This is a genomic window from Klebsiella sp. HMSC25G12 (assembly GCF_001807705.1).
Classification (GTDB): Bacteria; Pseudomonadota; Gammaproteobacteria; order Enterobacterales; family Enterobacteriaceae; genus Klebsiella; species Klebsiella variicola.
In genome coordinates, this window is the sequence record NZ_KV789927.1 from 23688 (window position 1) to 133700 (window position 110013).

Annotated in this window: 89 protein-coding genes, 1 tRNA gene and 2 pseudogenes; 39 read left to right on the top strand and 53 right to left on the bottom strand. The window is 57.0% G+C overall.

Going from position 1 to position 110013, the window contains the following annotated elements; all coding sequences use genetic code 11:
- Positions 1-479: 479 nt before the first annotated feature.
- From HMPREF3096_RS26850 to HMPREF3096_RS26865, 4 genes are read left to right on the top strand one after another with little or no spacing between them, the layout of a single operon-like run.
- Complete coding sequence (locus tag HMPREF3096_RS26850) at positions 480-2087, top strand: BCCT family transporter (RefSeq protein WP_004201469.1); 1608 nt, start codon at positions 480-482, stop codon at positions 2085-2087.
- A gap of 36 nt (positions 2088-2123) precedes the next feature.
- Positions 2124-3248, top strand: coding sequence for a carnitine monooxygenase, oxygenase subunit YeaW (gene yeaW, locus HMPREF3096_RS26855; protein ID WP_008805921.1), 1125 nt, complete (start codon positions 2124-2126; stop codon positions 3246-3248).
- Between the two features lie 18 nt (positions 3249-3266).
- Positions 3267-4715 (top strand): NAD-dependent succinate-semialdehyde dehydrogenase, encoded by a 1449-nt coding sequence (locus HMPREF3096_RS26860; RefSeq protein WP_032729907.1) that lies wholly within the window; start codon positions 3267-3269, stop codon positions 4713-4715.
- Between the two features lie 56 nt (positions 4716-4771).
- Complete coding sequence (locus HMPREF3096_RS26865) at positions 4772-5737, top strand: PDR/VanB family oxidoreductase (RefSeq protein ID WP_032729906.1); 966 nt, start codon at positions 4772-4774, stop codon at positions 5735-5737.
- A gap of 37 nt (positions 5738-5774) precedes the next feature.
- Here HMPREF3096_RS26865 and ptsP read toward each other — a convergent pair whose 3' ends face one another.
- Positions 5775-8276 (bottom strand): phosphoenolpyruvate--protein phosphotransferase, encoded by a 2502-nt coding sequence (ptsP, locus tag HMPREF3096_RS26870; protein ID WP_032729904.1) that lies wholly within the window; start codon positions 8274-8276, stop codon positions 5775-5777.
- A 309-nt stretch (positions 8277-8585) separates the two neighbouring features.
- Between ptsP and HMPREF3096_RS26875 the strand changes: the two genes are divergently transcribed.
- Genes HMPREF3096_RS26875 through HMPREF3096_RS26895 form a run of 5 tightly spaced genes read left to right on the top strand, consistent with a single transcriptional unit; the run spans position 8586 to position 13548 of the window.
- Entirely contained in the window at positions 8586-9662 is a 1077-nt protein-coding gene (locus HMPREF3096_RS26875; protein WP_008805917.1) for a PTS fructose transporter subunit EIIC, read from the top strand.
- Positions 9663-9682: 20 nt separating this feature from the next.
- Positions 9683-10003, top strand: a complete 321-nt coding sequence (locus tag HMPREF3096_RS26880; RefSeq protein ID WP_004179264.1) for a PTS fructose-like transporter subunit IIB — start codon at positions 9683-9685, stop codon at positions 10001-10003.
- Positions 10004-10052: 49 nt separating this feature from the next.
- Positions 10053-12350 (top strand): formate C-acetyltransferase, encoded by a 2298-nt coding sequence (locus HMPREF3096_RS26885; RefSeq protein WP_012968600.1) that lies wholly within the window; start codon positions 10053-10055, stop codon positions 12348-12350.
- Positions 12316-13191, top strand: coding sequence for a [formate-C-acetyltransferase]-activating enzyme (locus HMPREF3096_RS26890; protein ID WP_008805914.1), 876 nt, complete (start codon positions 12316-12318; stop codon positions 13189-13191). The genes HMPREF3096_RS26885 and HMPREF3096_RS26890 overlap by 35 nt, the downstream gene beginning before the upstream one ends.
- 15 nt (positions 13192-13206) lie before the next feature.
- On the top strand, positions 13207-13548 hold the full coding sequence (locus tag HMPREF3096_RS26895; protein ID WP_008805913.1) for a PTS fructose-like transporter subunit IIB: 342 nt from the start codon (positions 13207-13209) through the stop codon (positions 13546-13548).
- 13 nt (positions 13549-13561) lie between these two features.
- On the opposite strand, the gene HMPREF3096_RS26900 is transcribed toward HMPREF3096_RS26895, so the two are convergent.
- Entirely contained in the window at positions 13562-14329 is a 768-nt protein-coding gene (locus tag HMPREF3096_RS26900) for a phytanoyl-CoA dioxygenase family protein (RefSeq protein WP_004183607.1), read from the bottom strand.
- 261 nt (positions 14330-14590) lie between these two features.
- Between HMPREF3096_RS26900 and HMPREF3096_RS26905 the strand changes: the two genes are divergently transcribed.
- The gene (locus HMPREF3096_RS26905; protein ID WP_008805911.1) at positions 14591-15424 is read left to right on the top strand and encodes a helix-turn-helix transcriptional regulator; all 834 of its coding nucleotides are present in this window, start codon (positions 14591-14593) and stop codon (positions 15422-15424) included.
- Here HMPREF3096_RS26905 and HMPREF3096_RS26910 read toward each other — a convergent pair.
- The 4 genes from HMPREF3096_RS26910 to HMPREF3096_RS26925 all read right to left on the bottom strand — a co-directional run bounded on the left by HMPREF3096_RS26910 (position 15421) and on the right by HMPREF3096_RS26925 (position 20227).
- Positions 15421-16341: a GGDEF domain-containing protein gene (locus tag HMPREF3096_RS26910; protein WP_008805910.1), complete on the bottom strand. Its 921-nt coding sequence runs from the start codon at positions 16339-16341 to the stop codon at positions 15421-15423. The genes HMPREF3096_RS26905 and HMPREF3096_RS26910 overlap by 4 nt on opposite strands.
- 243 nt (positions 16342-16584) lie before the next feature.
- The gene (locus HMPREF3096_RS26915; protein ID WP_023297343.1) at positions 16585-17613 is read right to left on the bottom strand and encodes an ABC transporter ATP-binding protein; all 1029 of its coding nucleotides are present in this window, start codon (positions 17611-17613) and stop codon (positions 16585-16587) included.
- Position 17614: 1 nt separating this feature from the next.
- Positions 17615-19189, bottom strand: coding sequence for an ABC transporter permease (locus tag HMPREF3096_RS26920; protein ID WP_008805909.1), 1575 nt, complete (start codon positions 19187-19189; stop codon positions 17615-17617).
- 21 nt (positions 19190-19210) lie between these two features.
- On the bottom strand, positions 19211-20227 hold the full coding sequence (locus HMPREF3096_RS26925) for an iron ABC transporter substrate-binding protein (protein ID WP_070544668.1): 1017 nt from the start codon (positions 20225-20227) through the stop codon (positions 19211-19213).
- Positions 20228-20629: 402 nt separating this feature from the next.
- On the opposite strand from HMPREF3096_RS26925, the pseudogene HMPREF3096_RS31670 reads away from it, so the two are divergent.
- Positions 20630-21235: pseudogene (locus tag HMPREF3096_RS31670) on the top strand (CSS-motif domain-containing protein); the annotation flags it as partial.
- A gap of 217 nt (positions 21236-21452) precedes the next feature.
- On the top strand, positions 21453-22163 hold the full coding sequence (locus tag HMPREF3096_RS31675; protein WP_228704812.1) for an EAL domain-containing protein: 711 nt from the start codon (positions 21453-21455) through the stop codon (positions 22161-22163).
- A 38-nt stretch (positions 22164-22201) separates the two neighbouring features.
- Here the strand turns inward: HMPREF3096_RS31675 and HMPREF3096_RS26935 are convergent, their stop codons facing one another.
- The 4 genes from HMPREF3096_RS26935 to HMPREF3096_RS26950 form a co-directional block, all read right to left on the bottom strand.
- The gene (locus HMPREF3096_RS26935) at positions 22202-22540 is read right to left on the bottom strand and encodes an STAS domain-containing protein (protein WP_023297340.1); all 339 of its coding nucleotides are present in this window, start codon (positions 22538-22540) and stop codon (positions 22202-22204) included.
- 64 nt (positions 22541-22604) lie between these two features.
- On the bottom strand, positions 22605-25031 hold the full coding sequence (locus HMPREF3096_RS26940; protein WP_032729896.1) for a glycogen/starch/alpha-glucan phosphorylase: 2427 nt from the start codon (positions 25029-25031) through the stop codon (positions 22605-22607).
- A 303-nt stretch (positions 25032-25334) separates the two neighbouring features.
- Positions 25335-25422 (bottom strand) — tRNA-Ser (locus HMPREF3096_RS26945).
- 147 nt (positions 25423-25569) lie between these two features.
- Positions 25570-27195 (bottom strand): ABC transporter substrate-binding protein, encoded by a 1626-nt coding sequence (locus tag HMPREF3096_RS26950; protein ID WP_032729894.1) that lies wholly within the window; start codon positions 27193-27195, stop codon positions 25570-25572.
- A 268-nt stretch (positions 27196-27463) separates the two neighbouring features.
- Between HMPREF3096_RS26950 and yccA the strand changes: the two genes are divergently transcribed.
- Entirely contained in the window at positions 27464-28123 is a 660-nt protein-coding gene (gene yccA / locus HMPREF3096_RS26955; protein WP_002898458.1) for an FtsH protease modulator YccA, read from the top strand.
- A gap of 88 nt (positions 28124-28211) precedes the next feature.
- Positions 28212-28541 carry a sulfurtransferase TusE gene (tusE, locus tag HMPREF3096_RS26960; RefSeq protein ID WP_008805904.1) on the top strand — a complete coding sequence of 110 codons (330 nt, stop codon included), beginning with the start codon at positions 28212-28214 and terminating at the stop codon, positions 28539-28541.
- On the opposite strand, the gene yccX is transcribed toward tusE, so the two are convergent.
- The 3 genes from yccX to HMPREF3096_RS26975 are packed head-to-tail and all read right to left on the bottom strand — an operon-like array spanning position 28538 to position 30228.
- Positions 28538-28819, bottom strand: a complete 282-nt coding sequence (yccX, locus tag HMPREF3096_RS26965; RefSeq protein ID WP_012542291.1) for an acylphosphatase — start codon at positions 28817-28819, stop codon at positions 28538-28540. The two genes, tusE and yccX, sit on opposite strands and share 4 nt — an antisense overlap.
- A gap of 48 nt (positions 28820-28867) precedes the next feature.
- The gene (locus HMPREF3096_RS26970; RefSeq protein WP_008805902.1) at positions 28868-29656 is read right to left on the bottom strand and encodes an AraC family transcriptional regulator; all 789 of its coding nucleotides are present in this window, start codon (positions 29654-29656) and stop codon (positions 28868-28870) included.
- A 17-nt stretch (positions 29657-29673) separates the two neighbouring features.
- Complete coding sequence (locus HMPREF3096_RS26975) at positions 29674-30228, bottom strand: YbhB/YbcL family Raf kinase inhibitor-like protein (RefSeq protein ID WP_023339857.1); 555 nt, start codon at positions 30226-30228, stop codon at positions 29674-29676.
- A 190-nt stretch (positions 30229-30418) separates the two neighbouring features.
- On the opposite strand from HMPREF3096_RS26975, the gene rlmI reads away from it, so the two are divergent.
- Together rlmI and hspQ are read left to right on the top strand one after the other, a co-directional pair.
- Positions 30419-31621, top strand: coding sequence for a 23S rRNA (cytosine(1962)-C(5))-methyltransferase RlmI (gene rlmI / locus HMPREF3096_RS26980; RefSeq protein WP_022066076.1), 1203 nt, complete (start codon positions 30419-30421; stop codon positions 31619-31621).
- Between the two features lie 59 nt (positions 31622-31680).
- Positions 31681-31998, top strand: coding sequence for a heat shock protein HspQ (gene hspQ / locus HMPREF3096_RS26985; protein WP_002898441.1), 318 nt, complete (start codon positions 31681-31683; stop codon positions 31996-31998).
- A gap of 29 nt (positions 31999-32027) precedes the next feature.
- Here hspQ and HMPREF3096_RS26990 read toward each other — a convergent pair whose 3' ends face one another.
- Entirely contained in the window at positions 32028-32441 is a 414-nt protein-coding gene (locus HMPREF3096_RS26990) for a CoA-binding protein (protein ID WP_002898434.1), read from the bottom strand.
- A 153-nt stretch (positions 32442-32594) separates the two neighbouring features.
- Between HMPREF3096_RS26990 and mgsA the strand changes: the two genes are divergently transcribed.
- Positions 32595-33053, top strand: coding sequence for a methylglyoxal synthase (mgsA, locus tag HMPREF3096_RS26995; protein ID WP_008805898.1), 459 nt, complete (start codon positions 32595-32597; stop codon positions 33051-33053).
- Between the two features lie 11 nt (positions 33054-33064).
- Here mgsA and helD read toward each other — a convergent pair whose 3' ends face one another.
- Complete coding sequence (gene helD / locus HMPREF3096_RS27000) at positions 33065-35119, bottom strand: DNA helicase IV (protein ID WP_016160584.1); 2055 nt, start codon at positions 35117-35119, stop codon at positions 33065-33067.
- A gap of 124 nt (positions 35120-35243) precedes the next feature.
- Between helD and HMPREF3096_RS27005 the strand changes: the two genes are divergently transcribed.
- Complete coding sequence (locus HMPREF3096_RS27005) at positions 35244-35690, top strand: YccF domain-containing protein (RefSeq protein WP_012542294.1); 447 nt, start codon at positions 35244-35246, stop codon at positions 35688-35690.
- Positions 35691-35707: 17 nt separating this feature from the next.
- Positions 35708-37843, top strand: a complete 2136-nt coding sequence (gene yccS, locus HMPREF3096_RS27010) for a YccS family putative transporter (RefSeq protein WP_008805895.1) — start codon at positions 35708-35710, stop codon at positions 37841-37843.
- A gap of 13 nt (positions 37844-37856) precedes the next feature.
- Here the strand turns inward: yccS and HMPREF3096_RS27015 are convergent, their stop codons facing one another.
- A complete protein-coding gene (locus tag HMPREF3096_RS27015) occupies positions 37857-38453 on the bottom strand; it encodes a TfoX/Sxy family DNA transformation protein (protein ID WP_012542296.1) in 597 nt (198 codons plus the stop codon).
- Between the two features lie 350 nt (positions 38454-38803).
- On the opposite strand from HMPREF3096_RS27015, the gene sulA reads away from it, so the two are divergent.
- Together sulA and ompA are read left to right on the top strand one after the other, a co-directional pair.
- Complete coding sequence (sulA, locus tag HMPREF3096_RS27020) at positions 38804-39313, top strand: SOS-induced cell division inhibitor SulA (RefSeq protein WP_008805893.1); 510 nt, start codon at positions 38804-38806, stop codon at positions 39311-39313.
- 352 nt (positions 39314-39665) lie between these two features.
- Positions 39666-40718: a porin OmpA gene (gene ompA, locus HMPREF3096_RS27025; protein WP_008805892.1), complete on the top strand. Its 1053-nt coding sequence runs from the start codon at positions 39666-39668 to the stop codon at positions 40716-40718.
- Between the two features lie 110 nt (positions 40719-40828).
- On the opposite strand, the gene matP is transcribed toward ompA, so the two are convergent.
- Entirely contained in the window at positions 40829-41281 is a 453-nt protein-coding gene (gene matP, locus HMPREF3096_RS27030) for a macrodomain Ter protein MatP (RefSeq protein ID WP_012542298.1), read from the bottom strand.
- A 185-nt stretch (positions 41282-41466) separates the two neighbouring features.
- Here matP and HMPREF3096_RS27035 point away from each other — a divergent pair, with 185 nt between their 5' ends.
- Together HMPREF3096_RS27035 and fabA are read left to right on the top strand one after the other, a co-directional pair.
- Positions 41467-43224: an AAA family ATPase gene (locus HMPREF3096_RS27035; RefSeq protein ID WP_032729888.1), complete on the top strand. Its 1758-nt coding sequence runs from the start codon at positions 41467-41469 to the stop codon at positions 43222-43224.
- A 69-nt stretch (positions 43225-43293) separates the two neighbouring features.
- Positions 43294-43812 carry a bifunctional 3-hydroxydecanoyl-ACP dehydratase/trans-2-decenoyl-ACP isomerase gene (fabA, locus tag HMPREF3096_RS27040; RefSeq protein WP_012542300.1) on the top strand — a complete coding sequence of 173 codons (519 nt, stop codon included), beginning with the start codon at positions 43294-43296 and terminating at the stop codon, positions 43810-43812.
- A 68-nt stretch (positions 43813-43880) separates the two neighbouring features.
- Here fabA and rmf read toward each other — a convergent pair whose 3' ends face one another.
- From rmf to rlmKL, 6 genes are all read right to left on the bottom strand, one after another.
- Positions 43881-44048, bottom strand: a complete 168-nt coding sequence (gene rmf / locus HMPREF3096_RS30115) for a ribosome modulation factor (protein ID WP_002898396.1) — start codon at positions 44046-44048, stop codon at positions 43881-43883.
- A 253-nt stretch (positions 44049-44301) separates the two neighbouring features.
- Entirely contained in the window at positions 44302-44865 is a 564-nt protein-coding gene (gene pqiC, locus HMPREF3096_RS27045) for a membrane integrity-associated transporter subunit PqiC (RefSeq protein ID WP_008805888.1), read from the bottom strand.
- On the bottom strand, positions 44865-46502 hold the full coding sequence (gene pqiB / locus HMPREF3096_RS27050) for an intermembrane transport protein PqiB (protein ID WP_008805887.1): 1638 nt from the start codon (positions 46500-46502) through the stop codon (positions 44865-44867). The genes pqiC and pqiB overlap by 1 nt, the downstream gene beginning before the upstream one ends.
- On the bottom strand, positions 46492-47760 hold the full coding sequence (gene pqiA / locus HMPREF3096_RS27055; RefSeq protein WP_070544669.1) for a membrane integrity-associated transporter subunit PqiA: 1269 nt from the start codon (positions 47758-47760) through the stop codon (positions 46492-46494). The genes pqiB and pqiA overlap by 11 nt, the downstream gene beginning before the upstream one ends.
- A gap of 14 nt (positions 47761-47774) precedes the next feature.
- Positions 47775-49682, bottom strand: a complete 1908-nt coding sequence (locus HMPREF3096_RS27060; RefSeq protein WP_012542303.1) for an ABC transporter ATP-binding protein — start codon at positions 49680-49682, stop codon at positions 47775-47777.
- Positions 49683-49694: 12 nt separating this feature from the next.
- A complete protein-coding gene (rlmKL, locus tag HMPREF3096_RS27065) occupies positions 49695-51800 on the bottom strand; it encodes a bifunctional 23S rRNA (guanine(2069)-N(7))-methyltransferase RlmK/23S rRNA (guanine(2445)-N(2))-methyltransferase RlmL (RefSeq protein ID WP_032729884.1) in 2106 nt (701 codons plus the stop codon).
- Positions 51801-51899: 99 nt separating this feature from the next.
- Between rlmKL and HMPREF3096_RS27070 the strand changes: the two genes are divergently transcribed.
- Positions 51900-53009 (top strand): YcbX family protein, encoded by a 1110-nt coding sequence (locus HMPREF3096_RS27070; protein ID WP_048964873.1) that lies wholly within the window; start codon positions 51900-51902, stop codon positions 53007-53009.
- On the opposite strand, the gene zapC is transcribed toward HMPREF3096_RS27070, so the two are convergent.
- Both zapC and pyrD read right to left on the bottom strand, forming a co-directional pair.
- Positions 53006-53548, bottom strand: coding sequence for a cell division protein ZapC (gene zapC, locus HMPREF3096_RS27075; RefSeq protein WP_012542305.1), 543 nt, complete (start codon positions 53546-53548; stop codon positions 53006-53008). The two genes, HMPREF3096_RS27070 and zapC, sit on opposite strands and share 4 nt — an antisense overlap.
- Before the next feature lie 169 nt (positions 53549-53717).
- A complete protein-coding gene (gene pyrD / locus HMPREF3096_RS27080) occupies positions 53718-54728 on the bottom strand; it encodes a quinone-dependent dihydroorotate dehydrogenase (protein WP_002898303.1) in 1011 nt (336 codons plus the stop codon).
- A gap of 248 nt (positions 54729-54976) precedes the next feature.
- Here pyrD and ssuE point away from each other — a divergent pair, with 248 nt between their 5' ends.
- The 5 genes from ssuE to ssuB are packed head-to-tail and all read left to right on the top strand — an operon-like array spanning position 54977 to position 59221.
- Positions 54977-55552, top strand: a complete 576-nt coding sequence (gene ssuE, locus HMPREF3096_RS27085) for an NADPH-dependent FMN reductase (protein WP_008805880.1) — start codon at positions 54977-54979, stop codon at positions 55550-55552.
- Positions 55545-56507, top strand: coding sequence for a sulfonate ABC transporter substrate-binding protein (locus HMPREF3096_RS27090; protein WP_070544670.1), 963 nt, complete (start codon positions 55545-55547; stop codon positions 56505-56507). The genes ssuE and HMPREF3096_RS27090 overlap by 8 nt, the downstream gene beginning before the upstream one ends.
- The gene (gene ssuD, locus HMPREF3096_RS27095; RefSeq protein WP_012968613.1) at positions 56504-57649 is read left to right on the top strand and encodes an FMNH2-dependent alkanesulfonate monooxygenase; all 1146 of its coding nucleotides are present in this window, start codon (positions 56504-56506) and stop codon (positions 57647-57649) included. Before HMPREF3096_RS27090 ends, ssuD begins: the two co-directional genes overlap by 4 nt.
- Positions 57650-57659: 10 nt before the next feature.
- On the top strand, positions 57660-58451 hold the full coding sequence (gene ssuC / locus HMPREF3096_RS27100) for an aliphatic sulfonate ABC transporter permease SsuC (RefSeq protein WP_008805877.1): 792 nt from the start codon (positions 57660-57662) through the stop codon (positions 58449-58451).
- Complete coding sequence (gene ssuB, locus HMPREF3096_RS27105) at positions 58448-59221, top strand: aliphatic sulfonates ABC transporter ATP-binding protein (protein WP_008805876.1); 774 nt, start codon at positions 58448-58450, stop codon at positions 59219-59221. Before ssuC ends, ssuB begins: the two co-directional genes overlap by 4 nt.
- Positions 59222-59318: 97 nt before the next feature.
- Here the strand turns inward: ssuB and pepN are convergent.
- Positions 59319-61934 (bottom strand): annotated as a pseudogene (pepN, locus tag HMPREF3096_RS27110) (aminopeptidase N).
- Positions 61935-62260: 326 nt separating this feature from the next.
- On the opposite strand from pepN, the gene pncB reads away from it, so the two are divergent.
- Positions 62261-63463, top strand: coding sequence for a nicotinate phosphoribosyltransferase (pncB, locus tag HMPREF3096_RS27115; RefSeq protein WP_012968615.1), 1203 nt, complete (start codon positions 62261-62263; stop codon positions 63461-63463).
- A gap of 42 nt (positions 63464-63505) precedes the next feature.
- Here pncB and HMPREF3096_RS27120 read toward each other — a convergent pair whose 3' ends face one another.
- The 4 genes from HMPREF3096_RS27120 to dpaL form a co-directional block, all read right to left on the bottom strand.
- The gene (locus HMPREF3096_RS27120; RefSeq protein ID WP_032729881.1) at positions 63506-64672 is read right to left on the bottom strand and encodes a M20 aminoacylase family protein; all 1167 of its coding nucleotides are present in this window, start codon (positions 64670-64672) and stop codon (positions 63506-63508) included.
- Positions 64673-64690: 18 nt separating this feature from the next.
- A complete protein-coding gene (locus HMPREF3096_RS27125; protein WP_004191117.1) occupies positions 64691-65929 on the bottom strand; it encodes a Zn-dependent hydrolase in 1239 nt (412 codons plus the stop codon).
- A gap of 24 nt (positions 65930-65953) precedes the next feature.
- The gene (locus HMPREF3096_RS27130; RefSeq protein WP_004176676.1) at positions 65954-67243 is read right to left on the bottom strand and encodes an aromatic amino acid transport family protein; all 1290 of its coding nucleotides are present in this window, start codon (positions 67241-67243) and stop codon (positions 65954-65956) included.
- 122 nt (positions 67244-67365) lie between these two features.
- On the bottom strand, positions 67366-68577 hold the full coding sequence (gene dpaL / locus HMPREF3096_RS27135; RefSeq protein WP_004199498.1) for a diaminopropionate ammonia-lyase: 1212 nt from the start codon (positions 68575-68577) through the stop codon (positions 67366-67368).
- Between the two features lie 311 nt (positions 68578-68888).
- On the opposite strand from dpaL, the gene HMPREF3096_RS27140 reads away from it, so the two are divergent.
- The 4 genes from HMPREF3096_RS27140 to HMPREF3096_RS27155 all read left to right on the top strand — a co-directional run bounded on the left by HMPREF3096_RS27140 (position 68889) and on the right by HMPREF3096_RS27155 (position 73975).
- Positions 68889-69350: an Lrp/AsnC family transcriptional regulator gene (locus tag HMPREF3096_RS27140; protein ID WP_002898209.1), complete on the top strand. Its 462-nt coding sequence runs from the start codon at positions 68889-68891 to the stop codon at positions 69348-69350.
- A 175-nt stretch (positions 69351-69525) separates the two neighbouring features.
- On the top strand, positions 69526-70926 hold the full coding sequence (asnS, locus tag HMPREF3096_RS27145) for an asparagine--tRNA ligase (RefSeq protein WP_012542310.1): 1401 nt from the start codon (positions 69526-69528) through the stop codon (positions 70924-70926).
- A gap of 591 nt (positions 70927-71517) precedes the next feature.
- The gene (gene ompK35 / locus HMPREF3096_RS27150; RefSeq protein ID WP_008805872.1) at positions 71518-72597 is read left to right on the top strand and encodes a porin OmpK35; all 1080 of its coding nucleotides are present in this window, start codon (positions 71518-71520) and stop codon (positions 72595-72597) included.
- Between the two features lie 187 nt (positions 72598-72784).
- Positions 72785-73975: an amino acid aminotransferase gene (locus HMPREF3096_RS27155; protein WP_023339853.1), complete on the top strand. Its 1191-nt coding sequence runs from the start codon at positions 72785-72787 to the stop codon at positions 73973-73975.
- A 76-nt stretch (positions 73976-74051) separates the two neighbouring features.
- On the opposite strand, the gene HMPREF3096_RS27160 is transcribed toward HMPREF3096_RS27155, so the two are convergent.
- The 7 genes from HMPREF3096_RS27160 to cmoM all read right to left on the bottom strand — a co-directional run bounded on the left by HMPREF3096_RS27160 (position 74052) and on the right by cmoM (position 84811).
- Positions 74052-74699, bottom strand: a complete 648-nt coding sequence (locus HMPREF3096_RS27160; RefSeq protein ID WP_008805870.1) for an MBL fold metallo-hydrolase — start codon at positions 74697-74699, stop codon at positions 74052-74054.
- 13 nt (positions 74700-74712) lie between these two features.
- Complete coding sequence (locus HMPREF3096_RS27165; RefSeq protein ID WP_004201403.1) at positions 74713-75264, bottom strand: YcbK family protein; 552 nt, start codon at positions 75262-75264, stop codon at positions 74713-74715.
- Between the two features lie 303 nt (positions 75265-75567).
- On the bottom strand, positions 75568-77358 hold the full coding sequence (gene ldtD, locus HMPREF3096_RS27170) for a L,D-transpeptidase (protein ID WP_012542312.1): 1791 nt from the start codon (positions 77356-77358) through the stop codon (positions 75568-75570).
- 200 nt (positions 77359-77558) lie between these two features.
- Entirely contained in the window at positions 77559-82007 is a 4449-nt protein-coding gene (mukB, locus tag HMPREF3096_RS27175; protein WP_012968616.1) for a chromosome partition protein MukB, read from the bottom strand.
- A complete protein-coding gene (gene mukE, locus HMPREF3096_RS27180; protein WP_004150840.1) occupies positions 82007-82711 on the bottom strand; it encodes a chromosome partition protein MukE in 705 nt (234 codons plus the stop codon). Before mukE ends, mukB begins: the two co-directional genes overlap by 1 nt.
- Positions 82692-84014 carry a chromosome partition protein MukF gene (gene mukF, locus HMPREF3096_RS27185; protein WP_008805866.1) on the bottom strand — a complete coding sequence of 441 codons (1323 nt, stop codon included), beginning with the start codon at positions 84012-84014 and terminating at the stop codon, positions 82692-82694. Before mukF ends, mukE begins: the two co-directional genes overlap by 20 nt.
- Entirely contained in the window at positions 84011-84811 is an 801-nt protein-coding gene (gene cmoM / locus HMPREF3096_RS27190; RefSeq protein WP_008805865.1) for a tRNA uridine 5-oxyacetic acid(34) methyltransferase CmoM, read from the bottom strand. The genes mukF and cmoM overlap by 4 nt, the downstream gene beginning before the upstream one ends.
- Before the next feature lie 121 nt (positions 84812-84932).
- On the opposite strand from cmoM, the gene elyC reads away from it, so the two are divergent.
- Positions 84933-85712 (top strand): envelope biogenesis factor ElyC, encoded by a 780-nt coding sequence (gene elyC, locus HMPREF3096_RS27195; RefSeq protein WP_008805864.1) that lies wholly within the window; start codon positions 84933-84935, stop codon positions 85710-85712.
- Here elyC and HMPREF3096_RS27200 read toward each other — a convergent pair.
- The 13 genes from HMPREF3096_RS27200 to HMPREF3096_RS27260 form a co-directional block, all read right to left on the bottom strand.
- Positions 85689-86582 carry a YcbJ family phosphotransferase gene (locus HMPREF3096_RS27200; RefSeq protein ID WP_008805863.1) on the bottom strand — a complete coding sequence of 298 codons (894 nt, stop codon included), beginning with the start codon at positions 86580-86582 and terminating at the stop codon, positions 85689-85691. The genes elyC and HMPREF3096_RS27200 overlap by 24 nt on opposite strands.
- 137 nt (positions 86583-86719) lie before the next feature.
- Positions 86720-87466 carry a 3-deoxy-manno-octulosonate cytidylyltransferase gene (kdsB, locus tag HMPREF3096_RS27205; RefSeq protein ID WP_012542315.1) on the bottom strand — a complete coding sequence of 249 codons (747 nt, stop codon included), beginning with the start codon at positions 87464-87466 and terminating at the stop codon, positions 86720-86722.
- Entirely contained in the window at positions 87463-87645 is a 183-nt protein-coding gene (gene ycaR, locus HMPREF3096_RS27210) for a protein YcaR (RefSeq protein WP_012542316.1), read from the bottom strand. Before ycaR ends, kdsB begins: the two co-directional genes overlap by 4 nt.
- A 63-nt stretch (positions 87646-87708) precedes the next feature.
- Positions 87709-88938 carry a winged helix-turn-helix domain-containing protein gene (locus HMPREF3096_RS27215; RefSeq protein ID WP_032729876.1) on the bottom strand — a complete coding sequence of 410 codons (1230 nt, stop codon included), beginning with the start codon at positions 88936-88938 and terminating at the stop codon, positions 87709-87711.
- Between the two features lie 54 nt (positions 88939-88992).
- Positions 88993-89973, bottom strand: coding sequence for a tetraacyldisaccharide 4'-kinase (gene lpxK, locus HMPREF3096_RS27220; RefSeq protein ID WP_016160566.1), 981 nt, complete (start codon positions 89971-89973; stop codon positions 88993-88995).
- Complete coding sequence (gene msbA, locus HMPREF3096_RS27225) at positions 89970-91718, bottom strand: lipid A ABC transporter ATP-binding protein/permease MsbA (protein ID WP_004201387.1); 1749 nt, start codon at positions 91716-91718, stop codon at positions 89970-89972. Before msbA ends, lpxK begins: the two co-directional genes overlap by 4 nt.
- 36 nt (positions 91719-91754) lie before the next feature.
- Positions 91755-94019 carry a ComEC family protein gene (locus tag HMPREF3096_RS27230; protein ID WP_048293415.1) on the bottom strand — a complete coding sequence of 755 codons (2265 nt, stop codon included), beginning with the start codon at positions 94017-94019 and terminating at the stop codon, positions 91755-91757.
- A 205-nt stretch (positions 94020-94224) separates the two neighbouring features.
- Entirely contained in the window at positions 94225-94512 is a 288-nt protein-coding gene (gene ihfB / locus HMPREF3096_RS27235) for an integration host factor subunit beta (protein WP_004100704.1), read from the bottom strand.
- Between the two features lie 151 nt (positions 94513-94663).
- Positions 94664-96337 carry a 30S ribosomal protein S1 gene (gene rpsA, locus HMPREF3096_RS27240; RefSeq protein ID WP_002898162.1) on the bottom strand — a complete coding sequence of 558 codons (1674 nt, stop codon included), beginning with the start codon at positions 96335-96337 and terminating at the stop codon, positions 94664-94666.
- 133 nt (positions 96338-96470) lie between these two features.
- Positions 96471-97154, bottom strand: a complete 684-nt coding sequence (gene cmk / locus HMPREF3096_RS27245) for a (d)CMP kinase (protein WP_012542319.1) — start codon at positions 97152-97154, stop codon at positions 96471-96473.
- A gap of 174 nt (positions 97155-97328) precedes the next feature.
- Positions 97329-98612 (bottom strand): 3-phosphoshikimate 1-carboxyvinyltransferase, encoded by a 1284-nt coding sequence (gene aroA, locus HMPREF3096_RS27250; RefSeq protein ID WP_032729872.1) that lies wholly within the window; start codon positions 98610-98612, stop codon positions 97329-97331.
- 73 nt (positions 98613-98685) lie between these two features.
- On the bottom strand, positions 98686-99774 hold the full coding sequence (gene serC / locus HMPREF3096_RS27255) for a 3-phosphoserine/phosphohydroxythreonine transaminase (protein WP_032729870.1): 1089 nt from the start codon (positions 99772-99774) through the stop codon (positions 98686-98688).
- 188 nt (positions 99775-99962) lie between these two features.
- Positions 99963-100655, bottom strand: coding sequence for a DUF421 domain-containing protein (locus tag HMPREF3096_RS27260; RefSeq protein WP_012542321.1), 693 nt, complete (start codon positions 100653-100655; stop codon positions 99963-99965).
- A gap of 116 nt (positions 100656-100771) precedes the next feature.
- Here HMPREF3096_RS27260 and ycaO point away from each other — a divergent pair, with 116 nt between their 5' ends.
- The 4 genes from ycaO to pflA all read left to right on the top strand — a co-directional run bounded on the left by ycaO (position 100772) and on the right by pflA (position 107040).
- On the top strand, positions 100772-102532 hold the full coding sequence (ycaO, locus tag HMPREF3096_RS27265) for a 30S ribosomal protein S12 methylthiotransferase accessory factor YcaO (protein WP_012968619.1): 1761 nt from the start codon (positions 100772-100774) through the stop codon (positions 102530-102532).
- A gap of 384 nt (positions 102533-102916) precedes the next feature.
- Complete coding sequence (gene focA / locus HMPREF3096_RS27270; protein ID WP_008805853.1) at positions 102917-103774, top strand: formate transporter FocA; 858 nt, start codon at positions 102917-102919, stop codon at positions 103772-103774.
- Positions 103775-103825: 51 nt separating this feature from the next.
- Positions 103826-106108, top strand: a complete 2283-nt coding sequence (gene pflB / locus HMPREF3096_RS27275) for a formate C-acetyltransferase (protein WP_008805852.1) — start codon at positions 103826-103828, stop codon at positions 106106-106108.
- Between the two features lie 191 nt (positions 106109-106299).
- Positions 106300-107040, top strand: coding sequence for a pyruvate formate lyase 1-activating protein (gene pflA / locus HMPREF3096_RS27280; RefSeq protein ID WP_002898145.1), 741 nt, complete (start codon positions 106300-106302; stop codon positions 107038-107040).
- Between the two features lie 165 nt (positions 107041-107205).
- Here pflA and HMPREF3096_RS27285 read toward each other — a convergent pair whose 3' ends face one another.
- The 3 genes from HMPREF3096_RS27285 to HMPREF3096_RS27295 all read right to left on the bottom strand — a co-directional run.
- Positions 107206-108354, bottom strand: coding sequence for an MFS transporter (locus HMPREF3096_RS27285; protein WP_008805851.1), 1149 nt, complete (start codon positions 108352-108354; stop codon positions 107206-107208).
- Between the two features lie 275 nt (positions 108355-108629).
- The gene (locus HMPREF3096_RS27290) at positions 108630-109493 is read right to left on the bottom strand and encodes a dimethyl sulfoxide reductase anchor subunit family protein (protein ID WP_022066091.1); all 864 of its coding nucleotides are present in this window, start codon (positions 109491-109493) and stop codon (positions 108630-108632) included.
- Between the two features lies 1 nt (position 109494).
- Positions 109495-110013: 4Fe-4S dicluster domain-containing protein (locus HMPREF3096_RS27295; RefSeq protein WP_228704813.1), on the bottom strand; the 519-nt coding region annotated here is incomplete at its 5' end.

Sequence of the window (110013 nt, forward strand, 5' to 3'; positions counted from 1 at the left end):
CCGCCGCCCCCTGTACCCCCGGGCTCCGGCCAACACCGGCAGTTGCAGTAGCCATGGGGACAAGGTAGAGATCTTAAGCTCGCAATGGCACGGACCGTAGGTCGGGTAAGGCGTTAGCCGCCACCCGACAAAAAAACGACACCGCGAGTAGCAAGCACGGGTAAGGCGCAGCCGCTACCCGGGGAGACCTGCGCCAACTTCCCTCTCTTTTCGCTATGCAGAATCCCCCACGATTGACAAGTGGACCGCATCACAGCGGTGAACTTTATTAATTCCTGAAAGGACAGAACCTGCGCCAATTCACCTTTTATTATTTCCGTTCCGTGTTTTATTGCTTCACGAAACGGCCAATTGTTTAATTCATGTAACGAAGAAATAATCCGATTGTTAATAGCTTTTGCTACGAACCTTGACCCTACAGCGTGATAACAACGACAGGCTAAAGCCACCGACGGGCAATCATGCCCAGGAGATCACCCATGTTGAGCAACGTAAAGAAAAAAGATGTGCCGCTGATTGCCATCAGCCTGGCGGCCATTGTTTTCATCGCCGCTACATTAAGTCTCTTCCCGCAGCAAACCGCGCAGGCGGCTGATTCGATTTTTAACGGCGTGACCCGCCTGCTGGGTTCCACGGTACAGGTACTGGTGCTGCTGGCGCTGGGACTGGTGCTCTATCTGGCGACCAGCAAATACGGCAATATCCGTCTCGGCGAAGGCAAAGTCGAATACAGTACCCTCTCATGGCTGTTTATGTTTATCTGCGCCGGGCTCGGCTCCTCCACGCTGTACTGGGGCGTTGCCGAATGGGCTTATTACTACCAGACCCCGGGCCTGAACATTGCTCCGCAATCGCCGAAAGCGCTGGAATACAGCATCCCTTATTCTTTCTTCCACTGGGGGGTTAGCGCCTGGGCGACCTACACTCTCGCTTCGCTGATCATGGCCTATCACTTCCACGTGCGGAAAAATAAAGGCCTCAGCCTCTCCGGGATCATTTCAGCGATCACCGGAGTGAGTCCGCAGGGCTTCTGGGGCCGTCTGGTCGATCTGATGTTCCTGATCGCTACCGTCGGCGCGTTAACCATTTCGCTGGTGGTCACTGCCGCCACCTTCACCCGCGGCCTGTCAGCGCTGACCGGACTGCCGGATAACTTCACCGTGCAGGCGTTTGTGATCCTGCTCTCCGGCGGTATTTTCTGCATGAGTTCGTGGATTGGCATCAACAACGGCCTGCAGCGCCTGAGCAAAATGGTCGGCTGGGGGGCGTTTCTGCTGCCGTTGGTGGTATTACTGGTTGGTCCGACCGAATTCATCACCAATAACATCATTAACGCCGTCGGCCTGACGACTCAGAACTTCCTGCAGATGAGCCTGTTTACCGATCCCCTCGGCGACGGCGCCTTTACCCGCAACTGGACCGTCTTCTACTGGCTGTGGTGGATCTCCTATACCCCGGGCGTGGCGATGTTCGTCACCCGCGTCTCCCGCGGGCGCAAAATCAAAGAGGTGATATGGGGACTGCTCCTTGGTAGCACCGCCGGCTGCTGGTTCTTCTTTGGGGTGATGGAAAGCTACGCCATGCACCAGTTCGTTAACGGCGTGATTAACGTACCGCAGGTGATGCAGACTCTTGGCGGCGAAACCGCCGTCCAGCAGGTCCTGATGTCGCTGCCGGCAGGTAAGCTGTTCCTCGCCGCCTATCTGTTCGTGATGATTGTTTTCCTCGCCTCGCACATGGATGCGGTGGCCTACACCATGGCGGCGACCAGCACCCGCAACCTGCGCGAAGGCGACGATCCGGATCGCGGCATGCGCCTGTTCTGGTGCGTGGTGATCACCCTCATCCCGCTATCGATTCTGTTTACCGGCGCTTCGCTTGAGACCATGAAAACCACCGTGGTGCTGACCGCCCTACCGTTCCTGGCCATTTTACTGATTAAAACCGGCGGCTTCGTGCGCTGGCTAAAACAGGACTACGCCCACGTGCCGGTCAATCAGATAGAAACCCATACGCCCGAGCCAATGATTAAAGCCGAGACGCTACCGGTTGGCACGGTACTCAAAGGCGACGGCCAGTCGCTGTAAAACCTCTTACTGACAATAATCACAAGGTGACCTTACATGAGCAATTTGAGCCCTGACTTTACTCTGCCGATTAACTTTTGCGCCAATCCGCAGGATGCCTGGACCATTCCGGCCCGTTTTTATACCGACAGCCAGGCGTTTGAGCACGAGAAAGAGCGCATCTTCGCCAATAGCTGGATTTGCGTCGCCCACGGCAGCGAGGTCGCCCGGCCGAACGACTACATCACCCGGGAGATCATTGGCGAAAATATCGTTATCGTCCGCGGCCGCGACAACATTCTGCGCGCTTTCTATAACGTCTGCCCGCACCGCGGCCACCAGCTGCTGAGCGGTGAAGGTAAAGCCAAAAACGTGATTACCTGCCCCTATCACGCCTGGGCCTTCAAGCTTGACGGCAATCTCGCCCACGCCCGCAACTGCGAAAACGTGGCGAATTTCGATAGCGAAAAGGCAACGCTGGTGCCGGTTCGCCTGGAAGAGTATGCCGGCTTTGTGTTTATCAATATGAACCCGCAAGCGGAGAGCGTGGAAACGCAGCTGCCGGGCCTGCAGGACAAAGTGCTGGAAGCCTGCCCGGACGTACATGATCTGAAACTGGCGGCGCGCTTTACCACTCTCACCCCGGCGAACTGGAAAAATATCGTCGATAACTATCTGGAATGTTACCACTGCGGCCCGGCGCACCCGGGCTTCTCGGATTCCGTACAGGTTGACCGTTACTGGCACACCATGCACGGCAAATGGACGCTGCAGTATGGCTTCGCCAAGCCGTCCGAGCAGTCGTTTAAATTCGAAGAAGGTACCGACGCCGCGTTCCACGGTTTCTGGCTGTGGCCGTGCACCATGTTCAACGTGACGCCGATCAAGGGCATGATGACCGTGATCTATGAATTCCCGGTGGATGAAGAGACCACTCTGCAGAATTACGACATCTATTTCACCAACGAAGAGCTGACTGACGATCAGAAAGCGCTGATTGAGTGGTATCGCGACGTGTTCCGCCCGGAAGATTTACGCCTGGTGGAAAGCGTGCAGAAGGGGCTGAAGTCCCGCGGCTATCGCGGCCAGGGGCGCATTATGGCGGATAACAGCGGCAGCGGGATCTCCGAGCACGGGATCGCCCATTTCCACAATCTGGTGGCCCAGGTGTTCCAGCCGTAATCATTGAAGGAGTTAGCCATGTCCGTGTTTCACTCAGATCTGTTTCGCCAGCAGGCGCTGATTGCCGGAAGCTGGCGCGACGCCGCCGACGGCACGACGCTTGCCGTCAGCAACCCTTCCACCGGCGCGACGCTCGGCCAGATCCCTAATATGGGTCGGTCGGAAGCGCAGCAGGCCGTGGATGCCGCAGCGGCCGCGCTGCCGGCCTGGCGCGCATTAACCGCCGCTCAGCGCGCCACGCAATTGAAAAACTGGCACCGCCTGATCCTCGAAAACAAAACCGCGCTGGCGCAGATCATGACCGCCGAGCAGGGCAAGCCGCTGGCGGAAGCGGAAGGCGAAATCGCCTATGCCGCCTCGTTTATCGAGTGGTTTGCCGAACAAGGGAAACGCGCCAACGGCGAGATAATCCCCTCCCCCGGCGCCGATAAACGCCTGATGGTGATCCGCCAGGGAGTGGGGGTCTGCGCGGCGATCACCCCGTGGAACTTCCCGGCGGCGATGATCACCCGTAAGGCCGGCCCGGCGCTGGCCGCGGGTTGTACGATGGTGATAAAGCCCGCCAACGAAACGCCGTTTACCGCGCTGGCGATGGCGGAACTGGCGAATCAGGCCGGGATCCCGCAGGGCGTGATTAACGTTGTCACCGGCCAGTCGCGTGAGATTGGCGCGGTGTTCACCGGCGATGAACGGGTGCGTAAGCTCTCCTTTACCGGCTCGACCGAAGTTGGCCGCGTGCTGATGCGCCAGTGCGCGGAATCCATCAAAAAGCTCTCTTTAGAGCTCGGCGGTAACGCGCCGTTTATCGTCTTTCACGATGCCGATATCGATAAAGCGGTCGAGGGAGCGCTGATCGCCAAGTTCCGCAACGCCGGGCAAACCTGCGTCTGCGTCAATCGCTTCTATATTCATCGCGCCGTCTACGACCAATTCTGCGATAAATTCGTCGCCCGCGTCGCCGCCCTGAAAGTTGGCGATGGCAGCGAGTCCGATGTACAGATTGGCCCGCTGATCAACGCCGACGCCGGGCGCAAAGTCCAGTCCCTGCTCGACGACGCCCTGACCCGCGGCGCAACGCTGTTAACCGGCGGTAAAGCGCACCCACTGGGCGGTAATTTCTTCACCCCTACGGTTATCGGCGACGTACAGCCGGGGTCACTGCTGCTGCAGGAAGAGATTTTCGGCCCGGTGGCCGCACTGGTGAAATTTGACGATGAGCAGCAGGTCATCGAGCAGGCGAATAACACCATCTACGGTCTCGCCTCCTATTTTTACAGCAACGATGCCGCCCGTATCTGGCGCGTCTCCGAGCAGCTGGAATACGGGATGGTCGGCATCAATACCGGGCTGATTTCCAACGAAGTCGCGCCATTTGGCGGAGTGAAGCAGTCCGGCCTTGGCCGCGAAGGGTCGGAACACGGAATCGAAGATTACCTGGAGATGAAGTATCTCTGCCAGGGGTTGTAAATGTCCTCTCCCGGCGGCGGCGCTGGCCACGCCGGGATTTTTGATGGAGTTCAGCGATGTCTGATTATCAAATGTTTGAGGCGATCGTTCGCGATGTTGAACAGATCACCGCCCAGGTGAAGCGTTTTACGCTAGTGTCGCCGACCGGCGCCCCGCTGCCGGGATTCAGCGGCGGCAGCCATATTATCGTCCAGATGCAGGATGGCGAGCAGCGCTACAGTAACGCCTATTCGCTGATGAGCTCGCCGCTGGATACCACCAGCTGGCAGATTGCGGTGCGTCTTGAGTCGCCTTCCAAAGGCGGCTCGCGCTTTATGCACCAGCAGGTGCGCCCGGGCGATACCCTGACGGTGTCCACGCCCAACAACCTGTTCGCCATCGAACCACAGGCGCGAAAACATCTGCTGATCGCCGGCGGTATCGGCATTACGCCATTCTTGTCGCATATTCCGGAACTGGAACAACAGCAGGCCGACTGGCAGCTGCACTACTGTTTCCACGACGCCGACAATAATGCTTTCGTCGATGCGCTCAGCGCCGCGCCGTGGCGAGATCGGGTCAATGTTCATGTATCAGCGCTCGGCAGCCGTCTCGACCTGCCGCGCCTGTTCGCCGACCTCGAGCCCGGAACCCACGTGTATACCTGCGGCCCGGCGGCGCTTAACGAGGCGGTGAAAGCCGCCGCCGAACGCCATCAGGTGCCCGCCAGTCAGCTGCACTTTGAGCAGTTTATCGTTGAGGATAAAGGCGGAGAGGCGTTTACCCTGGTGCTGGCGCGTTCCGGACGCGAATTTACCGTACCGCAGGACATGACCATTTTGCAGGTTATTGAGAATAACAAAGCGGCGAAGGTGGAATGCCTGTGCCGCGAAGGGGTGTGCGGCACCTGCGAAACGATGATTCTGGAAGGGGAAGCGGACCACCGCGATCAGTATTACAGCGAGGAAGAGAAAGCCAGCCAGCAGAGTATGCTGATCTGCTGCTCGCGCGCCAAAGGCGGCCGGTTAGTGCTGGATTTATAGCTCGCTCTCCGGCCAGCGCCGCTGGCCGGTGTGCAGATCACAGTTCCAGCTCGCGGCGCAGCAGGTCGGCAATATCCTCGCTGCTCTCCGCGGATACCAGAGATTGACGGAACTCCGCGTGCATAATGCGCCGCGCCAGCCGCGAGAAGATTCGCATATGCTGATCGCCCGCCGAGTGCTTGTTCAGCGTCAGCATAATCACAAACTGCGCCTCTTCATCGCCCCATATCACCGGCTGCGCCAGCCGCGCGACGCTGATGGTCGACTGCTCGATATGCTCGGATTTACTGTGCGGAATGGCGAAGCTAAAGCCCAGACCGGTGGAGAACACCGCCTCGCGGGCCCACAGGTCAGCCTCCAGCTTTCGCGGATAGCGGCAGCGTCCGGCCAGCAGCAGGTTATCCGTCATCCCTTTCAGCACCTCCTCCTTGCTGCGCCAGTCGCTATTGAGCGTAATGCACTCGGCGCTCACCAGCGGCACATCCTGCTGACGCATGCGGAACTGGGCCAGCAGATGCTCCACTTCCAGTGAGGTACGGCACTGCATGGCCTGATTCAGCAGCTGGCGGCAGGCGCGGCTGTCCAGCTGGGCCAGGCGCGATTTGGTCGCCGGGATCGCCGGCGCGCTCATGCTCAATTCATCTAAACCGAGGCCTACCAGCAGCGGAAGCACCGATCCTTTGGCCCCCAGTTCGCCGCACAGACCAATCCATTTCCCCTGCCGATGCACCGCCTGTACCGCATAGTCCAGCGCGCGCAGGAAGGCGGGATTCAGGCTGTTATAATGGCGCGTCACTTTCGCATTATCACGATCGACCGCCAGCAGATACTGCGTTAAGTCGTTGCTGCCGATGCTAAAGAAATCCACCTCTTCACAACACTGATCGATGATAAACATCACCGACGGCACTTCCAGCATGATGCCGAGCGGGATCTTTTCATCAAACGGGATCTGCTCGGCGCGCAGCGACTGTTTGGCCTCCGCCAGTCGCTCTTTCACCCACAGGATCTCTTCCATTGATGAAATCATGGGGATCATAATCTTCAGCGAGCCGTGCGCCGAGGCGCGTAAAATCGCCCGTAGCTGAGTGTGAAACAGCGCCTGATACTCTTCATAGATGCGCACCGCGCGGTAGCCGAGGAACGGATTGTTTTCCGCAGGGATGTTGAGATAGGCCACCGGCTTATCACCGCCGATATCCATAGTCCGCACGATAATGCTGCGCCCGGCAGCGGGTTCCAGCGCCTGGCAGAAGATGTTGTAGAGCTCATCTTCCGACGGCGCGCTCGGGCGATCCATATACAGCATTTCAGTGCGGAACAACCCTACCGACTGCGCGCCCTGGTTGAATGCCGCCACCGCTTCCACCGAATGGGCGATATTGGCGGCGATCTCCACGCGGATACCGTCTTGCGTCTGCCCGGCTTTATCCAGCCATACCTGCTGCTGTTGCCGGATTTGCGCCTGTAGCCAGGCCTCCTGCTGATAGTAGCGCGCTACCGCCGGACTCGGATCCACCACCAGCAGCCCGGCGTTGCCGTCAATCTGCACCTGCGTATCCACCCACGGCAGCAGCGCGGCTAAATCCACGCCTACCAGAGTAGGGATATTGAATGAGCGTGCCAGAATCACGGTATGCGAGGTGGTGCCGCCGCTGCGCAGCAGCAGCCCTTTGAGATGCGTTTTATCCAGTTCCAGAAACTGGCTGGGGGTCAGCTCGTCGGCAAGACAAATGGCCGCTTCCCGCAACTGGCCCGGCGCCGGGAAACGGGCTTCGCCGTAGATATGCTGTAACAGCTGGAAGCAAACGTCGCGTACATCCAGTACCCGCTCCTGCAGATAGCTGTTGCCGGAGTCGCGGAACTGGGCGCAGAAGTGGTCGCCGGTGGCGACAATCGCCTGGGCGCAGCTCAACCCGGTGAGAATACCGCCAAGCAGGTGCTGGCGCAGCGAGGCATCCGTCGCCAGCGAACGGTGAGCTTCCAGGATCGCGCTGGCGGTGCCGTCATTGTCCAGCAGCCGCAGCTCGATATCTTTCACCAGCAGGCGCAGGCCATTATCCAGCGCCGCCTGCTCCTGTTCGGGACTGGCGGCGACGGGCAGTTCGCCCAGCTCGTGCAGATCGCGTGATTTGAGATGAACCAGCGTCCCTCCCGCGCTGCCGGCGCACACCGGGTGGGCATGAAACAGCGTCGGGTTCAGCCGCGAAAGCGACTCTGGCACCGGCTGGACATCCAGCGTTGGCGCAGCGGGCAGCGGCGCGTCACAGTGGGGAAATTCATCGCGCATAAAAGCCGTTAACGCGGCGAATGCCTCAGTTTCATCTTCGCCGCTGATAAGCAGCTGGCAGGCGTCGCCCTTCAGGGTATTGCTGCCGATAATCGCCAGCGCGCTCTTGGCATTTCCGCCGGTCTCGCGGCGCAAGTTCCGCCACTCAATCGCCGATGAAAAACGGTTACACAGCGTTTCGACCAGACTGGCCGGACGCGCATGCACGCCGTTGGGCAAATCACATGTAAATTCAATGACCAGAGCCATCGCCTTCCTCCAGAGCAATCCATTATTTCCTCAAAAAGTAATAAAAGACGGCCCCAGGGACTAGGTGATAAAACTGGCAATTACTGGACTATTGTACACACAATATTTTTTTATGCCCGCCATCACAATTCCACCCTGTTAGCGCTCATCTCTCCTGTCATCACTAAGATTTGAGGTGGATCGCAATTCTTTTCTCACCTTACAAATATCCAGTAAATGCACTTTTTCTCTACTGTTTAATACCCCGCCCTTTTTCTAATGTTGAGGCATCAATACTGTCACGGGCCCTACAGCGCTCAGGAGCAAGCAATGAACGAACTGGTGCAAATACTAAAAAATACCCGCCAGCATCTGATGACCGGCGTGTCACATATGATCCCCTTCGTGGTCTCCGGCGGGATCCTGCTGGCGGTCTCCGTCATGTTGTATGGCAAAGGCGCGGTACCCGATGCCGCCACCGACCCTAATCTTAAGAAACTTTTTGATATCGGCGTCGCCGGGCTGACGCTGATGGTGCCCTTTCTCGCCGCCTACATCGGCTACTCCATTTCTGACCGCGCCGCGCTGGCCCCCTGCGCCATCGGCGCCTGGGTGGGCAACAGCTTTGGCGCCGGTTTCTTCGGCGCGCTGATCGCCGGCATGATTGGCGGCCTGGTGGTCTATTACCTGAAAAAAATCCCCGTACATAAAGTTCTGCGCTCGGTGATGCCGATTTTCATCATTCCCATCGTCGGCACCTTCATCACCGCCGGGATCATGATGTGGGGGCTTGGCGAGCCGGTTGGCGCGCTGACCGCTAACCTGACCGGCTGGCTGCAGGGGATGCGCGAGGGCAGCATCGTGGTGCTGGCCATCATTATGGGTCTGATGCTGGCCTTTGATATGGGCGGCCCGGTGAACAAAGTAGCCTACGCCTTCATGCTGATTTGCGTTTCGCAGGGCGTCTACAGCGTGGTGGCTATCGCTGCCGTCGGTATCGCCGTACCGCCGCTGGGCATGGGGCTGGCGACGCTGATTGGCCGCAAATATTTCACCGCCGAAGAGCGGGAAACCGGCAAAGCCGCGCTGGTGATGGGCTGTGTCGGCGTGACCGAAGGGGCGATTCCCTTTGCCGCCGCGGATCCGCTGCGCGTCATTCCGGCCAATATGATTGGCGCCGCCAGCGGCTGCGTCACCGCCGCGCTGATGGGCGCCCAGTGTTACGCCGGCTGGGGCGGGCTCATCGTGCTGCCGGTGGTCCAGGGCAAGCTCGGGTTTGTTGCCGCGCTGCTGGTCGGCGCCTGCGTCAGCGCTGCCTGCGTCATCCTGCTGAAAGCCTTCGCCAAAAAGAAACCCACTGACGTCGCCGCTGACGATGAACTAGACCTTGATTTCGAAATTAACTAACAGACTGGAAGGAACAGATTATGACCCACATTATCGCTGTCACCGCCTGCCCGTCGGGCGTGGCTCACACCTACATGGCCGCTGAATCGCTGGAAAGCGCCGCCAAAGCCAAAGGCTGGCAGGTCAAGGTTGAAACGCAGGGTTCCATTGGCATTGAAAACGAACTGACGGCGGAGGAGATTGCCGCCGCCGATATGGTCATTCTAACCAAAGATATCGGCATCAAATTCGAAGAGCGTTTTGCCGGGAAAACTATCGTGCGCGTCAATATCAGCGATGCGGTCAAGCGCGCCGACGCCATCATGAACAAGATAGACAGCCACCTTTCCCAGAGCGCCTGAAGCCTTAAAAGGGCGCCTTCGCGCCCTTCGCCACAACATGGAGTTTATCATGACGAATCGTACCCAACGCCTGAAAGCCAGCCTGTTCGCCCAGCCGCGCGAAATCTCCCTTGAGCGCGCATTACTCTACACTGCCAGCCATCGGCAGACGGAGGGCGAGCCGGTGATTATCCGCCGGGCGAAAGCCACCGCGTGGATCCTCGATAAGGTGATGATTTCGATTCGTGAGGATGAACTGATCGCCGGCAACCGCACCGTCAAACCGCGGGCAGGGATTATGTCGCCCGAGATGGACCCCTACTGGCTGCTCAACGAGCTCGACGCCTTTCCGACCCGACCACAGGACCGCTTCGCGATAAGCGAAGAAGATAAGCAAATCTACCGCGAAGCGCTGTACCCCTACTGGGAAAAGCGTTCAATGAAAGATTTCATCAACGGCCAGATGACTGAAGAGGTCAAGGCCGCCGTCAACACCCAGATATTCAGCGTGAACCAGACCGATAAAGGCCAGGGCCATATCATCATCGACTATCCACGGCTGCTGAATCATGGCCTTGGCGCCCTGGTCGCCGAACTCAAAACGCACTGCGCCCGGCAACCGGAGAACCCCTTTTATCAGGCGGTACTGATCCTGCTGGAAGCTTCCCAGCGCCATATTCTGCGCTACGCCGCGCTGGCAGAGGAGATGGCTGGGCACTGTCAGGACCCGCAGCGTCAGCAGGAGCTGTTAACCATCGCCGCTATTTCGCGCCACAACGCGCAGCACCGGCCAACGGATTTCCCCCAGGCCTGCCAGCTGTTCTGGTATATGAATATCATTCTGCAGTACGAATCCAATGCCAGCTCGATTTCGCTGGGGCGTTTTGACCAGTATATGCTGCCGTTTTATCAGGCATCGCTGAATCAGGGTCAGGATCCCGCGTATCTCAAGGAGTTGCTGGAGTCGCTGTGGGTGAAATGCAACGATATCGTCCTGCTACGCTCCTCCAGCAGCGCGCGCTATTTCGCGGGTTTTCCCACCGGCTATACCGCCCTGCTCGGCGGGCTGACGGACACCGGGCGCAGCGCGGTCAACGTGCTGTCATTTTTATGCCTCGACGCCTATCAAAACGTTCAGCTGCCGCAGCCGAATCTGGGCGTGCGGGTCAACGAGCTGATTGATCGCCCGTTCCTGCGTAAAACCGCTGAGACCATTCGCCTGGGTACCGGGATCCCGCAGATTTTCAACGATGAGGTGGTCGTGCCGGCCTTCCTTAACCGCGGCGTGTCGCTGGAAGATGCCCGCGATTACGCGGTGGTCGGCTGCGTGGAGCTCTCTATTCCAGGGCGCACCTACGGCCTGCATGATATCGCCATGTTTAATCTGCTGAAGGTGATGGAAATTGTGCTGCAGGAAAATGAACATCAGCCTGACGTCAGCTGGGACGGCCTTATCTGCCAGATCCGCGACAAAATTCGCCATTACATCAAGCTGATGGTCGAGGGCAGCAACATTTGCGATATCGGCCACCGCGACTGGGCGCCGGTCCCGCTGCTCTCCTCGTTCATTGAAGATTGCGTGCAGCACGGCAAAGATATCACCGCCGGCGGCGCGCGCTATAACTTCTCCGGCGTCCAGGGTATCGGGATCGCTAACCTGAGCGATTCGCTGTACGCCCTGAAGGGTATGGTCTTCGACCAGCAGCGTCTCAGCTTTGACCAACTGATGGCCGTGCTGAAAGCCAATTTCCAGACGCCGGAAGGGGAAAAAATCCGCGCCCGGCTGATTAACCGTTTTGACAAATACGGCAACGATATCGACGATGTCGACAATATTAGCGCCGATCTGCTGCGTTTTTACTGCAAAGAAGTCGAGCAGTATCTGAACCCGCGCGGCGGCCATTTTACCCCCGGCTCCTACACCGTCTCCGCGCACGTGCCGCTGGGTTCGGTGGTGGGCGCCACCCCGGACGGGCGACTGGCCGGCGAACAGCTGGCGGACGGCGGCCTGTCGCCGATGGTCGGTCAGGATTCCCAGGGGCCGACGGCAGTGCTGAAATCGGTCAGCAAGCTGGATAACTATCTGCTGTCGAACGGTACGCTGCTGAACGTCAAATTCACTCCGGCAACGCTGGCCGGCGACGGCGGCCTGAACAAACTGGCCGATTTTTTACAGGCCTTCTGCAAGCTCAAGCTGCAGCATATTCAGTTCAACGTGGTCAATGCCGACACCCTGCGTGAAGCGCAGCAGCGGCCGCAGGACTTTGCCGGTCTGGTGGTACGGGTCGCGGGCTACAGCGCCTTCTTTGTTGAGCTGTCGAAGGAGATTCAGGATGACATTATCCGCCGCACCGCGCATCAGCTGTGAGGTCATCGACACGCGCGCCGATCGGGCGCGTATTTTTAACCTCCAGCGCTACTCGCTCAACGATGGCCAGGGGATCCGCACGGTGGTCTTTTTTAAAGGCTGCCCTCATACCTGCCCGTGGTGCGCCAATCCCGAATCAATTTCACCCAGGATTCAGACCCTGCGCCGGGAGAGTAAATGCCTGCGCTGCACCCGCTGCCAGCAGGACGTCGCCGAATGTCCGTCCGGAGCGTGGGAACAGATTGGCCGCGATGTGACGCTGGATAACCTGTTGCAGGAGGTGCTAAAGGATGAGGTCTTCTTTCGCGCCTCCGGCGGCGGCGTCACCCTCTCCGGGGGCGAAGTGCTCATGCAGGCCGGGTTTGCCGCCCGCTTTCTCCAGCGCCTGCGCCAGTGGGGGATCCGCACCGCCATCGAAACCGCGGGCGACGGCGCTTTTGACCGCTTCCTGCCGGTGGCCGAAGCCTGCAATGAAGTGCTGTTTGATTTTAAAATCATGGAACCTGAGCGGGCGCGGTCGCTGCTGCGAATGAATCAGCCACGGGTGCTGGACAATTTTCGCCAGCTGGCGGCGAGAAAAATCAACCTGATCCCGCGGGTGCCGCTGATCCCGGGCTACACACTGAATACCGATAATTTTCGCCAAATTCTGGCGTTCCTCGCCCCTTTCGCGCTAAAAGAAATGCACCTGTTGCCGTTTCATCAATATGGCGAGCCCAAATACCGTCTGCTGGGCAAACCCTGGACGCTGGCCAGCGTGAAAGCGCCTGACGAAGCGGAAATTCAACCATATCGGGTGATGGCCGAAGCGGCCGGTTTCCACGTCACTATCGGCGGTTAACGCCAGGAGGATGTTATGGACTTCAATATTGTCGCCGTCACCGCCTGCGTCAGCGGGGTGGCGCATACCTACATGGCCGCCGAACGACTGGAAAAGGTCGGTCATCATGAAAAATGGCACCTGAAGGTGGAAACCCAGGGGGCGCTCGGCGTAGAAAATCGGATCACCGCGGAAGATATCGCCCGCGCCGAAGTGGTGCTGCTGGTGACGGATATCGAAATCGACGACCCCCAGCGCTTTCGCGGCCTGCGGACGATTAAAACCAGCATCAAGAGCTTCCTGCTGCAGCCGCAGCAGATCGTCGAGGCCGTGAAAAGCATCATGAAAAAGCCGGTCGTCTATGTAGAACTTCCCTGACCGGCGACAGGCCTTATTCTACATCCAGCAGCCATTTTTGCGCCGGCGTCAGGCGGCTTGCCGTCTCCGGCGTGAGCCAGCGCCGCTGGTCCTGCTGCGGCGTATCCGCACGATCGATATATAACCCATGCAGTACGCGTCGTCTGCTGCCTTCACGATTACGGGTGCCGCCGTGCCAGGCGTGGGCGTTGTAGATCATCACGCTGCCAGCCGGCGCGGCAAACACAATCTCATCGGGATGGGCCTGTTCCGGGTCGGCCAGCACCTCCTCTGGTAACTCGGGGCGGAGGTGGGTACCAGGAATGATCCGCGGCGCGCCGTTGGCGGCGCTCAAATCGTCTATCGCCCAGATGGTATTCACCAGGTGGACTTTGGGAAAATCCGGGCGCGGCTTTTTCCAGTCGGCGTGCAGCGGCTGGTGGCCGCCGTTATACAGCGCCTCGCGGGCGTTCAGGCTGGAGACTTTAAAATCCCCGTTGAAGATATAGCGACAAGCGGAGAGGATCAGCGGGTGTGACCAGACTTTCTCCCAGATAACCCCCTTATTAATCAGGTTAGCGATCCGCGTCGCCGTCGCCTCCTGATGGTGCTCCATCGCCAGATTATCGCCTTCGCGTTCAACCAGGGTGTCAATGAGCAGGCGCATTTCGCTCAGCCACTGGGCGTCAACGACGTTATGCACGACGGTGTAGCCGAGGGTGTCGAGCTCGTGTTTCATTTGCGCGCTGAGCGTCTGGCTGGCGCCTAACGCATCGAGAAAGTTAGCCGATGATGAGTTCATTTTACGTTCCTTTTTAACGTTCCGATAACACAAACAAACTCTACTGGTCCCTCCGCGGCATGACACGAGGCGAGCGCTACAAAAAACTGGACATACGTACGCGAGCCCACAAAGTGTGATGGACATCAATAATCTCTTTTCCGGCGATGCATGCGCTACAGCTGGCCGGCAATCCGCTGCGCAAAATGGCTAAACTAACGCTGCCGGGAAGGAAAAAATAGATTACCATCAACAGGATAATGCGCATACTGAGGGCAAAGAATGATTGAAGATCTGCCGGATATACTGCATCGGTTAATCGGTCAAAAAGATCACCTACAGGTGAGATTTCCTGAGCCGGATATCTCCGTGCCTGCCCTCGCCTTCAACGTGCCGTTTCCGCGTCTGGAAATTGTGCTGGAGGGCCAACTGAATGAACAGGGACTGCCGCTGGCCGCCTCGACGTTAACCACGCTGCAGGTACTGTACGTGCAGGCGGGGAAGTGGACGCTGCCGCAGTGGACCGGTCCGGCCACTACCCTGAGCATTCTGTTTGGTCGGCAGAAACTGGGATTCAGTATTCAGCGCTGGGACGGAAAAAGCCTGCACACGGAAAAACAGAGCGTTTCCCGGCTTGGGCCGCGCGTGGGTTCCTACCTGTTGCTGAGCCTGAATGAAGTCAGCCTGCAGCCCGATCCGCTGACCGCGCGACTGGTGATCGCCGCGCTGCTGAGTCATTGTCGTGAACAGCTGGTCGGGCTGGAGATGCGCGTCAGCCGCAGCCGGGATCTGTTTCTCGCCGTCCAGGACTACCTCGAGGAAAATCTCAGTCTACCGCTGACGCGGGAATCGGTAGCCAAACGTTTTCACATCACGCCCAACTATCTATCGCATATTTTTCAGAAATCAGGCTCGGTGGGATTTAATGAATATCTGACCCGTGTCCGTCTGGAAAAGGCGAAGCAGCTATTGCGCGGCTATGACCTGAAGGTGAAAGAGATTGCGCACAATTGCGGCTTTGTCGACAGCAACTATTTTTGCCGGGTTTTTAAACGCTACACAGAACGCTCGCCATCGGAGTATCGGCGACACTGCCGTAGCGCGCAGCAGGCCTAACCTGCCGCACCGGCAGATGGCGCCCACTCCACGCGGCCGCGGCCGTTATGCTTGGCCTTGTACAGCGCCTCGTCGACTTTACGGATAAACGTCTCCTGCGCTTCGCCTGGCCGCCAGGTTCCGACGCCAATGCTGATCGACAGCGGCGTCTGATGATTGATCAGGATGGTGCGAGCGTTAGCAAGGATCGACTGCGCCAGAGCGTGCAGCTCGGGCTCCGACAGGCCATCGACGATAATGGCGAACTCTTCCCCACCGATCCGCGCCGGCTGGACCTGCTCGCTGGTTAGTTTCGCCAGCTGTTTCCCCAGCGAAAATAACACTTCATCCCCCACCAGGTGGCCCCAGCTATCGTTGATTTTCTTAAAAAAATCGATATCCAGAATCATGAGTCCCAGCGCATGCCCGGACTTCTCGCGAATGGTATCAATGAAAAAACGCCGGTTGGGTAACTGGGTCAGTTCATCCTTCAGGGATTGCGAGCGCGCATCGACGTACAGCAAATTGATTCGCTCAATAATTTTGTAGACCCCCACCACGGTCAGCAGCATCCCGGAGAGGCGCAGCAGATCTTCGCAGTAGTAGCCCATCCAGCGCGGCTGAACCACGATCTCATCCATCACGTCAAAGGTGCCGCCGGCAATCCACAACAGCAGCCCATAGCGTACCCAGTTGACGGCAATGTGGCTCATCCGCACCTTCGCCGAGCTCCACAGCATAAACACCAGAAACAACAACGCCAGCAGATCGATATAGAGGCCGGGGTTAGTCAGGATCTCGTGTCGTGTACCGACCGGAGGCGACACCAGGGCGCAGCCGACAGCAACAGCGACGATAACCAGCAGCGCAGGCAGGAGCGTCACCCGGGCCACAGCGGCCGGGCCGGGGCGATTCGCAGGAGTATGGAGTTCAGGCATAGCGGTGTCTCATGGTAACAACAGGGCCGATCGCGAGACAGGATAACAGTTAAGCGTAGCGGGACGAATGAAAAAGCGACGGTTCGGTAAAATGGCGGGAACTGGACTGACCCCGCGGAATTGTTCCAACGTACTACCACTCCATGGCGACGAGGTCAGTGGCGCGGATACTAGCGGCTTCATCCGCCATCTAATTAGCTTTCCGTGCGGCGCCGTCGATAGCCGGCGCCGCCTGCTCAGGGATTAGCCGCTAAACACTCGCGCCTTGCCGCTGACCGTCAGTCTCACCATCGCGCCGGGCTGCCACGCCGGCTGGCTCACGGTTCGCAGGACAATCGGCCGCTCGTGCCCAGCCATCGACAGCGTCAACGTGGAAAGCTGGCCTGAGAAATCGACATCGCGGATAATGGCGGTACTTTCCTGCGGCCCGCTCACACTGACGCTCAGCTGTTCCGGACGCAGCATCACCCTACCTTCGCCAGCAGGATGCAGTGCGTCCGTCGCCAGGTCCCCCAGCGCGCAGCTTGCCCGGCCGGGGCTAAGGCGTGCGGGGAGGATCAGGGCATCGCCAAGAAATAACGCCGTCTCTTCATCCACCGGCTGCGAGTAAACCGTCAGCGGGGTTCCAACCTGGGCGAAGCGCCCCTGACGCATTACCGCCACCTGCGTAGCGAACGACAGCGCCTCGTTCTGGTCATGAGTCACCAGAATCGAGGCGATCCCCGTCTCGGCCAGCAGGTCCGCCGTCGCTTTGCGTGTGCTGGCGCGCAGCCCGGTATCCAGTGCAGAAAACGGCTCATCCAGCAGCATCAGCGCCGGCTGCTGAGCCAGCGCGCGGGCCAGGGCAACACGCTGCTGCTGGCCACCGGAAATTTCGTGTGGCCAGTGACTCGCCAGACCAGGGTCGAGGGCGACCATCTCCATTAGCGCCCCCACGCGGCGACGCTTCTCCTCACGGCTGGCGTCGAGCCCCCAGGCGATATTGTCCGCAACATTAAGATGAGGAAACAGCGCCCCTTCCTGCGGAACATAGCCGATCCGTCGCTGGTGGGCGGGGACAAACACACCGTCGGCAAACAGAGACTTACCGTGCATGACGATCCGCCCGCGATCGGGCGTTTCAAAACCGGCGAGAATGCGCAGCAACGTGGTCTTCCCCGAGCCGGACGGACCAACAATGGCCGTCCGGCTCCCCGGCGCTACGGTCAGATTGAGATTATCGAGGACCAGCGCATCAGCGAAGGATTTCGAAATAGAAGACAATTCCAGCATGTTACAACCCTGCCATTTTTTTCGACTGCATATAAAGAACCGCGGTCAGCGGCAGCGAAATGACGATCATCAACAGCGCGTACGGTGCCGCCGCTACGTAGTCGATCTCACTGGTTAACGCCCAGAAACCGGTCGACAAGGTGCGGGTGCCTAACGGCGAAAGCAGTAGCGTGGCGGTGAGCTCATTGCTGACGCCAAGGAACACCAGCGCGGCACCTGCGGCCGCGCCCGGCGCGGCAAGCCGCATAGTGATACTCCACAGGGCGCGGGCCGGACTGCGTCCGAGACTACGGGCAACGTTTTCCAGCTCCACCGGCGCCTGCGCGATACCGGCGCGCAGGTTAATCAGCGCACGCGGCATAAACATCAACAGATAGGCCAGAAACAGCGTCACTTCGGTCTGGTACACCGGACGGGCGTAGTGGATGGTGACCGTCACCAGCGCCAGCGCGGTGACGATGCCGGGCAGCGAGCTGGTGATGTAATTACACCCCTCCAGCAGGCGGAACAGCGGGCGCGGATAGCGCACGCCGAGCCACGCAATGGGGATCGCGCAAACCGTTGTCAGCAGCGCCCCGCCCGCCCCCAGGAGCAGGGTCTGGCGCAGAGAATGCCAGAGATCGGCATGCAGCCAGTTGTCGATGCCGCCCAGCCATAGCCAGCGGCACAGGACCAGTAAGGGAACCCCCATCGCCAGCATCACCAGCAGCAGAAGCAGTAGCTGCGCGCCAAAAGCGGCCCCTTTACCCAGCACAAGCCGCTTCTGCTCGCGGGCCGCCCCGGCGCCGATACGCGCGTAACGCGCTTTACCGCGTGAGGCGCTCTCAAGCAGCAGGATCGCCAGGCAGCACAAGGCCAGCACGCCTGCCAGCATATTGGCGGCCGGACCGCTGAAGGTCGACTGGAACTGATCGTAAATAGCGGTCGTGAAGGTATCGAAGCGGATCATCACATACAGGCCATATTCCGCCAGCAGATGCAGGGCCACCAGCAGCGCACCGCCGCAGATTGCCAGACGCAGCTGCGGGAGCACCACCCGGAAGAACACTTTCCACGGCGGCGTGCCCAGCGACGCGGCGACATCTTCAAGGGTGGGATCGAGGCGGCGCAGCACGGCCGCCACCGGCATATAAATAAACGGATAGTAGGCGAGCACCGAGAGAAACACCCCGGCGGAGAGGCCATGCAGCGAAGGCACGGCACTGACCCAGGCGTAGCTCTGGACAAAGGCCGGGATCGCCAGCGGGGCTACCGCCAGCGCCGACCACAGCTGCCGACCGGCAAGGGCAGTACGTTCCGTCAGCCAGGCCAGCGTCACGCCGAGCACAATGCTGATGGGGACCGCCAGCACCGTCAGCCACAGGGTATTGCTGAGCAGCTCCCCTACCCGCGGACGAAAGACCAGCGCTTTAATGGTCGGCCAGCCGGTGTCGAACCCAACCGCCACCACAAACCCTAACGGCAACAGCGCCAGCAATGAAAACAGCAGCGCTAACGCCACCATCGGAAATGCAGGACGCCTGCGCTCGGGCAGGCGTCCTGTTTTCTTTCCGAGCGACAAACTCAGAACAGACATAGCAACATCACTTCCTCAGGATCAGAGCAGGCCAGCCTGCGTCATCAGCTCAATGACCTTTTTACTGTTCAGCGAGGAAAGATCTACCTTCGGTGCATCCAGATCTTTCAGCGGGGTCAGTTTCGGGTTAGAGGCCGCATCTCCCCCCACGGCATACTCGAAGGCGTTATTGGTGCGCAGTGCATCCTGCCCCTGCTTGCCGGTGATCCATTTAATAAAGGCCTGCGCCTGCGCCTTATGTTTGCTGGAAGCCAGCACACCGCCTCCGGAAATGCTGACGAAGGCGCCCGGATCCTGGTGTTTGAAGTAATACAGTTGGGTGTTTTTGCTGTTCTCGCCGGTTTTGGACTGATCGACGAAGCGATAGTAGTGGTAGATCACCCCGCCGTCGATCTGTCCGGCGTTGACCGCTTTCATCACCGTGCTGTTGCCTTTATAGGCGACAAAGTTGGTTTTCATCGCCTTCAGCCAGTCGAGAGTCGCCTGCTCACCCTTCAGCGCCAGCATCGCGCTGACGATAGCCTGGAAATCAGCCCCCGATGGCGAAGCCGCCCAGCGCCCTTTCCACTCCGGTTTTGCCAGATCCATCAGGGAATGCGGCAGCTGCGCCTCGCTGATTTTCGCCGGGTTGTAGACAAAAACGGTGCTGCGCGCGGCAATGCCGATCCAGCGCCCATGCTGCGGACGGTACTGCGCCGGAACCTGCTGCAGGGTGGCGGCATCCAGCGGGGCGAAAAGTTTGGCATTATCGACCAGCACCATCGACGGCGAGTTCTCGGTCAGAAACACATCGGCCGGCGACGCGGAGCCTTCCTGAACCAGCTGATTACCCAGTTCACTGTCATCGCCATTGCGCAGCGTGACCTTAATACCGGTCTCTTTGGTGAATCCATCCACCCACGACTTCACCAGATTTTCGTGCTGGGCGTTGTAAACCACAATCCCGTTCTGAGCGTCAGCCGCCATCCCCTGCGGCGCCAGAAACAGAGAAGCGGCAACCAGCGCTGCCGTACGGAGGGGCGATAAGCGAAATTTCATGAACGCATCCTTAATGAAATAGGGCAATAAACGGTAAATAGCCTGAGCGGAGAGGATTAAATCACAGCAAAAAAAGAATGATAATGAAAACAATTATCATAAACTTAAAAAAGCAAAAAATAGCGCCGGTCGGTTATTAGGGATTAGAAAATGCTTAAAACCATCCACTCCCGAAATTTAGATTAAGAAAACATTAAGCTGCGATTTTTTTATTACCTTCGTGACAGAACAGCCGCCTCTGCACGTTATCTGAGGTCTTTGCTGGCGGGTATTGTGATACTGATCATGTTTTTAATATGCGCCGTCATCACGAAAGATATCCCCCTTCTACGATCATTAAAAAGCCTTTACCGTCAGAGGGATGATTAACTTTATGCACACTCACCCTGGCACGCACGATAAATGAAAGAGATAAAGCGGCGAAACGCATGGATTGCCTTTTCCCTGGCGCTGGTGGTGTTTCTTGCTGGCGTGTTCGTCATTAACTGGCAACTGTGGCATTCGGACCAGGCGACTCATGTCGCGGCCGCCCGTCAGGCGGCGAAAAAGATCGCAGCCATTCTGGATGAGGCCCATGCGGCGACGGCCACGGCGCTGAACGTTAGCCGCAGCGGTTGCTCTGGTCAGGGTCAATTTCAGCTCGGAACGGAGGCCGCCCTGCAGCCTCATCTGCGCACTATTCTGCTGATAAAAGATGGCCAGGTGTGGTGCTCATCACTCCCCGGCAACCGAGTCCTGACGCTCCATCCGGAATCCTTGCCTGATGAGAAGCTGCAGCTGCTGCCCGCCAGGATGATGGTTAACAAGCGGCCGGTGCTGATCTATCATACGCGTTCAGCGCAGGTGAGAGTCATTGTCAGTATCAGCGACATCCATTTGCGCGATGCCTTGTATAGCGATGAGGATAACGCCGGACTGGCGCTCTCGGTCAACCATCAGATGATCGCCAGATATGGCGATGTGGGGCCGCTGAAAGCCAGCCCGCATCAGGATATATTTAGCTCACCGGACTACCCGTTTCGCATTATCTATCCCGAGTCGCCTTTTTTTAGCCCCAGTCGCTTATTTCAAAATGGCTTCGGTCTGCTGATTTTCATTTTCTCTGTCTCGCTATTATTTTATTTCCTGCTGCGCAAATACCTGAATGTCTATACCTCTGAAGAAGAAAACCTGCGCTACGCCATCGCCCAGGGGTATATCGTTCCCTTCTACCAGCCCGTCGTGAATGGGAAAACGGGAGATATACGGTGTGGAAATTCTCGCCCGCTGGAAAAATGCTACCACGCAGCGGCGTTCGCCCGCGGAATTTATTCCACTGGCCGAACGTACCGGCTTAATTATCCCGCTGACCCGCAGCCTGATGGCGCAGGTCGCCGCCCAGATGAATCCCATCTTCAGTAAGCTGCCGGATGGGTTTCATATTGGCCTGAATATCAGCGTGTCACACATTAACGCCCCGTCGTTTATCGATGACTGCCTGCACTATCAGCGCGGCTTTGAGGGGAAAGCGGTGAAGCTGATGCTGGAGATCACGGAGCAGGAGCCGCTGTTGCTCAACGACGCGGTCGTGGACAAGCTCAATACGTTACACTCCCGCGGGTTTTCCATCGCGCTGGACGACTTTGGCACCGGCTATTCCGGGCTTTCCTGTCTCCACGAGCTGATTTTCGACTATATCAAAATCGATCAGAGTTTTGTCGGCCGGGTAACCGGGGAGGCGCCGTCAAGCAAGCTGCTGGACTGCGTGATAGAGATGGCCCGGACGCTGTCACTGCGCATCATTGCCGAGGGTGTCGAAACCCAGGTCCAGCTGGAGTATCTCAATCGCCAGAATATTCATCTGCTGCAGGGCTACTATTTCTGGAAGCCGATGCCCTACGTCGCGCTGGTGATGCTCCTGCTGAGCAAACCGAAGGCGCGGATTGTCGAAGAATGAGCGGGCGCTCCATAACCCGCGGGCCTGCACCAACGTCATCACTGAGTGAACGTGTTCAGCGCATCCTGTCGAGTCTCCTTAATGGAAAAGATGCGATCCATGCGGGTGAGCTTAAACAGGTTTTTAATCGTGTCATTGAGTGAACACAGCGCCAACTCGCCCTGACCGTTGACGCTTTTCAGAATGGATACCAGCGCGCCAAGACAACTACTGTCGATGAAATCGACGTGGCTCAGATCCAGCAGCACGTTTTTGGTATCCGGGTCGATAGCCTCCAGAACCTGCTGCTTAAACGCCTGCACGACGGAAGCATCCAGTCGGCGCACAAGAGGTACAATAATTTTTACGCCCTGCTCGGTATGTAATTCAACGTTCATGCTCATCCTCAATAGTGACTGATATCCGTCGACGAGTCCCTTTTTCGGCCGGCGTGTTCTCTCTTTAGCAGGTGATACCCCAAATATCCCGGGCGTAGCCACGTATGGTTCTGTCGCTGGAAAATTCTCCCATCCGACAAATATTGAGTAAGGCCCGACGGTGCCATTGTTCCGGCAGTTCAAAATCGGCCATCGCCTGCCGCTGGGCCTGACAATAACTGTCGAAATCCAGTAAATGACAGTAATGATCGCCCTCAGTCAACATGTGGTGAAGTGGTGCAAACAGCTCACGATCGCTGGTGAACAACCCAGACACGAGGGTATCGACAACACGCGCCATAGCCGGGTTCTGATGATAGAAATTATGGTGATGCCCAAGGCGCCGGCTCTCTTCAATCTCTTCCGCCACGGCGCCAAACAGATAAAAATTATCGATCCCCACGGCCTCGCGGATTTCGATATTCGCCCCATCATAGGTGCCGATGGTTAACGCGCCGTTCATGGCAAACTTCATATTGCTGGTGCCGGACGCCTCGGTCCCGGCGGTGGAAATTTGCTCGGAGAGATCTGTGGCCGGAATGATTTTTTCCGCCAGCGAAACTTTATAATCTTCGAGGAAAACCACTTTAAGCTGCCCGGCAACCTGCGGGTCGCGGTTAATTTTCCGGGCGACGGTATTAATCAACTGAATAATCAGCTTCGCCATCCGATAGCCCGGCGCCGCTTTACCCGCAAACAAATGCACCTTAGGCGCGATAGTTTTCCCTGTCTCTTTGATATCCAGATAAAGCGCGATCACGTGAAGAATATTGAGCAACTGACGCTTATATTCATGAATACGTTTGACCTGACAATCAAACATCGCCAGCGGATCGAGGGCGATGCCATAGCGTTGAGCGACCAGCTGGCTGAGCGCGGTTTTGTTGGCAAATTTAATGGCCCGGATATTATCAATAACAGCAGTATCATCGTCCAGGCTTTCCAGACTGGACAGCAAGGGTAAATCGGTTGGCCACCCTTCCCCCAGCTGTTGGTGCAAAAATGCTGCCAGGCCGGGGTTAGCCTGCTGCACCCAGCGTCGCGGCGTGACGCCATTGGTCTGATTAATGAATTTCTCCGGGGTCATAAAATAGAAGTCGGGCACCAGTTGTTTCTTGACCAGTTCCGAATGCAGCCATGCTACCCCGTTCACGCGATGGCTACCGACAATCGCCAGATTGGCCATACGGATTTGCTTATCGTGATGTTCGTCGATTAAAGACAGCGAGGATAACAGATGATTTTTATCCGGCCAGCGCCGGGCTACCTCTTCAAGGAAGCGATGGTTGATCTCAAATATAATTTGCAAATGACGCGGCAGCAGTTTTTCAAACAGCGTCACCGGCCAGGTCTCCAGCGCTTCCGGCATCAACGTATGATTCGTGTAGGCACAGGTGTTTTGCGTTATCTCCCACGCCTGCTCCCAGGGCAGCCGGTGTTCATCGACGAGGATACGCATCAGCTCCACCACCGCTAATGCCGGATGGGTGTCATTCAGCTGAATCGCCACATGCTGCGGCAGGAAAGTAATATCGTCATTAACCTCGGCATAGTCGCGAAATATATCCCGCAGCGTACAGGCCACCAGAAAATACTCTTGCGTCAGCCGCAGCTCTTTTCCGGTCAGCACCTCATCGGATGGATAGAGTATTTTTGAAATATTCTCCGACGCGATTTTATCACTCACCGCCTTGATATAATCACCGCGATTGAAAATATGGATATTAAAGGAGTCAGAGGCCACCGCGCTATAAAGCCGCAGCTTGTTGGTCGTCGTATCCCGGTAACCGGAAACGAAATAGTCATGGGGTATACCGATAATCGTTTTCCAGCCCAGCCACATTGGATTGTAATTGCCATCAACATCTTCGCTGTGTTCAATATAACCTCCCAGCGGGATCAGGATTTGCTGAGCATGATGTTCGACCAACCACGGGGAGTGCATGGAATGCCAGTCATCCGGATGCTCGATCTGCTGGTCATTTTGAAAGGATTGGCGAAAAAGACCATATTCGTATTTGATGCCATGCCCGGATGCGGCAATATCAAGGGTGGCCATCGAATCGATAAAACAGGCGGCTAAGCGCCCTAACCCTCCGTTACCCAGCGCGGCGTCGGGCTCTTCGTCAAGAAGGTGGTCAAGATCAAACCCCAGGTCATTCACCACCTGGTGCATCTCCGCCAGTAAATTCATATTCAAAAGGTTATTACGCAGCGACTGTCCCAGTAAAAACTCCATCGACAGATAGTAAACGCGCTTTTTACGTTCTTCACGTTGCCGCGTCTGGCTCAACAAAAAATGGTCCTGTTGAAAATGACGAATGGCCAGCGCCACCGCGTTAAAAATATCGCCATGCGTAGCTTTATTTAAGCTAACACACAATGTGTACTGTAATTGCTGTTCAACCAACGCCCGTAATTCTTTGATATTTTGCGGGTTAATGTCAGGCATGCTGACCTCTCTGGTCTCTGTATCTGCGTAAAAACCATGGCAGGTAAATCATCATTTTTCCAAGTATAGACGAAGATATTTTGCCGAATGGTTTTTATTCCTCAGCACCATTGCCGTTTATAACAAGAGGCTGAATAATTAAAATAACAACCATTTGCAATGGATTGATCGTCACCTTTTCGCCAGCGATAACGCTACAGACATGGCGGGTTTGCGGAGTCGGGAGGTGAAGGTGAAGTGCAGTCAGGACGGCTACAGGTAAAAGCAAAAAGGGGTTACCTTTCGGTAACCCCTTCTTTTATATGGCGGAAGCGCAGAGATTCGAACTCTGGAACCCTTTCGGGTCGCCGGTTTTCAAGACCGGTGCCTTCAACCGCTCGGCCACACTTCCGGTGTGAGGCGCACTATAAACACCTCGGCGGATGCTGTAAAGCACCATTTTGTTCAACTGCCTTAAAAACAAACAATTTTGTGTTATTCGTCTGAATTTCAGGCAGTTCGCACAGAAAATCAGCGCCCATGACCGCTATCCAGAGGACTATTTTTTAATGTACATGTCTTTGGTGTAGTAATACCCCAGCTTATCCGGCGTGAAACCGCCCACCCTGGGTTTCACTAAATGGGTACGCACATAGTGATAGACCGGAATGGCGGGAACATCCTGCGCCAGCAGATCTTCCGCCTGCTGATAGTATTTGCCCCGGGTCGCTACGTCGGAGGCTTTCGCCGCATTGCGCAGGGCCTCATCGTAAGCCGGGTTGCTGTACTGACTGGTGTTCTCGCTATCACCGGTACGGAACGTATTGAGGAAAGTGGCGGCATCGTCGTAATCGGCGATCCAGGCATAGCGGACGGCGTCAAAGTTATGCGTATGCATGGTATCCAGCATCGTCTTCCACTCCTGGTTCTGCAGCTTCACCTCGACGCCGAGGTTTTTCTTCCACATAGAGCTGGCGGCGATGGCGATACGCTGGTGCGACTCATAGGTGTTATACAGCAGGGTAAAGACCAATGGGTGACTGTCATCATACCCCGCCTGCGCCAGCAGTTTTTTCGCCTCAGCAATCCGCTTCTCGCGCGGCCAGCTGGCGTAGTCCGGGTTGCGCAGCGTCACGCCGCCGATATCCGGCTGGCTGATCACCCAGGCCGGTCGCTGCCCCTGGCCAAGCACTTTTCCGGCAATGATATCTTTATCAAGCGCCATATTCAGCGCGCGCCGCACGCGGGCGTCGTTAAACGGCGGCCGGGTAGTATTGAATTCGTAGTAATAGGTCGCCAGCTGCGGCGAAACGTCCAGCTGATCGCCCATGGTTTTCTGCAACTGCGCAAACTGATTGATCGGCACCGTATAAACAATATCGATCTCCCCCGCTTTGTAGCGGTTGACATCGGCAGCCTCCGAAGAGATGGGCAGGTAAGTCACTTTATTAATAACGGTGTGCGCATTATCCCAGTACTTCGCATTACGTTCAGCCACCAACCGCTCATTCACCACCCATTGGGTCAGCTTATAGGGCCCGCTGGTGACGATATGCTCTGGTCGGGTCCATTTATCGGCAAAACGCTCCACCAGCACTTTGTCGATCGGTACCAGCGAAGGGTGCGCCAGCATCGCCAGGAAAGCGGCATTCGGCTGGCTCAGGGTGACCTGCAGCGTGGTGTCGTTCAGCGCCTTCACCCCCAGCGTCTCGGGGCCCTTTTGCCCCAGGGCAATTTCGCGGGCGTTGGCGATATGCATATTGCCGGGATAGCTCGCATAGGGGGAGGCGGTGGCCGGCGAGACCAGCCGTTGCCAGCTCCAGACGATATCCTGCGCCGTGATGGCCGTGCCGTCGGACCAGGTCAGACCGGGGCGTAAATGGAAGGTCCATAACAGGTTGTCCTTGTTTTCCCAGCGCTCCGCCAGTCGGGGCTGGATCGCCCCCGCAGGCGTCACGCTGACCAGTCCTTCAAAGAGATCGCTAATGATGTTGAATTCAATGTCGCTCTCGACTTTATGCGGATCGAGTGAGGCAGGTTCACTGCCGTTATTTCTGACCAGCTCCTGCTTTTCCGCCAGCTGGGTGCCCGGCGGCACCTGCGCCGCCAGCACCCCGCCGGTTATGACCATCAGACTCATTGCCAGGAGCGTTCGCGTGATGTGGTTGTTTTTGTGTAATGTCATTTCCCTTTGCCTTTAACGTACGGAGTTATTCCCCCTTCCACACTTAGTCGCAGAATTTCAATAAAGCAATATATTTCAGCAACCTATAAGATTTCGATCGGCTCACCGAAGCGAAACGCGAAAACATATCGCTTTTCCCAATCCATGTAGAATTTTATGCTGGACAAAAGCGGCAAAAGCTAAGTAAAGATGGGTAAAAGCATTAGGGCTTCACGCTTGTTTTTCTTATTCTTTATCCCTAATTACATCTGTCATAAGAGAGTGACTCATGGATCGCATAATTACATCATCGCGTGACCGTTCCTCGCTGCTCAGCACGCACAAGGTTCTGCGTAACACCTACTTCCTGCTCAGCCTGACGCTGGCGTTTTCCGCTATCACCGCCACCGCCAGCACGGTGCTGATGCTCCCTTCCCCGGGGCTGATTTTAACCCTCGTGGGGATGTACGGTCTGATGTTCCTGACCTACAAAACGGCGAATAAACCCACCGGGATTATTTCCGCCTTCGCTTTCACCGGGTTCCTCGGCTATATCCTTGGGCCGATGCTGAACGCGTACCTTTCTGCCGGCATGGGCGATTTGATCGGCCTGGCGCTGGGCGGCACCGCACTGGTCTTCTTCTGCTGCTCGGCCTACGTGCTGACGACGCGCAAAGATATGTCATTCCTCGGCGGAATGCTGATGGCGGGCGTGGTGGTCGTCCTGATTGGTATGGTCGCTAACCTGTTCCTGCAGCTGCCGGCGCTTCATCTGGCGATTAGCGCGGTGTTCATCCTGATCTCTTCGGGTGCCATCCTGTTCGAGACCAGCAACATCATCCGCGGCGGTGAAACCAACTACATCCGCGCCACGGTCAGCCTGTATGTCTCGCTGTACAACATCTTTGTCAGCCTGCTGAGCATCCTGGGCTTCGCCAGCCGGGACTAACCGCTCCCCTGCTTCACCGAGGCCTCGCTTATGCGGGGCCTTTTTTTTTGCTACACTGCGGCCAGTTTCAGGCGGTATGTGAAAAATCATGTTTATTTTTGAAGGCAACGAAATTGAAACGGATAGCGAAGGCTATCTGAAAGATACCACCCAGTGGAGCGAGGCGATGGCGGAAGTCATTGCCGCGCAGGAAGGGATAACGCTCGCCGTTGAACACTGGGAAGTGGTGCGCTTTGTGCGCGAGTTTTACCTTGAGTTCAACACCTCTCCGGCGATCCGCATGCTGGTGAAGGCGATGTCCAACAAGTTTGGCGAAGAGAAAGGCAACAGCCGCTATCTCTATCGCCTGTTCCCGAAAGGCCCCGCCAAACAGGCGACCAAAATCGCCGGGCTGCCGAAGCCGGTGAAGTGCATCTAATAGAGAATCGCGAATTTTTCCCAGCTGCGGGTGGGTTGATGGGGTTCGGTTAACACCCGGTCAACCCGCGCGCTGCGCGGCCCCCCGGCTTTCAGCCAGGCGATGAGTTTCTCCACCTGCTCTGCCTCGCCGCAGGCAAGCACTTCCACCCCGCCGTCGTCCAGATTACGGGCATAGCCGGTCAACCCCAGTTGCAGCGCTTCCCGCTGTGTTGAATAGCGAAATCCCACGCCCTGAACCGAACCGTAAACCCATGCCATCGTGCAGATACTGGCCATTATCATCTCCTTTTCGCTCACACTTTACGCTGAGAATAGCAAATTCGCTCAGCGTACGTGCTTCGGCAGTAAACCATAATGCTGACGGAAGCGCGCGGTAAAGCGTGATCCCGACTGATATCCGCTGTTCTGCGCGATTTCGCCTATTGGCCGCGAGGTGGTCTGCAGCTGCCCCAGGGCGTGAGCCATCCGCACCTCCTCGACGATCTGGCGAAAACTCTGCGATTCCTGCTGCAGCCGACGGCGCAGCGTGGACTCGCCGAGAAAGAGCATTTTCGCCACCCGCGACACGCTCCATGCCTGCGCCGGCGACAGCATGACCAGTTGTCGAACCTGCGCCGACAGATCCTGCTGCCGCTCGACGAGCAGCGGGCCCGCATAGCCCGCCTCGTGCAGGGCCAGCAGCAGGCCCATAGTCTGGTGGAGCTGTAGAGAGGTGGATAATCCCTCCCGCACCGCCTGCAGAACGCTTTGCCACATAAACGCCAGCTCTGTCGTCACCGGGGCGCAGAGCGAGGTCAGACGCCCTGGGGGGGGTTCGCTGAGATAACGGGTCTTAAACGTCGTCAGCAGCTCGGGGGTCAGCGACAGCAGATCGGAGCAAAAGAGGCCGTTCTCCGGCTGGTTAATCACCTCCAGCTCAACGTCAGCCGGCAACACAATCAGCTGTTGCGGCGTCGCCAGCACCCGGCTCTCCCCTTGCACAATCACTTTGCTGCCGCGTTTCACCCGACAGAGCGCCGGGGAGAACAGCCGCACCCGATGCAGTCTGCACAGCCGTCGGGTGGTGACCTCTGCCGCGGTTAAGGCGTTATGCTGAAAGTGGATACTCTCCATCGGATCGACCCTTTATTTTAGCGCCCGGCCATCGCCGTCAACTGTACGCTGGCGAGAGCATGGCTGTGTAACAGATAGCCGACCAGCGCCCCGCTGGCCCCGGCATCCACCGGCAGCGTAGGGACATCCAGCGCCCATACCGTAAAGCGGTAGCGATGCGGTTTATCTCCCGCCGGCGGACAGGCGCCGCCGAAACCGGCATAGCCAAAATCGTTGCGGCCCTGTACCGCTCCGCCCGGCAGTGTAGCGCTGTTTTTATCTCCCGCGCCAGCGGGCAGCGAAAAGACGCTGCTGGCGATATTGACCACCGTCCAGTGCCACCAGCCGCTGCCGGTAGGCGCATCGGGATCTCTGACAGTGACCGCGAAGCTTCGCGTCCCCGCCGGGGCATTTTTCCATGCCAGCTGCGGAGAGACATTGCCTCCGGTACAGCCGAAACCGGCAAACCAGTGCTTCCGGGCCAGCGCCTGCCCGTCATGCATATCCTCGCTGCTCACGCTAAACGGCGCAGCCATCGCGCCACTGCTCACAATCGCGACCATCGCCACGGCCATGCGGATACCTGTTTTCATCGTCTGCTCCTCGTTGGGGTGAGAAAACAGGGTATGAGAGTCCGCACAAGCTGAATGTGCCGAAGCGCCTGCATTTTGTGCCGAAACGCTCACCTGTGCCTGCCGGGCGAAAGATGCTTGCGTGCGCCAGGTGTGCTACTCTACGCGCCATTTTTCGGTGCCGACATTCCCGTTGCTTAAAGGTAGCTCCATGACAGATTCCCTATTCCCCCGCTTAGTGTTAGCCAAAGGACGCGAGAAATCCCTGCTGCGTCGCCATCCGTGGATTTTCTCAGGCGGCGTCGCCCGCATGGAGGGTAAAGCCCGCAGCGGTGAAACCATCGATATTGTTGACCATCAGGGAAAATGGCTGGCCCGCGGCGCTTACTCGCCGTCGTCGCAGATCCGCGCCCGCGTGTGGACCTTCGACCGCAATGAAGCCATCGATAGCGCCTTCTTTGAACGCCGCCTGCAGCAAGCGCAAACCTGGCGGGCATGGCTGGCCGAGCGCGATGGTCTCGACAGCTACCGTCTGATCGCCGGCGAGTCCGATGGGCTGCCGGGCGTCACTATCGACCGCTTTGGCAACTTTTTCGTGCTGCAGTTGCTCAGCGCAGGCGCCGAATACCAGCGGGCCGCCATCATCAGCGCCCTGCAGAACCTGTTCCCGGACTGCGCCATTTACGATCGCAGCGATGTCGCCGTGCGTAAAAAAGAGGGACTGGAGCTGGCCCAGGGGCCGGTGGTGGGCGAGCTGCCCCCGGCGCTGCTGCCGATCACCGAGCACGGCATGAAGCTATTGGTTGATATCCAGGGCGGGCACAAAACCGGCTACTACCTCGACCAGCGCGACAGTCGCCTGGCCACTCGCCGCTATGTCGCGGATAAGCGGGTGCTGAACTGCTTCTCTTATACTGGCGGCTTTGCGGTGTCAGCGCTGATGGGCGGCTGCCGCCAGGTCACCAGCGTGGATACCTCTCAGGAAGCGCTGGACGTCGCCCGACAGAACGTCGAGCTCAACGGACTGGATCTGTCCAAAGCGGAATTTGTGCGCGACGACGTGTTCAAACTGCTGCGTAAATACCGCGATCAGGGAGAGAAATTCGACGTGATCGTGATGGATCCGCCGAAATTCGTGGAAAACAAAAGCCAGCTGATGGGCGCCTGCCGCGGTTATAAAGATATCAATATGCTGGCGATCCAGCTGCTGAACCCCGGCGGCGTGCTGCTGACTTTCTCCTGCTCCGGGCTGATGACCACCGATTTATTTCAGAAAATCATCGCCGATGCCGCAATTGATGCCGGGCGTGATGTACAATTTATAGAACAGTTCCGTCAGGCTGCCGACCACCCGGTGATCGCAACCTACCCGGAAGGGCTGTATCTGAAGGGGTTTGCCTGTCGCGTCATGTAACTTGAAAAACGAAACATGAGCCTCATATAGGGAGTATTCATGTTTCCCAGGAGGTGCCTATGATAGCCAGCAAATTCGGTATCGGCCAACAGGTCCGCCATACGCTCTTGGGCTACCTGGGTGTCATCGTCGATGTCGATCCCGAGTATTCACTCGCGGAACCGGAAGAGGATGAGATTGCCGCCAATGACGAACTGCGTGCGGCGCCCTGGTACCATGTGGTGATGGAAGATGATGATGGTCAGCCGATCCACACCTATCTGGCAGAAGCGCAGCTGAGCAGCGAAACCCGCGACGAACACCCGGAACAGCCGTCCCTCGACGAACTGGCCAAAACGATTCGTCAGCAGCTGCAGGCTCCGCGCCTTCGCAACTAAAACAAAACCCCGCCAGGCGGGGTTTTTTGTTATTTTGCTAATCCCAGTCGCGGTAGCTCAATGGCCGGGCAACGATCCATCACCACGTTCAATCCGGCTTCTCTGGCCAGCACCGCGGCCTGCTCATTGATCACCCCCAGCTGCAGCCACAGCGTTTTCGCGCCGATGGCTATCGCCTCCTGCGCCACGCCCCACGCCGCTTCTGAATTACGGAAGACATCAACCATGTCGACCTTTTCCGGAACGTCGGCGAGCGTCGCATACCCTTGCTGTCCCAGCAGCGTCTTGCCCGCCACCTTCGGCGAAACCGGGATAACGTGATACCCCTGATCCAACAGATACTTCATGACCCGGTAGCTCGGGCGGTCAGGTTTATCGCTGGCGCCAACCAGCGCAATCGTCCGTGTCGACGTCAGGATGCCGGCAATATCGTTCTCTTTCATGGGTTCCTCCTGCTATTTCACCTAAGTGTATGCTAATCCGCAGCAGGCGGCCATCCAGGCTAACCCACAGATTCGACAAAATTTTCACCCCGATGCTTGCAGCGGCAGCCACATTCAGTAATCTGTCTGCAGGTCAAAATGTGGAATGAAAATATGGAACTGACAACTCGTACCCTGTCCGCGCAAAAACATATCGCGCTGGTGGCTCACGATCACTGTAAAGATATGCTGATGAAATGGGTCGCTCGCCATCAGGCGTTGCTGGCGCAACACGTTTTGTATGCCACCGGCACCACCGGTAACCTGGTCTCGCGGGCTACCGGACTGGAGGTCAATGCCATGCTGAGCGGCCCGATGGGCGGTGACCAGCAGGTTGGCGCGCTTATTTCAGAAGGCAAAATCGACGTGCTGATCTTCTTCTGGGATCCGCTGAACGCCGTGCCTCACGACCCGGACGTCAAAGCGTTGCTGCGCCTGGCCACCGTCTGGAACATTCCGGTCGCCACTAACGTCTCCACCGCTGACTTTATCATCCAGTCACCGCACTTTAATCAGCCGCTCGATATTCTGATCCCGGATTATCCGCGTTATCTTGCCGAGCGCCTGAAATAACCCACACGTGATTAGGGTTTCCTGGCCACCGGCACATCCAGGGCCTGCAGGATGTCGACAAACGGCGAAGGTTGCGCTTTGTTAAACAACAACCACACCCGATGACGTGCGCGGGTTATCGCCACGTACAGTAGTCGACGCTCCTCCGCATCAGGAAAATCTTCCGGCTGCGGCAGGAGCGCCTGCTCCATGATCGACTCGCGCGCCGGCGCGGGAAACGCATCCTCTCCCTCCTGCAGTCCCAGCACAATCACATAGTCCGCCTGCTGGCCCTTGCTGGCATGAATAGTCATAAAATCAAGCTGCAGATGCGGCCAGCGCGTCGCCGCCTTGTTGAGCGCGTCGGGCTTCAGATGATGGTAACGGGCAAGCAGTAGGATCCGCTGCTCGGGCTTAACGTAGCCGCTCAGTTTATCCAGTAAATCATCCAGCTTATCGTCGGCTAACAGCGTGACGGCCTTTTTATCGCCCGCCGTCAGGCTGTTCAGCGGCTTACTTAACTGATGCGGATTCTGCTGGATAAAGCCATTGGCGATTTCGCCAATGCGGCCGTTAAAGCGATAGGTGGTATCCAGCGCGCAGCTATCCCCTTCGCCAAAGTAATGATTGAACGCGGTGGTCAGGGAAAGCTGGGCCCCACTGAACCGGTAAATCGCCTGCCAGTCATCCCCGACGGCAAAGAGCGTGGTTTGGCTGTTCTGCCGGCGTAATGCAGCCAACAGCGAGGCCCGCTGCGGCGAGATATCCTGAAATTCATCCACCAGAATGTGTTTCCAGGGGCTGACGAAGCGGCCTTTATCGAGAATATTGACCGCCTGATGGATCAGGCCGGAAAAATCGACCGCATTCTCGGCCTTCAGCGCCGCCTTCCACTCTTTCATCAGAGGCGACATCAGTTTCACCCGTTTACTGAACTGATCGCGTACCGCCTCCGGCGCCCCGGCAATCATCTCTGCCTGGGAGCCGCCGTGCATACGCATCAGGCTGACCCAGCGGTCGAGCCGGCTGGCCATACGCCGCTGCACCTTCTTGTCCTGCCAGAAATCGCCTTCCGGCAGTTGCCAGCCCATCTCCTCTTCCAGCCACAGGCGCCAGCCTTTCGCCTGCGCTTTTTTCTCCTGACACTGCTGCTGCCAGCTTTTCACGAGCAGCGCCTGACGAGCTGCGCTATCGCTTTCCAGTTTACTGATGGTGGGGACTTTTTTGCTGCCCTGCTGAATAATATGTAGCGCCAGCGAGTGGAAGGTACGCGCGGTGATATCGTCGGATGCAAGACGCTCGCGGATCCGCGCATCCATCTCTTGCGCCGCCTGGCGGCCGAATGCCAGTAACAAAATTTGCTCTGCTGCCGCTTCTCCCCGCGCCAGCAGCCAGCCTGCCCGCGCCACCAGCACCGAGGTTTTGCCGCTGCCCGCGCCCGCCAGCACCAGCAGGGAACGCTCGCCGTTCACCACCGCCCGTGCCTGTGAGGCATTAAGAGGGGACGACTCAACGCCGTCAAAAAAGCCGCGATACTGCTCAAGCATCGCCTCGGTGAAGGCCTGGTTATGGGCCAGGCGTGTCGCTTCAATATCCCCTAACCAGCGCTGACACTCCCGCCACAGCTCCCGACAGTTGTCAAAGGCCTCAAGCCGGCTGGAGGGCATCGGCAAACCAGTCAACGCCTGGCGAATGTTATCCTGCACATCCGCCACCTGCTGACGCGTCAACCATTTGCCTTCCGCACGGGTGCGCTCGATCGTCGCCAGCTGCCGCTTCAGTACGCCAGCGGCGATGTCGCTCATTTCCGCGCTCCACTGCTCCCAGAGCGTTTGTAAATGGTGATAGAAGCGCTGCGTTTCGCTCCACTCGGTACCGTGCAAACGCACGACTTTGCTGTCAGGCAACACAAACTCCAGTTCGCCCCAGACCAGACCGCGCTTACAATGCACTGACAATAACTGATTGAAAGGGATAAGATACTCGTGACGGTCGCCGGAAACCTTTACGCCGGCGTTCAGTAATTGCACCCGATCATAAGGGTGCTGAGCCATGCGTTTGCCCAATGTTGTCGCTTTAAGTTCCATATAATGTCGATTTTCAATCAGGGTGGATTGTTTTTCAGTTTAACCGCCCGGGACCAGGTGCTCCAGCGCAAAAAAACGTTACAATTGTCAGGTCTTATTATCCACAGGGCAAAACCGAGGCTTTATGCGTACCATTCTGAATATTTTGAACTTTATCCTTGGCGGTTTCGCCACCACTCTAGGCTGGCTGCTCGCCACGCTGGTTAGCATCATTCTGGTCGTCACGCTGCCGCTGACCCGCTCCTGCTGGGAAATCACCCGACTCTCCTTATTCCCATACGGTAACGAGGCGATTCATGTGGATGAGCTGGAGCCGGGCCGTAAAAATGGCCTCCTCAACGCCGGCGGCACCGTGCTGAATATTCTGTGGTTCATTTTTTTCGGCTGGTGGTTGTGCCTGATGCATATTTTCAGCGGCATAGCTCAATGTCTGACCATTATTGGCATCCCGGTGGGGATCGCGAACTTTAAAATTGCTGCCATTGCCCTTTGGCCGGTAGGGCGCCGGGTCGTCTCTGTGGAAACCGCGCGTGCCGCACGTGAAGCCAATGCGCGTCGTCGCTTTCAGTAACCGAACGGAACACGGACATGATTAGCCCCCTGCTACGCCGCTATACCTGGAACAGTGCCTGGCTTTATAACGTACGGATCTTTATCGCGCTCTGCGGCACAACGCTGTTTCCCTGGTGGATCGGCGAAGTCAAACTGACCATCCCTCTCACCCTTGGCGTTGTTGCCGCGGCCCTGACCGACCTCGACGACCGGCTGACCGGTCGTCTGCGCAACCTCGCCATTACCCTGGTCTGTTTTTTTATCGCCTCCGCCTCCGTGGAACTGCTGTTTCCGTGGCCGCCGCTGTTTGCCCTCGGCCTGACCGTGTCTACCATCGGCTTTATTTTGCTCGGCGGCCTCGGCCAGCGCTATGCCACCATCGCCTTCGGCGCTCTGCTCATCGCCATCTACACCATGCTCGGCGTCACACTGTACGATCACTGGTATCTACAGCCGTTGTTCCTGCTGGCGGGGGCCGTGTGGTACAACCTGCTGACGCTGTCCGGGCACCTGATTTTTCCGATTCGTCCATTGCAGGACAACCTGGCGCGTAGCTATGAGCAACTGGCTCGCTATCTGGAGCTCAAATCCCGGCTGTTTGATCCTGACCTGGAGGATGAGAGCCAGGCGCCGCTGTACGATCTGGCCCTCGCCAACGGCCAGCTGGTGGCCACGCTCAATCAAACCAAAGTCTCACTGTTGACCCGGCTGCGAGGCGACCGGGGTCAGCGCGGCACCCGCCGTACGCTGCAGTACTACTTCGTGGCCCAGGATATTCACGAACGCGCCAGCTCATCGCATATTCAGTACCAGACTCTGCGCGATCAATTCCGCTACAGCGACGTGATGTTCCGTTTCCAGCGCATGCTCTCGATGCAGGCCCAGGCCTGCCAGAAGCTCTCGCGGGCGATTTTACTGCGCGAACCCTACCAACATGACGCCCATTTTGAACGCGCGTTTATGCATCTCGACGCGGCGCTTGACCGTGTGCGCGCCAGCGGCGCGTCTGACGAGCAGATCAATGCCCTTGGGTTTTTACTCAATAACCTGCGCGCTATCGATGCGCAGCTGGCCACGATTGAATCGGTGCAAACGACCGCGCCTGCCGGGAGCAACACCGAGACGCTGTTGGCCGACGACAGACTCGGCGGGCTGAACGACATCTGGCTGCGTCTGCGGCGCAACATGTCGCCGGAGTCCGCTCTCTTTCGCCACGCGGTACGTATGTCGCTGGTGCTCTGCGCCGGCTATGCCTTTATCCAGTTTACCGGGCTCCAGCATGGCTACTGGATCCTGCTGACCAGCCTGTTTGTCTGTCAGCCGAACTATAACGCCACCCGCCACCGACTGGCGCTGAGGATCATCGGCACGCTGGTGGGGGTGGCGATCGGCCTGCCCGTCCTGCTGCTGGTGCCTTCGATTGAAGGGCAACTGGTGTTGATCGTGCTCACCGGCGTGCTGTTCTTTGCCTTTCGTAACGTGCAGTACGCCCATGCTACCATGTTTATTACGCTGCTGGTGCTGCTGTGCTTTAACCTGCTTGGCGAAGGTTTTGAGGTCGCGCTACCGCGCATTATTGATACCCTGATCGGCTGCGCCATCGCCTGGGCGGCGGTCAGCTTCATCTGGCCGGACTGGAAATTTCGCAATCTGCCGCGCGTCCTGGACCGGGCGATGAACGCAAACTGCCGTTATCTGGATGCCATTCTGGAGCAGTATCACCAGGGCCGCGACAACCGTCTGGCCTATCGTGTCGCCCGCCGTGATGCCTACAACCGTGATGCCGAACTGGCCTCCGTGGTCTCGAATTTGTCGACTGAACCGCGCGCGGATGGCGCCCAGCGCGAGACCGCTTTTCGCTTGCTGTGTCTCAACCATACCTTCACCAGCTACATCTCCGCTCTCGGTGCGCATCGGGAAAAACTGTCCACCCCCGATATTCTTGCCCTGCTGGATGATGCTGTTTGTTATGTTGATGACGCCCTGCACCATACCCCCGCCGATGAACATCGGGTGCAGAAGTCTTTGACCAGCCTGCAAAGCCGGATCCAGCATCTGGAACCGCGCGCGGACAGTAAAGAGCCGCTGGTATTACAGCAGATTGGCTTGTTGCTCGCGCTGCTGCCTGAAATTTGCCGCCTGCAACAACGCGTTCACGCTCAGACAGAATAACGGCGGCTGTCCGCTAGCGGGCTCCAGCCCATTCGAGCAGCTCCTGACGCCGCAGCGTCGGGAGCGCGGCGGCGTGAACGCCGACAATCGCCCCCTCCAGCGCCAGCAAGACATTGAGCGACAGAGAGGCGTTGTTTTCTCGTAGCCGTTGCCAGGCCTGCTGAGCGCCTACCTCCCGAAGCGTCCTGACATCCGGTATGCCCGCGTGGATCAGCTGCAATTCCATATGAAAGCTGATATTGGGTAAATCCTTCAGACGGCCCGACGCCCGTCGGTGGTTCTTTTCACGCTGCGCACTCTGCCACGACAACAGCGACAGCCGAAAAAGCTGAGTCTCATCGCGCCACAATGCGTCGTCAATTTGATAATACTTCATCGGCACGATGCGCCCATGTCGGCGCAGCGTTAATAAAGGATTGCGATGTTCAACCCGATACGCGGCGCTCTGCTCGCAGGCCCTCAGGTAAATATCGCCCTCTGCCACCATCGCAAACACCGTATCATCAATGGCCAGGCTATAGCCGCCAAAAAGCGGACGAGAATGTAACTGACCCAGCGGCGAGACGCAGGCCTGAAATTGCGGGAACCGCGGACATACTAGTTTTCTCATGATCATTCCTTTGTTAATCATGTAATTAAACTTAAGTTGTTAACGGATCCGCTAAGAGAAAACATAAGGGACTTCCCGAACAGCAGCAAGATGATTTTCGCCGACTTTTCCACCAGAATGCGGTTTTGCGAGACGCTTTCAGAAAATCACTGACGTTGCTGCAATCAACAGGGTGGAAAGAAATCATTAGCCGGCATTAAGGATATCGTTGAGGAGAGGTGCGCATCGCTATAAATCAGACGCGGCGGGAAATGATTAAATTTCAGCCAGCAAAATGGCAAATTGCGGTTGATCTTTTCCCCAGGTAGATATACTGTATATGCATACAGTAACTACAGGCGGGATAGACTATGTTTACTTCAGCTCACGCAAATCGTTCAGCACAGGCTTCTGCTTCTGCAGGCCACTACGCTCATCGTTCTGGCGAACAGACCGCCAATGGGCTGATCAGTGAAATTGTCTATCGTGAAGATCAACCCATGATGACACAGTTACTGCTGCTACCTTTATTACAGCAGCTGGGTCAACAGTCTCGCTGGCAGCTGTGGCTCACGCCGCAACAAAAGCTTAGCCGTGAGTGGGTCCAGTCTGCCGGTCTGCCGCTGTCTAAAGTCATGCAAATTAGCCAGCTGTCACCCTGCCATACCGTAGACTCAATGATCCGCGCGCTGCGCACCGGTAATTATAGTGTGGTTATCTGCTGGCTAACGGAGGAGCTAACCGCGGAAGAGCATGAGCGTCTGGTCAATGCCGCCCAGGAAGGTTGCGCGATGGGATTCATCATGCGCCCGGTGAGAAATCAAGGCACGCTCGGCAGACAACTCAGCGGGCTAAAAATTCACTCAAATTTGTATCATTGAGTGAAATTAGGATTATTCCTGGAATTTTTTTTACCGATGGTAAAGACACAGCGTTTTTCAGGGACTTTTTCGCGCAATGCCTGTCACACGGGGATTTCTGCCTTTTTTCTGCGTACGAAAATCAACCATATTTGTTAAATATTGTGTACACAACCCTTTTTTTTCATATGCCTGACAGAGTTCACACTTGTAAGTTTCGAACTAAGTTGTAGACTTTACATCGCCAGGGGTGATCGGCTTACGCTGCATGTATCAGCATAGTTAACAACAAGTCACGCCCCGGGTGAAGGATTTAACCGTGAGGTCTTTTGTAACTTCATGGCGAATTTTGGATGATAATGAGGCGCAAAAAATGAAAAAGACAGCTATCGCGATTGCAGTGGCACTGGCTGGCTTCGCTACCGTAGCGCAGGCCGCTCCGAAAGATAACACCTGGTATGCAGGTGGTAAACTGGGTTGGTCCCAGTTCCATGACACTGGCTGGTACAACAGCTCTCTGAACAACAATGGCCCGACCCACGAAAGCCAGCTGGGCGCTGGTGCGTTCGGTGGTTACCAGGTTAACCCGTACCTCGGTTTCGAAATGGGTTACGACTGGCTGGGCCGTATGCCGTATAAAGGCGACCAGGTTAATGGCGCATTCAAAGCTCAGGGCGTTCAGCTGACCGCTAAACTGGGTTACCCGATCACTGACGATCTGGACATCTACACCCGTCTGGGCGGCATGGTATGGCGCGCAGACTCCAGCAACAGCATCGCTGGCGACAACCACGACACTGGCGTATCTCCGGTATTTGCTGGCGGCGTAGAGTGGGCTGTGACTCGTGACATCGCTACCCGTCTGGAATACCAGTGGGTTAACAACATCGGCGACGCGGGCACCGTTGGCGTTCGTCCGGACAACGGCATGCTGAGCGTGGGTGTTTCCTACCGTTTCGGTCAGGAAGATGCTGCACCGGTTGTAGCTCCGGCTCCGGCTCCGGCTCCGGAAGTGACTACCAAGCACTTCACCCTGAAGTCTGACGTTCTGTTCAACTTCAACAAAGCAACCCTGAAACCGGAAGGTCAGCAGGCTCTGGATCAGCTGTACACCCAGCTGAGCAACATGGATCCGAAAGACGGTTCTGCAGTTGTTATGGGCTTCACCGACCGTATCGGTTCCGAAGCTTACAACCAGCAGCTGTCTGAGAAACGTGCTCAGTCCGTTGTTGACTACCTGGTTGCTAAAGGCATCCCGGCTGGCAAAATCTCCGCACGCGGTATGGGTAAATCCAACCCGGTTACTGGCAACACCTGTGACAACGTGAAAGCTCGCGCTGCACTGATCGACTGCCTGGCCCCGGATCGTCGTGTAGAGATCGAAGTTAAAGGCTACAAAGAAGTTGTAACTCAGCCAGCGGCTTAAGTTATAACTGATGAAAAAACCCGCCTCGGCGGGTTTTTTTATGCCTTCTCTCCCGCTTTTGCGGTGGTGGGCCCCATATCAGAGTAGCCTCTGACAGGCCGCCGTAAAGACTACTCTTTGCCTAACAGTTCCTGCAGATCGTGTTTCAGGCTCGACATTTTGCTGGCGTACTTCTCTTTATGCTCAGCATCCTCAATCAGCTGCACGATGGTTTCGGACAAGGTTTTACCCCGCCGCTGCGCCAGGCCGGCAAGACGCTGCCAGACGACAAACTCCAGATCGATAGACTTCTTACGCGTGTGCTGATGCTCCGCGTTAAAATGCCGTTTTCGTCGCGCGCGGATGGTCTGCTTCATGCGGTTCATCAGCGCCGGATTCATATGCTGCTCAATCCAGGCATGCACCAGCACAGGTTCATTCTCGATCGTCAGCAAGTCATCTACCGCAGCTTGCGCAGCGCTGGCCTCAATGTAGCGGGTAATCAGCTCACCTTCCCGGTGCTTCTTTACCAGATATTTCCATTTCCAGCCGCTTTCAAGATTTTCCAGTTGTTGATATTTCATTGCGATCTCAATGTGACCGTGTAACTCATTTCAGGATATCAGTTTTTTCCTGATGTGCTGAATATAAATCATTATTCGTGATGTGTATGGCCGGGGAATCATCGGGGTAATCATAATCCTCCGTGTGCTCAGTCGCGGCATCAGGTATAATTGCGCGCTTTACATCTAACTAAAAAACAGCGACTTTGACCATTACGAAACTGACCCGAACCGACCTTGCGCCCGATATGGAACCTTATCAGGCGCTGTTTGCCCAAGCTGATCTCTCTCAACCGGCCCCCTCTCTCTCGGGCGATCTGCAGCCGCGTCTGTTCTACGCGCTTGAGCAATTGCTGTGCACGCCGGCAGTCTCCTCCTTCATGCTGGTGAAAGCCCCCGAAGAACCGGAGTATCTGCAATGGCTGACGGCAGAAACCCGTACGCTGCATGAACCTACCGCCCCGCTCTACGGGGTCCGCTATGACGTTGACGGCGCTCGCGTGACGCTCTCCCCGGCGCAACGGGCTGAGGATAATTTTGCCAGCACCGCCCCGGTCGTCGCGGCCGATTGGGTAGAGGCGGAACAGCTGTTTGGCTGCGTACGCCAGTTTAACGGCGGCATCACCCTCCAGCCAGGCCTGGTCCATCAGGCTAATGGTGGCGTGCTGGTAATCTCGCTTCGCACACTGCTGGCACAACCGCTGCTGTGGGTGCGCCTGAAAAATATGGTGACCCGTCAGCGGTTTGACTGGCTCTCCATCGATGAGTCACGCCCGCTGCCGGTCAGCATCCCCTCCATGCCGCTGAGCCTGAAAGTCATGCTGGTCGGCGAACGCGAATCGCTGGCAGATTTCCAGGAAATGGAACCGGAGCTTTGTGCTCAGGCGATCTACAGTGAGTATGAAGACACTTTGCAGTTTGCTGACGCCGAGACGCTGAAAGCCTGGTGCCAGTGGGTATGGCAAAATGCCCAGCAGCTGGTGCTGCCAGGTCCGGCGGCCGATGCCTGGCCACTGCTGATCGATGAGGGGACGCGCTACACCGGCGATCAGGAGACCCTGCCGCTCAGTCCGCTATGGATAGCCCGCCAGCTGCGGGAGGCCGCCGCCTTCTGCGAAGGCGAGGAGATTACTGGCGAAGAAATGCAGACGATGCTGGCACGCCGGGAGTGGCGTGAAGGCTACCTCGCAGAACGAATGCAGGATGAAATCCTGCAGGAACAGATCCTGATTGAAACCGAAGGCGAATGCGTCGGGCAGATCAACGCCCTGTCGGTGATTGAATTCCCCGGCCATCCGCGCGCATTCGGTGAACCTTCGCGCATCAGCTGCGTCGTGCACATTGGTGATGGCGAGTTTATTGATGTCGAACGCAAAGCCGAGCTCGGCGGCAATATTCATGCGAAAGGCATGATGATCATGCAGGCTTTTCTGATGTCCGAGCTGGAGCTGGAGCAGCAGCTTCCGTTCTCCGCTTCGCTGACCTTCGAACAGTCCTACAGTGAAGTGGACGGCGACAGCGCCTCCATGGCTGAACTCTGCGCCTTAATCAGCGCGCTGGCCAATGTGCCGATTAATCAGAGCATTGCGATTACCGGTTCCGTTGACCAGTTTGGTCGCGTGCAGCCGGTCGGCGGTCTGAACGAAAAAATTGAAGGTTTCTTCACTATCTGTCAACAGCGCGGGCTAACCGGTAAACAGGGCGTCATTATCCCTGCGGCCAACGTTCGTCATCTCAGTCTTAGCCATGAGCTCCGTCAGGCCGTTGCCGAAAACCAGTTTGCCATCTGGGCCATTGACGATATTACCGAAGCGCTGCCGATGCTGACCCAACTGATGTGGGACGGTGAAGGGCAGACGCTGCGACAAACCATTCAGGAGCGGATAGCGCAGGCGACCCAGCAAGAGACTCGCCATCGTTTTCCGTGGCCGCTACGCTGGTTAGGTGGGACAAGTTCTAACTGATCGGACTTGTTCAGCTTACACGTGTTAGCTATCCTGCGTCCCGAACTTAAAATAAGGCTTACTGAAAACATGGTAGATAAACGCGAATCCTATACAAAAGAAGATCTTCTTGCCTCTGGTCGTGGTGAACTGTTCGGCGCGAAAGGCCCGCAGTTGCCAGCACCAAACATGCTGATGATGGACCGCGTCATCAAAATGAGCGAAACCGGTGGTAACTATGACAAAGGTTATGTTGAGGCGGAACTCGACATCAACCCGGACCTGTGGTTCTTCGGTTGCCACTTCATCGGCGATCCGGTGATGCCGGGCTGCCTGGGCCTGGATGCGATGTGGCAGCTGGTCGGGTTCTATCTTGGCTGGCTCGGCGGCGAAGGCAAAGGCCGTGCGCTGGGCGTTGGCGAAGTGAAATTCACCGGTCAGGTTCTGCCGACCGCGAAAAAAGTCACCTACCGCATCCACTTCAAGCGCATTGTTAACCGTCGTCTGATTATGGGCCTGGCGGATGGCGAAGTGCTGGTTGACGATCGTCTGATCTATACCGCGAACGATCTGAAAGTCGGCCTGTTCCAGGATACTTCCGCTTTCTGATAATTATCGGCAGCGATTAAAAGGCGAAGCCCCCGCTATGCGGAGGCTTCTTTTTTAAAGAGACAGTGTCAGGCCGTTAGTACCCTGTCCTCCATGGCTTCTCGCCAGCCTCCCAGCCACCATGAGCGTTGATTCAAGCTCTGGTATGGACACATTTCTTTCGATCTCCCCGCGATACCCGCTTGATATCCACGTTGATGTGCCCGTTCCAGGCGATCTCGTTTTTGTCTCTTCATGCCTCGTTTCCCTCATTCTTTGATCTGGTGGAAAAGAAAACAGTGGTCGCAAATTGTGCAGCCACGGTTTACGAATACCGCGAAATGAAGACAACGTCAATGCGCAAAATTCACGCCAGTGTCATATTTGTGACCTATATAAGAGTTCATTTTTTGTTCATTCGGCGCAGCGCTCGGTAACAAACTGACCTGGCAAAAAAAATGCCGCGCGGCTCAGATGAACCACGCGGCATATCACTTTTATGAAATTTACTTATGGCAGACGGTTAAGCTCGCCGGCAATGGCCACCGCCTCCTGGCTCCACGCCTGGGCCAGGGTCTTCACCATCGCGTCATAGCCATCCTGCTGCTGCTTGAGCACGATGTTAAACGGGCGCTTAATCAGCTGTCCCTGATGCTTCAATAGCCACTCGCCGCTGACGATAACCCGCCCGTCGTAGCGCCCGTGAAAGCCATTTACCGCCACATTGAGCGTATCCTGCTCGCTGCCCAAGGGTTGGGACGACACTACCCAGCCCGGCAACTGCTGGCTGAGGTTTGCCACCAGCGTAGTACGCAGCTGCTGGTCCAGCGGGCTGGCCCACAGATTATTATTGGCGATTACATACTGCACATCGGTGGTTTGATAGACCACTCCATTGCCCGCCAGATAATCCGGGATGCTGACCTGCTCAACCCACAGCAGACGTGCCCCCTGGCTGGCGGCGCTCTGCGCGCCGCCCTGCACCACCGGCAACTGGTAATATGTTTTGCTCTCACCGCCGCTACTGCACGCCGTCATCACGCAAACGGCTGCCACCAGTAACCATTTTTTCATTATTTCGCTCCCTTCGGCTGTGGGTCTTTTTTATCCTTCGCCTCAAATACCAGCGCATTGCTCTTATCATTGAGCGTTTTCAGGACCGGCTGCAGCTCACGCAGCACCTGATCCAGACGCTGCATATCGGCCACCATCTTATTGTAGGCCGCGGAGCCCGGCTGGAAGCCCTGCATGCTGCGGTTCAGCTCGCGCAGCGTCGTCTGCATATCGGCAGGTAGCTGCTGCATCGACTGACTGGAGGTGATCTTATTCAGACTATCCAGCGTGGTCTGTACATGCTGCATGGTCTTCTCGCTTTGCGCCAGCGTACTGGTTGCCTGTTCCAGTAGCGGATTGAGCGGCAGGTTATTGATTTTATCCAGCGCATCCATCAGACGCTGCTGGATCTGCGCCAGTCCACCGCTAATGGTCGGGATAATCGGATAGCCGTTAAACTCCTGAATTTTCCCACGCGGCGGCGCTTTCGGATAGAAGTCGAGATCGATATACAGCGCGCCGGTCACCAGGTTACCGGTTTTCAGCGAGCCGCGCAGTCCGCGGTTGATCAGATCGTCAATGTGAGCGCGAATATTCGGATCGCCGCCGAGCTGATTGACCAGACGCTGCGGTTCAACCCGCACTTCCACCGGAATGCGATAGTCATCGTTCAAACGCTGCTTCAGCCCAGGAATAAAGAACGGCACTTTGCCGACGGTTCCCAGACGGATGCCGCGGAACTCCACCGGCGCGCCGGGCTGCAGGCCACGAACCGAGTCTTTGAAGAACATCACGTAATCGATATGCTCGGTAAAGACCGAATCCTGGATGCTCTTCTGATCGTCAAACAGGTGATATTCCGTTTTGTTCGCCACCGGCTCGCCGAGGTCCAGTCCTTCCGGAATATCAAAGCTCACCCCGCCGCCAAACAGCGTCGACAACGAGCCCATCTCGACGCGCATCCCCGCCGCGGTCAAATCAACGGCGATCCCGCTGTCCTTCCAGAAGCGAACGTTAGTGGTCACCAGGCGGTCATTAGGCGCATTGATGAACAGCTGATAAGTGATATGACGTTTCTGCGCATCAAAGGTGCTGGTTTCCACCGACCCCACGCGATAGCCGCGGAACAGCACCGGGTCGCCTGGCGACAGCTGGCCTGCCTTGCTGCTTTCCAGCAAAATCCGGATCCCCTTGGCATCCGGCGAGGCCAGCGGCGGAGAATCCAGCAGCGGATACTGCGCCGGCACCGAACCTTTCGACCCCGGCTGCAGTTCAATATAGGCCCCGGACAATAATGTCCCGAGACCACTGATCCCCTCGCGCCCTACCTGCGGTTTCACCACCCAGAAGACGGAATCGTTATGCAGTAATTTCTGCATGCCGGAATTGAGGCGAGCTTTGATTTCCACGTGGGTTAAATCGTCGGTCAGCGTCGCGCTCTCTACCACCCCAACATCCACGCTGCGGCTCTTGATCCGGGTTTTTCCCCCTTCAATGCCTTCCGCGTTAGTGGTGATCAGCGTGACCTCTGGTCCCTGATGGCTGTAATGATAAAACAGGATCCACGCTCCGATCAGCGCAGTGACGATAGGGAAGATCCACACCGGTGACCAGTTCTTCACCTTCTGCACTTTCGCTTCTCCGCTCTTATTTTCCATGTTGTTGTATTTCCTCATGGCTTGAATCTGGCTCACGATCCCACAGTAAACGGGGATCAAACGTCATCGCTGAAAACATGGTCATCACCACCACCAGCGCAAACATGACCGCGCCGATGGCGGGATAGATATTCATCAACCCTCCCATGCGCACCAGCGCAGAGAGCACGGCGATGACAAAAACGTCAATCATTGACCAGCGGCCAACAAATTCCACCACTTCATAAATCAGATGCATGCGTTCCGAATCGCGCGCGCCGTTGCCGTTAGCATTCCAGCACAGCCAGGCGATAGCGATCATCTTCAGCGTCGGCACCATAATACTGGCGATAAAGATCACCAGCGCCACCGGATAGGAGCCCTCGCTCCACAGTAACACCACCCCGGCCATAATGGTCGACGGCATTTTATCGCCCAGCAGATCGGTGATCATGATCGGCATAATATTGGCGGGAAGATAGAGAATAAATGAGGTCACCAGCAGCGCCAGCGTCCACTGCAGGCTATTTTTACGCCGCGCCGTCCCTTTGCTGTGACAGCGCGGGCAGACGGTCTGGTCGGCCGGTAACACCGCCGTGCAGCCGCCGCAGGAGCGCAGCCCCTGGCGGATCCCGGCTACCCCGACCTTCAGCGGCTGGGTAATCGCCGGCATAGGGGCAATATCATCCCATAGCCAGCGGCGGTCGACGCACTGGAAGGTGCGTAACTGCAGCAGGCAAAACATGCACCAGGGAATAAAGCTCAGGCCGATGCCGATATCGCCGTAGGCCGTCAGTTTGACGAAGCTCACCAGCACGCCGGCAAGAAAGATCTCCGCCATGCCCCAGGTCTTGAGGTGAAACAAAATGCGCGCCAGAAACGCCTTCAGCCCAGCGGGCATCCTGACCCGATTGACCAGCAGCAAAATGGTGACCAGACAAAAGGCCGGTACCAGTTGCACAAAGAGTAAAAAGAAGGTGCCGAGGCTGGCGTAATCCTCGGTAAACAGCACGTTGGGAATTTCCAGCAGCGCTATTTCGCTGCTGATGCCACCCACTTTCATATAGATAAAAGGAAAGAGGTTGGCCAGCAGCAGCATAAACAGCGCGACCAGCGCGTAAGCCGTGGGACGCTGGCGAGGCGCGTCCCACGTGGTGGTTAACGTTGTACCGCAGCGCGGGCAGGCGGCTTTCTGGCGATGCTCAAGCTGCGGCAAAGCCACCAGCAAATCACATTGGGGACATAAAATATGTCGCGCAGCATGATGGTGATCGCACATGACAACTCCTCGGCTCAGGCGCCGTTCTTTAATCCTTCGAGATATTCCCAGCGTTCAAAGGCGGCTTCCAGCGCCTGCTCCGCTTCGGCCAGCTGCGCCAGCACTTGCTGCGTACGATCGTGCGATTGGCCAAAGAAGTCAGGATCGGCTACCTGCTCCTGCAGCGTTTGCAGTTCGGCCTCAAGCGTTTCCAGCTTCTGCGGCAGTTGCTCCAGCTCGCGCTGCAGGTTATAGCTTAGTTTGTTCCCGCCGCGTTTGACAGTTTCTGCTTTTGGCTGAGCGACTTCCGTCGTTTTTTTAACGATCGTCTGCTTTTGCGCCAAAGACTGGGCCTGCTGACCGCGGGCGTCGTGATAACCGCCGACGTACTGACCAATATGGCCGCCGCCTTCGAAGATCCAGCACTCGGTCACGGTATTGTCGACAAACTGACGATCGTGGCTGACCAGCATCACGGTGCCCTGATAGCCATCGATCAGCTCTTCCAGCAGCTCCAGCGTTTCGACATCAAGGTCGTTTGTCGGTTCATCGAGAATCAATAAGTTACTGGGTTTCAGGAACAGTCGCGCCAGCAGCAGACGGTTACGCTCCCCGCCGGACAGCGCGCGGACTGGCGTCATCGCCCGTTTCGGATGGAACAGGAAGTCCTGCAGATAGCCCAGCACGTGCCGCGGCTTACCGTTAACCATCACCTCTTGCTTACCTTCGGCGAGGTTATCCATCACCGTCCGGTCCGGATCCAGCTCTGCACGGTGCTGGTCGAAGTAGGCGACTTCCAGCTTGGTGCCAACGTGGATCCGCCCGCTGTCGGCCTGCAACTGGCCAAGCATCAGCTTCAGCAGCGTGGTTTTCCCGCAGCCATTGGGGCCGATCAGGGCAATCTTATCGCCGCGCTGGATTTGCGCGGAGAAATCTTTCACCAGCACTTTGCCGTCAACCTGATAGTTGACGTTCTCCATTTCGAAAACGATTTTGCCGGAGCGCGAAGCCTCTTCCACCTGCATCTTCGCACTGCCCATCACTTCCCGGCGCTCGCCGCGCTCGCGACGCATCGCTTTCAGGGCGCGAACGCGGCCTTCGTTGCGGGTACGACGCGCTTTAATCCCCTGGCGGATCCACACCTCTTCCTGGGCCAGCTTGCGGTCGAATTCAGCATTCTGCAGCTCTTCAACCCGCAGCGCTTCTTCTTTATCCAACAGATACTGATCGTAATTGCCCGGATAGGTCACGAGCTTGCCGCGATCGAGATCGACGATGCGCGTCGCCATGTTGCGGATGAAGGAGCGGTCGTGCGAAATAAAGATAATGGTGCCTTTAAAGCTTTTCAGGAATCCTTCCAGCCAGTCGATAGTTTCGATATCGAGGTGGTTCGTCGGTTCATCCAGCAACAGCACGCGCGGCCCGCTGACCAGGGCACGGCCCAGCGCCGCTTTACGCAACCAGCCGCCGGAAAGCGAAGCCAGCTGCGCGTCGGCGTTAAGACCAAGCTGCTCGATCACTTCATTGATGCGGCTATCCAGCTGCCACAGGCCCAGGTTATCCAGCTGTTCCTGCAGACGGGCCAGTTCATTTAAATTTTTGTCGCTCGGGTCGGTCATCACCTGATGCGAAACATCATGGTAGGCCTTCAGGTAAGCGGCCTGTTCGGCGATCCCTTCGGCGACGAAATCGTACACCGTACCGGCAACGTTGCGCGGCGGATCCTGCTGCAGACGCGCGACGATCAGATCCTGTTCATAAATAATACGCCCATCATCCAGCCCCTGTTCACGGTTAAGGATCTTCATCAGGGTCGATTTACCGGCGCCGTTGCGCCCAACCAGACAGACGCGTTCGTTATCTTCGATATGCAGTTCAGCATTATCCAGCAGCGGCGCATCGCTGAATGAAAGCCAGGCGCCGTGCATACTAATCAGTGACATTCTTTATTCCTTTCAGGCTGCAGTAATCAGCCAGCAGTTGTGGATCTGACGGTTGCGGGCAAAATCCTGCGACAGCGTTTTTTGCGAAATCTCTTGCGCCTTCAGGCCAAGCGCCGCCAGCCCGTCATGATCCATACGGAAACCGCGTTTGTTGTTCGAGAACATAATGGTGCCGCCTTTACGCAGCAGACGTTTCAGATCGGTCATCAGGCGAATATGATCGCGCTGCACGTCAAAGGCATCTTCCATTCGTTTGGAGTTAGAGAAAGTCGGCGGGTCGATAAAGATCAGATCGAACTGCTCGGTGCTTTCCCGCAGCCAGCCCAGCACGTCAGCCTGCATCAGGCGATGCGCACGACCGGTCAGGCCATTGAGACGCAGGTTGCGCTCCGCCCACTCCAGATAGGTACGCGACATATCCACCGTGGTCGTAGAGCGCGCGCCGCCCAGACCGGCGTGGACGCTGGCGCTGCCGGTATAGGAGAACAGGTTAAGGAAATCCTTACCCTTGCTCATCTGGCCGAGCATACGACGGGCGATACGGTGGTCGAGGAACAGACCGGTATCGAGGTAGTCGGTGAGGTTAACCCACAGGCGCGCGTTGTACTCCTGCACCTCGATAAAGTCGCCCTTCTCCGCCATCTTCTGATACTGGTTTTTACCCTTTTGCCGCTCGCGGGTCTTCAGCACCAGCTTGTTGGGGGCGATTTCCAGCACGGCGATGGTCGCGGCGATAATATCAAACAGACGCTGGCGCGCTTTGTGCGCATCGACGGTTTTCGGCGGCGCATACTCCTGGACCACCACCCAGTCACCGTAGCGATCGATCGCCACGTTATATTCCGGCAGATCGGCATCGTACAGGCGATAGCATTCAATGCCTTCCTGACGGGCCCACTTTTCAAATTTCTTCAGATTCTTACGCAGACGGTTGGCAAAATCTTCCGCCAGCATCGCCGGCTTGCCGCCTTCGCTTTCCGCCAGGTGATAGTTTTTCTGTACGCAGTCCAGCGGGCCGTTCTTGGCTTTGAACTGTTTATCGGCACGCAGCTGCAGGCAGCTCAGCAGTTCCGGCGAGGCGCTGAACACCGACAGGTTCCAGCCGCCGAACTGGTTTTTCATGATCCGGCCCAGCAGGCTGTGCAGAGCGATCAGCGCCGGTTCGCTTTCCAGGCGCTCGCCGTACGGCGGGTTGCTGATCACGGTGCCGTACGGGCCTTTCGGCAGCGGGTTATTCAGCTGGGCGACGTCTTTGACTGCAAAATCGATCAGCTCGCCGATGCCGGCCCGGCGGGCGTTGCGGCGCGCGCGCTCAATGACGCGCTCGTCGACGTCAGAGCCATAGAAGCGCGACCCATAGGCCGCCAGCCCCTGGCGGGCGCGGGTTTGCGCTTCCGCCTTCACCTCTTTCCAGATAGCGTCATCGTGCTGCGCCCAACCGCCAAAGCCCCAGTGGCCGCGGTGCAGACCCGGCGCACGATCGGTCGCCAGCATCGCCGCTTCAATCAGCAGGGTACCGGAGCCGCACATCGGATCGAGCAGCGGCGTACCCGGTACCCAACCAGAGCGCATGACGATCGCCGCCGCGAGGTTTTCTTTGATCGGCGCCATACCGGTACCATCGCGGTAGCCGCGCAGATGCAACCCTTCCCCGCTCAGATCCAGGGAGATATGCGCCGTCTCTTTGTTCAGCCAGACGTTGATCCGCAGATCGGGCGACTCACGATCGACATTCGGGCGCGGCAGGTTTTTACGCGTGAAGCTGTCGACGATGGCGTCTTTGACTTTTAATGCGCCATACTGGCTGTTGCGGATCTCGTCATTGAGGCCGCTAAAATGTACCGCGAAGGTGGCGCCAGGGTTAAACATCTCCGTCCACGGAATGGCCTGTACGCCGAGGTACAGATCCAGATCGCTGTATACGCGACACTCGCCCAGCGGCAGCATGATGCGCGAAGCCAGCCGGCTCCACATCAGGCTTTGATACAGCAGGCGCGTATCCCCCTGAAAATGGACCCCGCCCTGGACGACCTGGCAGTCCGTCGCGCCAAGTCCTTCCAGTTCAGTTTTTAACAGCTCTTCCAGCCCACGAGCCGTACTGGCAAACAGAGAATTCATATCGTCACTTTTACTTAAAGAAAATTGGTGCGCATTATAGCCAATATGTGCCCTATGTCATAAAGTTATAGGCTTATTTTTGGAACCCGGAGGCAGCGTATGGTAACGCTCTCGCGACTTTTTATTCATCCCGTTAAATCCATGCGCGGCATGGGCCTGACCCACGCCTTTGCTGATATCAGCGGCCTGGCCTTCGATCGCCTGTTTATGGTCACCGAAACCGACGGGACCTTTATTACCGCCCGCCAGTTTCCGCAAATGGTAAAATTTATTCCGGCGCCGCTGCATGATGGCCTTCACCTGACCGCGCCGGACGGCAGCAGCGCCGTGGTGCGTTTTAGCGATTTCGCCCTGCAGGCCGAGCCCACCGAAGTCTGGGGCAACCATTTCACCGCCCTCATCGCGCCCGCCGCCGTTAACCAGTGGCTCAGCGGCTTTTTCAAGCGCGATGTCCAGCTGCGCTGGCTGGGGCCGCAGTTAACCCGCCGGGTGAAGCGTCACGATGCGGTACCGCTCTCCTTCGCCGACGGCTACCCGTACCTGCTGGCTAACGAGGCCTCGCTGCGCGATCTGCAGCAACGCTGCCCGGCCAGCGTAAGCATAGAACAGTTTCGTCCTAACCTCGTGGTCACCGGCGCGGCCGCCTGGGATGAAGATAGCTGGAAAGTGATCCGCGTCGGCGAAGTGGTGTTTGACGTCGCTAAGCCATGCAGCCGCTGCATTTTTACCACCGTCAGTCCAGAGCGCGGGCAGAAGCATCCCACCGGGGAGCCGCTGGAAACCTTAAAGCGTTTTCGTACTGCGCTGGACAATAGCGATGTCGATTTTGGCCAGAACCTGATTGCCCGCAACAGCGGGGTGATCCGGGTGGGTGATGAAGTCGAAATCCTCGCCCGCGGCCCGGCGAAAGCCTACGGCGCCGGCGAGAGCGACGATACTCCGGCCCCGGAAGCGCAGCAGCAAGCTACGGTTGCCATCGAATGGCAGGGTCAACAGTTTAGCGGGAATAACCAGCAGGTGCTGCTGGAGCAACTGGAGCAACAGGGCATTCGCGTACCCTATTCGTGTCGGGCAGGGATCTGCGGCAGCTGCCGCATTCGGCTGGAAGAGGGCGAAGTCAGCGCGTTAAAGAAAAATGCGGTCGCCGGGGACGGCACCATTCTCGCCTGCAGCTGCGTACCGAAAACGGCGCTGCGCCTGGCGCCTTAAACCGCCTGTCCCAGGCTGTAGCTGACCGCGCTCTGCGCCGGCTGCAGCCTGTCGTTCATGATTTTAATAACGTCGCCTAACTGCATCACGCGCCCGGCAAGGGTGAGACCCGGCTGGGCAAGCAGACAAAGCGCGGCGTTATCTCCCGGCTCCACCACCAGCAAATTCACCTGCTCCCCGGTATCGCTCAGCCAGACGCAGGCGGCGTCGCCGCCGCTCGGCTGCCACTGGTGGGGATGAGCGATAAAGTGCCAGCTTTTCGGCATCTGCGGTTTGAGAAAACGGATCGCGGTTAACGCATTGAGGACTAATTCCGCTCGCTGTTCTTTCGACAGTTCGAGATCGCGACATTTTTCTTCAAAGGAGAAATAGAGCGCGGCGTCATCGACGCAGAATCCCGACGGCGCAAAGGCATCCGGGGTCAGCATTCGCCGGGCGAAGCGCGAGCGAAATAACATGCCATTGGCCAAATCGAGCATCATGCGGTCGTGCTCTTCATCGTAATACCAACGCCAGTTATCGTCAGGTTTAATGCGCATTTTTCCCCCTGTCCCCTTTCATACGCCTCTGCAAAGTTGTTGCGACTTGCCGCAGAATATTTTCTAAAATTAAGAAAAGTCTAAAATGTTTAAATAAGCAACAGTGAGGGAATATAAAACAACCAGGGCCGGAAATAAAGCCCTGGGTGGGTTTCAGCGGAGGAAAAGATTAGATGTGGGTAACAATTTCTTTAATCAGCGGCGGACCTTTAAAAATAAATCCGGAATAGATCTGCACCAGCGATGCTCCGGCGGCTATCTTTTCTCGCGCAGCAATCACCGAATCAATACCGCCCACGCCGATGATAGGCAAACGACCATTCAGCTCAGCGGAGAGCATACGGATAATTTCAGTGCTCTTTAATTGTAATGGACGACCGCTAAGCCCACCGGTCTCATCGCAATGTTTCATTCCCTGAACCAGAGAACGATCGAGGGTGGTATTGGTTGCAATTACCCCATCAATATTATGACGCACGAGGCTATCGGCAACCTGGATCAATTCCTCTGGTAAAAGATCCGGCGCGATCTTCACGGCGACCGGAACATATTTCTGATGCTTTTGCTGCAGCTCAAGCTGCTTATTTTTAATACCGGAGAGTAAATCATCGAGCGCTTCACCGTATTGCAGCGTACGCAGCCCCGGGGTATTCGGTGAGGAGATATTAATGGCGATATACCCGGCGTAAGGATAGACTTTTTCCATACAAATCAGGTAATCATCTTTACCGTGCTCCACCGGCGTATCTTTATTTTTGCCGATATTGATGCCCAGCACGCCGTCAAAATGCGCCTTTTTCACGTTCTCAACCAGGTTATCAACGCCATGGTTATTAAAGCCCATGCGGTTGATCAACCCCTCGGCATCCACCAGACGGAAGATCCTCGGTTTATCGTTGCCCGGCTGCGGACGCGGGGTGACGGTGCCGATCTCAATCGAACCAAAACCCATCGCGCCCAGCGCGTCAATGCATTCCCCATTTTTATCCAGCCCGGCCGCCAGACCCAGCGGATTTTTAAAGGTCAGCCCCATGCAGGTAACGGGCCTGGCCGGTACCTTCTGGCGAACCAGCATTTCCAGCGGCGTCCCGGTGACACGGCGTAATTGTTGAAAGGTAACTTCATGAGCGCGCTCAGGATCGAGCTGAAAAAGGGCTTTACGAACGAAGGGGTAGTACATGAACTCTCCTGGATTCCCGGTGTGCAAACCGGGGGCGTATTATGTGCGATCCGCAGCTGAAAGGGAATTGACCTGCGACAAAAAATCACCCATCAGCGCAAACGATTACCTCTCCCCGCGCCGTTATGCGCTTTTCGGCTATCTAACGGTGGATAAATCATTTAGGGAAATAATGGTGCTCTGTCACACTCACTGCAAATGTTATCAATTATAGATAAATGCAAACATTTAGTTATAAGGAGAGAGAGATGCGCGTCATTACGCTTGCGGGCAGCCCGCGTTACCCTTCCCGTTCCAGCGCCCTGCTGGAATATGCCAGAGAGACGCTCACCGCCGCCGATATCGAAGTCTGCCACTGGCATCTGCAGAACTTTGCCCCGGAAGACCTCCTGTACGCTCGCTTTGACAACCCGGCGCTACAAACGCTCAATGAGCAACTGGCCGGGGCCGACGGTCTGATTATCGCCACGCCGGTGTATAAAGCCTCGTTTTCCGGCGCCCTGAAAACCCTGCTCGATCTGCTTCCTGAGCGCGCGCTGGAGGGCAAAATCGTGCTACCGCTGGCCACTGGCGGCACCATCGCCCACATGCTGGCGGTGGACTACGCTCTGAAACCCGTCCTGAATGCCCTGAAGGCCCAGGAGATCCTCCATGGCGTCTTCGCCGATGACAGCCAGGTCACGGATTACCAGCATAAGCCGCAGTTCACCCCTAACCTGCAGCGGCGCCTGGATGAGTCCCTGGAGACCTTCTGGCAGGCGCTGCATCGTCCCAGCAGCCGCGCCCCGTCGTTAACGTCTCTGCGTGGGGTGGAACATGTTTAATCCTCTCCGCGCGCTGACCCTCGGCGGACTGCCGTTGTTCTCCGCGCTGGGCCACGCCGCCCCGGCGGCGCCCGATGCCCTGCGCATTGGTTATCAGAAAGGCAGCGTCAGCATGGTGCTGGCGAAGAGCCATCAGCTGCTGGAGCAGCGCTATCCGGGCACCCATATCTCGTGGATTGAATTCCCGGCCGGTCCGCAGATGCTGGAGGCGCTGAACGTCGGCAGCATTGACATCGGCAGTACTGGCGACATTCCGCCTATCTTTGCTCAGGCGGCGGGCGCCGATCTGGTCTATATCGGTTCGGAGCCGCCCAAGCCCAAAGCGGAAGTCATCCTGGTGGCGCAAGGCAGTCCTATTCACAACGTTGCCGAATTAAAAGGGAAAAAGGTCGCTTTCCAGAAAGGTTCCAGCTCCCACAATCTGCTGCTGCGCGCCCTGCAGCTGGCGGGCCTGAAATTTAGCGATATTCAGCCGGTTTACCTTGCCCCCGCCGATGCGCGCGCCGCCTTCCAGCAGGGTAATGTCGACGCCTGGGCCATCTGGGATCCGTACTACTCCGCCGCGCTGCTGCAGGGCGGCGCACGGGTACTTACTGACGGAACCGATCTGAAACAGACGGGATCGTTCTATCTTGCTTCCCGACCCTACGCTGAACGCAATGGCGCTTTCATTGAAGGCGTACTCGATACCTTTACTCAGGCCGATGCCCTGACCCATAGCCAGCGCGCGCAAAGCATTACGCTGCTGGCGAAAACGATGGGATTACCGGAAGCGGTGATCGCCAGCTATCTGGACCATCGTCCCCCCACCTCAGTAACCCCGGTGAGCGCCGAAACCGCCGCTCGCCAGCAGCAGACGGCCGACCTGTTCTATGAGAACAAGCTGGTGCCGAAAAAAGTTGATATCCGGGCCCGTATCTGGCAGCCCGCCGCCGCACAAGGAGCGAAATCATGAGTCTGAATATGTTCTGGTTTTTACCGACCCATGGTGATGGTCGTTATCTGGGCACCGAAGAGGGCGCCCGTCCGGTCGATTACGGCTATCTGCAGCAAATCGCGCAGACGGCGGATCGGCTGGGGTTCACCGGCGTGCTGATCCCGACCGGACGCTCATGTGAAGATGCCTGGCTGGTTGCGGCCTCGATGATCCCGGTGACGCAGCGGCTGAAATTTCTTGTCGCCCTCAGGCCTAGCGTGGTGTCGCCGACGGTAGCCGCCCGCCAGGCGGCGACCCTGGACCGACTGTCAAACGGCCGGGCGCTGTTCAATCTGGTCACCGGCAGCGATCCCGCCGAGCTGGCCGGCGACGGCGTCTTCCTCGACCACACCGAGCGCTATGAGGCCTCAGCTGAATTTACCCACATCTGGCGCAAGCTGATGGAGGGAGAAACCGTCACCTTTAACGGCAAGCATCAGCGCGTTCGCGACGCTAAGCTGCTGTTCCCGCCGCTCCAGCAGCCCCGTCCACCGCTCTATTTCGGCGGCTCGTCTGACGTCGCGCAGGATCTGGCCGCCGAGCAGGTCGATCTCTATCTCACCTGGGGTGAACCGCCGAAGCAGGTGGCAGAGAAGATTGCTCAGGTCCGGGAGAAAGCGGCCCGGCATGGGCGCCGGGTGCGTTTTGGCATCCGTCTGCACGTGATCGTGCGGGAAACCAACGAGGAAGCCTGGCAGGCGGCGGACAGCCTTATCTCCCACCTTGATGATGAAACGATCGCCCGCGCCCAGGCGGCCTTCGCCAGAACCGACTCCGTCGGTCAACAGCGAATGGCGGCGCTGCACAACGGTCGACGCGATCAGCTCGAGATCAGCCCCAACCTGTGGGCCGGCGTCGGCTTAGCGCGCGGCGGCGCCGGTACTGCGCTGGTGGGCGATGCCGCCACCGTTGCCGAACGAATCAATGAATACGCTGCGCTGGGTATTGATAGCTTTATCTTCTCCGGCTATCCGCATCTGGAAGAGGCGTATCGGGTCGGCGAGCTGTTGTTCCCCCTGCTCGACGTCGCCGTGCCGTCTATCCCGCAGCCGCAAAACCTGCGCCTGCAGGGGGAAGCGGTCGCCAACGAGTTTATCCCGCGTAAAGTGGCGCAAAGCTGAGGAGACACTGATGGCAAAATCAACCCATCCCCTGTTGTTACGCCTCGCCCCCTGGCTGCTGCCGGTGGGGACGGTCATTGTCTGGCAGCTGGCCTCGTCCGTCGGCTGGCTCTCGACGCGGGTGCTTCCCTCGCCGGAGGGGGTATTGAAAGCGTTCTGGACGCTCTCGGCCAGCGGTGAGCTGTGGCAGCATCTGGCCATCAGCTCGTGGCGGGCGCTGGTCGGCTTCGCCATCGGCGGCTCCATCGGGCTGGTGCTCGGCCTGATCAGCGGCCTGTCACGCTGGGGCGAGCGTCTGCTGGACACCTCGATCCAGATGCTGCGCAATGTCCCGCATCTGGCGCTGATCCCGCTGGTAATTCTGTGGTTCGGCATCGACGAGACCGCCAAGATCTTCCTTGTGTCGCTGGGCACCCTGTTCCCGATCTATATCAACACCTGGCATGGGATCCGTAATATCGACCGTGGGCTGGTAGAGATGGCGCGCAGCTATGGTTTATCCGGCTTCGCGCTGTTCCGTCACGTGATTTTACCCGGCGCCCTGCCCTCAATTATGGTCGGCGTGCGTTTCGCTCTTGGCCTGATGTGGCTGACGCTTATTGTCGCTGAAACCATCTCGGCGAATGCCGGTATCGGTTATCTGGCGATGAATGCGCGTGAATTTCTACAAACCGACGTGGTGGTGGTCGCCATCATTCTTTACGCCATCCTTGGCAAACTGGCCGATGTCTGCGCCCAGCTGCTGGAACGGCTCTGGCTGCGCTGGAATCCGGCGTATCATCTTCAGGAGGCTAACGCATGAACACTGCCCGTCTGACCCCAGGTATCCCGCTGCTGCTGAACGGGGTGACGAAACGCTATGGCGATAACACTATTCTTAACGAGCTGGATCTGCATATTCCCAGCGGCCAGTTTGTGGCGGTGGTGGGCCGCAGCGGCGGCGGCAAGAGTACCCTGCTGCGCCTGCTGGCGGGTCTGGAAAAACCGAACGCTGGCGAGCTGCTGGCGGGCGCGACACCCCTGGCGGCGATCCAGGACGACACCCGGATGATGTTTCAGGATGCGCGCCTGCTGCCGTGGAAAACGGTGATTGATAACGTCGGGCTGGGGTTAAAAGGCGCCTGGCGCGACGCCGCCCTACAGGCATTGGCCAGCGTCGGACTCGAGAGCCGTGCGCAGGAGTGGCCGGCGGCGCTGTCAGGTGGGCAAAAGCAGCGCGTTGCGCTGGCCCGCGCGCTGATCCATCGCCCGCGCCTGCTGCTGCTGGACGAGCCGCTGGGAGCGCTGGACGCCCTCACCCGTCTGGAGATGCAGGAGCTGATCGTCTCCCTGTGGCAGGAGCATGGTTTTACGGTCCTGCTGGTGACGCACGACGTCAGTGAAGCGGTGGCCATGGCCGACCGGGTGCTGTTAATTGAAGAGAAGAAAATTGGCCTCGATTTGAACGTGGATATTGCGCGACCGCGGCGCACCGGGTCGGCGAAGCTGGCCGAGCTGGAGGCAGAGGTGCTGGATCGGGTGATGAAACGCGGCGACAGCGAGCGTGCGCCGCGTTTGTTTAGTCATGGCTAACTAACGTCCCCGGCCCGCGCTTCGCTCGGCCGGGCTACCAAATCGCACAGCGCTGTAGCCCCGGTAAGCGAGAGCGCAACCGGGGATTTTGCCACCGTTACGCCAGCGCCTTACTGATTTTCTCGAACAGATCGCCGGAGAGATTCTCCAGCCCTTTCAACTGCTCCAGCGCAGCGCGCATCAGCGCCTGTCGCTTCTCATCATAACGCTTCAGACGAATCAACGGCTCAATAAGACGCGACGCCACCTGCGGGTTGCGCTGGTTAAGTTCGGTCAGCATCTCCACCAGGAACTGGTAGCCGCTGCCGTCTTCAGCATGGAACGCCGCCGGGTTGCTGCTGGCGAAAGCGCCGATTAACGAACGCACACGGTTCGGGTTGCTCATGCTGAATGAACGGTGATTCAGCAGACCACGCACTGTTTCCACCACATTGGCCGCCGGGCTGGTGGACTGCAGGATAAACCACTTATCCATCACCAGACCGTCCTGATGCCATTTATCGTCATACTCCTGCATCAGCGCATCGCGGCTCGGCAGCTCGGCGGCAACCGCTGCCGACAGGGCGGCCAGCGCGTCGGTCATGTTATCCGCCTGGTGATACTGCGCCGACACCAGCTTATCGCCCAGCGTTGGCTCCGCAAACGCCAGATAGCGCAGGCAGGTATTGCGCAGGGCACGCTTACCAATATCGGCGTGCTCCACCCGGTAGCTGTCGAGTTTATTGGCGTGATAAACCGCGAGGAATTCGTCCGCCAGTTCGTTCGCCAGAGTGCGGGTGAGCGCTTCGCGCACGGTGGCGATGGCGATCGGATCGATAATGGCGAACATCTCGGCGATTTCGTTGGCCGACGGCAGGGTTAAGATCTCGGCGGCCAGCGCCGGGTCAATCTTCTCGTCCAGCAGGATGGCGCGGAAGGCGTCCGCCACGTGTACCGGCAGCGACAGCGGCTGTCCCTGCTGATGACGGTTGACGTTCAGCTTGATGTAGGTCGCGAGCAGGCTCTGCGCCGCATCCCAGCGCGAGAAATCATTCCGCGCATGGCGCATCAGGAAGGTGAGCTGCTGATCGCTCCACTTATATTCCAGTTTCACTGGTGCTGAAAATTCGCACAGCAGCGCCGGCACCGGCTGGAAATAGACGTTATCGAAGACGAAAGTCTGCTCGGCCTGAGTTACATTGAGCACCGGGTGCAGCGGATGGCCGCCCTTCTGCAGGGGGATCACCTTGCCTTCGTTATCGTACAGCTCAATGGCAAACGGGATATGCAACGGCTGTTTCTCGGCCTGCTCAGCGGTCGGCGGCGTACGCTGGCTGATGGTCAGCGTGTACTGCTCGGTTTCCGGGTTGTAGTCGTCATGCACGGTGACGATTGGCGTACCGGACTGGCTGTACCAGCGGCGGAAGTGTGACAGATCGACGTTAGAGGCATCCTCCATCGCCTGGACGAAATCATCGCAGGTCGCGGCGCTGCCGTCATGGCGTTCAAAGTACAGCTGCATCCCTTTCTGGAAGTTTTCTTCACCCAGCAGGGTGTGCAGCATGCGGATCACTTCGGCACCCTTTTCATAAACCGTCAGGGTGTAGAAGTTGTTCATTTCGATAACCATATCCGGGCGGATCGGGTGCGCCATCGGGCTGGCGTCTTCGGCAAACTGCAACCCGCGCATGGTGCGCACATTGTTGATGCGGTTCACCGCCCGTGAGCCGAGGTCGGAGCTGAACTCCTGATCGCGGAACACGGTCAGCCCTTCTTTCAGGCTGAGCTGGAACCAGTCGCGGCAGGTGACGCGGTTGCCGGTCCAGTTATGGAAATACTCATGACCAATCACCCGCTCGATATCAAGATAGTCTTTATCGGTGGCGGTATCGGTACGGGCCAGGACATATTTGGAGTTAAAGACGTTGAGTCCTTTGTTCTCCATCGCGCCCATATTAAAGAAGTCGACGGCGACAATCATATAGATGTCGAGGTCGTACTCGAGCCCAAAGCGCTCCTCATCCCATTTCATGGAATTTTTCAGCGAGGTCATTGCCCACGGCGCGCGGTCGAGATTGCCGCGATCGACGTACAGCTCCAGCGCCACTTCACGACCGGAGCGAGTGGTAAAGGTGTCACGCAGGACGTCAAAATCACCGGCCACCAGCGCAAACAGGTAGCACGGTTTCGGGAACGGATCCTGCCACTGTACCCAGTGACGGCCATTCTCCAGCTCTCCCTGCGCCATGCGGTTGCCGTTGGAGAGCAGGAACGGGTATTTCGCTTTGTCGGCGATGATTTTGGTGGTAAACCGCGCCAGCACGTCCGGGCGGTCCAGGTACCAGGTAATATGGCGGAAACCTTCCGCTTCGCACTGAGTACACAGCGCTTCGCCTGACTGATACAGGCCTTCCAGCGCGGTGTTCGCCGCCGGGCTGATCTCATTGACGATGGTCAGGGTGAAATGCTCCGGCAGACCGCCGATCACCAGCTGATTGTTTTCTTCTTTATAGTCACTCCACGGCTGGCCGTTCACTTGCAGCGCGATCAGGGTCAGATCTTCGCCGTCGAGGCGCAATGGCACATCAGACGCAGCCGCGTGGCGGGAGACCTTGCTCTCGGCCGTAACGACGGTTTATGCGGCATCCAGGTCAAAGGTCAAATCGATATCGCTAATCAGATACTCCGGCGCACGATAGTCGTGGCGGTATTTGGCTTGGGGCTGTTGTGTCATAAAAAACCTTTCGCATCTTGGGTAAAGTGTCGTCCCAGTCTATTCCCGTTGTGTCAATCGCGCTATGCAGAATCTTCATCTTTTCAATGTGAAACACGAAAACCGCTACATTTTGTTAACACGCGCGGCACGAAATGCCCTCGACCCGACGCAAAGCTTGTGGTGTGATCCATGTTCAATATATTAAACTAGGCCTCGCAAATGACCGTCAGCGTCGCCATCGCTCGCCATCGCGGGACAGAGCCGGGTAATAAAGGTATACTCCGCCTCCTTTTTTCGCGTTGGTTTGGATGGAACGCTCCAGTGAGAGGATGCTACTGCGCACCATGACACAATTCACTTCTCCTGTACTGCACTCGCTGCTTGATACGGATGCCTACAAGCTGCACATGCAGCAGGCTGTCTTCCACCGCTACGGCGATGTGCATGTGGCGGCGGAGTTTCGCTGCCGCGGAGACGACCTTCTCGGCATTTATGCCGACGCGATCCGCGAGCAGGTGGAGTCCATGCGCGACCTGAGACTGCGGGATGATGAATATCACTGGTTGTCCACCCTTCCCTTTTTCCGCCAGGATTATCTCGACTGGCTGCGCGATTTTCGCTATGACCCGCGCCAGGTCACGGTCAGCAATGACAACGGCAAGCTGAACATTCGCCTTACCGGCCCGTGGCGTGAAGCCATCATGTGGGAAGTCCCGCTGCTGGCGGTGATAAGCGAGCTGGTCCATCGCTATCGTTCACCAGAAATGGGCGTCGATCAGGCGCTGAACACGCTGGAACATAAGCTAGGCGACTTCGCCAGCATGACCGCTGGCCTCGATATGCGCGCCTTCCGCCTGATGGACTTCGGCACCCGCCGTCGTTTTTCACGCGAAGTGCAAGAGGCCATTGTGCAACGTCTGCAGCAGGAGCCGTGGTTTGTCGGCACCAGCAATTACGATCTGGCTCGTCGTTTACATTTAGCCCCGATGGGCACCCAGGCGCACGAATGGTTCCAGGCCCACCAGCAGATCAGCCCGAACCTCGCCAGCAGCCAGCGGGCGGCCCTTGCCGCCTGGCTGGAAGAGTATCCCGACCAGCTGGGCATCGCGCTGACCGACTGCATCACCATGGATGCGTTCCTGCGCGATTTTGGTCCGGAATTCGCTACCCGCTATCAGGGTTTGCGCCATGACTCCGGCGACCCGGTGGAATGGGGTGAAAAAGCCATCGCCCATTATCAGAAGCTGGGCATCGATCCGCTGAGCAAAGTGCTGGTCTTCTCCGATAATCTCGATCTCGCCAAAGCGGTCGATTTGTATCGCCACTTCGCCTCGCGGGTGAAATTGAGCTTTGGTATCGGCACCCGTTTAACCTGCGATCTGCCGCAGGTTAAACCGCTCAATATCGTGATTAAGCTGGTGGAATGTAACGGCAAACCGGTGGCGAAACTCTCCGACAGCCCGGGGAAAACCATCTGCCACGATAAGGCCTTCGTCCGCGCCCTGCGCGAGGCGTTCGACCTGCCGCCGATTAAAAAGGCAAGCTAAAAAACATGGCCCGACGGCATTCTGCTATCGGGCCAATCAATATCACTCCTGCGGCAGACGGGTTCTGACGACCTCGGCAAAATACTCCGCGCCAGTTAGCAATATCTCATCATTAAAGTCGTAGCAGGCATTATGCAACGGTGTATTGCCCTGAGCATCTGAACTATCGCCGTTGCCTAAAAAGATGAAACAGCCGGGGATTTTTTGCAGAAAAGCGCCAAAATCCTCCGAAATCATCATCTGTGCGACGTTGCCGTCCACCTTCTCAGCCCCTACCACGTTAATCGCAGCGGTGACCGCCACATCAACGCATTGCTGCCAGTTCACCGTTGGCGCAAATTCATGGGTATAGCTGAACTGGCACGTCGCACCGTGCATCGCGCAAATCGCTTCGCTAATGGTACGCATTCGTTCTTCGAGCTGCATCTGCACCTCCGGTGCAAAGCTGCGCGTATCCCCTTTGATTTCGACGTGCGTCGGAATCGCATTGCGGATGCCATCGGTGTGCAGTTCAGTACAGGAAATGACCGCTGGCACGTTCGGATCAACATTTCGCGAAACAATTGTCTGCAAAGCCAGGATGATTTCCGCCGCAATGACCAGCGGATCTTTCGCCATATGCGGCCGCGCCGCATGCGCTCCCTGCCCTTTAATATGAATAATAAAGTTATCTTCACTGGCCATAATGCCGCCGACTCGCGTGGCGATAGTCCCGGCTTTCATACCCGGCATATTATGCAGACCGTAGATTTCCTCTATGCCAAAGCGTTCAATAACGCCATCGTCCATCATCGCTCTGGCGCCATAGCCAGGCTCCTCAGCAGGCTGAAAAACAAAGCAGACCGTGCCGTTAAAATTCTGCCGCTGCAATAGCAACTGCGCCGCGCCCAGCGCAATGCAGGTATGACCATCATGTCCGCAGCCGTGCATCCGCTCGGCGGTCATGGAGCGGTAAGACCAGTCTCCCTGTTCGGTCAATTGAATGGCATCGATATCGGCACGAATAGCAATAACGCCCTTCCCGTCGCCGCATTTCAATCTCCCCACCACCCCGGTTTTGCCAATATCGCGGTGCACCTCAATGCCCATAGCTTCGAGCTTTTCGGCAATAAACCGTGAAGTATTCTGCTCCTCGAAGGCGCTTTCCGGATGGGCATGCAAATAGTGACGCCAGGCGATAAGCTGCTGCTTTAACTGTCGCTGATTCATTCTCTGCTCCTGTAAACATTAGTCCATACGCTGGGCGCGCTGTAAAACCACCTGCAGCAGCACATTGGCGCCAGCAATCAGATCTTTGGCTGCGCTATGTTCTTTGACGTTATGGCTAATGCCATCGACGCAGGGGACAAAAATCATCCCGGCGGGACATACCGACGCCATAAATTGTGCATCGTGTCCGGCGCCGCTTGGCAAACGTCGGTAACTGAGCGCCTGACGCTCCGCCTCGGCTTCCACCGCATTGACGATCTCATCGGCAAAAATGACCGGATTAAAGCGCACCAGTGAGCGGCTGGTTATCTCCACGCCCTCTTCCTGCGACGTTTTCGCGACAAATTCGGCCAATTGCTGCTCCGCCAGACATAAGATCGCATTATCGGTATTGCGGAGATCCACTGACATGACGACATGGTTGGGAATGACGTTGATTAGATTAGGCTTCACGCTGAAATGTCCAACGGTAGCTACTTGATCACCACCAAGGCTTAGCGCCAGCTCACGGGCAAAAACAGCGATTTTCGCAGCCGCCAGCCCGGCATCACGTCTCATGGACATTGGGGTAGTACCCGCATGATTCGATACGCCTCTTAGGGTAAATTCCTGCCACGAAATACCCTGTACGCCGGTAACCACGCCAATATCAATCTGCTCTTTATCAAGAATTGGTCCCTGTTCGATATGCAGCTCAACGTAGCTATCTACCGCCATATCTCCCGGCTGACGTTCGCCTTTATAACCAATGTTACGCAGCGCTTCATCGAGCGTGATACCGTCGAGATCTTTTGCCGCGAGCGCCTGCGCCAACGGATACTCGCCGGCAAACACCACGCTGCCCATCATATCGGGCTGAAATCGCACCCCCTCCTCGTTAGTAAAGAAGGTTACCGCCAACGGTCGTCGGGTGCGGATCCCGGCATCCTGGAGGGTGGCAATCACCTCAAGGCCGGCCATAACGCCGTAGTTGCCATCGTATAACCCACCGGTGGCGACGGTATCGATATGTGACCCCATCATCACCATCGGCAACGTCTCCTCGCCGTGATAAACGCCGGTGACATTACCGATAGCATCAATTGACACGCTCAGGCCCAGCGCCTTCATGCGGGCTACAACAAAGTCCCTGCCGGCTTTATCTTCGGCAGTCGCTGCCAGGCGGCATACGCCGCCGCCTGGCAGCGCACCATGTTCGCCAAGTGCATACAGGGAATCGATAAGCCGTTGGCCGTTAATCTGCAGATAATGACTCATAAAACATCTCGCTAATAATGGTGGTTATTGGAACATGCCGTAAAAAATGGCAGATACGGTGATAAGCCCAATCAGGGTGACGAAAACGTTGCTCGCTTTACCGCGCCAGGGGGCAAGCACCGGTAATTTATGAATGGCGTACATAGGCAACAGCAGCAGAATTGCCGCCCCGGTGGGACCGCTGATGCATTCGATAATACCGAGGATACTGGGGTTCTTGTACGCGGCGAACCAGCAGGTAAGCACCATAAACACCAGGATGACCGCGTCGACGAGGCGAATACCAGGTTTTTTACCGCGTGCCGCGGCGGCCTCCAGAATCAGGTCGCGCAGCGATTCATAGGCGCCGATGTAGTGGCCAAGAAATGATTTAGTAATAGCGACAAAGGCGATAATCGGCGATAGCCAGGCAATAATCGGTGTATCGTACTGATTGGCCAGATAGGACAAAATCGACAGATTCTGGGCTTTGGCTTCCGCCAGTTGCTGCGGCGACAGGCTTAACACGCAGCTGAGAACAAAAAACAGCACCACCACCGTCATGAGCAGGATACCGTAGCGCTGGATCTGCGCACATTTACCCTCAGCGAGCGCCAGACCGTAACGCTGCTTCTGGCGCACCACCATCGGCGAAATGATGGGATAGTGGTTAAACGACATCACCAGTACCGGGAAGGTCATCCACAGGGATAACATGATCCCCTGCCCATCGCCCGTGGCGCTGAAGCTTACGGTTTGCAAAATTGCGCCGTTCCAGTGCGGAATCAGAAAAAGTGCCATAAAAATAAGCGAGATGATGAAGGGATAAACCAGGGTGCTCATCACCCGCATTATCAAACGCTGTCCGAAACGGACGATAAACATCAGCCCGAGGATCAGAACGATGGCCACCAGCGACCGGGGAGGCTCGGCCATTGCCAACTGGTGGGTGATAAAGCTCTGCGCGGTGTTGGTGATAGCCACCGCATACATAATCAGAATGGTATAGACGGCGAAGAAATAGATGACGGTAAATACTTTTCCCGCCAGCGCGCCAAAATGCTCGCCAATAACATCGGTAATACTGCTTTCCGGCGTATTGGAAGAGTAAATGAATCTCGCCAGACCGCGGTGAGCCAGATAAGTAATAGGAAAAGCGAGGACAAAAACAATCAGAAGCGGCCAGAAGCCGCCAATTCCGGCATTAATCGGCAGAAACAGCACCCCGGCGCCAATGGCGGTACCGAACAGGCCAAGGACCCAAACGGTATCTTCGCTATGCCACTTTGCGGGATCGGAATATCCTTTATTGATAATTATATTTTCAGTATTCATCGGTCAGGTTCTCTCTATGCATGACGCGAAAGCGCGTATGTTTTCGTTATGAGTCAGAACGCTTGTCATACCGAGGGCTTGTAGGGTAGGTAAGATGGCCCCCTTGTTATTGTCGATAGCGCTCAACCATTACGGCCAAACCAGACGATGTCTTCATAGACATCGGGTGATGTATCTCCTTCCGTGCTGATTAACAGAACCTGTGCATCGGCATTCAGGCGCAGCGATTCGGCAAGCTCGCGATACGCCGGTTGAGTCATCAGCGCATAAAGCACTCCTGTGCCAATAGCGCCGGATTCCCCGGAGACAAAAGGTTCGTCAGTACCTGGTCGCGGAGCGGCCAACAGGCGCATGCCGTTGGCCGCCAGACAATCGTCGGCGGAAATAAAACAGGTGGCATGGTCGCGGAGCATTGGCCAGCTGGTGATGTTAGGTTCACCACAGGCAAGCCCGGCCATCAGAGTTGACATATCCCCGCCGACGCTGTGCGGCAGTCCGTCATTAATGGTTGCCGAGCGATACAGGCAGTTCGCCTTGTGCGGCTCAACGATGATGATGGTGGGAGCCTGCTGCTGCATCTTTTCGATGAAATATCCCATGATGCTACCGGCAAACGACCCGACCCCGGCTTGTAAAAACAGATGCGTCGGCATCGGCGCTCCGCTTTCTGCCAGCTGCTGCCAGATTTCAACAGCGAGGGTCATATAGCCTTGCATGATCCATGTGGGGATCTGCTCGTAGCCCTGCCAGGCGGTATCCTGGAGTAGAACCCATCCCTGCTCGCGCGCGGTTTTGGCCGCCAGCCGAACTGTGTCGTCGTAGTTCAGTTCAGTAATCGTGCATTCGGCGCCATGCCGGCGAATATTCTGCGCGCGTACCGGCGACGAGCCCTTTGGCATATACACCACCGCACGCAGCCCAAGCTGCTCAGCCGCCCACGCCACGCCACGTCCGTGGTTACCGTCGGTAGCAGTCACAAATACGATGTCCTTGATACGCGCCTTAATCACTGGTGAATTAAGCTCGGCAAAGCTCAACGTATTAATATCTCGCTCAAGCAGAGCGGCGAGATATTTCCCCATCGCATAGGACCCGCCGAGTCCTTTAAACGCATTCAAACCGAATCGCTGCGCTTCATCTTTTATATGGATCGATCCCAGCCCCAGCCGCTGGCTTAAAAATTCCAGCTTACGCAGCGGCGTGACCCGGTAATCAGGAAATTTTTGATGGAATGCCAGCACTTCGTTCCCCACGCTTTCATTCAGCAGACTCAAGTCTGCTCCCTGGCCATAGGGCTGCCGCCGGGCGTTAAGTTGAAATTTAATTGTGTCCACTATTCAGGCACCTCTATTTTCATATCGTCCTGCGACGATAACGTTATTTGCGACCATTCCGCCTAAACGACGGGTGCACGGATCCGTGCGGCCTGAGACAGGACGGTCGCTTTAAATTGGTTAAGTCAGAATGTGAGAGGCTTTTTGTCGCGATATACCGCTTTCCCACTGCCTGTGATGGTACACTGCGCCCGGCGGTTAATTGGCGCAAAGTTGCCCATCGCGCCGCAATTTTCACTCTGTTTTATCATTCTCACGCAACAACGTTGCATTAGTGAGGTTGATCACAGGCTTGCAGGACGAGATATATGATGAAACTTGACGCATGGGATAAAAAAATTCTTACGCTCTTGCAGCGTAATAATCGCTTGTCGCAACGGGAGATCGCCGATCGGATCAGCCTGTCTCCTTCGGCAGTCAATCGGCGTATCGCTGCACTGGAGGATGCAGGAGTGATTAAAGGCAGTGTTAGCTTAGTGGACGCCAGTAAAGTGGGAAGACCGATCACCATTATGGTGCAGGTGACCATTGAGAATGAACGTCTCGATCTGCTTGAGGAGGATAAACAGCGTTTCGTAACCTGTCCGCAAGTGCAGCAGGTCTACTATGTCACTGGCGACTTCGATTTTCTGCTCGTGATCAACGTCCGTGATATGGCGGAATACGAAGCGCTAACCCGTGAACTCTTTTTTGCCTCGGGAAATATCAAGTCTTTCCGGACCATCGTGTCGATGCAAAATGCGAAGCAGGAAATGACGGTCATTATCGAGTAAGTCGTGTAAAAGTCGACATGGGGAGCCAAAGAACGCCCCGGAGGTGTATTTATTTCCGAAATCCACCCTTCCCTGTGCGAAATCTACTTGTCTGATGGAAGATGACAGGTAACATAGATATCCCCCCGCTGTTGGGGGAAGAGACTTTTTTATTGGACTACATAGAGAGATTATTATGAGCGTTGTGCCTGTAGCCGACGTACTCCAGGGCCGCGTTGCCGTTGACAGCGAAGTCACGGTCCGCGGATGGGTGCGTACCCGCCGAGATTCTAAAGCTGGCTTTTCATTCCTCGCCGTCTATGACGGTTCCTGCTTTGATCCTGTACAGGCCGTTATTAATAATTCTCTGCCCAATTACAATCAGGAAGTGCTGCGTCTGACCACCGGTTGCTCGGTGATTGTCACCGGTAAAGTCGTGGCTTCCCAGGGCCAGGGTCAAAGCTTTGAGATCCAGGCGACCAGCGTGGAAGTCACCGGCTGGGTGGAAGACCCGGACACCTACCCGATGGCGGCCAAGCGCCACAGCATCGAGTATCTGCGTGAAGTAGCGCACCTGCGTCCGCGCACCAACCTGATTGGCGCGGTAGCTCGCGTGCGTCATACCCTGGCGCAGGCGCTGCACCGTTTCTTCGACGAACAGGGCTTCTTCTGGGTTTCCACCCCGCTGATCACCGCTTCCGATACCGAAGGCGCCGGCGAAATGTTCCGCGTGTCGACGCTGGATCTGGAAAACCTGCCGCGTAACGATCAGGGCAAAGTCGACTTCGATAAAGACTTCTTTGGTAAAGAGTCGTTCCTGACCGTATCCGGCCAGCTGAACGGCGAGACCTATGCCTGCGCACTGTCGAAAATCTACACCTTCGGCCCAACCTTCCGCGCCGAAAACTCCAACACCAGCCGCCACCTGGCGGAGTTCTGGATGCTGGAGCCGGAAGTCGCCTTCGCGAGCCTCAACGATGTTGCTGGTCTGGCGGAAGCGATGCTCAAGTACGTCTTTAAGGCGGTACTGGAAGAGCGTGCGGATGACATGCAGTTCTTCGCCGAGCGCGTAGACAAAGACGCTATCGACCGTCTGCAGCGTTTCGTCTCCGCTGATTTTGCTCAGGTGGATTACACCGATGCCGTCACTATCCTGGAAAACTGCGGTAAGCAGTTTGAGAACCCGGTTTACTGGGGCGTGGATCTCTCCTCCGAGCACGAGCGTTATCTGGCTGAAGAACACTTCAAAGCGCCGGTGGTGGTGAAAAACTACCCGAAAGACATTAAGGCGTTCTACATGCGCCTTAACGAAGACGGTAAAACCGTCGCGGCAATGGATGTCCTGGCGCCGGGTATCGGCGAGATCATCGGTGGTTCCCAGCGTGAAGAGCGTCTCGACGTGCTGGACGCACGTATGGCAGAGATGGGGCTCAACAAAGAAGACTATTGGTGGTATCGCGACCTGCGCCGCTACGGCACCGTACCGCACTCCGGCTTCGGTCTGGGCTTCGAACGCCTCATCGCTTACGTCACCGGCGTGCAGAACGTCCGCGATGTCATTCCGTTCCCGCGTACCCCGCGCAACGCGACATTCTAAGTTTTTCTGACATCAACCTGAAAGGCCAGCGCAAGCTGGCCTTTTTTTATGTCAATTACTGTTAGCAAAATTCAACAAACTTAAACATCAAGGCCTGGAAATCACATTTATGTTACGCACTGTTTCGGTGCACACCGGTGATGCAGATCGCACTTTATGTTCATATCAGAGCAAAACCCCTGATAAATTTGCTCATTTTTTAACCATGCGCCGCACGTCTTGCCAAGACAGAGGCTGAATAAAAAGAAGACGAATTCAACACATAAAATGAACGAATTGCCGCTTATCCAAATTAATCATAAATAATTCATATAGATAGATAAGCAATGGCGTTTTACCTCATCAGGTGGAACGGAATTTTGATTAAGTTCACAAAGTTCCCCAAAATACACATTTAGTTACATGATTTTTCGTTTTGTTACTCATATGAGATATTCGTAGCATTTTCCGGCTAGCGAAACGTTGTCGCGGATGGAAAGATGCCTTCAGACACCAAACTCTCATCAATGGTTCTGTAAGTTTTTATTGACAGAACTTATTGACGGCAGTGGCACGTGTTCATATAAAAAATATTAATGAGGGTAATAAATAATGATGAAGCGCAATATTCTGGCAGTGGTGATCCCTGCCCTGCTGGTAGCCGGTGCAGCCAACGCTGCAGAAATCTATAACAAAAACGGCAACAAACTGGACTTCTACGGGAAAATGGTCGGCGAGCACGTCTGGACCACCAATGGCGACACCAGCAGCGACGATACCACCTATGCCCGTATCGGCCTGAAAGGCGAAACTCAGATCAACGATCAGCTGACCGGTTACGGCCAGTGGGAATACAACATGGATGCGTCCAACGTTGAAGGTTCCCAACCGACGAAAACCCGTCTGGCGTTCGCGGGTCTGAAAGCGGGCGAATACGGTTCATTCGACTACGGCCGTAACTACGGCGCGATCTACGATGTCGAAGCAGCAACCGATATGCTGGTTGAATGGGGCGGCGACGGCTGGAACTACACCGACAACTACATGACCGGCCGTACCAACGGCGTGGCAACCTACCGTAACTCTGACTTCTTTGGTCTGGTTGACGGCCTGAGCTTCGCGCTGCAGTACCAGGGTAAAAACGACCACGACCGTGCGGTTCGCAAGCAGAATGGCGACGGCTTCAGCACCGCAGCCACCTACGCGTTCGACAACGGTATCGCGCTGTCTGCAGGCTACTCCGGCTCCAACCGTAGCGTCGATCAGAAAGCTGACGGCAATGGCGACAAAGCCGAAGCCTGGGCAACCTCTGCAAAATATGACGCCAACAACGTCTATGCAGCGGTCATGTACTCTCAGACCTACAACATGACTCCGGAAGAAGATAACCACTTCGCGGGCAAAACCCAGAACTTTGAAGCTGTCGTACAGTATCAGTTCGACTTCGGCCTGCGTCCGTCCATCGGTTACGTGCAGACCAAAGGTAAAGACCTGCAGTCACGTGCTGGCTTCTCCGGCGGCGATGCGGATCTGGTTAAATACATCGAAGTGGGTACCTGGTACTACTTCAACAAGAACATGAACGTCTACGCTGCGTATAAATTCAACCAGCTGGACGACAACGATTACACCAAAGCGGCTGGCGTAGCCACCGACGACCAGGCGGCCGTGGGTATCGTTTACCAGTTCTAATCTGCAGTACACCCCTTCGTGATATGCCTTCAAAGCAGGACTTCGGTCCTGCTTTTCTGTTTTCGTGAGGCAAAGATCGTATCTTTCGAAAACCTTCTCGCTTTTTATCGCAAACGGTTGGCAATTCGTTATTCTCCCGTTAACCTGATAGCGGATTTCCCTTCAGTAATCACAATGGAACCTCGTCATGTTTGAGAACATTACCGCCGCCCCAGCCGACCCGATTTTAGGTCTGGCCGATCTGTTTCGTGCCGATGACCGCCCTGAAAAAATTAACCTCGGAATTGGTGTTTACAAGGATGAAACCGGTAAAACACCCGTTCTGACCAGCGTCAAGAAAGCAGAGCAGTACCTGCTGGAAAATGAAACGACTAAAAACTATCTGGGCATCGATGGTATTCCTGAATTTGGTCGCTGCACCCAGGAGCTGCTGTTCGGTAAAGGCAATGCGATTATCGCTGATAAACGCGCCCGTACTGCGCAGACCCCAGGCGGTACTGGCGCTCTGCGTGTCGCGGCTGACTTCCTCGCCAAAAACACCGACGTGAAACGCGTGTGGGTGAGCAACCCAAGCTGGCCGAACCACAAGAGCGTGTTTACCTCTGCCGGGCTGGAAGTGCGCGAATATACCTACTACGACGCCGCTAACCATGCGCTGGACTTTGAGGGTCTGCTGGCCAGCCTGACCGAAGCCCAGGCCGGCGACGTGGTGCTGTTCCACGGCTGCTGCCACAACCCGACCGGTATCGATCCGACGCTCGACCAGTGGCAGCAGCTGGCTCAGCTGTCAGTGGAAAAAGGCTGGCTCCCGCTGTTTGATTTCGCCTACCAGGGCTTCGCCCGCGGTCTGGAAGAAGATGCTGAAGGTCTGCGCGCCTTTGCTGCGCTGCACAAAGAGCTGCTGGTCGCCAGCTCCTACTCGAAAAACTTTGGCCTGTACAATGAGCGCGTCGGCGCCTGCACGCTGGTCGCCACCGATCAGGAGGCCGTGGACCGCGCATTCAGTCAGATGAAATCGGTGATCCGCGCCAACTACTCCAACCCGCCTGCGCATGGCGCCTCCGTGGTCGCCACCATTCTGAGCAACGATGCGCTGCGTGCGATCTGGGAGCAGGAGCTGACCGATATGCGCCAGCGCATCCAGCGTATGCGCCTGCTGTTCGTCAACACCCTGCAGGAGAAAGGCGCGAGCCGCGACTTCAGCTTTATCAGCCAGCAGAACGGCATGTTCTCATTCAGCGGCCTGACTAAAGAGCAGGTGCTGCGCCTGCGTGAAGAGTTCGCCATCTATGCGGTTGCTTCCGGACGTATCAACGTGGCCGGGATGACGCCTGACAATATGGCGCCGCTGTGCGAAGCCATCGTCGCAGTACTGTAAGCGACAGCGTGCTCTAAGCGAGATAAAAGAAAAAGGCCGCGAATGCGGCCTTTTTTATGTGTTCGCGTCATGTCTGTTACCAGACCGGCATCTCATCCTGCAGGAACGGGTTGTTACGACGTTCCTCACCCAGCGTCGACAGCGGACCATGGCCGGGAATAAAGGTCACGTCATCGCCCAGCGGCAACAGCTTATCCTTAATGGCCGCAATCAACTGTCCATGGTCGCCGCGTGGAAAATCGCTGCGCCCCACCCCGCCTTTAAAAATCACGTCTCCGGAAATGAGCAATCGGGAAGCGTCATCAAAGAAGACAACGTGACCCGGCGTATGGCCCGGACAGTGCAGTACCTGCAGCGCCACATTCCCTACATTGACCACATCGCCTTCATTGAGCCAGCGATCCGGACGCAGCGGCTGGCAATCCTCCAGGCCGAACATCCGGCTTTGCGCCGGCAATCCTTCCAGCCAGAACTCATCTTCTTTTTCCGGACCAATAACCGGTACGCCATAATGCTGCGCCAGTTCCGCAGCGGCGCCGACGTGATCGAGATGGCCATGCGTCAGCAGGATCTGCATCAGCGTGACGCCCGCCTCCGCCACCACCGCTTTGATACGTTCAGCATCGCCGCCAGGATCGACCAGCGCCGCCAGGCGGGTTTGTTCGCACCAGATGAGAGAACAGTTCTGCGCGAACGCGGTAACCGGAATAATACGATAGTTCATGACGCTCCTTTCGTTACCAGTGCCTTACGGGACCGGTATCAATATGCACAAAGTTACTACGTGGGTAATATCCTACACCACCTGCGCGCATAGATAACGCCGCTTTGCGAATATTGCTTAACGAAATACCTTCAATATGGAAATCCATTGCCTGCCCCTTGGTGTGATAGCTGTGTTTTGCCACACCACGGCTTCGTGCGCGAAGCTCATCATTGGTATCGAGGGAACGATAACCAGAAATAAGCTGGACAGGTTTGTTGGTGCCAAGCAATCCCTGCAACCGATAAAGATGATCGAACAGATTTGGATCGATGGACTTAATTTTATTCGCGCGGTAATCACGGAAAAAATGATTAAGTCTTGCTAATTCATCCTGAATATAGCCTCTGCCATCGAAAAACTCCGCCTTGAGCGATTCACCGGTATGCAGGTTATTCAGCGTCAAAATACGCGGACGGGGGGTCGAGAGGGTGGCAAATGCCGGCGCAGGGAGAATGGCGGCAGCACCCAGCGCAGCACCACCCAACGCCAGCAATCTGCGGCGATTAGCGTCAAATTTGTCCATGATAATCAGGTCTACAGTCAATGAATCGTTATATACTTTTTCCGCATCGCGCGAGGCTAACCGCCAGCTCGCCATCGCTCGCCACAGCCGTGATGCTGTCCGGCAAAGGAGAGCGTTCGCGCTGACTGCGCTACGCATTGAGCGGAATGATATGTATATGCACTTCTGGCGCACGAAAGGCACCTTACCGGGCATTATTGCCAACGTCAAGGCAGCCTCACCCCAGGAAAATCGGGCGCTGCAGAGGAGCAGCGCCCTTTTTTACCCAGTGCTAGGACAACAAAATCCATTGAACTACTTCATTTACCTGATTAATTGTTCAGCTTTCGTCAGAATTTGTGCACTGGATCGCGCGGTGAGATCGTAATTGTAAATATCTGTTCGATATTGTGTACGTCCATCAGCGTCCACAAAAGCCGTTAAGTAATATAAATTCACCGGTATATTTTGCCGAATATTGACATAGCGCGTGTCCCCTTGCTTCAGGGCATCGGAAATACGCGTGTCGTTCCAGCCCGCGTCCTGCAGCAACATATTGGCCAGCTCCGAGGCCTTATTGACGCGTACGCAGCCGGAGCTGAGCGCGCGAACATCTTTCTGGAACAGATTATGGTTCGGCGTATCGTGCAGATAAATAGCATCTGAACTCGGCATATTAAACTTGTAGCGGCCCAGTGAGTTACGCGCTCCAGGCGCCTGCTGAAAACGGAACGGTAAATTATTCTCGGTGATGGTCGACCAGTCGACCCGATAAGGATCGATGGTCTCTTTACTGTTCCAGCCGCGCATCACGGTGTAGCCATGCTGCTCCAGATAGCCTGGATTGTTACGCACCTTCGGCAGGATATCTTTGCGCGCCAGCGTCGGCGGCACGTTCCACGGTGGATTGACCACCACGTTGTTCAGCGCGCTGCTCATCATTGGCGTTTTGCGGTCCGGACGCCCGACGATCACCCGCGAGGCCAGCACCTGGCTGCCATCCTGGTAATAGACCAGCGAGAAAGCGGGAATATTCACCATAATGCCGGTCGACAGTTTGCCCGGTAGCAGGCGTAAACGCTGAATATTCAAGGCCAGCACCCCCGCACGCTGCGCGGAAGAGACGTTGAGCCAGTCGCGGGTGGACTGGCCAATGACGCCATCCGCACCCAGCCCCTGCATGGCCTGAAAGCGCTTAACCCCCTCCACCAGCTGGCGATCGTACACGCCGCGCGCCGCGGGTTTGCTCTTTTTCTTCGCCGACGGGCTCACCACATCGCCGGGCAGAACGATATTGGCGGTATTGTCCAGCATCCCGGTACGCTGGAGGATCTCGCGCAGGGCACCGATATCATTGCTCCATTCGCCGGGGCGCAGCGAGCCGCTACCGGTCATCTGCGGCCACGGGCGAGAATCAGCCACCAGCGCCAACAACGACTGGTGCATGGCCTCATACTGCGGATGATGCGGCGCCAGGCCAGCGATAAACGCTGGCAGGGAGCCATTGTCCAGCGCCAGCTGCCACTGGTTAATCACCGATAGCGGCGGGGTCGCCATCTTGTACGGCGTCGAGCTATATAGCCAGCGGGTCCCCTGGGTGGGGATGCCGCTGATAAAGTGCAAATAGCCCATCATGGCATCCGACAACACCACATCGCGCGCCATGCCGCTGACGGCGGGATCGGTCAGCAGGCTGACCCAGGTGGTAAACTGCGGCTGAAAACCGGCGATGGCGATCTCCGCCAGCTGCTGCTGGAACGCCTGCACCGCCTCGCGGTTCTCCCACATCGGTTTCATATCCCTGGCGGCGTACAGCGACACCAGCGGATTGATAAAGACAGGTTTGTACCCTGCCGGCAACAGCGCCTCGATCTGGGCGCGACTGTTTGCGGCCGCCTCCATCGACAGCGGCTGCTCACCGGCCAGCTTCGCGACCGCCGGCGATTGCCCATCGCTTTGCGTCAGCGCGACGGAAAGCTCTCCAGGCGTAGCGGAGCTATCACCAGGTACGACTTCAGGCTCTGCGGCCTGGACATTGAACAGCGGAGCAAATGCCAGTGCCAGGCTCAGGCTGAGCGCTGACAATGGACGACCATACCGTTTCTTTAGCAACATCCCTTGCCCCCTGTTGTCACACATTGCCGCCCACAAATTAGTGGGCTTTATCACAGTATATAAAGACGAAAAGGCTTTTGCCTTACCTAATGTAAAGAAGCTTAAAGATTATACCACCCAGACATACCAGGCTGGATAGCAAAAAGGGCAACTTAACGTTGCCCTTTTCAGCGCTTAGCCGCCAGAATTTAGCCGCAGCCTCAGGAGGCGTCGGCCGTACCCGGCAGTGCTTCCGGTACCGGTGCGGCAAAACCGCGCAGGCCGACAACGTGTACGTGTTCGTGATTATTAAACACTTTACGCACCAGTTTATAGGTCGTGCCTTTTTCCGGGCTGATATTTTCCGGCGCCGCGATAATCAGCTGCATCTCCAGACGTTCGCACAGCTCGAACAACGTGGCGATGGAGCGGGCGTCGAGACGCGCCGCTTCATCGAGGAACAGCAGACGGCAAGGCGAGATATCCTTGCCGCGCAGGCGACGAGACTCATCTTCCCAGCTCTGCACCACCATTACCAGAATCGACATCCCGGTACCGATCGCTTCCCCGGTCGACAGCGCGCCGGACTCCGCGCGCAGCCAGCCGTCGGAGCCGCGGTTAACTTCCACTTCCATCTCCAGATAGTTGCGGTAGTCGAGTAGCTCTTCGCCGATGGTTTGCGGCGTGCGCTGCCCCATGTCGATCTGCGGGTTGAGGCGCTGATACAGCTTGGCCAGCGCTTCCGAGAAGGTCAGGCGATTGCTGTTAAACAGATCCTGATGTTGCTCATGCTGTTCAGACAGGACATCCAGCAGCGTCGAGTGGGTCTCGCGCACGTTGACGTTCAGACGCACGCTGTTGACCTGGCCGAACGAGACGCTCTGCAGCCCCTGGTTGAGCATCCGGATACGGTTCTGCTCACGCTGAATGGTTTTGCGAATAATGTTCGCCACGCTGCGGGAACTGATCGCCAGCTTCTGTTCGCGGTTGGTCAGCTCTTCGGTCAGACGACTGAGCTCGATCTCCATCTGCTCGATCGCTTCCACCGGGTCATCGGTACGAATAATATCCTGACGGATACGCTCACGCAGATGCTGATAGACGGCGACGAAGAACTGGATTTTGCGCTCCGGACGTTTCGGATCTTCCGATATACGCAGCACGTCGCGCAGATGTTCGTTATCGGCGACCGCCAGACGCAGCGCACCGAGCGCCTTATCCGACATCGAACGCAGTTCGTCGGCAGAGAGATAGGCCAGCTCGCGGCGATGCAGACGACGTTCGACGCCGTTGTCTTTCACCAGACGCATCACCGCGCACCAGCCCGCCTTGGCGCTGACAACCTGCTCACGCATTTCGCAGTAATCGCGTTCCAGCTTGCGCAGTTTACGGGTCAGGTTGTCCATTTCCGCTTCGCAGAAGGTCAACGCTTTTTCCAGCTGATTGCGACGGGAGCGGTTGTTGCTCAGCTGCGTGTGCAGCTCGTCACGACGCTGACGCGCGCGCTCTTCCGCCCCGGCATCGGCGCGCACGCCGATATCCTGCAGCTCTTTATACAGATCGTTGAGCAGCTCTTTTTTGGTGTCATACGAGCTCTTCAGCGAGGCCAGCACCTGGTTGTACTGGTTCAACTGCGCAACGTGGCTACGCATCGCTTCGCGCGCGCGGCTACGCTCAGATTCCGCTTGTTGCAGACGCTGGCGCAGCTTCTCGTTGAGATCGCTGTTGCCACTGAGCATCTCCGCCGAATCGGAGTAGCTGAAGTGGGCCCGGCGCTGCACGACTTCCGCCAGCGCGAAAGCCTGCTGACGCGCATCGCGCTGGGTTTGCTGCGCATAGGCGTAATCTTCTTTCAGCTGCTCAAACTGCTCCGGATCGCTCTGCAATACCGAGACGATCGGCTCCAGCTTCGCCAGTTGATTGCCATGCTGCTGAATAAAGCGCACTGCCTCCTGCGCTTCGTCCAGACGTTCCTGGATCTCGTCCACGCGGTCAGCCAGCGTATCATCCGCCAGCAGGTTCAGGCGCGGCAGCAGGCGGTTGAGCGCCGACACGCCCTCTTTCGCCTGCTCATACTGCACGCGGTTCTGTTGGTTATCGCTCTCATGGGCGTTCAGCGCACGCTCCAGCTCGCCGCGGCGGCTGTTAAGCTTGCGGATCTCTTCTTCCGGATCGTCCTCGAAAGCCACCGCCAGATGGCTGCCAATGAAGCGGCTGAAAGCCTGGTGAAGACGCTGGGTTTTCTGCACGTCGAACGACAGGGTCGCGAAACGCTCGGAGAGACTCTCACGCTCAGCATGCAGTGTTTCGATGCGATTTTCGCGCGCCGCGCGACCAAACAGCGGCAGCGTTGGGAAACGTGAATAACGCCACTGGCGGTCGGCAATCTTCACCACCACCGCTTTTTCCAGCTCGTCAACGCTGAACACGCTGTCGTCGAAGGACTGCGGATCGCCTTCGATCAGATACAGGTCTTCCGGACAATCTTCCAGCCCTTCGAGCTGCTCCGCCACCTGCGACAGATCCGGCACCACGATCGCATGGCGCGATGGGCCATACAGCGCGGAGAAGTACGGCGCATCTTCGAGGCTAACGTCGTCATAAATTTCCGACAACAGGACGCCGCCAAAGCGCTCCGCCAGCGCGTTCAGACGCGGGTCTTCAGAGCCGCCCGGCTGACTGAGTCGCTCGATCTCTTCGTCGATGGCACGCTTGCGGGCGCCGACCTCGTCACGTTCAACGATAGCCTCGCGCTCGCGCTCCAGCAGCTGCTGCAGGTATTCGGTGACCTCCTGGCCGGACTCAAACTGTTCGCCGCTCTGCTCGCACAGCTGGTTGAGGCTGTTTTGCGCCGCCAGCCAGATCGGCGCCCGGCGCATCAGCGTCTGGGTGCGCGACTGCAGTTGCTCCAGCTCCTGACGCAAGGTCATGCGCTGTTCCTGAGCGTTAGAGACGCTGTCGGCCAGCGACGCGATGCGCGCTTCCAGCTCCTGATGCAGCGTTTCCAGATCGTCGATATCGTAGCGTTTGCCCTGGCGTTTGCAGAACTCAGCCAGCTGACGCTCGGCGTCCTGCTGCTCGCGCAGACGCTGTTCCAGCTCGTTGAGACGGCTGCGCAGCCCCTGCGCCTGCTCGGCCTGATGGCGCTGGTTAACGCCGTCGCGCAGCAATTCGCGCGCCACGTCCCAGGCTTCATTACGCGCCAGCGGGCCGTTAATCGCCGCCACCAGCTGGTACGCCTGTTCGAACTGGCTGTGCGCGGTTTGCGCCACGCTCATTTTCTGTTCCAGCGACAGCATTTTCTCCGTCGCTTCCTGCTCTTTCGCCTGGAAGGTTTCCAGCCACTCGTCGGCGCTCTCAGGCGTCAGATCCGGCAGATGGCACAGCGCCTTCGCGCGCTCCAGCGCCTGCAGCGCCTGGTTATACTGAATGGCGCGGGTCTGCTGGACGTCGAGCGCCTGCTGATAGTCGGCGAGCTGGTTTTTCAGCTCATCCACTTCCAGTTCTGCGGCTTCGGCGCGGGCTTCGTTCTCTTCCTGCTGGTCGGTGGCTTCCGCCACCACTTCATTCTGCTCTTCCAGACGGATCTGCAGCTCATCGAGATCCGCTTCGTAGCGCTCAATTTTTTCCTGCTGACGCAGGGCGGTCTGCACCAGGTTCAGGTGATCGCTGGCGGCCTGGTAATCGGCTTCCAGATCGCCCTCCGCGCCGTTGTGCTCCTGCAGCTCGCGCGCCATCTCGACGTGCTTATACTGCTCGGCCGCCAACTGCGAACGCGAGGTAAAGAGATCGCGACGATACTCCAGCGCCTTATCCAGGTGAATGCGCCGCTCGTTGGCGTGACGCATATAGTCCGCCGCCACGTAGTTGGTGGCTTCGCTGATCAGGTGTTTAAACAGATCGCGGTCAGACTGGGTTACGCGAATGGCTTCCAGCGTCATGCGGTTTTCCCGCAGCGCCGCTTCCATATCCTGGAACGCTTTACGCACGCCGCTGTTTTCCGGCAGCAGGTAGTCGCGCAGCGAGCGGGTAATGGTGCTGGAGATCCCGCCGTACAGCGAGGCCTCAATCAGGCGGTAGTATTTGCTACGATCGGAGGCGGAACGCAGACGACGCGCCACCACGCCCAGATCGAACATTAGCGAGTGATATTCGGTGATCGAGTTGAACTGTTTAAACTGGACGCCTTCCATCGCCTCGAGTTTGTCTTTCAGCTCATTGAGACTGACCACGCGCGCCTGACGATCGTTCAGCGTTTCGGTCAACAGCTGGGTCGGCAGGATAGAGGTCGGCAGTCCCTGAATGGCGAACGGTTTAATATCGACTTTACGATCGCGCCCGGCAACCTGCTGCAGGCGCACGCCGACCACCACGCGCTGGTGGCGGGAGTTGATCACATCGAGTACCGAGTAACACACCCCGGCGCGCAGCTTACCGTGCAGGCCTTTATCGCGTGAGCCGCTGGTGGCCCCCGCTTCGGTGGTGTTACGGAAGTGCAGCAGGGTTAAATCCGGGATCAGCGCCGTGACGAAAGCCGCCATGGTCGTGGACTTACCCGCGCCGTTCCCCCCGGAGAGGGTGGTCACCAGTTCATCAAGATCAAAGGTCCGGGCAAAGAAACCGTTCCAGTTAACCAGCGTTAGCGAGCGAAACTTACCGCGTTCAATCATTACTCTTCCTCCCCGCTATCCGGCTGGTTTTCTTCATTCTCATCATTGAGCTGCAGGTGATTTTCCAGAGCCATCGCTTCCCCGTCGCGGATCAGGCGGCGCTGCGCCTCGCGCGGGTCGTCGCCGGCGCGCACATCGGCGCCAAAGCGGAATACCGATTCGGTAATGCGAAACTTGCTGCTGTCATGGCCCATAAACCACACCATCCCCAGACGGCGCAGGCGGTTAAGCGACGCGCGCATTTTTTCCTGCAGCTTCTGGCGGTCCAGATCCGAACCGGTGGAACGATTGTTCACCAGCTTCAGCAGCCTGGATTCATCCGCCAGGGTCAGCAGCTCGTCATAGAGCTCCTGCTGGGTGAAAATCCCTTCGTTTGCCAGGCGCTCCGGGCTGAGATAGAGATAGCAAAGAATTTTGCCCACCATCATATCCAGCTCCGACAGCACCGAGCGCGAAATCAGCGTGGTGGAGCGCGGGCGCAGATAGAAGAACCCTTCCGGTGCGCGGATCAACTCGACGTTATAGCGAGCGTAAAATTCTTCCAGGTAATCCTGGAAATCCATCAAAAATGCGTGATTATCCAGCTCGTCGAGACCGATATGACGGCCCGCGCGCAGGGCGCTGTCCAGCGCCGGAAATAACGGATTGGCCAACGCCTGCGCCAGCTTAACCGGCATCACTTGTTCAATATTTGTCAATGACATGCGCCTGTACCTTGGCTCCGTAATCATTAATCGGCTGCCATTTTGCCGGCAGTCCGGTGAAATCTGCCTGGGCGACGCCCAGCTGTACCGCCTGATCCACGACGATCCGCGCCACGTCGAAGTGACGTCCGCGCGGATACTGCGCCAGGAACTCCCGCGCCACCAGGCCGAGGTCCAGCGGTATTCCCTTCTCTTTATAGACCGCCAGCTGCGCTTCGATCAGCGCCGCCAGCTGCTCGCGAATTTCGTTAAACTCTTCAAATTCGAGATCCGCCGGCAGTTCGCCGGTGACCTCTTCATCGCGCAGCGCCATCTCTTCATCGCGCATATCCAGCAGACGGTCGGCGTTGGCGTAAGTCAGCGCCCACGGTTCATCAAAATAGGTCTGTACCGACTGGCGCAGACGCTGGGCGAAGACGCGGTTCTTATCCATATCGATAGCGGTACGGATAAACTTGTGCACATGGCGGTCGTAGCCGATCCACAGGTCAATCGCCTGCTGACCCCAGCTGACGATGCGGTCGAGTTTGCTTTGCAGGTCGAATACCAACCGGTCGACAAAATGCAAATCGTCGCGCGCCATGGTCGAATCCTGAATGCGCAGCAGATTCGCCTGCAGTTTATCCCCCGCCGCATCCAGCGTATCCTGCAGTTCGCGCAGGGTGCCAGAGGTTTCCGACAGCAGCAGTTCACAGCTGGAAATCGCCGCGCGCCAGTCTTTATTTAACAACTGTGCGATATCGTCTTTCACCAGCTGCTGCTGCTCATCCATAATGCGCTGCGTCAGGTCGATGCTGTCGAAAATTTCCGCCACGGAATATTTCAGCGGAGCGAAAACATTGCGATGCCAGTGGAACTCATCCCCGCCCTCTTCTGCCGCATCCGCCGCACGCTTCAGCTCGCCAGCGACGATCGACAGCTGCATTGAGAGACGCAGCGTCGAGAATTCACGCTGACGGATATAGTAATCGGTGATCCCGATCCCCAACGGCGTCAGGCGATAGATCGCATTGCCTTCGGTAATTTCGCTGGTAAAGCGGTTCAGCAGACGCTGGCGCACCAAATCGTTGATCGCATTATTGGCGCGCTGGCTGATGGTTTCGCTGGTCTGCTCAAACGCATCACTGACGTGGCGGAACGCATCCACCAGTTCTCCCTCGCTCATTTCCCCTTCCAGCCGTTCGCCGTTCAGCGTGGCGACCGCCAGCAGAAAAGAGAGTCTGTCGACCGGCAGCGAGATAGAAAAATCATTTTTCCTGGCCCAGGCAACCAGTTCGGGGACTGTCTGGGAAAATTCACTCATACTTTATCCTTGCATCTGCGGCTATGAGCCTGGCTCTTAAGCGCGGTGACATGAATATAACGGCCCAGGCTGAGATACGGCTCCTGACGACAGTAGCGCGTTTCCAGCTCCAGCAGCGCCGCATAGCTGTCATGCTGTTGGCGTTTTTCACGCAGATAATCATGAAACACCCGCACGCCGGTTTTGCTGACAATCTGCCAGCCAATCTCTTCCAGCCAGTGATAAACCTGCTGCGGCTCACGCGGATAATCCGGCGACAGCGTGCGTTTTTTCTTTTTTGGCATGCCCAATTGTACGTAATCGAAATTACCGGCCACCATATTGTGCATCAGCAAGCCGTTAGCATTGTAGAACATCAACGACAGCCCACCGCCAGGACGCAGCGTCGACCACAGCGTACGCAGCACCTCCTGGGGCTCCGCCACCCACTCCAGCACCGCATGAAACAGTACCAGATCAACCGGGCTTTCCAAATGCTGCGCAATATCCTGAGCCGCGCATTGTACAAAATGCATGTTGTCGATCACACCTTTATCGACGGCCGCCTGGCGGGCGCGCGCCACCATTTCAGCGGAGAGATCGCACAGCGTCACCTGATGGCCCAGTTGCGCCACTTTAATGGCCGTTTGCCCTTCGCCGCCGCCGGCATCCAGCACCCTCAGCGGTCCCGGCCCCAGCTGCGCCAGCAGCGGTTCCAGATCCTGCCAGAGGATCGCCTGGCGCAGCTGACCTTTTGTGGTGCCGTAAATATTGCGCGAAAACTTTTCAGCAATGTCATCGAAATTGCGATCCTGCACGGGCGACTCCACAAGCCAACACAAAACCGCTATTTTGTCATACCCACGCCGAGAATGAAGCGATCTGTTATAAGATCCGAACATAACTTTGGTTATATGGTTAAAAAAGGAACCATCTGGCATGCTTTTCACGCTAAAAAAGATCGTCGGCGGTCTGCTGTTGCCGCTTCCCGCCCTGCTGTTGCTGATCGGGATCGGGATCGCGCTGTTATGGTTCAGCCGCTTTCAACGTACCGGCAAGCTATGCGTGAGCCTCGGCTGGCTGCTGCTGGCGCTGCTGAGCCTGCAACCGGTGGCCGACAGCCTGTTGAAACCGATTGAAGATAGCTACCCCACCTGGCGCGGCGAGCAGCCGGTGAGCTACGTGGTGGTGTTGGGCGGTGGCTATACCTGGAATCCGGAGTGGGCGCCAAGCTCTAATCTTATCAATAACAGCCTGCCGCGCCTGACGGAGGGCATTCGCCTATGGCAGGCGAATCCCGGATCGAAAATGATCTTTACCGGCGCGGCGGCAAAAACCAACCCCGTCAGCACGGCGGAGGCCGGGGCGAGAGTCGCGGAGAGCCTCGGCGTACCACGCAGCGATATCATCGTGCTCGATCGGCCGAAAGATACAGAAGAGGAAGCGCAGGCGGTGAAGCGCGCCATCGGCGATGCGCCCTTCCTGCTGGTCACTTCGGCGTCCCACCTGCCACGGGCGATGATTTTCTTTCGTCATGCCGGTCTGGATCCCCTGCCCGCGCCGGCAAATCAGTTAGCGGTGACCTCGCCGCTTAATCCGTGGGAACGAGCCATCCCCTCCCCGGTATGGCTGATGCACAGCGACCGGGTCGGCTATGAAACCCTCGGTCGTGTCTGGCAATGGCTGAAAGGTGGCTCAGGCGAGCCAGGGCAGGAGTGATTTTGTCGCGAGGTCGAAACGGGCGCGGTCAAAGCGCCCGGTATTGACCAGATTATCCACCTCATCCCACAGCAGATAGAGCCAGCGCCGCCAGACAAAGGCCTCGGAAACTGGCGCCTGCTGCAGGTAGCGCCACAGCAACTGTTCCGCCTGGCCGCCTTCTGCAAGGCGGAACAGTTCATACTCGCGTGGCGCCCACAGCATCATCCCCGGGCCCACCATCGCCAGCAGCTGATCGCTGCGTGGGTCTTTCAGCATACTGCGCAAGGTGAAATTACCGTGTACCAGCACGGCATTGTCATTAAAATCGCGAAACAGCTCCGGAAGGCACTCGCGGGAGCGGAACAAAATACGCTTATCCTGCATCGTCAGGCCGGTATCCTGATACAGGTTCAGGGTGCTCCACAGCATCTCTACCCGCTGGCGGTACCAGTTCGACCACAGATTGTCCTGGGTATTGTCGACCATTCCTACGCAGCCGCCGCTGTCCTGACGATGCCAGGCGAGCAGCGCCTCGACGATTTGCTCCTGCAGTTGCTCCCAGCGCGCTGGTGTGCGCGTGGGGGCCTCCACCGGAACGCCGCGCAAGCGCTCAAGCAGCAGCACATCCGGCCCGGGATGCTCTTCATGCGTCATCACGCCGTAAACCACCGGCATGCGCACTGTACCACTGCGCGCGAGGGTGGAGATCTTCCATGCCAGTTGCCGCGCCACACCGGGCGTGGTGAAACTGCGCGCCAGCAGCGGCATCGGGTTTCCCTGCGCGTCGTACAGGGACCACAGCGCCGTAGCGGGTTTTTCACTGACACACTCCACCCGGCTCAGCTTTTCGCCAAGCAGGTGACTGAGTTCGGTTCGCAACTGTTCCATTGTCGATTACCCCTATGAACACTACTGGTTTCATAATGAGCGCCCGCACCTGGGTTGTCATCGAATAAGATCAAAAAGGGACAAAAAAAGCGAAAAACCGGCGGGGATATCCCCCCCTGCAAGGAGGGGACAGGGGATTAACGCAGTTCAGCGCGGACACGCTCCAGATCTTCCGGGGTATCCACACCGGTGCCGGGCACTTCTGCCGCCACGGCAACATGGATTTTCTCGCCATACCACAGCACCCGCAGCTGCTCGAGCATTTCAATCTGCTCCAGCGGGCTCGGCGCCCAGCTGACATAGCGGCGAATAAAGCCAGCGCGGTAGCCATAAATGCCGATGTGACGCAGCAGGGAATCACCGATGGTCTCGCGGGAGTGGGCAAAGCGATCGCGATCCCAGGGTATGGTGGCACGGGAGAAATAAAGCGCATAACCTTGCGCATCCATCACCACTTTCACCGCATTTGGATTAAACGCCTCTTCCGCATCGTGGATCGGTACCGCCAGCGTCGCCATTCCACTGCTGCTGGACGCCAGATTCTCCGCCACCTGGCGGACGATCGCCGGGGGGATCATCGGCTCATCGCCCTGAATATTGACGATGATAGTGTCATCGCTGAATGCGCACTTCTCCACCACTTCCGCCAGCCGTTCAGTGCCGGACTGGTGATCGGCGCGGGTCATGCACACTTCACCACCCGCCGCTTCAACGGCGCTGGCCACGTCCGGATGATCGGTGGCGACAATAATGCGATCCGCGCCGGATTCGCGCGCGCGCTCCAGCACGTGGACAATCATCGGTTTGCCGTTAATGTCCTGCAGTGGTTTTCCCGGCAGGCGCGTAGAGGCGAAACGCGCAGGAATAATAACCACGAAACTCATGAGTGACTCTCTTCAACCGTCAGCGCTCGGGCCTCTGTCTCCAGCAGCACAGGAATACCATCGCGCAGCGGAAACGCCAGACTATCAAGTTTGCAAATAAGTTCTTGCTTATCCTGACTGTAATACAGCTTACCGTTACAGACCGGGCAGGCGATGATTTCAAGTAAACGGTGATCCATGTTTCCTCCTGATGGACCGGATAGATTTCACAGCAGCATATCACAGGAAGGTCGGCGCCGGGATCAATCGGCGTTGATTTCCCACCCCTGCTCCTGGCCGACAAACAGCCCTTCCGGCAAGCCTCGGCACAGGATCCGCTCCGCCGATTGCCAGCGCGCGAAGTCGTTAATCGCCCGGCGCAGCCCCTGCTCAAGGCCACGGGTGATCTTCACACCCTCCTCCAGCCACAGAGAGCAGATCTCCAGCTCCTGGCTTTTGCGATGTATTTTACTGTCCATCCGCCCAACCAGTTTTCCCTGGTGCAGCAGGGGCAGTACGAAGTAGCCATACTGCCGCTTCGGCGCTGGGGTATAGCACTCCAGGCGATAGCTGAAGTTGAAGAGTTGCTCCGCGCGTTTCCGATCCCAGACCACCGGGTCAAAAGGAGAGAGCACGGCGCTATGGCTGGCGATCAGCTTACCACCAGGCGCTGACTCAAGCTGCGCCAGCGCGTCGCGATGCAACCACATCTCGCCGAGTGCTTCCACGTTAACCGGCACCACCAGGCCCTCTTCCTGCCAGGCAGCCAGCAGACCCGGTAGCGACGGCTGGCGCAAGCGATAGTAATCGGCCAACCACTGGGGACGAAAGATACCGAGGCTGCGGGCGCTGTTGCGCAGCATGATGGCCTCTGCGTCTTCGCGGGACAGCGCGTCGCGTTCGTCATCCCAGTCCGGCATCACCCGCCGGGTTAAATCATACACGCGGTGAAAATTGCGTCGTTCCACCACCATCACTTCGCCGGCGGTAAACAGCCCTTCCAGATGGCGCTTATGCGGTTTCCACTCCCACCAGCCGCTGGCGCCTTTGCGCGGGTGGGTAAAATCCGCCGAGCGAACCGGGCCGTTTTGCCCGATATGCGCCAGCAGCTCTGCAATACTCCCGGCATGCTCCTCCATCCACGCGCGATGGTATTTCCAGCCCATATTGTCGGGATTCAACATGCGATGGCGCACCAGGGCGAAATCGCTGCGCGGTAGAAAGCAGGCTTCATGCGCCCAGTATTCCATTAGCTCGCCGCTGCGCAACGACTCATCCAGCCAGTGCTGCGGATAGCTGCCGAGGCGGCTGAACAGCACCAGATAGGGGCTGCGGGCCACCACGTTGATGGTATCGATTTGCAGCAGCGACATCTGCTGGATGGTGGAAAGAATGTCTTTCGGGCGAGCGCGACGTCGGGGCTTCTTTAACAACCCCTGCGCCGCGAGATGGAGGTGGCGCGCCTCGTTAAGCGATAATTGCAATACCGACATGCAGGTTCTCCGTCAGGAATTCCAGCACAGCGGCGAGCAAAGCCGGCGCGTCAGTTAACGTTGCGCCAACGTCGCTAAGTCCGCAAGCAACCGCTGTGCGCGTTCATCGGCCATTATGGCGTCGACCGGTAAATACCACCAGTTTGCGGCGGCGAAATCGCGACATTTCACCGCGTCTTTCTCGGTCATCAGCAGCGTCTGCCCGGTGGTTACCAGGGCGGCGACATCGGCCTGGCTCAGCGCCTGATGGTCTGCCAGCGCCACGGTTTTGACCGGCTGGACGCCACAGCTTTCAAGGGTGGCGAAAAAGCGCGGCGGATGGCCGATGCCGGCCATCGCCACTACGTTCGTGAAAGTCGAGACATCGCGACGTTCGCCGGTAAGCAGGTTAACCGCCATCCCTGGACGCAGTTGCATCGGGATCTCCCCCGGACGCGCCACGCCGCCGTTGACGATAACCGCATCAACGCTTTGCAAGCGCGACGCCCGCTCGCGCATCGGCCCGGCAGGCAGCCACCAACCGTTGCCAAAGCGGCGTACGCCGTCGATAACGACAATTTCTCTGTCCCGCGCCAGCTTATAGTGCTGCAACCCGTCGTCGGTCACGATAATCTGCAGATCGTGCGCGCTGAGCAGCGCTTTCACCGCGTCGCTGCGCAGCGGAGAAACCGCCACCGGCGCGCCGGTACGCTGATGAATTAACACCGGCTCATCACCCGCCTGCGCCGTACTGGTCCGGTCAGTTAATACCAGTGGGTAGCGGTCGGCTTTACCGCCGTAGCCGCGAGAGACCACCCCCACGCGAATACCGCGCTGCTGCAGCTGCTCCACCAGCCAGATCACCACCGGCGTTTTACCATTGCCGCCGGCGGTCAGGTTACCGACCACCACCACCGGCACCGGCGCGCGCCAGGCTTTTTGCCACCCCAGCTGATAGCTGAGGCGAATCACCGCGCTCACCAGGCCATACAGCCAGGAGAGCGGCAGCAGCAGGCGCCACAGCGGCGATTCCCCGGACCAAATGCGCGCGATCATTCGCCGAATTGCATCTTATGCAGCTGGGCGTACACGCCCTTATGCTCCAGCAGATCGTGGTGCGTTCCGCGTTCCACGATCCGCCCATCTTCAACCACCACAATTTCATCAGCCTGCTCAATGGTCGACAGACGGTGGGCGATAACCAGCGAGGTGCGGTTTTTCTGCAGCTCATCCAGCGCCGCCTGAATGGCTCGCTCGGACTCAGTATCCAGCGCCGAGGTGGCTTCATCAAGGATCAGGATCGGGCTGTTACGCAGCAGCGCACGGGCGATAGCAATACGCTGGCGCTGGCCACCGGACAGCATTACGCCATTTTCACCAATGATCGTATCCAGACCATTGTCCATCTTGTTGATGAAATCCATGGCGTAGGCCATTCGCGCGGCCTCTTCAATCTGCTCGCGGCTGTACTCTTCGGTACGGGCATAGGCGATGTTGTTGGCGACAGTATCGTTGAACAGATGCACGTTCTGTGAAACGAGTGCCACCTGGTCGCGCAGCGAGCTCAGCTTGTACTCGCGCAGGTCGTGACCATCCAGCAGGATCTGGCCGTCGTCAACATCGTAGAAGCGGGTGATCAGGCTGGCAATGGTCGATTTACCCGACCCTGAGCGCCCCACCAGCGCGACGGTTTTCCCTTCCGGGATATCGAGATTGATATTGCGCAGCGCGGCCACTTCGCGCCCCGGATAGGTGAACGTGACGTTCTCAAACTTGAGATTGCCTTTGGCCCGCTCAATGACCCGCGTACCTTCGTCTTTTTCCTGCTCGGAATCGAGGATCGCAAACAGCGTCTGGCACGCCGCCATCCCACGCTGGAACTGGGCATTGACGTTGGTCAGCGACTTCAGCGGGCGCATCAGCGCAATCATTGAGGAGAAGACCACGGTAATGGTCCCGGCGGTCAGGGTGTCCATTACGCTCGGGAAGCTGGCGGCATACAGGACAAAGGCCAGCGCCAGCGACGCGATAAGCTGAATGATCGGGTCGGAGATAGACGAGGCAGAAACCATCTTCATCCCCTGCAGACGCATTTTATTGCTGACCTTATCAAAACGTTTGGTTTCCACCTCCTGGCCACCAAACATCAGCACCTCTTTATGCCCTTTCAGCATCTGCTCAGCGCTGGTGGTGACCTGCCCCATCGTGTTCTGCATATTCTTACTGATATTACGAAAACGCTTGGAGACCACGCGGATTGCTACCGACACGATCGGCGCCAGTACGATCAGGATCAGCGACAGCTGCCAGCTGTAATAGAACATCATCACGAACAGGCCGATAATCGATGCCCCTTCGCGGACCACGGTGATCAGCGCGCTGGAGGAAGATGAGGCGACCTGCTCAGAATCATAGGTAATGCGTGACAGCAGCGTCCCGGTAGACTGCTTGTCAAAGAAGGCCACCGGCATGCCCATCATGTGGCCGAACAGGCGACGACGCATGGTCATCACGACTTTGCCGGAAACCCAGGAGATACAATAGCTCGAGATGTAGCTGGTGATCCCACGCAGCACCATCAGCCCGATAACCACCAGCGGCATCCATAGCAGCACTGAGCGATCCGTTTTACCAAAACCATCATCCAATAACGGTTTAAGAAGCGATAACATGAAGGTGTCACTGCCCGCGTTAAGCACTAACGCCACCGCCGCGACGATTAGCCCGGCTTTAAACGGTGCAATAATCGGCCAAAGTCGGCGGAAGGTCTGCCACGTGGAGAGATCTTTATCGTTCTGCATTCAATAAACCAGCTTGTGTTGAAATAGCCGCATATTCTACCCGTTATCGGCGGGCGCGCCAAACCACTGATGATACCAACGTGGTAAAACTTGATCCCGTAAGCTATGGATTTGCCACCCTTCTGCGGAAAAAACCACCGTTATCTGTCCCTGCTGCGGCGTGGCGAACCAGCGATACCCCCGCTGGCGATAGCGCTGAACCACCTTGTACGAGGGCATCCGCCACGCATTGTAGCGCGAAGCGGATGCCAGCGCGGCCGCACCCTCTACCCGGCGGACCAGCAATTCGCTGGAGGAGGTGTTGCTACCGTGGTGGGGAACCTGGATAAGTGTAGACGTCAGATGCTGCCAGTAACGGCTGATCATCGCTTGCTCCGCCTGACGTTCTATATCGCCGGTGAGCAGGATGCTGGAGCGACCATCATCGATGCGCACCACGCAGGAGTGATTATTACCCTTTGCCGTGCTGCCCGGCAGCGGCCACAGGGCCTGGAAGTTGAGTCCCTGCCATTGCCAGCGCTCGCCGCGATGGCACGGCAGATGACGCGTCCAGCCTAAAGGGCTGCGCACCCACGCCTGCGGCCATGCCTGCCGCACTGAATTAAGGCCGCCGCGATGATCCAGATGCTCGTGGCTTAGCACAATGCCCTGCAGCTGCAGATGATGCCAGCGCAGCCACGGGATAATCACCTGCTGACCGCTGTCGCCCTGCGGCCATGCTGGCCCGGTATCATAGAGGAGCGCCTTGCCGTGACGTTCGATAACCATCGCCAGCCCCTGCCCGACATCCAGCATCGTCACCCGCCATTCGTCCGCGGGAAACGGCCTCCAGAAGGGCCGCATCAGCAGGAGCAGCACGCTCAGACACAGGGCCGTGAAATGCCGCCAGCTCTGAAAACGCCAGCCCATCACCAGCAGCCAAGGCAGGCTACTGATCCAGAGCCAGCGGGCGTCCAGCGGTAGCCAGCCGTCCGGTAAATGTCGTAATCCCCAGAACAGCAGCGCCAGCACGCGATCGGCCGCCAGCCAGAGCAGCGACTCCACCATCCCCGGCCCCGTGAGATGCAGCAGCATCGCGCCGAGAATAAGCGGCACCGCCAGCAGGGTCACCAGGGGTACCGCCAGCAAATTGGCGGCCATGGACGTCAGGCTGACGCCATGGAAGAGCAGGAGCTGGAGAGGCACCAGCAGCAGCGTCACGCCAGCCTGCAAATGAACGAGGGCGAACAGTGCCTTCCATGGCCAACGCCTGTGGCCAACAGGAAACGGTACCCACTGAAACCAGAAGATCAGCCCCGCCACGGCGAAAGCGGATAGCCACAGGCTTTGCGACAGCACCGCCAGCGGGTCGGTAACGAGTATCGCCCCCAGACAGCAGAGCCACACCTGCCACGCCGTCCAGCGCTGGCCCGACAAGCGTAAGGCGCAGCACACGCCCAACCCTACGCAGGTGCGCAGCGCCGGCGGCTGCATGCCGGTCAGCCAGGCATAGCCGACGGCGCCGACCAGCCCGGCCAGCAGCGGCAACCGCCAGCCGATCCAGCGGCCCGGTAGAATATACTGCACGCCGCGCAGCAGGAGCACGATAAGGGAAGCCGCGAGGGCGATATGGAGACCAGAGATGGCCATCAGATGGGAGGTGCCCGTGTTCTGCATCAGGACCTTAATCGCCGTCGGCAGGGTCAGTCGCTCCCCCATCCCTAATCCCAGCATCACCGCACGCCAGGGATAAGGCTCCAGACGCCGGGTCAACGACACCAGGTAGCGGGCGCGCAGGCTGCAGCGGGGATCCAGCGCGGAAGCTGCGACAATCCCCCCGCTCAGCGGCCGGTGCTGCGCCAGCGCATAACGCTGGCTGTCGAAGCCCCCGTCGTTGAGCTGCCCGTGCACCGGGCGCAGGCGCAGCGTCATCAACCAGTGCTGACCCGCACAGGCGGGCGCAGGTGTAAGTTCCCCGTACAGCGTCACGCCCACCGGGGGAAACAGGTAGCGGCCCGCCAGGCGCACAATCTGACCACGGTGCAGGGCCTGGCCATCCGTCTCGCTGAGGATCACTTCCGCCTGCCGGATGGCGCCGGTAAGGTGCCGGGTCGGCCACAGCGCCTGATGCGCGCTCAATACTCCCCAGATCATCAGCAGAAGCGTCATCGCCACACAAGCCATGGCCGTTCCGCGCAGGCGGGTCAGCAACAGCGCCGCAAGGCACGCGCTCGCCAGAACGTGCGGGCCCGGCAAGACGGGTAGCCAGAGTAGCGGCAGCATCGCGATGCTGGCGCATCCGGCAAGCCATGGTAGACGCATAAACACCTCCCTGTGAGCAGGCAGTGTTACGCAAAGCGACGGTGGCGTCCCGCCGCTGAATTCAGGCGTGCGTAGCGCCTTCCAGACAATCGTATCTGTTGCAGTCAGGCACGGTTTTTTTGCGAAGCTGGAGGTAAATCGCGGACACAAAAAAAGCACCCGCAGGTGCTTTTTTTATCATCAGGCAGGTTGCACGTCGTGCAACTTACTCTTCATAAATATTGGCGCGGTCACGTAATTCTTTCCCGGGCTTAAAGTGCGGAACGTACTTACCTTCCAGTTCGACTTTATCACCAGTTTTCGGGTTACGTCCGGTGCGAGGTGCTCGATAGTGCAGAGAGAAGCTGCCGAAACCGCGGATTTCAATGCGCTCACCTTGAGCAAGCGTTGAGGCCATATGTTCCAGCATTTCTTTAACAGCATCTTCCACCGCTTTCGCCGGAATGTGAGATTGCTGGCTGGCAAGTCTTTCAATCAATTCTGACTTGGTCATTATTCCTCCGGTTTCCTTCAAGGCAAAAATTAGCTAACAGCTTAAACAAGGGCGGCCGTAGCCGCCCTTTGTGCTTGATTACAGGACGAATCCTGCAATCTGTCAAGTAAACTCGTCACTATTCAGGTTGTTATTGCCTGAATGACAAAGATTACTCGCCTTTCGCTGCTTTGAACGCTTCAGCCATAGCGTTGTTGGAGAAGTTCGCGTCTTCCTGCTTGTTCACGGTAGCGATAGCGTCTTTTTCTTCCGCTTCGTCTTTCGCACGTACAGACAGGCTCACTACGCGGTTCTTACGATCCACGCCGGTGAATTTCGCTTCAACTTCGTCGCCAACGCTCAGAACCAGAGTTGCGTCTTCAACGCGGTCACGGGATGCTTCAGAAGCACGCAGGTAACCTTCTACGCCGTCAGCCAGTTCTACGGTTGCGCCTTTAGCGTCAACTGCAGTGACTTTACCAACAACGATAGCGCCTTTCTTGTTCAGAGCAACGTAGTTGTTGAACGGATCTTCCGCGAGCTGTTTAACGCCCAGGGAGATACGCTCACGCTCTGCGTCAACCTGCAGAACAACTGCTGCGATTTCGTCGCCTTTTTTGTATTCACGAACTGCTTCTTCGCCTGCAACGTTCCAGGAGATGTCAGACAGGTGAACCAGGCCGTCGATGCCGCCGTCCAGGCCGATGAAGATACCGAAGTCAGTGATAGACTTGATTTTACCTTCAACACGGTCGCCCTTGTTGTGGGTTTCCGCGAACTGCTGCCATGGGTTAGATTTGCACTGCTTCAGACCCAGGGAGATACGACGACGCTCTTCGTCGATATCCAGAACCATCACTTCCACAACATCGCCAACGTTAACAACTTTGGACGGGTGGATGTTTTTGTTGGTCCAATCCATTTCGGAAACGTGAACCAGGCCTTCAACGCCTTCTTCGATTTCAACGAAGCAGCCGTAGTCGGTCAGGTTGGTCACGCGACCGGTCAGTTTGGTACCTTCCGGATAACGTTTAGCGATAGCTACCCACGGATCTTCGCCCAGCTGTTTCAGGCCCAGGGATACACGGGTACGCTCGCGGTCGAACTTCAGCACTTTAACAGTGATTTCGTCGCCAACGTTTACGATTTCGCTCGGATGCTTAACGCGTTTCCAGGCCATATCGGTGATGTGCAGCAGGCCGTCAACGCCGCCCAGATCAACGAATGCACCGTAGTCAGTGAGGTTCTTAACGATACCTTTGACTTCCATGCCTTCCTGCAGGTTTTCCAGCAGCTGATCGCGCTCTGCGCTGTTTTCGGATTCGATAACGGCACGACGAGAAACAACAACGTTGTTACGCTTCTGGTCCAGCTTGATGACTTTGAACTCAAGCTCTTTGCCTTCCAGGTGCAGCGTGTCGCGCACCGGACGAACGTCTACCAGGGAACCCGGCAGGAACGCACGAATACCGTTCAGCTCAACAGTGAAGCCACCTTTAACTTTGCCGTTGATAACACCGGTAACAGTTTCAGCGTCTTCGTAAGCTTTTTCCAGCGTGATCCAAGCTTCGTGACGTTTAGCTTTCTCACGGGACAGCAGAGTTTCACCGAAGCCGTCTTCTACTGCATCCAGAGCAACGTCAACTTCGTCACCAACCTGGATTTCCAGCTCGCCCTGGGCGTTTTTGAACTGCTCAGCCGGGATGGCGGACTCAGATTTCAGACCGGCGTCAACCAGTACTACGTCTTTGTCGATAGCAACAACAACACCACGAACGATGGAACCCGGGCGGGTTTCGATTTCTTTTAAGGATTCTTCAAACAGTTGAGCAAAAGATTCAGTCATGTTTAATCTTCAGGTTAATATTAACGTCCACCTGGCTCCGTGCCGGATGGGGTTGTTTCACATACCCGCTGACCATCCATTGCCGCGGGGTACTGCTATAATTCGGAGGCTTCGGCGCGCTACCGGTTAAGGCTCACGCAACGGCCAATTTTTCGCGCGCATATTGTAGCGCTTTTTCAATCACTTGCTCAATGTTTAGTTCTGTTGAATCGAGAACTAATGCATCGGCAGCCGGGACAAGCGGCGCCACGGCGCGATTTCGGTCGCGATCGTCACGCTCTTTTATCTCGGACAAAAGACGTTCAAAGTTAACATCAAAGCCCTTTTCCTGCAACTGCCGCATGCGGCGATGCGCCCGCTCATCGGCCGAGGCATCGAGGAAAATTTTCACCGGCGCGTCCGGGAAAACCACCGTGCCCATATCGCGCCCGTCGGCGATGAGCCCCGGCAGTTCACGGAAAGCACGCTGGCGGCGCAGCAGCGCTTCGCGAACGCGGGGGAAAGCGGCCACTTTCGAGGCGGCATTGGCGACCTCCTGAGTGCGAATTTCGCCGCTGACATCTTCCCCTTCCAGCACCACTTCCAGGGTGCCGTCAGTAGAAATAAAGCGCACGTCAAGATGGGCCGCCAGGGGCACCAGCGCCTCTTCGGACTCTACGTCAACATGATGATGCAGCGCCGCCAGCGCCAGAACGCGGTAGATCGCGCCTGAATCTAACAGATGCCAGCCCAGCGCTTCCGCCATTGCCTTGCACAACGTACCTTTACCCGCACCGCCAGGCCCATCAATGGTGATTACCGGAATATTCGCCGTCATCTTTTTCTCCTTCAGCAAGGCGCATGGAATATAAACGCCGCGCATTATACGCATCAATACGCCGGAAAGTGAGCATTGCTTGTAAATTACGGACTACAGGAAATGAAAAGCAGAAGTTTTGCGCAATTATAGCGGGCTGACAGGACATCAGCCCGCGGGATGACAAAGTTTTACTCAGGCGAGGGTACTGATCCGCGCCAGTTGCTCAAAATAGTCCGGGAACGTTTTGGCCGTACATTTGGGATCAAGGATGATCACCGGCGTATCAGACAGCGCCACCAGCGAGAAGCACATCGCCATCCGGTGGTCGTTATAGGTGCCGATTTCAGCATATTTCAACTTTGCCGGCGGGGTGATGCGAATATAATCTTCACCCTCTTCCACCTCGGCGCCTACTTTACGCAACTCGGTCGCCATGGCGAACAGACGGTCCGTCTCTTTGACCCGCCAGTTGTAGATATTGCGCAGCGTAGTGGTCCCTTGCGCGAACAGCGCGGCGGTGGCGATGGTCATCGCCGCGTCCGGGATATGGTTCATATCCATATCGATAGCCTTGAGCTCGCCGCGGGTGCAGGCGATAAAATCGTCGCCCCAGGTCACGGTAGCGCCCATTTTCTCCAGGACGTCGGCGAAACGGATATCGCCCTGCACACTGCCGCGGCCGATACCGGTGACTTTTACCGTGCCGCCCTTAATGGCGCCAGCGGCGAGGAAATACGAGGCCGAGGAAGCATCGCCTTCCACCAGGTAATCCCCTGGCGACTGATACTGCTGCTTGCCGCGCACCACAAAACGCTGATAAGACTGATTGTCCACCTCAACGCCGAAGGTTTTCATCAGGTGCAGCGTAATGTCGATATAGGGTTTCGACACCAGATCGCCCTTAATGGCGATCACGGTATCCTGCGGCGCCAGCGGCGCGGTCATCAGCAGCGCGGTCAGGAACTGACTGGAGACGCTGCCGTCAACCTCGACGTTCCCGCCCTGAAAACCGCCGCGCAGGCGTAGCGGTGGATAATTTTCCTGCTCAAGATAGTCGATCTGAGCGCCGCCCTGACGCAGGGCATCCACCAGATGGCCGATCGGGCGCTCTTTCATCCGCGGTTCGCCGGTCAGCACAATATCGTTGCTGCCAAGGCACAGGGCCGCCGCCAGCGGACGCATCGCGGTTCCGGCGTTGCCGAGGAACAGCTCCAGCGCCGCAGCAGCGCGCAGCGGGCCGCCGTTGCCGGTCACTTCGCAGCGGGTGCGGTCGGCAGACAGGGTATATTGAACCCCCAGCGCACTCAGGGCATTCAGCATATGGCGCACATCGTCGCTGTCCAGCAGGTTGGTCAGCACCGTCGTGCCGCGGGCCAGAGCGGCCAGCAGCAGCGCGCGGTTGGAGACGCTTTTCGAACCTGGCAGGTTCACGGTGCCCTCTACGCGTGCGATGGGTTGTAACGTCAGGGATTCCATCAAACTTCACTCTCAAACAAACAGAATAAAAACCCCGCAGACAGGCCGCGGGGAGGAAGAAAGAAACAGGCGATTAACCGTGGCGGCGTTCGAAGTCCAGCATAAAGTCGGTTAACGCCTTCACGCCGTCCAGCGGCATCGCATTGTAGATGGAGGCGCGCATGCCGCCCACCACGCGGTGGCCCTTCAGCGCGTGCAGCCCGGCGGCAAACGACTCTTCGAGGAACAGTTTGTCCAGTGCGCTGTCCGCCAGCTGGAACGGCACGTTCATGCGTGAGCGGTTGGCTTGCGCCACATCGTTACGGTAGAACCCGCTGTTATCGATAACGCCATAAAGCAGTTCGGCTTTCTGCTGGTTGATTTTATCCATCGCAGCGACGCCGCCCTGCTGTTTCAGCCACTTAAACACCAGACCAGCCAGATACCAGGCGAACGTCGGCGGCGTGTTAAACATCGAGTCGTTCTCGCTTAACACGGTGTAGTCGAGGATCGACGGACAGGCCACGCTGGCTTTGCCCAGCAGATCTTCACGCACGATGACCAGCGTCAGCCCTGCCGGGCCAATATTTTTCTGCGCGCCGGCGTAGATTACACCGAAGCGGTTGACGTCAATTTCGCGGGACAGAATGGTGGAGGAGAAATCAGCAGCGACGATGACGTCGTCGCCGAAATTCGGCGTATCATCAATCGCGATACCGTCAATGGTTTCGTTCGGGCAGTAATGCAGATAGGCCGCGCCCGGCGTCAGCTGCCACTCGCTCATCGGCGTAACAGCTCGCTTGCCATCGACAGTGATTTTCGCGTCGATGACGTTAGGCGCGCAGTATTTCTTCGCCTCTTTGACCGCGCTGGCGGCCCAGTAGCCGGCGTCCACATAGTCAGAGACGTTTTTATCGCCGAGGATGTTCAGCGGGATCCCCGCGAACTGGCCGCGGCCGCCGCCGTGGCAGAACAAAACTTTATAGTTGGAAGGGATATTCAGCAGAGAGCGGAAGTCCTGTTCTGCCTCTTCTGCCACCTGGATAAACTCCTTACCACGGTGACTGATCTCCATGACCGACGTACCCAGACCGTGCCAGTCGCACAGTTCTTGCTGAGCCAGTTTGAGTACTTCCGCCGGCAGCATTGCCGGGCCCGAACTGAAGTTATAGACCTGAGCCATTTCCCCTCACCACGTTGCTATGTTGTTTTGCCCGCGAACCGCCGCGGGCATAAGTTATTCCTGTGGCTATCGGTTTTATCATTCAGTGACACGGTCCGCAATGGCTAAAACTCGCCGACGGTAAAACGCGGCCACCGTCACACAACAGAATCTATCGGCTTGACGTAATAAAACCGACATATTTGCTGTCAGGTGAGTCGTTTCGCTCGGCTGGCCTTCGACCATTCTGCATTTGCGCAGCGGGAACATATTCGCTTTTCTCCCGCCTGCATCGCCATCACGATGCTGCAGCGTACGCAGGCATAGATCCCCTCCTGCGGAATCGTGGTGTAACGCGCAGTACAGTGGGTAGGCAGGATAGACAACCCCGCTCTGACCTCTTCATCCGGATAATAAAACACGCTGATCTGCCCGTTGGTTTCAAGGATCGCCAGCCGGACCTGGCCAAGCTGCTCGACGCTGTTGACCCGCAGCTCCATAAAGAATTCGAATTCGGTCATGTTTTCCGCATGCAGCTTCTCCCACGCCAACTGCCCCTCCTCGACCACCACGATAGGTTTACCTTCCAGGAGATCCTCCAGCTTTTCGCTGTGCCCCATCAGCCACATGATGCCGCGATACAGCAGCGCCAGCGTGATGAAGACCACCAGCACCGGCAGTAGCGGTACATCGTCATAAAACGCCACGTCCCCTGCCGCCGAACCGAGGGTCAGAATAATCAACACCTCGAACAGCGACATCTGCCGCACGCCGCGCCGTCCGGTAATCTTGAGGAAAATAAAGACCAGAACGAAGGTATAGAGGCTGCGCAACGCCACCTCGGCAAGAAACTCCACCGGCACTTTATCGAGCGCCATCCGCTGCCAGTCAAAGGCTTTCATCTATCATCTCCCTGTGGGTCATAAGTTGCCTCTAAGCATAGCCAGATGATGGAGATAGCACCTGTCAGATAAAAGCCGTATCATTGCGCGCTTTCCGTACGACAAAAGTGATCGCCATGACCCAAACGTTTATTCCCGGCAAAGATGCCGCCCTGGAAGATTCCATCGCTCGCTTCCAGCAGAAATTGCTCGACCTCGGATTTGATATCGAAGAGGCCTCGTGGCTGAACCCGGTGCCGCACGTGTGGTCCGTTCACATTCGCGATAAAGAATGCGCGCTGTGCTTTACCAATGGTAAAGGCGCCACCAAAAAGGCAGCCCTGGCCTCCGCGCTGGGCGAATATTTCGAGCGCCTGTCCACCAACTATTTCTTCGCCGACTTCTGGTTAGGCGACACTATCGCTAATGGCCCGTTTGTTCACTACCCGAACGAAAAGTGGTTCCCGCTGACCGAAAACGACGATGTCCCGGAAGGTCTGCTGGATGCCCGTCTGCTCGCGTTCTACGATCCGGACGATCAGCTGACCGCCAGCATGCTGGTGGATCTGCAGTCGGGGAACGATGAGCGCGGCGTATGCGGCCTGCCCTTTACCCGCCAGTCCGACGGCGAAACCGTCTATATTCCGATGAATATCGTTGGCAACTTGTACGTATCCAACGGTATGTCTGCAGGGAATACCCCGAATGAAGCACGTGTGCAGGGCCTGTCAGAGGTCTTTGAACGTCACATAAAAAACCGCATCATCGCAGAGAGCATCAGCCTGCCGGAGATCCCGGCGGAAGTCATGGCGCGCTATCCTGGCGTCGTGGAGTCGATCGCAAAACTTGAAGCCGAAGGCTTCCCGATTTTCGCCTACGATGGTTCGCTGGGCGGCAAATACCCGGTTATCTGCGTCGTGCTGTTTAACCCGACTAACGGCACCTGCTTCGCTTCCTTTGGCGCCCACCCGGACTTCGGCGTGGCGCTGGAGCGTACCGTCACAGAACTGCTGCAGGGTCGCAGCCTGAAAGACCTTGATGTCTTTACGCCGCCGACCTTTGATGACGAAGAAGTCGCCGAGCACGCGAACCTCGAAACCCACTTCATCGACTCCAGCGGCCTGATCTCCTGGGATATGTTCAAGCAGGATGCCGACTATCCGTTCGTTGACTGGAGTTTCTCCGGCACCACCGAAGAAGAGTTCGCCACCCTGATGGCCATCTTCAAGGCCGAAGATAAAGAAGTGTACATTGCCGACTACGAGCATCTGGGCGTTTACGCCTGCCGTATCATCGTTCCGGGCATGTCGGATATTTATCCGGCAGAAGACCTGTGGCTGGCAAACAACAGCATGGGCGCCCATCTGCGGGACACCATTCTGTCTCTGCCGGGCAGCGAGTGGGAAAAAGAAGATTATCTGGCGCTCATCGAACAAATGGATGACGAAGGCCTGGATGATTTCACCCGCGTTCGCGAACTGCTGGGCCTTGCCACCGGGAAAGACAACGGCTGGTATACCCTGCGCGTCGGCGAGCTGAAAGCGATGCTGGCCCTGGCTGGCGGCGATCTGGAACAGGCGCTGATCTGGACCGAATGGACCATGGAATTCAATGCCTCTGTCTTCAGCCCTGAGCGCGCAAACTACTATCGCTGCCTGCAGACCCTGCTGCTGCTGAGCCAGGAAGAGGAGCGTCAGCCGCTGCAGTATCTGAACGCCTTCATCCGTATGTATGGCGCCGATGCGGTCGAAGCCGCCAGCGCTGCGCTGAGCGGCGAAGCCCCGTTCTATGGCCTTCAGGCTGTCGACAGCGATCTGCAAGCCTTCCCGGCTCATCAGTCGCTGCTGAAAGCGTATGAAAAGCTGCAGCGGGCGAAAGCGGCGTTCTGGGCAAAATAAGCCCCCATACGCCAACATGCTTGCCAACAACGGAGCCCGATGCGGCTCCGTTATTTTAACCTGGCGAGGGAGCCACTATAGTTTGTAGTTGTAAAGTTAATTAATAGTAAATATCGCACTTATATCATTTACCAATTGTTAATTTAAAATAAAATACTCCATTTTAATTAACTCAAATACTGGGGCAAAAACGAAAAAATTCAACATAACTTATAAATTTTAAAATTTATTTTCCATAAAAAATTCAAATAGTTAAGCATCAAACAAGCAAAAACCACACACTAAAAAGGCATATAGTTCCGGTGAGATATGATCTATATCAATTTCCCTTCTATAATGCTTTGTTAGTATCTCACCGCCAACTTATATAAAGAGAGAGTTAGTGTGAAAGCTGACAACCCTTTTGATCTTTTGCTCCCTGCCGCGATGGCGAAAGTCGCCGAAGAAGCAGGTGTCTATAAAGCAACGAAGCATCCGATGAAGACCTTTTATCTGGCGATCACCGCTGGCGTTTTCATCTCCATCGCTTTCGTATTCTATATCACCGCGACCACCGGCACTGCCGCGATGCCTTTTGGGATTGCCAAGCTTATCGGTGGGGTCTGTTTTTCCCTGGGTCTGATTCTGTGCGTTATCTGCGGCGCTGACCTCTTTACCTCTACTGTGCTGATCGTGGTGGCGAAAGCCAGCGGTCGAATCACCTGGGGGCAACTGGCAAAAAACTGGCTCAACGTCTATTTTGGTAACCTGGTGGGCGCACTGCTGTTTGTGCTGCTGATGTGGTTATCAGGCGAATATATGACTGCCAACGGCGGTTGGGGGCTAAACGTCCTGCAGACCGCTGACCACAAATTGCACCATACTTTTGTGGAGGCCGTGAGCCTGGGTATCCTCGCTAACCTGATGGTTTGTCTCGCCGTATGGATGAGCTATTCCGGTCGTAGCCTGATGGATAAAGCGATGATCATGGTCCTGCCGGTAGCGATGTTTGTTGCCAGCGGCTTTGAGCACAGCATCGCCAACATGTTTATGATCCCGATGGGTATCGTAATCCGCAATTTTGCGAGCCCGGAATTCTGGACCGCTATCGGTTCAACTCCGGAAAGTTTCTCACACTTGACCGTTATGAACTTCATCACTGATAACCTGATTCCGGTGACTATCGGAAACATTATCGGCGGAGGTTTGCTGGTCGGGTTGACATACTGGGTCATTTACCTGCGTGGCAACGACCATCACTAAGGGTTGTTTCAGGCAGTAAATAAAAAATCCACTTAAGAAGGTAGGTGTTACATGTCCGAGCTTAATGAAAAGTTAGCCACAGCCTGGGAAGGTTTTGCGAAAGGTGACTGGCAGAATGAAGTCAACGTCCGTGACTTTATTCAGAAAAACTACACCCCATATGAAGGCGACGAATCCTTCCTGGCTGGCGCAACTGAAGCGACCACCAAGCTGTGGGACACCGTAATGGAAGGTGTAAAACAGGAAAACCGCACTCACGCGCCTGTTGATTTTGACACTGCCCTGGCTTCCACCATCACCTCTCACGACGCTGGCTATATCGAGAAAGGTCTGGAAAAAATCGTTGGTCTGCAGACCGAAGCGCCGCTGAAACGTGCGATCATCCCGTTCGGTGGTATTAAAATGGTTGAAGGTTCCTGCAAAGCGTACAATCGCGAGCTGGATCCGATGCTGAAAAAAATCTTTACCGAGTACCGTAAAACCCACAACCAGGGCGTATTTGATGTTTACACCAAAGACATCCTGAACTGCCGTAAATCCGGCGTGCTGACCGGTCTGCCGGATGCTTACGGCCGCGGTCGTATCATCGGTGACTACCGTCGCGTTGCGCTGTACGGTATCGACTTCCTGATGAAAGACAAATACGCTCAGTTCCAGTCTCTGCAAGAAAAACTGGAAAGCGGCGAAGATCTGGAAGCGACCATCCGTCTGCGTGAAGAGATCTCTGAACAACACCGTGCACTGGGTCAGATCAAAGAGATGGCGGCTAAATATGGCTACGACATCTCCGGTCCGGCAACGACTGCTCAGGAAGCTATCCAGTGGACCTACTTCGGTTACCTGGCTGCCGTGAAATCTCAGAACGGCGCAGCAATGTCCTTCGGTCGTACCTCCAGCTTCCTGGATATCTACATCGAACGTGACCTGCAGGCCGGTAAAATCACCGAGCAAGACGCGCAGGAAATGGTTGACCACCTGGTCATGAAACTGCGTATGGTTCGCTTCCTGCGTACCCCGGAATATGATGAACTGTTCTCCGGCGACCCGATTTGGGCAACAGAATCCATCGGCGGTATGGGTGTTGACGGCCGTACTCTGGTCACCAAAAACAGCTTCCGCTTCCTGAACACCCTGTACACCATGGGGCCGTCTCCGGAGCCGAACATTACTATCCTGTGGTCTGAAAAACTGCCACTGAGCTTCAAGAAATTCGCGGCTAAAGTGTCCATCGATACCTCTTCTCTGCAGTATGAGAACGATGACCTGATGCGTCCGGACTTCAACAACGACGACTACGCTATCGCATGCTGCGTAAGCCCGATGGTTGTTGGTAAGCAAATGCAGTTCTTCGGTGCTCGTGCTAACCTCGCGAAAACCATGCTGTACGCTATCAACGGCGGCGTGGATGAAAAACTGAAAATGCAGGTAGGTCCGAAATCTGAACCGATCAAAGGCGACGTCCTGAACTTCGACGAAGTCATGGATCGCATGGATCACTTCATGGACTGGCTGGCGAAACAGTATGTCACCGCGCTGAACATCATCCACTACATGCACGACAAGTACAGCTACGAAGCCTCTCTGATGGCGCTGCACGACCGTGACGTTATCCGCACCATGGCGTGTGGTATCGCTGGTCTGTCCGTTGCTGCTGACTCCCTGTCTGCTATCAAATATGCGAAAGTTAAACCGATTCGTGACGAAGACGGTCTGGCTATCGACTTCGAAATCGAAGGCGAATACCCGCAGTTTGGTAACAACGATGCTCGCGTCGATGACATGGCCGTTGACCTGGTTGAACGTTTCATGAAGAAAATTCAGAAACTGCACACCTACCGCAACGCTATCCCGACTCAGTCTGTTCTGACCATCACCTCTAACGTGGTATATGGTAAGAAAACCGGTAACACCCCAGACGGTCGTCGCGCTGGCGCGCCGTTCGGACCAGGTGCTAACCCGATGCACGGTCGTGACCAGAAAGGTGCTGTTGCCTCACTGACTTCCGTTGCTAAACTGCCGTTTGCTTACGCGAAAGATGGTATCTCTTACACCTTCTCTATCGTGCCGAACGCGCTGGGTAAAGATGACGAAGTTCGTAAGACCAACCTGGCCGGTCTGATGGATGGTTACTTCCACCACGAAGCGTCCATCGAAGGTGGCCAGCACCTGAACGTGAACGTCATGAACCGCGAAATGCTGCTCGACGCGATGGAAAACCCGGAAAAATATCCGCAGCTGACCATCCGCGTATCTGGCTACGCCGTACGTTTTAACTCCCTGACCAAAGAACAGCAGCAGGACGTTATTACCCGTACCTTCACTCAGACCATGTAATTCCCAGTCTGACTGAAAAAGCGTACAATAAAGGCCCCACATCAGTGGGGCCTTTTTAACAAGTGATCCCCGCCCCAGCCTGCTTTGCCAGTTATCTATACTTTGGGTACCTGTCAAAACAGACTCGACGCAGCCGCTGAGCTGTGCACCAACACGGCCCCGGATGGGCCACATCTGGAGAAAACACCGCAATGTCAGTTATTGGTCGCATTCACTCCTTTGAATCCTGTGGCACCGTTGATGGCCCGGGCATCCGCTTTATTACCTTTTTCCAGGGCTGCCTGATGCGCTGCCTGTACTGCCATAACCGTGACACCTGGGATACCCACGGCGGCAAAGAAATCACCGTTGAAGAGTTAATGAAAGAGGTAGTGACCTATCGTCACTTTATGAATGCCTCCGGCGGCGGCGTCACGGCATCAGGCGGCGAAGCGATCCTGCAGGCGGAGTTTGTTCGCGACTGGTTCCGCGCCTGTAAAAAGGAAGGTATTCATACCTGTCTCGATACCAACGGCTTTGTCCGTCGCTACGATCCGGTTATCGACGAACTGCTGGAGGTGACTGACCTGGTCATGCTGGATCTTAAGCAGATGAACGATGAGATCCACCAGAACCTGGTCGGCGTTTCCAACCACCGCACCCTTGAGTTTGCCCAGTATCTGGCGAAAAAGAATATCAATGTCTGGATCCGCTACGTCGTGGTTCCGGGCTGGTCAGACGATGATGACTCCGCGCACCGCCTGGGCGAATTTACCCGCGATATGGGCAACGTCGAGAAAATTGAACTGCTGCCCTACCATGAGCTGGGCAAACACAAATGGGTAGCGATGGGCGAAGAGTACAAGCTGGACGGCGTTCATCCGCCGAAAAAAGAGACCATGGAGCGGGTGAAAGGCATTCTTGAGCAGTATGGTCACAAGGTGATGTACTAAGAGCCTCATCAGGGTCGGTGGTGCGCTTACGCCAGCCCGAAGCGACACTGGAAATCATTCCAGCCCCGCCGTTGATCCTCATGAAAAGCGCAATGCCGTCTCTCTGCAGTGGAAAACATGCGATAGAAACAGATGACGTGCAGCCTTCGCTGCACGTCAGAATGGTTATGCGTGCGCCACCGGCGTCGGATGATGCCCGGCTTTACGCAGCAGGGTCAGCAGATAGATAAACGACACGCTGGCGATCATGATAAACAGCAGATTGTCTGAGAAATTCTGCATCAGCATTGCTGTCAGGGTCGGGCCCAGCAGACTGCCGATGGTATAACTCATCAGCAGCGCCTGATTCATCGCCACCAGTTGGTGATGTTCGACTTTTTCGCAGGCCCAGGCCATCGCCACCGGATACAGCGTGAAACCGGATGCCCCAAGCACAAACAGCGCCGGGGCCATTGCCGCCTGACTCAGCATCGCCATACAGCCCAGAATGACCACAAAGACCTGCACCCGCAGCACCAGCAGACGGCCATAGCGGTCAGCCAGGCGCCCTACCGGCCACTGGCCGAGGATCCCCGCGCTCACCATCACCGCCATCCAGAAGCCAATGCCGGCGTCGCTCACACCCTGATGGTTCAGCCACAGCGGCATCAGGCCATACAGCGAACCGAGGACAATCCCCGAGATAATACAGCCATTGACCCCGTGGCGCGCCTGGCGCAGCTTCAGCATTGGCCAGATACGTACCGTTTCGTGCGGCTCTTCAGCCTGTCCCATAATACGGGTGAACAGCAGCGGCAGGATCGCCGCCAGCGCCAGGCCAGTCACCCACGGCAGGACGCTCATTAAATCGGTAGGTAACTTACTGACCATCAGCTGGCCCAGTACGGTACCGACATAATAGACCATCATGTACGCCGCCAGCAGACGGCCGCGGCTGCGGGAAGTCCCGCTGCAGACCAGCGCGCTTTCCACCACCACCCAAATCATCGCGCAGCCTACGCCGGCGATAAACCGCCAGCTCAGCCACGTCCAGAAGCCAACGGTGATCCCCAGCCCTACGCAGCCGACGGCGAAAATTAACGACGCGAGATAATAGCTGCGGTTAAACCCAAGGCGCTTAATCACCCAACCAGCCAGCAACGTACCGGCCAGATTGCCGGTAAAATAGGATGACCCCACCATGCCGACCTGCCAGGTTGGCATATTTTCATGGGCGAGCCAGAGCGGGACGAGCGTATTCAGCACCGCTATCGCCAGGGTCAATAAAAGCAGGCCACAGAGCAGCATTTGCACTGGCCGGGTGTAGATGGTCATGGGTAAAAAACCGTGAGGAATGTTCAGATCGCGAGCGCATCATGCCACCGCTAAAAACATTGTCAATCCACCTGAAATCAGGCGTGATGCGGTTTTGCAGGCTACGATAGAAGTTTTTTATCCACAGAATGGGTAAAGGTGAGGCAACAGATAATACACTGTTGTTTTTCTTAATTTATTAATAAATGTCGACGTTGATTTCAGTTGAAAAATTTCATCTATCGACAGCACGTTTTCATCATGCCGGCGTATGACCGCCGGCATGATGACGCCGATTAACTGGCGATAGCCATCCCCACGGTCATATGCAGACCATAGAATACGCCGCGGCCAATCATCTCTCCCGCCAGCACCAGAACAAACGCCAGGCTAAGCAGCGAGACCGCCGGCTTGCGGCCGCGGATCTGCGGCACGCACCAGCAGGCCAGGGCCAGCGCCAGCAGCACCATACGCCAGGCCATAAGCAACCCGTAATCCGGCACCAGAGCGGAGGCCTGCTGGATTGAACTGCGGATAGTGGCGAGTTCACTCCCCTGCATCAGGACCACGACAATACTCGCCAGCAGCGCCAACAAAGTAACCACCGGCAGCAAGCGCAGCGCCCAACCGTCAACGCCTGCCACGCGCAGCAGCAGGTAGCCCAGCAGCGGACCGCCGATAAACAGCGTCAGGAAGAAGCTCAGCGGCGTCCAGACGGTGTACCAGGTCGGCACCGTGTCGATAGTGTTGTATACCCGCACCATCATCCAGACGAAGATCACGCCCAGCACCATGGTGACTATCAGCCACAGGCTACGCAGGCCGGCAGGCAGTTTTTTACACACGGCCAGTAGCCAGCCAATCCCGCCGACGGCGAAGAAGATCGCCCCGCTGGCTATCTCATTACTCAGCGACGAGGCTCCCACGCGATTCAGCGAGTTAAAGGCCCGTAGCGGCGAACCGAGGTGCATTGTCGAGGCGATAAACCCGATCCCCATCAATACCCACAGGCCAAACATACTCCCAACCACGCGCTGCTCCTGCTCGCGAGAAAGATTGCCCGTCATCAGCGCCAGGGCCATGACGATAAACCCGCCCGCGACGCACTGGCCGAAGACAGTAAAGATCATCAGCGGCCATTCATGCCATCCGTTTCCCATCTCACACCTCCTTCGGATTCGCCAGGTAACCGGTGGTATCGCCACACGGCCGGGCATTGGCGTTAGGTTTAATAACGATACTCGGCCTGGTAAAGTGCGCCGACGGCAGCGGGGCTACCGCGGCCAGCTGGCCATGCTTAGCGCGCAGCTCGGCAATCGGCCCGAAATCAAGCGCCCGCAGCGGGCAGGACTCGACGCAGATCGGCTTTTTCCCCTCGGCGACGCGCTCATGGCAACCGTCGCACTTGGTCATGTGGCCCTTGTCGGCGTTGTACTGCGGGGCGCCGTACGGGCAGGCCATATGGCAGTAACGGCAGCCAATGCATACCTCTTCGTTGACCACAACAAAACCATCTTCACGCTTGTGCATTGCCCCGCTCGGACAGACCTTGGTGCAGGCCGGATCTTCGCAGTGGTTACAGGCGATGGAGAGGTAATAAGCAAAAACGTTCTGATTCCAGACACCGTTATCCTCCTGCCAGTCGCCACCGGCATACTCATAGATGCGGCGGAAGCTGAC

What these genes read in the sequence shown, in the direction of transcription:
- HMPREF3096_RS26850 (WP_004201469.1), top strand. Translation starts at nt 480, where the DNA reads ATGTTGAGCAACGTAAAGAAAAAAGATGTGCCGCTGATTGCCATCAGC.
- yeaW (WP_008805921.1), top strand. Translation starts at nt 2,124, where the DNA reads ATGAGCAATTTGAGCCCTGACTTTACTCTGCCGATTAACTTTTGCGCC.
- HMPREF3096_RS26860 (WP_032729907.1), top strand. Translation starts at nt 3,267, where the DNA reads ATGTCCGTGTTTCACTCAGATCTGTTTCGCCAGCAGGCGCTGATTGCC.
- HMPREF3096_RS26865 (WP_032729906.1), top strand. Translation starts at nt 4,772, where the DNA reads ATGTCTGATTATCAAATGTTTGAGGCGATCGTTCGCGATGTTGAACAG.
- ptsP (WP_032729904.1), bottom strand. Translation starts at nt 8,276, where the DNA reads ATGGCTCTGGTCATTGAATTTACATGTGATTTGCCCAACGGCGTGCAT.
- HMPREF3096_RS26875 (WP_008805917.1), top strand. Translation starts at nt 8,586, where the DNA reads ATGAACGAACTGGTGCAAATACTAAAAAATACCCGCCAGCATCTGATG.
- HMPREF3096_RS26880 (WP_004179264.1), top strand. Translation starts at nt 9,683, where the DNA reads ATGACCCACATTATCGCTGTCACCGCCTGCCCGTCGGGCGTGGCTCAC.
- HMPREF3096_RS26885 (WP_012968600.1), top strand. Translation starts at nt 10,053, where the DNA reads ATGACGAATCGTACCCAACGCCTGAAAGCCAGCCTGTTCGCCCAGCCG.
- HMPREF3096_RS26890 (WP_008805914.1), top strand. Translation starts at nt 12,316, where the DNA reads ATGACATTATCCGCCGCACCGCGCATCAGCTGTGAGGTCATCGACACG.
- HMPREF3096_RS26895 (WP_008805913.1), top strand. Translation starts at nt 13,207, where the DNA reads ATGGACTTCAATATTGTCGCCGTCACCGCCTGCGTCAGCGGGGTGGCG.
- HMPREF3096_RS26900 (WP_004183607.1), bottom strand. Translation starts at nt 14,329, where the DNA reads ATGAACTCATCATCGGCTAACTTTCTCGATGCGTTAGGCGCCAGCCAG.
- HMPREF3096_RS26905 (WP_008805911.1), top strand. Translation starts at nt 14,591, where the DNA reads ATGATTGAAGATCTGCCGGATATACTGCATCGGTTAATCGGTCAAAAA.
- HMPREF3096_RS26910 (WP_008805910.1), bottom strand. Translation starts at nt 16,341, where the DNA reads ATGCCTGAACTCCATACTCCTGCGAATCGCCCCGGCCCGGCCGCTGTG.
- HMPREF3096_RS26915 (WP_023297343.1), bottom strand. Translation starts at nt 17,613, where the DNA reads ATGCTGGAATTGTCTTCTATTTCGAAATCCTTCGCTGATGCGCTGGTC.
- HMPREF3096_RS26920 (WP_008805909.1), bottom strand. Translation starts at nt 19,189, where the DNA reads ATGTCTGTTCTGAGTTTGTCGCTCGGAAAGAAAACAGGACGCCTGCCC.
- HMPREF3096_RS26925 (WP_070544668.1), bottom strand. Translation starts at nt 20,227, where the DNA reads ATGAAATTTCGCTTATCGCCCCTCCGTACGGCAGCGCTGGTTGCCGCT.
- HMPREF3096_RS31675 (WP_228704812.1), top strand. Translation starts at nt 21,453, where the DNA reads ATGGGAAAACGGGAGATATACGGTGTGGAAATTCTCGCCCGCTGGAAA.
- HMPREF3096_RS26935 (WP_023297340.1), bottom strand. Translation starts at nt 22,540, where the DNA reads ATGAACGTTGAATTACATACCGAGCAGGGCGTAAAAATTATTGTACCT.
- HMPREF3096_RS26940 (WP_032729896.1), bottom strand. Translation starts at nt 25,031, where the DNA reads ATGCCTGACATTAACCCGCAAAATATCAAAGAATTACGGGCGTTGGTT.
- HMPREF3096_RS26950 (WP_032729894.1), bottom strand. Translation starts at nt 27,195, where the DNA reads ATGACATTACACAAAAACAACCACATCACGCGAACGCTCCTGGCAATG.
- yccA (WP_002898458.1), top strand. Translation starts at nt 27,464, where the DNA reads ATGGATCGCATAATTACATCATCGCGTGACCGTTCCTCGCTGCTCAGC.
- tusE (WP_008805904.1), top strand. Translation starts at nt 28,212, where the DNA reads ATGTTTATTTTTGAAGGCAACGAAATTGAAACGGATAGCGAAGGCTAT.
- yccX (WP_012542291.1), bottom strand. Translation starts at nt 28,819, where the DNA reads ATGGCCAGTATCTGCACGATGGCATGGGTTTACGGTTCGGTTCAGGGC.
- HMPREF3096_RS26970 (WP_008805902.1), bottom strand. Translation starts at nt 29,656, where the DNA reads ATGGAGAGTATCCACTTTCAGCATAACGCCTTAACCGCGGCAGAGGTC.
- HMPREF3096_RS26975 (WP_023339857.1), bottom strand. Translation starts at nt 30,228, where the DNA reads ATGAAAACAGGTATCCGCATGGCCGTGGCGATGGTCGCGATTGTGAGC.
- rlmI (WP_022066076.1), top strand. Translation starts at nt 30,419, where the DNA reads ATGACAGATTCCCTATTCCCCCGCTTAGTGTTAGCCAAAGGACGCGAG.
- hspQ (WP_002898441.1), top strand. Translation starts at nt 31,681, where the DNA reads ATGATAGCCAGCAAATTCGGTATCGGCCAACAGGTCCGCCATACGCTC.
- HMPREF3096_RS26990 (WP_002898434.1), bottom strand. Translation starts at nt 32,441, where the DNA reads ATGAAAGAGAACGATATTGCCGGCATCCTGACGTCGACACGGACGATT.
- mgsA (WP_008805898.1), top strand. Translation starts at nt 32,595, where the DNA reads ATGGAACTGACAACTCGTACCCTGTCCGCGCAAAAACATATCGCGCTG.
- helD (WP_016160584.1), bottom strand. Translation starts at nt 35,119, where the DNA reads ATGGAACTTAAAGCGACAACATTGGGCAAACGCATGGCTCAGCACCCT.
- HMPREF3096_RS27005 (WP_012542294.1), top strand. Translation starts at nt 35,244, where the DNA reads ATGCGTACCATTCTGAATATTTTGAACTTTATCCTTGGCGGTTTCGCC.
- yccS (WP_008805895.1), top strand. Translation starts at nt 35,708, where the DNA reads ATGATTAGCCCCCTGCTACGCCGCTATACCTGGAACAGTGCCTGGCTT.
- HMPREF3096_RS27015 (WP_012542296.1), bottom strand. Translation starts at nt 38,453, where the DNA reads ATGAGAAAACTAGTATGTCCGCGGTTCCCGCAATTTCAGGCCTGCGTC.
- sulA (WP_008805893.1), top strand. Translation starts at nt 38,804, where the DNA reads ATGTTTACTTCAGCTCACGCAAATCGTTCAGCACAGGCTTCTGCTTCT.
- ompA (WP_008805892.1), top strand. Translation starts at nt 39,666, where the DNA reads ATGAAAAAGACAGCTATCGCGATTGCAGTGGCACTGGCTGGCTTCGCT.
- matP (WP_012542298.1), bottom strand. Translation starts at nt 41,281, where the DNA reads ATGAAATATCAACAACTGGAAAATCTTGAAAGCGGCTGGAAATGGAAA.
- fabA (WP_012542300.1), top strand. Translation starts at nt 43,294, where the DNA reads ATGGTAGATAAACGCGAATCCTATACAAAAGAAGATCTTCTTGCCTCT.
- rmf (WP_002898396.1), bottom strand. Translation starts at nt 44,048, where the DNA reads ATGAAGAGACAAAAACGAGATCGCCTGGAACGGGCACATCAACGTGGA.
- pqiC (WP_008805888.1), bottom strand. Translation starts at nt 44,865, where the DNA reads ATGAAAAAATGGTTACTGGTGGCAGCCGTTTGCGTGATGACGGCGTGC.
- pqiB (WP_008805887.1), bottom strand. Translation starts at nt 46,502, where the DNA reads ATGGAAAATAAGAGCGGAGAAGCGAAAGTGCAGAAGGTGAAGAACTGG.
- pqiA (WP_070544669.1), bottom strand. Translation starts at nt 47,760, where the DNA reads ATGTGCGATCACCATCATGCTGCGCGACATATTTTATGTCCCCAATGT.
- HMPREF3096_RS27060 (WP_012542303.1), bottom strand. Translation starts at nt 49,682, where the DNA reads ATGTCACTGATTAGTATGCACGGCGCCTGGCTTTCATTCAGCGATGCG.
- rlmKL (WP_032729884.1), bottom strand. Translation starts at nt 51,800, where the DNA reads ATGAATTCTCTGTTTGCCAGTACGGCTCGTGGGCTGGAAGAGCTGTTA.
- HMPREF3096_RS27070 (WP_048964873.1), top strand. Translation starts at nt 51,900, where the DNA reads ATGGTAACGCTCTCGCGACTTTTTATTCATCCCGTTAAATCCATGCGC.
- zapC (WP_012542305.1), bottom strand. Translation starts at nt 53,548, where the DNA reads ATGCGCATTAAACCTGACGATAACTGGCGTTGGTATTACGATGAAGAG.
- pyrD (WP_002898303.1), bottom strand. Translation starts at nt 54,728, where the DNA reads ATGTACTACCCCTTCGTTCGTAAAGCCCTTTTTCAGCTCGATCCTGAG.
- ssuE (WP_008805880.1), top strand. Translation starts at nt 54,977, where the DNA reads ATGCGCGTCATTACGCTTGCGGGCAGCCCGCGTTACCCTTCCCGTTCC.
- HMPREF3096_RS27090 (WP_070544670.1), top strand. Translation starts at nt 55,545, where the DNA reads ATGTTTAATCCTCTCCGCGCGCTGACCCTCGGCGGACTGCCGTTGTTC.
- ssuD (WP_012968613.1), top strand. Translation starts at nt 56,504, where the DNA reads ATGAGTCTGAATATGTTCTGGTTTTTACCGACCCATGGTGATGGTCGT.
- ssuC (WP_008805877.1), top strand. Translation starts at nt 57,660, where the DNA reads ATGGCAAAATCAACCCATCCCCTGTTGTTACGCCTCGCCCCCTGGCTG.
- ssuB (WP_008805876.1), top strand. Translation starts at nt 58,448, where the DNA reads ATGAACACTGCCCGTCTGACCCCAGGTATCCCGCTGCTGCTGAACGGG.
- pncB (WP_012968615.1), top strand. Translation starts at nt 62,261, where the DNA reads ATGACACAATTCACTTCTCCTGTACTGCACTCGCTGCTTGATACGGAT.
- HMPREF3096_RS27120 (WP_032729881.1), bottom strand. Translation starts at nt 64,672, where the DNA reads ATGAATCAGCGACAGTTAAAGCAGCAGCTTATCGCCTGGCGTCACTAT.
- HMPREF3096_RS27125 (WP_004191117.1), bottom strand. Translation starts at nt 65,929, where the DNA reads ATGAGTCATTATCTGCAGATTAACGGCCAACGGCTTATCGATTCCCTG.
- HMPREF3096_RS27130 (WP_004176676.1), bottom strand. Translation starts at nt 67,243, where the DNA reads ATGAATACTGAAAATATAATTATCAATAAAGGATATTCCGATCCCGCA.
- HMPREF3096_RS27140 (WP_002898209.1), top strand. Translation starts at nt 68,889, where the DNA reads ATGAAACTTGACGCATGGGATAAAAAAATTCTTACGCTCTTGCAGCGT.
- asnS (WP_012542310.1), top strand. Translation starts at nt 69,526, where the DNA reads ATGAGCGTTGTGCCTGTAGCCGACGTACTCCAGGGCCGCGTTGCCGTT.
- ompK35 (WP_008805872.1), top strand. Translation starts at nt 71,518, where the DNA reads ATGATGAAGCGCAATATTCTGGCAGTGGTGATCCCTGCCCTGCTGGTA.
- HMPREF3096_RS27155 (WP_023339853.1), top strand. Translation starts at nt 72,785, where the DNA reads ATGTTTGAGAACATTACCGCCGCCCCAGCCGACCCGATTTTAGGTCTG.
- HMPREF3096_RS27160 (WP_008805870.1), bottom strand. Translation starts at nt 74,699, where the DNA reads ATGAACTATCGTATTATTCCGGTTACCGCGTTCGCGCAGAACTGTTCT.
- HMPREF3096_RS27165 (WP_004201403.1), bottom strand. Translation starts at nt 75,264, where the DNA reads ATGGACAAATTTGACGCTAATCGCCGCAGATTGCTGGCGTTGGGTGGT.
- ldtD (WP_012542312.1), bottom strand. Translation starts at nt 77,358, where the DNA reads ATGTTGCTAAAGAAACGGTATGGTCGTCCATTGTCAGCGCTCAGCCTG.
- mukB (WP_012968616.1), bottom strand. Translation starts at nt 82,007, where the DNA reads ATGATTGAACGCGGTAAGTTTCGCTCGCTAACGCTGGTTAACTGGAAC.
- mukE (WP_004150840.1), bottom strand. Translation starts at nt 82,711, where the DNA reads ATGTCATTGACAAATATTGAACAAGTGATGCCGGTTAAGCTGGCGCAG.
- mukF (WP_008805866.1), bottom strand. Translation starts at nt 84,014, where the DNA reads ATGAGTGAATTTTCCCAGACAGTCCCCGAACTGGTTGCCTGGGCCAGG.
- elyC (WP_008805864.1), top strand. Translation starts at nt 84,933, where the DNA reads ATGCTTTTCACGCTAAAAAAGATCGTCGGCGGTCTGCTGTTGCCGCTT.
- HMPREF3096_RS27200 (WP_008805863.1), bottom strand. Translation starts at nt 86,582, where the DNA reads ATGGAACAGTTGCGAACCGAACTCAGTCACCTGCTTGGCGAAAAGCTG.
- kdsB (WP_012542315.1), bottom strand. Translation starts at nt 87,466, where the DNA reads ATGAGTTTCGTGGTTATTATTCCTGCGCGTTTCGCCTCTACGCGCCTG.
- ycaR (WP_012542316.1), bottom strand. Translation starts at nt 87,645, where the DNA reads ATGGATCACCGTTTACTTGAAATCATCGCCTGCCCGGTCTGTAACGGT.
- HMPREF3096_RS27215 (WP_032729876.1), bottom strand. Translation starts at nt 88,938, where the DNA reads ATGTCGGTATTGCAATTATCGCTTAACGAGGCGCGCCACCTCCATCTC.
- lpxK (WP_016160566.1), bottom strand. Translation starts at nt 89,973, where the DNA reads ATGATCGCGCGCATTTGGTCCGGGGAATCGCCGCTGTGGCGCCTGCTG.
- msbA (WP_004201387.1), bottom strand. Translation starts at nt 91,718, where the DNA reads ATGCAGAACGATAAAGATCTCTCCACGTGGCAGACCTTCCGCCGACTT.
- HMPREF3096_RS27230 (WP_048293415.1), bottom strand. Translation starts at nt 94,019, where the DNA reads ATGCGTCTACCATGGCTTGCCGGATGCGCCAGCATCGCGATGCTGCCG.
- ihfB (WP_004100704.1), bottom strand. Translation starts at nt 94,512, where the DNA reads ATGACCAAGTCAGAATTGATTGAAAGACTTGCCAGCCAGCAATCTCAC.
- rpsA (WP_002898162.1), bottom strand. Translation starts at nt 96,337, where the DNA reads ATGACTGAATCTTTTGCTCAACTGTTTGAAGAATCCTTAAAAGAAATC.
- cmk (WP_012542319.1), bottom strand. Translation starts at nt 97,154, where the DNA reads ATGACGGCGAATATTCCGGTAATCACCATTGATGGGCCTGGCGGTGCG.
- aroA (WP_032729872.1), bottom strand. Translation starts at nt 98,612, where the DNA reads ATGGAATCCCTGACGTTACAACCCATCGCACGCGTAGAGGGCACCGTG.
- serC (WP_032729870.1), bottom strand. Translation starts at nt 99,774, where the DNA reads ATGGCTCAGGTCTATAACTTCAGTTCGGGCCCGGCAATGCTGCCGGCG.
- HMPREF3096_RS27260 (WP_012542321.1), bottom strand. Translation starts at nt 100,655, where the DNA reads ATGAAAGCCTTTGACTGGCAGCGGATGGCGCTCGATAAAGTGCCGGTG.
- ycaO (WP_012968619.1), top strand. Translation starts at nt 100,772, where the DNA reads ATGACCCAAACGTTTATTCCCGGCAAAGATGCCGCCCTGGAAGATTCC.
- pflB (WP_008805852.1), top strand. Translation starts at nt 103,826, where the DNA reads ATGTCCGAGCTTAATGAAAAGTTAGCCACAGCCTGGGAAGGTTTTGCG.
- pflA (WP_002898145.1), top strand. Translation starts at nt 106,300, where the DNA reads ATGTCAGTTATTGGTCGCATTCACTCCTTTGAATCCTGTGGCACCGTT.
- HMPREF3096_RS27285 (WP_008805851.1), bottom strand. Translation starts at nt 108,354, where the DNA reads ATGACCATCTACACCCGGCCAGTGCAAATGCTGCTCTGTGGCCTGCTT.
- HMPREF3096_RS27290 (WP_022066091.1), bottom strand. Translation starts at nt 109,493, where the DNA reads ATGGGAAACGGATGGCATGAATGGCCGCTGATGATCTTTACTGTCTTC.